The organism is Thalassobellus sediminis (genome assembly GCF_044386045.1).
GTDB lineage: Bacteria > Bacteroidota > Bacteroidia > Flavobacteriales > Flavobacteriaceae > Thalassobellus > Thalassobellus sediminis.
In genome coordinates this window covers 1,153,428-1,268,770 of record NZ_JBISCD010000040.1, presented here as the reverse complement: position 1 = coordinate 1,268,770, position 115,343 = coordinate 1,153,428, and the positions used below count along the sequence as shown (strand labels likewise).

Annotated in this window: 98 protein-coding genes, 1 tRNA gene and 2 riboswitches (2 of these 101 cut by a window edge); of the genes, 20 read left to right on the top strand and 79 right to left on the bottom strand. The window is 31.6% G+C overall.

The window, feature by feature from the left end; translation table 11 throughout:
• From ACH5TW_RS12105 to ACH5TW_RS12095, 3 genes are all read right to left on the bottom strand, one after another.
• A protein-coding gene (locus ACH5TW_RS12105) for a hypothetical protein (RefSeq protein WP_439336768.1) crosses the window boundary here: on the bottom strand, positions 1-440 show its 5' portion. The gene continues 622 nt to the left of window position 1, outside the view; 440 of the gene's 1,062 nt are visible here — the first part of the coding sequence; the start codon lies at positions 438-440; the stop codon falls past the left edge of the window.
• Between the two features lie 62 nt (positions 441-502).
• The gene (locus ACH5TW_RS12100; protein WP_439336767.1) at positions 503-1,273 is read right to left on the bottom strand and encodes a hypothetical protein; all 771 of its coding nucleotides are present in this window, start codon (positions 1,271-1,273) and stop codon (positions 503-505) included.
• On the bottom strand, positions 1,260-1,841 hold the full coding sequence (locus ACH5TW_RS12095; protein WP_439336766.1) for an RNA polymerase sigma factor: 582 nt from the start codon (positions 1,839-1,841) through the stop codon (positions 1,260-1,262). Before ACH5TW_RS12095 ends, ACH5TW_RS12100 begins: the two co-directional genes overlap by 14 nt.
• Before the next feature lie 294 nt (positions 1,842-2,135).
• Here ACH5TW_RS12095 and ACH5TW_RS12090 point away from each other — a divergent pair, with 294 nt between their 5' ends.
• The 4 genes from ACH5TW_RS12090 (at position 2,136) to ACH5TW_RS12075 (ending at position 6,045) form a co-directional block, all read left to right on the top strand.
• Positions 2,136-3,578, top strand: coding sequence for a circularly permuted type 2 ATP-grasp protein (locus tag ACH5TW_RS12090; protein ID WP_439336765.1), 1,443 nt, complete (start codon positions 2,136-2,138; stop codon positions 3,576-3,578).
• Between the two features lie 15 nt (positions 3,579-3,593).
• Positions 3,594-4,520: an alpha-E domain-containing protein gene (locus ACH5TW_RS12085; RefSeq protein ID WP_439336764.1), complete on the top strand. Its 927-nt coding sequence runs from the start codon at positions 3,594-3,596 to the stop codon at positions 4,518-4,520.
• Between the two features lie 10 nt (positions 4,521-4,530).
• Positions 4,531-5,478 (top strand): transglutaminase family protein, encoded by a 948-nt coding sequence (locus ACH5TW_RS12080; RefSeq protein ID WP_439336763.1) that lies wholly within the window; start codon positions 4,531-4,533, stop codon positions 5,476-5,478.
• Between the two features lie 132 nt (positions 5,479-5,610).
• Positions 5,611-6,045, top strand: a complete 435-nt coding sequence (locus ACH5TW_RS12075) for a hypothetical protein (RefSeq protein ID WP_439336762.1) — start codon at positions 5,611-5,613, stop codon at positions 6,043-6,045.
• A 115-nt stretch (positions 6,046-6,160) separates the two neighbouring features.
• On the opposite strand, the gene ACH5TW_RS12070 is transcribed toward ACH5TW_RS12075, so the two are convergent.
• From ACH5TW_RS12070 to ACH5TW_RS12020, 11 genes are all read right to left on the bottom strand, one after another.
• A complete protein-coding gene (locus ACH5TW_RS12070) occupies positions 6,161-7,138 on the bottom strand; it encodes a polyprenyl synthetase family protein (RefSeq protein ID WP_439336761.1) in 978 nt (325 codons plus the stop codon).
• 101 nt (positions 7,139-7,239) lie between these two features.
• Entirely contained in the window at positions 7,240-8,280 is a 1,041-nt protein-coding gene (gene rlmN, locus ACH5TW_RS12065; RefSeq protein WP_439336760.1) for a dual-specificity RNA methyltransferase RlmN, read from the bottom strand.
• A gap of 295 nt (positions 8,281-8,575) precedes the next feature.
• Positions 8,576-9,625 carry a tRNA preQ1(34) S-adenosylmethionine ribosyltransferase-isomerase QueA gene (queA, locus tag ACH5TW_RS12060; RefSeq protein WP_439336759.1) on the bottom strand — a complete coding sequence of 350 codons (1,050 nt, stop codon included), beginning with the start codon at positions 9,623-9,625 and terminating at the stop codon, positions 8,576-8,578.
• Positions 9,626-9,799: 174 nt separating this feature from the next.
• The gene (locus ACH5TW_RS12055; RefSeq protein WP_439336758.1) at positions 9,800-11,023 is read right to left on the bottom strand and encodes a 3-phosphoshikimate 1-carboxyvinyltransferase; all 1,224 of its coding nucleotides are present in this window, start codon (positions 11,021-11,023) and stop codon (positions 9,800-9,802) included.
• A gap of 36 nt (positions 11,024-11,059) precedes the next feature.
• On the bottom strand, positions 11,060-11,386 hold the full coding sequence (locus ACH5TW_RS12050; protein ID WP_439336757.1) for a nucleotide pyrophosphohydrolase: 327 nt from the start codon (positions 11,384-11,386) through the stop codon (positions 11,060-11,062).
• Positions 11,383-13,407 (bottom strand): transglutaminase family protein, encoded by a 2,025-nt coding sequence (locus tag ACH5TW_RS12045; protein ID WP_439336756.1) that lies wholly within the window; start codon positions 13,405-13,407, stop codon positions 11,383-11,385. The genes ACH5TW_RS12050 and ACH5TW_RS12045 overlap by 4 nt, the downstream gene beginning before the upstream one ends.
• A 5-nt stretch (positions 13,408-13,412) precedes the next feature.
• On the bottom strand, positions 13,413-15,422 hold the full coding sequence (locus ACH5TW_RS12040) for a DUF3858 domain-containing protein (protein ID WP_439336755.1): 2,010 nt from the start codon (positions 15,420-15,422) through the stop codon (positions 13,413-13,415).
• Between the two features lie 18 nt (positions 15,423-15,440).
• On the bottom strand, positions 15,441-17,351 hold the full coding sequence (locus ACH5TW_RS12035) for a DUF3858 domain-containing protein (RefSeq protein WP_439336754.1): 1,911 nt from the start codon (positions 17,349-17,351) through the stop codon (positions 15,441-15,443).
• A gap of 169 nt (positions 17,352-17,520) precedes the next feature.
• On the bottom strand, positions 17,521-17,973 hold the full coding sequence (gene dtd, locus ACH5TW_RS12030) for a D-aminoacyl-tRNA deacylase (RefSeq protein WP_439336753.1): 453 nt from the start codon (positions 17,971-17,973) through the stop codon (positions 17,521-17,523).
• Positions 17,970-18,920, bottom strand: a complete 951-nt coding sequence (gene rsgA / locus ACH5TW_RS12025) for a ribosome small subunit-dependent GTPase A (RefSeq protein ID WP_439336752.1) — start codon at positions 18,918-18,920, stop codon at positions 17,970-17,972. The genes dtd and rsgA overlap by 4 nt, the downstream gene beginning before the upstream one ends.
• Before the next feature lie 41 nt (positions 18,921-18,961).
• Entirely contained in the window at positions 18,962-19,606 is a 645-nt protein-coding gene (locus tag ACH5TW_RS12020; protein WP_439336751.1) for a carboxypeptidase-like regulatory domain-containing protein, read from the bottom strand.
• A gap of 194 nt (positions 19,607-19,800) precedes the next feature.
• Here ACH5TW_RS12020 and ACH5TW_RS12015 point away from each other — a divergent pair, with 194 nt between their 5' ends.
• The gene (locus ACH5TW_RS12015) at positions 19,801-20,250 is read left to right on the top strand and encodes a hypothetical protein (RefSeq protein ID WP_439336750.1); all 450 of its coding nucleotides are present in this window, start codon (positions 19,801-19,803) and stop codon (positions 20,248-20,250) included.
• Positions 20,251-20,322: 72 nt separating this feature from the next.
• Here ACH5TW_RS12015 and ACH5TW_RS12010 read toward each other — a convergent pair whose 3' ends face one another.
• The 4 genes from ACH5TW_RS12010 to ACH5TW_RS11995 are packed head-to-tail and all read right to left on the bottom strand — an operon-like array spanning position 20,323 to position 24,234.
• Entirely contained in the window at positions 20,323-21,405 is a 1,083-nt protein-coding gene (locus tag ACH5TW_RS12010; protein WP_439336749.1) for a chorismate mutase, read from the bottom strand.
• 11 nt (positions 21,406-21,416) lie between these two features.
• Entirely contained in the window at positions 21,417-22,268 is an 852-nt protein-coding gene (locus ACH5TW_RS12005) for a prephenate dehydrogenase (protein ID WP_439336748.1), read from the bottom strand.
• Positions 22,265-23,410, bottom strand: coding sequence for a pyridoxal phosphate-dependent aminotransferase (locus ACH5TW_RS12000; protein ID WP_439336747.1), 1,146 nt, complete (start codon positions 23,408-23,410; stop codon positions 22,265-22,267). Before ACH5TW_RS12000 ends, ACH5TW_RS12005 begins: the two co-directional genes overlap by 4 nt.
• Entirely contained in the window at positions 23,407-24,234 is an 828-nt protein-coding gene (locus tag ACH5TW_RS11995; RefSeq protein WP_439336746.1) for a prephenate dehydratase, read from the bottom strand. The genes ACH5TW_RS12000 and ACH5TW_RS11995 overlap by 4 nt, the downstream gene beginning before the upstream one ends.
• 342 nt (positions 24,235-24,576) lie before the next feature.
• Between ACH5TW_RS11995 and gldA the strand changes: the two genes are divergently transcribed.
• The 3 genes from gldA (at position 24,577) to ACH5TW_RS11980 (ending at position 28,932) form a co-directional block, all read left to right on the top strand.
• Positions 24,577-25,473, top strand: coding sequence for a gliding motility-associated ABC transporter ATP-binding subunit GldA (gene gldA, locus ACH5TW_RS11990; protein ID WP_439336745.1), 897 nt, complete (start codon positions 24,577-24,579; stop codon positions 25,471-25,473).
• Between the two features lie 178 nt (positions 25,474-25,651).
• Positions 25,652-27,742, top strand: coding sequence for a phosphate acetyltransferase (gene pta / locus ACH5TW_RS11985; protein ID WP_439336744.1), 2,091 nt, complete (start codon positions 25,652-25,654; stop codon positions 27,740-27,742).
• 2 nt (positions 27,743-27,744) lie between these two features.
• Positions 27,745-28,932: an acetate/propionate family kinase gene (locus tag ACH5TW_RS11980; RefSeq protein ID WP_439336743.1), complete on the top strand. Its 1,188-nt coding sequence runs from the start codon at positions 27,745-27,747 to the stop codon at positions 28,930-28,932.
• Here ACH5TW_RS11980 and ACH5TW_RS11975 read toward each other — a convergent pair.
• From ACH5TW_RS11975 to ACH5TW_RS11875, 21 genes are all read right to left on the bottom strand, one after another.
• The gene (locus ACH5TW_RS11975) at positions 28,918-29,664 is read right to left on the bottom strand and encodes a head GIN domain-containing protein (protein WP_439336742.1); all 747 of its coding nucleotides are present in this window, start codon (positions 29,662-29,664) and stop codon (positions 28,918-28,920) included. The genes ACH5TW_RS11980 and ACH5TW_RS11975 overlap by 15 nt on opposite strands.
• A 3-nt stretch (positions 29,665-29,667) precedes the next feature.
• The gene (locus tag ACH5TW_RS11970) at positions 29,668-30,765 is read right to left on the bottom strand and encodes an acyloxyacyl hydrolase (RefSeq protein WP_439336741.1); all 1,098 of its coding nucleotides are present in this window, start codon (positions 30,763-30,765) and stop codon (positions 29,668-29,670) included.
• A gap of 34 nt (positions 30,766-30,799) precedes the next feature.
• On the bottom strand, positions 30,800-31,756 hold the full coding sequence (gene metF / locus ACH5TW_RS11965) for a methylenetetrahydrofolate reductase [NAD(P)H] (RefSeq protein ID WP_439336740.1): 957 nt from the start codon (positions 31,754-31,756) through the stop codon (positions 30,800-30,802).
• Between the two features lie 43 nt (positions 31,757-31,799).
• On the bottom strand, positions 31,800-34,475 hold the full coding sequence (gene metH, locus ACH5TW_RS11960) for a methionine synthase (RefSeq protein WP_439336739.1): 2,676 nt from the start codon (positions 34,473-34,475) through the stop codon (positions 31,800-31,802).
• Complete coding sequence (locus ACH5TW_RS11955) at positions 34,475-35,479, bottom strand: homocysteine S-methyltransferase family protein (protein ID WP_439336738.1); 1,005 nt, start codon at positions 35,477-35,479, stop codon at positions 34,475-34,477. The genes metH and ACH5TW_RS11955 overlap by 1 nt, the downstream gene beginning before the upstream one ends.
• A 53-nt stretch (positions 35,480-35,532) precedes the next feature.
• A riboswitch (SAM riboswitch) is annotated at positions 35,533-35,647 on the bottom strand.
• Positions 35,648-35,749: 102 nt separating this feature from the next.
• Positions 35,750-36,640: a cysteine synthase CysM gene (gene cysM / locus ACH5TW_RS11950; protein WP_439336737.1), complete on the bottom strand. Its 891-nt coding sequence runs from the start codon at positions 36,638-36,640 to the stop codon at positions 35,750-35,752.
• On the bottom strand, positions 36,627-37,367 hold the full coding sequence (epsC, locus tag ACH5TW_RS11945) for a serine O-acetyltransferase EpsC (protein WP_439336736.1): 741 nt from the start codon (positions 37,365-37,367) through the stop codon (positions 36,627-36,629). Before epsC ends, cysM begins: the two co-directional genes overlap by 14 nt.
• A 139-nt stretch (positions 37,368-37,506) precedes the next feature.
• Positions 37,507-38,562 carry an NAD(P)/FAD-dependent oxidoreductase gene (locus ACH5TW_RS11940; RefSeq protein WP_439336735.1) on the bottom strand — a complete coding sequence of 352 codons (1,056 nt, stop codon included), beginning with the start codon at positions 38,560-38,562 and terminating at the stop codon, positions 37,507-37,509.
• 21 nt (positions 38,563-38,583) lie between these two features.
• Positions 38,584-39,207: a precorrin-2 dehydrogenase/sirohydrochlorin ferrochelatase family protein gene (locus tag ACH5TW_RS11935; RefSeq protein ID WP_439336734.1), complete on the bottom strand. Its 624-nt coding sequence runs from the start codon at positions 39,205-39,207 to the stop codon at positions 38,584-38,586.
• Between the two features lies 1 nt (position 39,208).
• Entirely contained in the window at positions 39,209-39,973 is a 765-nt protein-coding gene (gene cobA, locus ACH5TW_RS11930; RefSeq protein WP_439336733.1) for a uroporphyrinogen-III C-methyltransferase, read from the bottom strand.
• Between the two features lie 18 nt (positions 39,974-39,991).
• Complete coding sequence (locus ACH5TW_RS11925; protein WP_439336732.1) at positions 39,992-42,085, bottom strand: ferredoxin-like domain-containing protein; 2,094 nt, start codon at positions 42,083-42,085, stop codon at positions 39,992-39,994.
• 48 nt (positions 42,086-42,133) lie between these two features.
• Positions 42,134-43,381: a sulfate adenylyltransferase subunit 1 gene (locus ACH5TW_RS11920; protein WP_439336731.1), complete on the bottom strand. Its 1,248-nt coding sequence runs from the start codon at positions 43,379-43,381 to the stop codon at positions 42,134-42,136.
• A gap of 99 nt (positions 43,382-43,480) precedes the next feature.
• Entirely contained in the window at positions 43,481-44,386 is a 906-nt protein-coding gene (gene cysD / locus ACH5TW_RS11915; protein WP_439336730.1) for a sulfate adenylyltransferase subunit CysD, read from the bottom strand.
• Between the two features lie 53 nt (positions 44,387-44,439).
• Complete coding sequence (locus tag ACH5TW_RS11910) at positions 44,440-45,060, bottom strand: phosphoadenosine phosphosulfate reductase domain-containing protein (protein ID WP_439336729.1); 621 nt, start codon at positions 45,058-45,060, stop codon at positions 44,440-44,442.
• 13 nt (positions 45,061-45,073) lie between these two features.
• Positions 45,074-45,331, bottom strand: coding sequence for a DUF2061 domain-containing protein (locus ACH5TW_RS11905; protein ID WP_237238496.1), 258 nt, complete (start codon positions 45,329-45,331; stop codon positions 45,074-45,076).
• 168 nt (positions 45,332-45,499) lie between these two features.
• Positions 45,500-45,913, bottom strand: a complete 414-nt coding sequence (locus tag ACH5TW_RS11900) for an RrF2 family transcriptional regulator (protein WP_439336728.1) — start codon at positions 45,911-45,913, stop codon at positions 45,500-45,502.
• 24 nt (positions 45,914-45,937) lie between these two features.
• On the bottom strand, positions 45,938-46,723 hold the full coding sequence (locus tag ACH5TW_RS11895; RefSeq protein WP_439336727.1) for a PhzF family phenazine biosynthesis protein: 786 nt from the start codon (positions 46,721-46,723) through the stop codon (positions 45,938-45,940).
• Positions 46,724-46,727: 4 nt separating this feature from the next.
• On the bottom strand, positions 46,728-47,903 hold the full coding sequence (locus ACH5TW_RS11890; RefSeq protein ID WP_439336726.1) for a trans-sulfuration enzyme family protein: 1,176 nt from the start codon (positions 47,901-47,903) through the stop codon (positions 46,728-46,730).
• A 64-nt stretch (positions 47,904-47,967) separates the two neighbouring features.
• The gene (thrA, locus tag ACH5TW_RS11885) at positions 47,968-51,369 is read right to left on the bottom strand and encodes a bifunctional aspartate kinase/homoserine dehydrogenase I (protein ID WP_439336725.1); all 3,402 of its coding nucleotides are present in this window, start codon (positions 51,367-51,369) and stop codon (positions 47,968-47,970) included.
• A gap of 74 nt (positions 51,370-51,443) precedes the next feature.
• Positions 51,444-52,718 (bottom strand): O-acetylhomoserine aminocarboxypropyltransferase/cysteine synthase family protein, encoded by a 1,275-nt coding sequence (locus tag ACH5TW_RS11880; protein WP_439336724.1) that lies wholly within the window; start codon positions 52,716-52,718, stop codon positions 51,444-51,446.
• Positions 52,719-52,831: 113 nt separating this feature from the next.
• A riboswitch (SAM riboswitch) is annotated at positions 52,832-52,957 on the bottom strand.
• A gap of 94 nt (positions 52,958-53,051) precedes the next feature.
• Positions 53,052-54,602 carry a hypothetical protein gene (locus tag ACH5TW_RS11875; RefSeq protein ID WP_439336723.1) on the bottom strand — a complete coding sequence of 517 codons (1,551 nt, stop codon included), beginning with the start codon at positions 54,600-54,602 and terminating at the stop codon, positions 53,052-53,054.
• Positions 54,603-54,750: 148 nt separating this feature from the next.
• Between ACH5TW_RS11875 and ACH5TW_RS11870 the strand changes: the two genes are divergently transcribed.
• Positions 54,751-55,926 carry a 2-isopropylmalate synthase gene (locus ACH5TW_RS11870; protein ID WP_439336722.1) on the top strand — a complete coding sequence of 392 codons (1,176 nt, stop codon included), beginning with the start codon at positions 54,751-54,753 and terminating at the stop codon, positions 55,924-55,926.
• Positions 55,927-56,006: 80 nt separating this feature from the next.
• Positions 56,007-57,125: a 3-isopropylmalate dehydrogenase gene (gene leuB / locus ACH5TW_RS11865; protein ID WP_439336721.1), complete on the top strand. Its 1,119-nt coding sequence runs from the start codon at positions 56,007-56,009 to the stop codon at positions 57,123-57,125.
• 206 nt (positions 57,126-57,331) lie between these two features.
• Here leuB and ACH5TW_RS11860 read toward each other — a convergent pair whose 3' ends face one another.
• From ACH5TW_RS11860 to ACH5TW_RS11775, 18 genes are all read right to left on the bottom strand, one after another.
• Positions 57,332-57,703 (bottom strand): DUF3703 domain-containing protein, encoded by a 372-nt coding sequence (locus ACH5TW_RS11860; protein WP_439336720.1) that lies wholly within the window; start codon positions 57,701-57,703, stop codon positions 57,332-57,334.
• 18 nt (positions 57,704-57,721) lie between these two features.
• Positions 57,722-58,996 (bottom strand): argininosuccinate lyase, encoded by a 1,275-nt coding sequence (argH, locus tag ACH5TW_RS11855; RefSeq protein ID WP_439336719.1) that lies wholly within the window; start codon positions 58,994-58,996, stop codon positions 57,722-57,724.
• A 120-nt stretch (positions 58,997-59,116) separates the two neighbouring features.
• Positions 59,117-60,178, bottom strand: coding sequence for a M20 family metallo-hydrolase (locus tag ACH5TW_RS11850; protein ID WP_439336718.1), 1,062 nt, complete (start codon positions 60,176-60,178; stop codon positions 59,117-59,119).
• A gap of 3 nt (positions 60,179-60,181) precedes the next feature.
• The gene (gene argB / locus ACH5TW_RS11845; protein ID WP_439336717.1) at positions 60,182-60,958 is read right to left on the bottom strand and encodes an acetylglutamate kinase; all 777 of its coding nucleotides are present in this window, start codon (positions 60,956-60,958) and stop codon (positions 60,182-60,184) included.
• A 52-nt stretch (positions 60,959-61,010) separates the two neighbouring features.
• Positions 61,011-61,949: an N-acetylornithine carbamoyltransferase gene (locus ACH5TW_RS11840; protein ID WP_439336716.1), complete on the bottom strand. Its 939-nt coding sequence runs from the start codon at positions 61,947-61,949 to the stop codon at positions 61,011-61,013.
• A gap of 1 nt (position 61,950) precedes the next feature.
• Positions 61,951-62,385 carry a GNAT family N-acetyltransferase gene (locus tag ACH5TW_RS11835; RefSeq protein WP_439336715.1) on the bottom strand — a complete coding sequence of 145 codons (435 nt, stop codon included), beginning with the start codon at positions 62,383-62,385 and terminating at the stop codon, positions 61,951-61,953.
• Between the two features lies 1 nt (position 62,386).
• On the bottom strand, positions 62,387-63,148 hold the full coding sequence (gene proB, locus ACH5TW_RS11830) for a glutamate 5-kinase (RefSeq protein WP_439336714.1): 762 nt from the start codon (positions 63,146-63,148) through the stop codon (positions 62,387-62,389).
• Between the two features lies 1 nt (position 63,149).
• On the bottom strand, positions 63,150-64,343 hold the full coding sequence (locus ACH5TW_RS11825; protein WP_439336713.1) for a glutamate-5-semialdehyde dehydrogenase: 1,194 nt from the start codon (positions 64,341-64,343) through the stop codon (positions 63,150-63,152).
• Between the two features lie 131 nt (positions 64,344-64,474).
• Positions 64,475-65,059 carry a hypothetical protein gene (locus tag ACH5TW_RS11820; RefSeq protein WP_439336712.1) on the bottom strand — a complete coding sequence of 195 codons (585 nt, stop codon included), beginning with the start codon at positions 65,057-65,059 and terminating at the stop codon, positions 64,475-64,477.
• On the bottom strand, positions 65,046-66,194 hold the full coding sequence (locus ACH5TW_RS11815; protein ID WP_439336711.1) for an aspartate aminotransferase family protein: 1,149 nt from the start codon (positions 66,192-66,194) through the stop codon (positions 65,046-65,048). The genes ACH5TW_RS11820 and ACH5TW_RS11815 overlap by 14 nt, the downstream gene beginning before the upstream one ends.
• A 5-nt stretch (positions 66,195-66,199) precedes the next feature.
• Positions 66,200-66,991 carry a pyrroline-5-carboxylate reductase gene (gene proC, locus ACH5TW_RS11810; RefSeq protein ID WP_439336710.1) on the bottom strand — a complete coding sequence of 264 codons (792 nt, stop codon included), beginning with the start codon at positions 66,989-66,991 and terminating at the stop codon, positions 66,200-66,202.
• Positions 66,992-67,082: 91 nt separating this feature from the next.
• Positions 67,083-68,066 carry an N-acetyl-gamma-glutamyl-phosphate reductase gene (gene argC, locus ACH5TW_RS11805; RefSeq protein ID WP_439336709.1) on the bottom strand — a complete coding sequence of 328 codons (984 nt, stop codon included), beginning with the start codon at positions 68,064-68,066 and terminating at the stop codon, positions 67,083-67,085.
• Positions 68,067-68,148: 82 nt separating this feature from the next.
• Complete coding sequence (locus ACH5TW_RS11800) at positions 68,149-69,327, bottom strand: argininosuccinate synthase (RefSeq protein ID WP_439336708.1); 1,179 nt, start codon at positions 69,325-69,327, stop codon at positions 68,149-68,151.
• Positions 69,328-69,368: 41 nt separating this feature from the next.
• The gene (locus ACH5TW_RS11795; RefSeq protein WP_439337512.1) at positions 69,369-69,983 is read right to left on the bottom strand and encodes a GNAT family N-acetyltransferase; all 615 of its coding nucleotides are present in this window, start codon (positions 69,981-69,983) and stop codon (positions 69,369-69,371) included.
• A 495-nt stretch (positions 69,984-70,478) separates the two neighbouring features.
• Positions 70,479-70,955, bottom strand: a complete 477-nt coding sequence (locus ACH5TW_RS11790) for a hypothetical protein (RefSeq protein WP_439336707.1) — start codon at positions 70,953-70,955, stop codon at positions 70,479-70,481.
• A gap of 50 nt (positions 70,956-71,005) precedes the next feature.
• Complete coding sequence (locus ACH5TW_RS11785; RefSeq protein ID WP_439336706.1) at positions 71,006-72,157, bottom strand: tetratricopeptide repeat protein; 1,152 nt, start codon at positions 72,155-72,157, stop codon at positions 71,006-71,008.
• A gap of 2 nt (positions 72,158-72,159) precedes the next feature.
• Complete coding sequence (locus ACH5TW_RS11780; protein ID WP_439336705.1) at positions 72,160-73,737, bottom strand: M56 family metallopeptidase; 1,578 nt, start codon at positions 73,735-73,737, stop codon at positions 72,160-72,162.
• A gap of 2 nt (positions 73,738-73,739) precedes the next feature.
• A complete protein-coding gene (locus ACH5TW_RS11775; protein WP_439336704.1) occupies positions 73,740-74,099 on the bottom strand; it encodes a BlaI/MecI/CopY family transcriptional regulator in 360 nt (119 codons plus the stop codon).
• Between the two features lie 140 nt (positions 74,100-74,239).
• Here ACH5TW_RS11775 and ACH5TW_RS11770 point away from each other — a divergent pair, with 140 nt between their 5' ends.
• Positions 74,240-74,743 (top strand): DUF456 domain-containing protein, encoded by a 504-nt coding sequence (locus ACH5TW_RS11770; RefSeq protein WP_439336703.1) that lies wholly within the window; start codon positions 74,240-74,242, stop codon positions 74,741-74,743.
• Between the two features lie 246 nt (positions 74,744-74,989).
• On the opposite strand, the gene ACH5TW_RS11765 is transcribed toward ACH5TW_RS11770, so the two are convergent.
• The 4 genes from ACH5TW_RS11765 to ACH5TW_RS11750 form a co-directional block, all read right to left on the bottom strand.
• The gene (locus tag ACH5TW_RS11765; protein ID WP_439336702.1) at positions 74,990-75,664 is read right to left on the bottom strand and encodes a response regulator; all 675 of its coding nucleotides are present in this window, start codon (positions 75,662-75,664) and stop codon (positions 74,990-74,992) included.
• Between the two features lie 10 nt (positions 75,665-75,674).
• Positions 75,675-77,684 carry a tetratricopeptide repeat-containing sensor histidine kinase gene (locus tag ACH5TW_RS11760; protein WP_439336701.1) on the bottom strand — a complete coding sequence of 670 codons (2,010 nt, stop codon included), beginning with the start codon at positions 77,682-77,684 and terminating at the stop codon, positions 75,675-75,677.
• A gap of 113 nt (positions 77,685-77,797) precedes the next feature.
• Positions 77,798-77,944, bottom strand: a complete 147-nt coding sequence (locus ACH5TW_RS11755; RefSeq protein WP_439336700.1) for a hypothetical protein — start codon at positions 77,942-77,944, stop codon at positions 77,798-77,800.
• A gap of 350 nt (positions 77,945-78,294) precedes the next feature.
• Entirely contained in the window at positions 78,295-79,302 is a 1,008-nt protein-coding gene (locus ACH5TW_RS11750; RefSeq protein ID WP_439336699.1) for a LacI family DNA-binding transcriptional regulator, read from the bottom strand.
• Positions 79,303-79,509: 207 nt separating this feature from the next.
• Between ACH5TW_RS11750 and ACH5TW_RS11745 the strand changes: the two genes are divergently transcribed.
• A complete protein-coding gene (locus ACH5TW_RS11745; RefSeq protein ID WP_439336698.1) occupies positions 79,510-80,310 on the top strand; it encodes an HAD family hydrolase in 801 nt (266 codons plus the stop codon).
• An 81-nt stretch (positions 80,311-80,391) separates the two neighbouring features.
• Here the strand turns inward: ACH5TW_RS11745 and ACH5TW_RS11740 are convergent, their stop codons facing one another.
• Positions 80,392-81,060, bottom strand: a complete 669-nt coding sequence (locus ACH5TW_RS11740; RefSeq protein WP_439336697.1) for a bifunctional 4-hydroxy-2-oxoglutarate aldolase/2-dehydro-3-deoxy-phosphogluconate aldolase — start codon at positions 81,058-81,060, stop codon at positions 80,392-80,394.
• A 78-nt stretch (positions 81,061-81,138) separates the two neighbouring features.
• Positions 81,139-82,179: a PfkB family carbohydrate kinase gene (locus ACH5TW_RS11735; protein ID WP_439336696.1), complete on the bottom strand. Its 1,041-nt coding sequence runs from the start codon at positions 82,177-82,179 to the stop codon at positions 81,139-81,141.
• Between the two features lie 149 nt (positions 82,180-82,328).
• Between ACH5TW_RS11735 and ACH5TW_RS11730 the strand changes: the two genes are divergently transcribed.
• Positions 82,329-83,360 carry a LacI family DNA-binding transcriptional regulator gene (locus ACH5TW_RS11730; protein ID WP_439336695.1) on the top strand — a complete coding sequence of 344 codons (1,032 nt, stop codon included), beginning with the start codon at positions 82,329-82,331 and terminating at the stop codon, positions 83,358-83,360.
• Positions 83,361-83,656: 296 nt separating this feature from the next.
• Here the strand turns inward: ACH5TW_RS11730 and ACH5TW_RS11725 are convergent, their stop codons facing one another.
• The 13 genes from ACH5TW_RS11725 to trxA all read right to left on the bottom strand — a co-directional run bounded on the left by ACH5TW_RS11725 (position 83,657) and on the right by trxA (position 104,383).
• Complete coding sequence (locus ACH5TW_RS11725; RefSeq protein WP_439336694.1) at positions 83,657-83,980, bottom strand: EthD family reductase; 324 nt, start codon at positions 83,978-83,980, stop codon at positions 83,657-83,659.
• Between the two features lie 231 nt (positions 83,981-84,211).
• Entirely contained in the window at positions 84,212-85,288 is a 1,077-nt protein-coding gene (locus ACH5TW_RS11720; RefSeq protein WP_439336693.1) for a PKD domain-containing protein, read from the bottom strand.
• Positions 85,289-85,332: 44 nt separating this feature from the next.
• The gene (locus ACH5TW_RS11715; RefSeq protein ID WP_439336692.1) at positions 85,333-86,028 is read right to left on the bottom strand and encodes a fibronectin type III domain-containing protein; all 696 of its coding nucleotides are present in this window, start codon (positions 86,026-86,028) and stop codon (positions 85,333-85,335) included.
• 7 nt (positions 86,029-86,035) lie between these two features.
• Positions 86,036-89,245 (bottom strand): LamG-like jellyroll fold domain-containing protein, encoded by a 3,210-nt coding sequence (locus tag ACH5TW_RS11710; RefSeq protein WP_439336691.1) that lies wholly within the window; start codon positions 89,243-89,245, stop codon positions 86,036-86,038.
• Positions 89,246-89,284: 39 nt separating this feature from the next.
• Positions 89,285-91,690: a glycoside hydrolase family 31 protein gene (locus ACH5TW_RS11705; protein ID WP_439336690.1), complete on the bottom strand. Its 2,406-nt coding sequence runs from the start codon at positions 91,688-91,690 to the stop codon at positions 89,285-89,287.
• A gap of 153 nt (positions 91,691-91,843) precedes the next feature.
• Entirely contained in the window at positions 91,844-93,469 is a 1,626-nt protein-coding gene (locus ACH5TW_RS11700; RefSeq protein WP_439336689.1) for a RagB/SusD family nutrient uptake outer membrane protein, read from the bottom strand.
• 13 nt (positions 93,470-93,482) lie between these two features.
• A complete protein-coding gene (locus ACH5TW_RS11695; RefSeq protein WP_439336688.1) occupies positions 93,483-96,461 on the bottom strand; it encodes a SusC/RagA family TonB-linked outer membrane protein in 2,979 nt (992 codons plus the stop codon).
• A 467-nt stretch (positions 96,462-96,928) separates the two neighbouring features.
• On the bottom strand, positions 96,929-99,508 hold the full coding sequence (locus ACH5TW_RS11690) for a helix-turn-helix domain-containing protein (RefSeq protein ID WP_439336687.1): 2,580 nt from the start codon (positions 99,506-99,508) through the stop codon (positions 96,929-96,931).
• A 207-nt stretch (positions 99,509-99,715) separates the two neighbouring features.
• Positions 99,716-99,789, bottom strand: a tRNA-Asp gene (locus tag ACH5TW_RS11685).
• Between the two features lie 81 nt (positions 99,790-99,870).
• Entirely contained in the window at positions 99,871-100,800 is a 930-nt protein-coding gene (locus ACH5TW_RS11680) for a DUF58 domain-containing protein (protein ID WP_439336686.1), read from the bottom strand.
• Entirely contained in the window at positions 100,800-103,367 is a 2,568-nt protein-coding gene (locus tag ACH5TW_RS11675) for a M1 family aminopeptidase (protein ID WP_439336685.1), read from the bottom strand. The genes ACH5TW_RS11680 and ACH5TW_RS11675 overlap by 1 nt, the downstream gene beginning before the upstream one ends.
• 75 nt (positions 103,368-103,442) lie before the next feature.
• The gene (locus ACH5TW_RS11670) at positions 103,443-103,985 is read right to left on the bottom strand and encodes a ClpP family protease (RefSeq protein ID WP_439336684.1); all 543 of its coding nucleotides are present in this window, start codon (positions 103,983-103,985) and stop codon (positions 103,443-103,445) included.
• Between the two features lie 80 nt (positions 103,986-104,065).
• Positions 104,066-104,383, bottom strand: a complete 318-nt coding sequence (gene trxA, locus ACH5TW_RS11665; RefSeq protein ID WP_139695772.1) for a thioredoxin — start codon at positions 104,381-104,383, stop codon at positions 104,066-104,068.
• A 394-nt stretch (positions 104,384-104,777) separates the two neighbouring features.
• Between trxA and ACH5TW_RS11660 the strand changes: the two genes are divergently transcribed.
• The 3 genes from ACH5TW_RS11660 to ACH5TW_RS11650 are packed head-to-tail and all read left to right on the top strand — an operon-like array spanning position 104,778 to position 105,964.
• A complete protein-coding gene (locus ACH5TW_RS11660; protein WP_439336683.1) occupies positions 104,778-105,209 on the top strand; it encodes an SRPBCC family protein in 432 nt (143 codons plus the stop codon).
• Positions 105,199-105,522, top strand: a complete 324-nt coding sequence (locus ACH5TW_RS11655; RefSeq protein ID WP_439336682.1) for an ArsR/SmtB family transcription factor — start codon at positions 105,199-105,201, stop codon at positions 105,520-105,522. Before ACH5TW_RS11660 ends, ACH5TW_RS11655 begins: the two co-directional genes overlap by 11 nt.
• 16 nt (positions 105,523-105,538) lie before the next feature.
• Positions 105,539-105,964 (top strand): SRPBCC family protein, encoded by a 426-nt coding sequence (locus tag ACH5TW_RS11650; protein ID WP_439336681.1) that lies wholly within the window; start codon positions 105,539-105,541, stop codon positions 105,962-105,964.
• Between the two features lie 86 nt (positions 105,965-106,050).
• On the opposite strand, the gene ACH5TW_RS11645 is transcribed toward ACH5TW_RS11650, so the two are convergent.
• Both ACH5TW_RS11645 and dnaE read right to left on the bottom strand, forming a co-directional pair.
• Positions 106,051-106,917 (bottom strand): hypothetical protein, encoded by an 867-nt coding sequence (locus tag ACH5TW_RS11645; protein WP_439336680.1) that lies wholly within the window; start codon positions 106,915-106,917, stop codon positions 106,051-106,053.
• 70 nt (positions 106,918-106,987) lie between these two features.
• Positions 106,988-111,376: a DNA polymerase III subunit alpha gene (gene dnaE, locus ACH5TW_RS11640; RefSeq protein ID WP_439336679.1), complete on the bottom strand. Its 4,389-nt coding sequence runs from the start codon at positions 111,374-111,376 to the stop codon at positions 106,988-106,990.
• Between the two features lie 167 nt (positions 111,377-111,543).
• Between dnaE and ACH5TW_RS11635 the strand changes: the two genes are divergently transcribed.
• From ACH5TW_RS11635 to rimM, 4 genes are all read left to right on the top strand, one after another.
• Positions 111,544-112,611 (top strand): lactonase family protein, encoded by a 1,068-nt coding sequence (locus ACH5TW_RS11635; RefSeq protein ID WP_439336678.1) that lies wholly within the window; start codon positions 111,544-111,546, stop codon positions 112,609-112,611.
• A gap of 12 nt (positions 112,612-112,623) precedes the next feature.
• Positions 112,624-113,682, top strand: a complete 1,059-nt coding sequence (locus tag ACH5TW_RS11630; protein ID WP_439336677.1) for a lactonase family protein — start codon at positions 112,624-112,626, stop codon at positions 113,680-113,682.
• A gap of 117 nt (positions 113,683-113,799) precedes the next feature.
• Entirely contained in the window at positions 113,800-114,318 is a 519-nt protein-coding gene (locus ACH5TW_RS11625) for a 30S ribosomal protein S16 (RefSeq protein WP_439336676.1), read from the top strand.
• 177 nt (positions 114,319-114,495) lie between these two features.
• Complete coding sequence (gene rimM / locus ACH5TW_RS11620) at positions 114,496-115,023, top strand: ribosome maturation factor RimM (protein WP_439336675.1); 528 nt, start codon at positions 114,496-114,498, stop codon at positions 115,021-115,023.
• A 4-nt stretch (positions 115,024-115,027) separates the two neighbouring features.
• Here the strand turns inward: rimM and ACH5TW_RS11615 are convergent, their stop codons facing one another.
• Positions 115,028-115,343, bottom strand: partial view of a hypothetical protein gene (locus ACH5TW_RS11615; protein WP_439336674.1) — the 3' portion only. Its footprint extends 92 nt past the window's final position; 316 of the gene's 408 nt are visible here — the last part of the coding sequence; its start codon lies beyond the right edge, outside the window; the stop codon is at positions 115,028-115,030.

Genomic DNA, 115,343 nt, shown 5'->3' with positions numbered 1-115,343 from the left:
TCACTTGATGTACGCTCATCGTATTTTTTAGGCTTATCCTTTTTTTTAGCAATTGAATAAGGCACATTATCTACAACTATACCAAATTTATGGTCAACACCTGATTTATTCAAACCATATTCATTTCTTTTAAGAAGTTCTATTTTATTATTTACAATAGCAATTCTATTTTCAATATTTAAAGCATGTTTTTTAGCAGCTTCTTTTTTTAAATTTTCTGATTCTAAAAAAGTGATTTCACTATTTTCTAACCGTTTATTAATAGCAACAACCTCTTCTTTTAAATAACCACGCTCCTGTTCTTGTATGGTTATTTTAATCTTTTCTAACATTTCTATATTTTTCCTATTTTTAATCTCAGGTAAAGAATCTTGCGCATTGATTAAGTGCACATTTAAACTTAGTATGAATACCACTAAGCATTTAGTAATTGTTTGCATAACTGTTCGTTTTTTAGTCCATAATGGACATTAATTTATAATTGATTGATTTGATGATTTTTTTAATCGTTTCGTTGAGCAACCGCTGTTTTAACCGAATTATAACTTGCCTTGATAGCTTTAAAAACTTTTTCTCTAAAAGATTTATCTAATTCTTGTTCCACATCTTGAAGTAATGCATTTGCATCAACTAATCCTGTTGTTTCATTTAACATTCTATTTAATCTAATTTCTTGCTGAGCTTGTAACAGTAAGGCATCAATATCATCATCTGTTACTTCTGTTTTCGATCCTTTTAAATCTTGCACTTGCGCTACAACATCTTTTATTTTTTGATCTTCAAAAGACAATTTTTCTTTTAAAATTTCTGATGATTTAATATCTACATCTTTTTTAATTACTTCTAATTCTTCTTTACTTGAAGCTGTAACAACATTATTTAAATTATTATTTTTTAAAACTTCGCTAGCTTTTTCCTTTATATAATGCTTAGTTTCATTTAATTCTTTTGTCACTTTATTGCCTTCAAAACCTTTCTCTTTAATAGTTTCTTCAACAATTACATTATTTGAATCTTGAATAATAACCTCTGGTGTATCAACCACTTTAGGTAAATCTTCAACTTGAGTTTCTTTATTTAAAAATTGAGAAACAACCAATAAAACACCAACAATACTTGCAGCCAAACCAATCCACCAATACGGCTTATTGTGCTTTATCTCTTTATGCTCATCTAATTGATTAGACAATTTACTCCAAGCATTCGCTGAAGGCTTGAGACTTCTATTTTCAAGCTTCTCTTTTATGTCTTCTTCAAATTTAATTGGTGCCATAGCTTGCTATTTTATTTAATTTTCTTAATTTTTCTTGAAGCATTTTTCGTGCTTTAAATAATTGCGATTTTGATGTGCCTTCATTAATATTTAACAACTCTGAAATTTCATGATGCTTATAACCTTCAATTGCATACATAACAAATACCATTCTATAACCTTCAGGAAGCGCATCTATTAATTGTTGTATTTCTTCTACTTCAACATTTGTAATTATATCATTCGCATATGAATCGTTATTAATCACATTGTCTTCTATAGAAAACTCAACATTCTTTTGCTGTCTTAAAAACGAAATGGCTTCTCTAACCATAATTTTACGTATCCAACCTTCAAAGCTGCCTTCATTTTTAAATTTTTTTAAATTAGAAAACACTTTAAAAAAACCTTTCAACATAACATCTTCAGCATATTGCATATCCTTAACATAATACCTACAAACGCTCAACATTTTTGGAGCATGCATTTCGAATAACACATGTTGTGCTTCACGATTATTTTTCAACGCTTTTTTTATAAGTGCCAATTCGTTTTTATGGAGTTGAATAACTTTCAAAAATGATGTCATTTTGCTTTCTATTTATAAAGACGCAAATACTATACAAATGGTTGCCCAAAAGGTTAATAATTTTTAAAACTAATGTATGCTTAAAGATATAAAAGAGTAAACAATAATTACATAACACCTTATTCTATCAATTATTTATCTAATAATTTAGATATTCAAAAAATGCAATCATTATTAAAAAACTATTGATTTTTTATCAATTTTAAATAAATGTTAAATTTTATTCACTTATACCTTTGAATGACTGAAAATAATTTACCAATTAACTATATTTGGGTAAATACTCTATAGCCTATGGACAATAATCATCTTTTTTCATCATATGACAAGCTTCCAAAAACTTGGGACGAAATGTACAATGACAATGCAGATTTTAGGACACAATACGAAGCATTTATAAAATATTTAGAAAAGACTTCTCCTGAAAAACTGACTAAAAAAGAAGATTTATCCAAACACCTATTTATGAGTCAGGGTGTAACCTTTACCGTTTATAACGACAATGAAGGTATTGAAAAAATATTCCCGTTTGATATTGTACCAAGAATTATTACTGCTTCAGAATGGAGTAAAATTGAAAGCGGTATTAAACAAAGGCTAAAAGCTTTAAATCTGTTTATTAAAGACATTTATAACGAACAGTTTATTTTAAAAGATGGTATCATTCCTGCAGAATTAATTTATTCTTGCCCTAATTTTTTACGCGAAATGAAAGGCGTAAAAGTACCACATGATGTTTACATACAAATATCTGGTGTTGATTTAATTAGAAACAATGATGGCGAATTTTATGTACTTGAAGATAATTTAAGAACTCCTTCTGGAGTAAGTTACATGCTTGAAAACAGAGAAATATCCAAACGATTATTCCCTGGTATTCTACCTAAAAACAATGTAAGGTCGGTGTCTAACTATCCAAACATGCTACATAAAAAGCTTAAAGAGCTTTCAAACATATCTAATCCTAATATTGTTTTACTTACTCCTGGTATTTACAACTCGGCATATTACGAACACACAACACTAGCTAGATTAATGGGAATTGATTTAGTAGAAGGAAGCGACTTAGTTGTTAAAAACCACTTTGTTTATATGAAAACCACTAATGGTTTAAAACAAGTTGATGTAATATACAGACGTGTTGATGATGATTTTTTAGATCCGCTAGAATTTAATGCTGAAAGTGTTTTAGGTGTTGCTGGTATTATGGCTGTTTACCGAAAAGGGAATGTAAATATTGTAAATGCTCCAGGAACTGGTATTGCAGATGATAAAGCTATTTACATTTATGTGCCAGACATGATTAAATATTATTTAGACGAAGAACCTATATTAAAAAACATAGAAACCTACCAATTAGGAAGACCAGACGAGTTGGAACATGTTATTAAAAACATAAAAGACATGGTTATTAAAAAAACCGATGGTAGTGGTGGATATGGTATGCTTATGGGACATGAAGCTTCAGATGACGAAATTGAAGATTACATAAAAAATGTCAAGAAAAAGCCAGATAACTTTATAGCACAACCCATTTTAAGACTTTCTACAGCTCCTTGCTATATTGACGGTAAATTATCTCCTAGATGTATAGACTTAAGACCATTTGCACTATCTGGTCGCGATGGTATAGATATATGTCCTGGAGGACTAACTAGAGTCGCATTAAAAAAAGGATCGTTAGTTGTAAATAGTTCTCAAGGTGGTGGTAGTAAAGACACATGGGTTATTCAATAATATAAAACAAAAAACATGTTAAGTAGAGTAGCAAATAATCTTATTTGGTTAGATAGATATATGGAACGCGGTAATGGTATTTTAAATTTACTACATGTAAATTTTTATGCCAATCAAGACTCTCCCGAACTATTTTCTTGGACACCAATTATTAAAAATTTCACACCTCCTGAGAATCAATTTTACACAGAAGATGCTATAGAATGTATCGATTTTATGGTCTTTAATACTAGCAACTCTAACTCTATTTTAAATATAGTTACCAAAGCTAGAGAAAATGCCAGAAGTGTTCAAGAGCATATATCTAGAGAATTATGGTTGTGTATTAATAATTATTATCTATACCTTACAAATAAAGATTTACCAAAAAAGTTAAGAGAAGAAGATCCTATACAGTTTTTAGAAGATTTAAGAAAACACCATTTAATTTACTACGGAACTGCCGATAATACTCAAGAACGTGGTCCATCGTATTATTTTATGAATGTTGGTAAATTTTTAGAACGTGTTATTCTTATTTCCGATTTTACATCACTTAAACTGTACGACATTGGAAATACATCAGACGACTTAGAGAAAAGTTTCTATTGGAAAAACCTATTATTATCTATTGGTGGTTATCAATTATATTTAAAAACACATAAATCTACTTTTACAGAAGAGCATGTAATAAGCATGGTTTTTCAGGATAAGTTATTCCCTAGATCGGTGTATTACTGTATTAATAAATTAAGCCGACATATTAATCAGCTTATTGAGAGCAATCAACTAGAAAGAAATAATATTGAATTTTTATTAGGAAAACTTGAAAGCACCATCAAGTATACAACCATTGAAAATATAAAAACTCAAGGTTTACATAATTTTATTTATGATATTAAAGAAGACATTAGAAATATTTCATTGAATATTAATGCCGTTTACTTTTCACAAAACAATTAATCTTTAATTTATGGCTACCTTTTTTATTAAACATATCACAAAATATACGTATAGTGATGCTATAATTGATGGCGCAACACTTACTAGATTACACCCTATTAATGATGATTACCAAAAAGTAGCATCGCATTTAATATCTATTACCAACAATCCGTATATAGAATCGTTTACTGATGCTTTTAATAACAGAGTTGGAACTTTTATGGTTACCGACCCACATCATGAATTAAACATTACTTCTGAAATAGAAGTTATAACTTATAATAAGTTATTTCCTGAAGATACTATTGAAGTAGAAAAACAGTGGGATGAACTAAAATCAACAAAATACAATATAGATTTTATTGACTTTTTAAGACACAAACCATTTAATGGCAGTCAAGATATAGACGACTTAATTGCAGAAAAAAACCTTGTTACAAAAACACCCTATAAAGCCGCACTTGAAATTTCTCAATATATTTATGAGAACTTTAAATACATTCAAGGTATTACAGATGTTAATACTCCGCTAGATGATGTTTGGCAATTAAAAGCAGGTGTTTGTCAAGATTTTACAAATGTACTTTTACAGATGCTTAGAACACTTGGTATTCCTGCGCGTTATGTTAGTGGTTATATTTGCCCAAGTGATGATATAACAAGAGGAGAAGGAGCTACCCATGCATGGATTGAAGCCTATATTCCGTTTTACGGATGGCTTGGTATAGACCCAACAAATAATACCATAGCAAACGAAAACCATGTTAGACTAGCAATTGGTAGAGATTACAACGATTGTTCTCCTGTAAAAGGTGTTTTTAAAGGCACAGGTGAAGCACAAATGCAAGTAACTGTTGAAGTAAAAACATCAAAAATCCCTAAAGATTCTTCACCAGAATTAACTACAGCTACAAAAACCGACAATAGTTATAAACGAAACTTAGAACTTATTCAGCAAATACAGCAACAGCAGTAATTTAAAACACTTATCTACAATTAGCTATTCCTCTTTCAACAACTTAACTTCGTCTGAAATTTTAGCTAAATTCGTATTATATTAAATATAAAACATTGAACCTATTTCACATCAATGTCATTATCTGCAATTATGAAAAAAACACTTTTAATTATATTCTTTGTTTCTTTTAAAATGCTTTCTCAAGAAAATGTAGAAATGCCTATTTTTCCTTCTTGTGAAGAAAACGAAAACCTCAAAAAGTGTTTTCATGCTAATATCGCAAAGCATTTAATTAAAAACACTGATTACGAATTAGTTAATGATGAAGACACGGAGTATTATATAGAGAATATTGACGAAACTGAAAACCCTAATGAGATAAAAACTGAAATAGTCAAATGTTTTTTCACAATTGACTATCAGGGAAAAACAAAAAAAGTTCGGATACAAGGAAATATTAACCGAGATATACGAAAAAAATTCAAGGATAATTTAAAAAAACTTCCTATAATGAAACCTGGAACTCTAAATGAAAAACCTGTTAATATTCCTTTTGTTCTACCAGTATTAGTAAAGCAATACTAATTTCAAAATACTAAAACGCAAAGAATATCTATATATCAATTGAAAAATTCTAGTTAAATCTGATTAGAGATAAAAAAATTAAACAAAAACAGATAACAGTCTATATAAAACATTTTTATTTTTTTCTATCAATGACATAATTCACCATAAGTTCAAGTGAATTTCTATAATCTGATTCTGGATACTTCTGAAGTATTTCTAACGCTTCTGTTTGAAATTGTTTCATTTTAGTAATGGCATAATCTAAACCACCTTTATCTTTAACAAACGCAATCACTTCTTTGACCCGTTTTGTATCTTTATTATGATTTTTAATAGAATTTATAAGCCACTTTTTATCTTTCTTTGAAGCTTGATTTAATACATGAATTAAAGGCAAGGTCATTTTTTGCTCTTTAATATCTATACCTGTTGGCTTTCCTATTTGGGTATCGCCATAATCAAATAAATCGTCTTTTATTTGAAATGCCATTCCTATAAGCTCACCAAACTTTCGCATGGCTTCTACATCTGGCGATTCTGGCTTTACAGACGCTGCACCCAAACTACAACAAGCAGCTATTAAAGTGGCTGTTTTTTGGCGGATAATTTCATAATAAATATCCTCAGTAATATCAAGCTTACGTGCTTTTTCTATTTGAAGCAACTCGCCCTCACTCATTTCTCGCACCGCGATTGAAATGATTTTAAGTAAGTCGAAGTCGTTATTATCAATACTTAAAAGCAATCCTTTAGACAGTAAATAATCGCCAATTAAAACGGCTATTTTATTTTTCCAAAGGGCATTTACAGAAAAGAATCCGCGACGCATATTACTATCGTCCACCACATCATCATGCACTAAAGTAGCAGTATGTATTAATTCTATAACCGAAGCACCTCTATAAGTTCTATCACTTATCTCGCCATTAGACACCATTTTAGAAACCAAAAAAACAAACATAGGACGCATTTGTTTACCTTTACGGTTAACCATATAATGAGTTATTCTGTTTAGCAATGCTACTTTACTAGCCATAGACAGCTGAAACTTTTGTTCGAAAAGTTCCATTTCGTAAGCTATAGGTTGTTTTATTTGTTCTACTATTTTCATTCGGTACTTAAAGATACTATTTCAGATGAATTATTTTAAAAAATTTGTTTTATTTCTCACGAAGATTCACGTCTTCGCGGGAATGACAAAAAGCAAACAATTTAACTTTTATTAGCTAATTGTCCGCAAGCGGCATCAATATCTTTTCCTCTACTTCGTCTTACTGTAACCGTAATATTATTTTTTTCTAAAACATCAACATACATATCTAAGGCTTTAGATTGTGCTTGTTGAAACTCGCCATCGTCAATAGGATTATACTCAATAAGATTGACTTTACTTGGTGCAAATTTGCAAAATTCGACTAAGGCATCGACATCTTTTCGCTTATCGTTAATTCCATCCCAAACAACATACTCGTAAGTAATTCTATTTTTTGTTTTTGCATACCAGTATTCTAACGCATCTCTCAAGTCTTTTAATGGAAACGTAGCGTTAAAAGGCATGATAGAGGTTCTTACCTCATCAATAGCCGAGTGTAATGATACTGCAAGTTTAAACCTAACATCATCATCGGCCATTTTTTTAATCATTTTAGGAACACCCGACGTAGACACAACTATACGCTTTGGCGACATCCCTAATCCTTCTGGAGAAGTTATCTTATCGATAGCCTTTATAACGTTATTATAATTCATGAGCGGTTCTCCCATACCCATAAAAACAATATTACTTAGTGGGCGGTTATGATACAGTTTACTTTCGTTATCGATAGTAACTACTTGATCATAAATTTCATCTGGATTTAAATTACGCATACGTTTTAAACGCGCAGTAGCACAAAAACGGCAATCTAAACTACAACCAACCTGACTAGAAACACAAGCTGTGGTTCGAGTTTTTGTTGGTATTAAAACAGATTCTACAATTAAACCATCATGCAAACGCACAGCATTTTTAACTGTACCATCGCTACTACGCTGCATATTATCAACTTTGATATGATTTATAACAAAGTTATCTTCTAGCATTTGACGTGTTTCTTTCGATATATTAGTCATATCCTCGAAAGTATGCGCTGCTTTTTGCCACAACCATTCGTAAACCTGATTGCCTCGAAACGCTTTATCACCTTGTTTTTCAAAGAAGTCTCTAAGTTCTTCTTTGGTTAATGCACGTATGTCTTTTTTCTTGATATCCATTGAAATGCAAAAATATGAAAAAAAGCCTCCTTAATAGTCCAAAGAAAGAAACTCTTCTCTGAATAGGTTTACTTATTTAATTCTTTATTTAATGAATTTTAAATTGAAGTTGTGAGTTGCATTAGTGATTGAGGTATTGTTGTATTTATAACACAAAAAATCTACTACCGAAATATTTATATTCATGAGTTTATTAATTTTAAATAAAAAACCACGAATAAAGCACGACTCTTTTTGGAAATACCCAAATAAAAGCAATAAAAAAGCCTTGAATTAACAAGGCCTCATTTAAAATTTATATAATTAACATGGCATCACCATAGCTATAAAATTTGTAACCTTCTTTTACTGCTTCTTCATAAGCACGTTTTGTAAAGTCGTAACCCGCAAATGCAGAAATCATCATTAACAATGTTGATTTTGGTGTATGAAAATTTGTAATCATACAATTAGCAATACTAAAATCATAAGGAGGGAAGATAAATTTATTTGTCCAACCATCAACTTCGTTTAGTTTTCCATTAGAAGACACAGCACTTTCTATTGCTCGCATAGCTGTTGTACCAACGGCACAAACTCTTCTTTTCTCTGCAAGCCCTCTATTTACAATTTCTACTGCTTTTTCATCAATTTTCAACTCCTCACTATCCATTTTATGCTTAGATAAATCTTCTACCTCTACAGGGTTAAAAGTCCCTAAACCAACGTGTAAAGTTACCTCGGCGAAATTAACACCTTTAATTTCTAAACGCTTTAATAGGTGTTTTGAAAAATGAAGTCCAGCAGTTGGTGCCGCTACAGCTCCTTCGTTTTTAGCATAAATAGTTTGGTAACGCTCTTCATCTTCTGGCTCTACGTCTCTTTTTATGTATTTTGGAAGTGGAGTTTCCCCTAGCTCTGTTAATTTTTTACGGAACTCTGTATATGATCCATCATATAAAAAACGTAATGTACGTCCTCTAGAAGTTGTATTATCGATAACCTCTGCCACTAAAGTATCATCATCTCCAAAATATAGTTTGTTACCAATTCTTATTTTACGAGCTGGATCAACCAAAACATCCCAAAGACGTTGTTCTTCGTTTAATTCACGTAATAAAAACACCTCAATTCTAGCTCCTGTTTTTTCTTTATTACCATACAATCTGGCAGGAAAAACTTTTGTGTTATTAAGTATTAAAACATCATCTTCATTAAAATAGTCAATAATGTCTTTAAACATTTTATGCTCTATGGTTTGTTCTTTTCTATTTAAAACCATTAAGCGAGACTCATCTCTATTTTCAGCTGGATGCTCTGCTAATAATTCATCTGGTAAATTGAAGCCAAAGTGTGATAATTTCATGTGTCGTTTTTAGTTTTTAATTTCTGTAAAATATTACCTTAGATGTTATAATCTTGTTTGAAAATAAATTTTAACTATCTAAATATTCTTCTACTTGAAATTGTTTATTTTAGTTTTTGAAAGGCTGCAAATATACAATCTGAAAATAGGCCTTGTCAAGTAAATGAGTGATTATTATTTAGTTATTTGAAATCCAATTGATTTTAGATCATCCCAAAATGTTGGATATGACTTAGAAACAACGGCTGCATCTTCAATAATTATTGGCACTCTAAGAGCTAAAGGTGCAAATGCCATAGCCATTCTATGGTCGTTGTATGTTGCAATAGACACTAATTCCTTTATGCTTTTTGAATCTTTAAGATGCAACGATTTATCAGTAATAGTTACGTTGCCTCCTAATTTTTCAATCTCAGTTTTTAATGCAACAAGTCTATCAGTTTCTTTAATTTTTAAAGTATGTAAACCTATTAAATCGCAAGAAATGCCCAAAGCAAAACAAGTAATAGCGATAGTTTGCGCAATATCTGGAGCATTTTTTAAGTCTAACTCTAATGGTTCTAAGTTAGAAGCTACTTTTTTAAGTGTTACCGAATTGCCATTAAAAACACTAATTACTCCAAAATGTTTGTATATATCTACCAAAACAGAATCCCCTTGTAATGAGTTTTCTTTATAAGCACTTAAAGTTATTTCTGTTCCTACTTCACTTAAAGCCGCTAAACTAAAATAATACGAAGCCGATGACCAATCTGATTCTACTGTTAAAGTTTTTGGTGTTAACTTTTTAGTATTTGGTTTAACAGTAATTACATTACCTATAAATGAAGACTCTACACCTATTTCATCTAACAAACTCAAAGTCATGTTTATATAAGGAACCGATGTAATCTCACCTTCTAAAGTTAATTGTAAACCATTTTCTAGTTTTGAAGCTATTAATAATAAGGCAGAAATATACTGACTACTTACATTCGCTTTTAAAGCAACTTGATGCTTGGTTAACTTTTTTCCTTTAATTTTTATGGGAGGAAAACCTTCGTTTTCTACATAACTTATTTCTGCTCCTAAATCTTGAAGTGCTTCTGCTAAAATTTTAATAGGACGCTCTTTCATACGCTTTGAACCCGTAAGAATAGTTTCTCTACCTTCTTGAATAGAAAAATAAGCTGTTAAAAAACGCATAGCAGTTCCTGCGTGATGTATATCGACAATCTCTGTCGATGATGCCAAAGCATCTATCATTAAACAACTATCATCTGAATTTGAAACGTTTGCTAGTTCAAACTCTGGATATAGTGCTTGTAACAATAATAATCTGTTAGATTCGCTTTTAGAACCTGTTATTTTTACTGAAGATTGCTTTGCAATTTTAGATTTTTGAAGTGTAATATGCATCTAGTTTATAAATCTATATTTAAACAAGCTGCAAATTTACTTTAATTTTTCGTTATTATGATGCCTATTGTGGTCTCGCTTTGTTTTTAAATCTAATTTTTTATCAAAAGCCGCTTGTAAATCTATTCCCGTTTGGTTTGCCAAACATAACACAACAAACATAACATCGGCAAGTTCTTCACCTAAATCTTTATTTTTATCGCTTTCTTTTTCGCTTTGTTCTCCATAACGACGTGCAATAATACGGGCTACTTCTCCAACTTCCTCAGTAAGTTGCGCCATATTTGTAAGCTCGTTAAAATAACGAACGCCGTGTTCTTTAATCCAATTATCAACTTCTTTTTGTGCGTTTTGTATGTTCATTCTACCTTAGTTAATACAATTTGTTCTGATTCTTTTTCTACTAGCTTACTAAAATACACTTTTAAAGTATCATAATACAAATGAGATATAACAGAATGATTAATCTGTCTACAAACTACTAATTGTACCTTATTTCCTACTGCTGAAAGATTATATTTAAACAATCCTAAATTATCAGGTAATTTATAAAGCCCAGGTTCGGGAAGACTTTCTACTTTATAGCCTTCTGGTAAATTAACAATCACCTTAAAACTTGTAATTGTTGGATACCCAAAATCTATAGGGAATTCTCGTTTTTCTAATTTAAAAGGATTTTCATTAAATTTAAAAAAGAAGAGAGGAGAAAAATACATTTTATTTCCAATAATATCTAATTGGCTTTCTTTTACAAATTTATACGACTCTACAATAGGCTTTGATAATTCTAAACTATTTTTAACATCATAATTTGAAATCTCAATACCATTGTATTTATTTTCTAACTTGTTTAAAAAACTCTCTTTATCTGAATCATTATATAATTCTCTAAACAAAAAAGCCGTGTGATTCGTTTTTACACTTCTATAAAAGCCTTTAATATTTCCATCATCAAGTAAAGAAATCATCATAGAAATATTATTTTCAGACTTATCCTTTGGATATAAATCGATTAATTGAGAGCCTCCATTTTCTGAAATAATTCGACCTTGCCAGTTTAATGTTTTATACGGCAACACATTTGGCAAACAATACTTATTAGTTGCATCTAACAAAATTGTACCTCTTTCCAATTTTACGTAAGTAACAACGTAATTATACCCATCTAAAGTAGGAAATAAAGGAATTCCATTTTGCCTAGTACTTACCAATACTGGATACGCTTTTAAACCTGCGTACCTCAACATAGACGTTAACATTAAATTAATCTCGGCTACATTACCCACATGTGACAAATAAGCTTTACGAACTCCTTCATCAGAGAACTTACCAATATAACCATTCCATTTTACATTATTTTTTACAAATTGATAAATTAAAGCAACTTTTTCCATTGGATTTGACACCTTAGAAACAAGTGCTTTTATATCATCTTCATAATAACTAGTTTTATCTAATTGATCACCAAAACTAGGGTTTTTATAAATCGTTTTCACCACTTTTTCCCATGAAGTAGAAAAATATTCTATTGGTGTTTGTGGATACTTTATATATGATAATTCATATTTAACGGACGAACGGTAGTTATTAATATTATTTACATAAGGTTCCTGTTTTAACGCTGGTATATTAGATAGGCTATAATTTGTTAAATACGTGCTATACTCAATCTCATTTGAACTATATCTAGTACTTCCTCCTTGAGTAGCATTAGTTGCTGTTTGAGAAGGTCTATATTTTTGATAAAATGTAATCTTATCTCGTTTTTGTTCTTTATTAGCAATCACATTTAAATACCCCTTACGCTTTACTTTAAAACCAAAATATTCAGGTGTCTCTAATTTAGCTTCTAATTTCTTTACAGGAATATCATGTTGAAAGACAAAATCATCCACATTACCTACAAAAGACGAAATAATTTTATATTTATACTCAATAACTGAACCTACTTTAATATTAGGCATTGTAAATTTTATCTCATTCCAATACTTAGATTGTTCTGTTTTAAAAACACCTTCTTTTCCTATTTTTGTTTCTTCTGCTTTTCCATCAATTAAATTATAAGTATAGCCTTTTAAACTAGCCATCTTTACTTCATCTCTTGCATTTTTGTAAAGATTTAATTGTTTTGTTGCATAATTAAATCCCTCTTGATTATAGATTTTTATACGCTCATGAATATCTGTAACTAATTCAAACCCCTTTTGCTGACTATATACAAAGTATGTTTTTCTATACTTATACAAATATGTTGCATTTGCAGATGAATCTAGTGGATTAAATTTTTCTTGCAATTCTTCCTTTGAAATTTTTCCAAATTTATAATCTTGTGCAAATACATTAAAACTCAAATAGGAAAACAAAAAAAAACAAACTACTTTCATATATTTTACAACACTTTTTTAGTTAATACAATTTGTTCTGATTCTTTTTCTACTAAGTCACTAAAATAAGCTTTCAATGCTTCATAATGAATAGGCGAAATCCTAGATTCATTTATTTCTGTTTGAATTACCAACTGAATCTTGTTTTGCTTAACAGATATTATATACTTATAAGACCCCAAATTATCTGGAAGCATTAACATAACTGGTTCTGGAGTAGATTCTACTTTATATCCTGACGGAATACTGAGACTTACACTATATGAAGTAGAAGAAGGGTATCCAAAATCTACTGGAAACTCACGCTTTTCTAATTTAAAAGGATTTTCTTTAGTTTTAAAGAATAACAATGGTGAAAAGTATATTTTATCATTAATAACATCGGCTTGACTTTCTATTGAAAATTTAAAAGATTCTGAAATAGGTTTAGATAAATCCTCTCCATTTTTAACAATAAAATCTGACATCTCCATACCATCATATTTTTTTTCAAGCTTTTCTATATACTGATCTTCATCAGTTCCTAAATAATCTTCTCTAAAAGTCATAGCCTTATGTACCTTCTTTATTCTTCTTACCCCACCTTCAACATTGCCGTCCTCAGTTAATTTAGCCAGCATCATAACTTTGTTTTCAGACTTTACATTTGGATACAAACTTATTGTTGAAGACGTTTTATCTTTTCTTACGATACGCCCCTCCCAGTTTAAAGTTCTTAATGGCAATACATTTGGTGTACTATACTTACTAGTTGCATCTAATAGAATAGTACCTTCTGGTATCTCTATACTAGAAATTACATAATTATAACCTTCTCTTGTTGGAAATAACGGAATACCATTATGCCTTGTACTAACTAAAACGGGGTTAGCATTTAATCCCGCATGACGTAACATAGCGGTTAACATTAAATTAACTTCAGCAACGTTACCTACTTGATCTTTATATGCTTTTCTAACGCCATCACTACAATATTTACCATAATAACCATTCCACCTAACTTTAGATTTTACAAAATCAAATATTAATGATGCTTTTTGTATTGGGTCTGAAATACTACTTATTAGGGCATCTACATCATCTTTAAAATAGTTTGCTTTTTCTAATTCTAAACCAAAATTAGAACTCTCATAAATGGTTTTAACCACATCTTCCCATGTAGTAGAATAATACTTTATGGTTGAATGAGGCATTTTAACATAAGACAACTCATATTTAACTGCTGAACGGTAATTATTTATATTATCTACATACGATTCCTCTTTTAATGCTGGAATATCAGACAAACTATATGAAGAAATATTTTCTGTGAATACTATTTCATTTTGCCACTTTTCCACTTTTCCTCCTGCTTGTGGAAGACTTTCAGATTTTACAGTAATCTTAGACCTACTAACATCCTTTTTAGGAATAACAGATAAAAAACCTTTAGTATTCACTTTAAAATTAAAATATTCTGGAGCTTCAAATCTTGCATCCAACTTTTTAATAGGAATATCATGCTGAAACACAAAATCGTCAATATTTGAAATAAAAGGAGATGTCATTGCATATTTATATTCAATAACACATCCTTCTTTTATATTTGGCATTGTAAATTTATATAGATCTCGATATTCATTATATTCTGTATTAAAAATACCATCTTTTTGCAACTTTACTTCTTCTATTTTACCATTAATTAAATTATAAGTATAAGCTTTAATACTAGATATTTTTTCCTTTTTTCCTCCTCTATGAAATAACAAAAGTTCATGTGTTGTATAATCAAAGCCCTCTTGATTATATATTTTAATACGTTCATGGATTTCTGTTACTAGCTGAAAACCTTCTCCTTGCTGATATTTAAAAGAAGTTTTTCTCTTTTTATACAAATATGTTGCGCTAGCTGATGAATCTAGTGGGTTAAATTTTTCTTGCAATTCTTCTTTTGATACTTTTCCGAATTTATAATCTTGTGCAAATGACGATATGCAGAAACATAAGCTTAATAAAATTGTGGTGGTGGTTTTCATTTATTGTTGGTTTTAATTTTAATTTTTTATTAAAGCTATTTTTGCATTATCCATTTTAGAAACTTCTTTATAAAAATTTCTAAAACCAGCATAATCTTCTTTTGGAAATTCCCCGTCGTTAATAACAAACTTTCTTTTATAAATTAATGTGTTTTCGTCTTTAACCTCAACCTCTGCCTTATAACTTCCATATTTATTCTCAATCAACATATTTTTAGGCATCGATTCTACTTTATAATCTTGAGGTAATTTAATTTCAACTTCATCAATATCTACAAAACCTCTTTTTATTTTTAATGGCTGCTTTCTGGTTCTGTATCTATCTGGAACGTGCGTATTTCTATTTAAGGCATTTAATGTAAGTAGCATTCTGTTTCCAACAATTTTAGAATAATTAGACGCTTTAAAACTCACATCTTCAACAAACTCAATAGCTTTTTTATTGTTTTCAATATGCATGTCATTTATTGAAATGCTATTAATATATTTCCACCGTTTTTTGTAATGAATATCTAAATCTCTTTCTGTTTCGGTTTCTAACCAATATTTATTATCATACTGAATGCCTTTAGAATTCACATTTACACTTGCATCAATAGCCCCATCATTTGAAATACTATAATTTCCTTTTATAATTTGCGTATTTTCTTCTACTGTATACTTTTTTGTATGCTCAATTCTTCCGCCTTCTGGTGTAATAACTAACACATCTCTATCATCTGTAAAATCGCCTATAAAACCAAATGGTAGTTTTTGACTGGTACATTCAAGCCATATGTTTTCATTGTTTTCTTGTGGAATATTTAAGATAACATGATTGCCTTGCATTGCTGCAAAATCATCTTCTAAACTTCTTTGAGATTTCCCTGCATAAACAACACTGTAATTAGACTCTACTCCTACAGCTTTTAAAAGCGATCTAGTATAATTTGTTAAGGCTTTACAATCTCCATACCCAAGTTTATCAACCTCTGAAGCATTAAATGGTTTCCACCCACCAATACCTACTTGCACACTAATGTATCTAACTTTATCTTGAACATATTGATATATTTTCCTTGCTTTTTCAATATCATTCGGTTCGTCTTTTACAAGATCCTGAATCATGCTTATAGTACTTTCAGGCAAATCATATGTATCTTTTATTAAGTCATGATACATCCATTTTCCAAAACTATTCCAATCTTCAACCTCAGCATATACACCTTCTAGAGTAAATTGTTTTGAAGTTAATAAGACTTTAGGTGCAAAATCAAAAAAAGCAGGACTATATCTTTCTGGTTTAATGGCTTCTATATTTTGTGCTTTGTATTTAATTCCATTTGTTAGAGCTTCTTTTTTTAGTTCAAAATTTTCTAAATTCTTTTCTTTAGTTCTAATTGTTATAGTTTCTGGATAATTAATACTATAATTACTAGTTTCTACTCCAACAAAATAACCGTTTAATGGGTAGAATGAAGGAATAAATGCTGTATTACTTGTTAGTGTTTCACAAACAAACTCAATGGTATACGGATAATCAATTGGTGTGTATTCTAGATATTTAACTCTTGAATCTGAATATAATGTACCGCCATCAACCGCACTTACATCTTTAAAATCTTTCTTTTTTATTTTTTTAATAACCGCACCAAACTGATTGTATACTAAAACTTGAAGATCATTAATTTTCACATTTTTATCATAATGCACATAGGCATCAACATCATCGTCTCCTTCTTTATTTAATACCGTAACAATTCTCTTTTTTGTTATGTACATTTCATTAGCCGATTTTATTGAAATATTCATATCATTTAACCTAACAACTGCATTTGCATTTTGTTTAAGGTTATCTGGAATTGTGAAACTTGTGTATAAACTTTCTTGAGAAAAAACAGTTATTGTGGTGAGTAATATTAAAGTACTAATAATGCTTCTAAAAACCATAAAAAAAGAATAAGTTTTAAATTTATTATTTTAAAACCCATTATAACATGAGAAAAATCATATTTCGTTATAATGCATATTTTTTAGTTTTAAAACTAAAAATCTTACAGCTAATATAAGTAAATTAAGGGATAAATTTGTGGTTAACTTACTGTAAAAGTAAATTTATTTATTCTTTGTTTTTAGAATCTATAATTATAGTTACAGGACCATCATTAAGCAGAGCCACTTTCATGTCGGCTCCAAATTGCCCTGTTTGAATGACTTTACCATAATCATGCTCTAATTGTTTTACAAAAGCTTCATAAAGCGGAATGGCAATATCGGGCTTAGCTGCTTTTATATAACTTGGACGATTTCCTTTTTTAGTTGATGCATGCAAAGTAAATTGGCTTACTACTATAACGTCTCCATCAACAGCTTTAAGCGATTTATTCATAACGCAATTTTCATCACCAAAAATGCGCAGGTTTATAATTTTATTTGAAAGCCAACTAATATCTTCTTGAGAATCTTCATTTACAATTCCTAAAAGAATTAAAAGCCCGCTTGAAATAGAAGCGACTTTTTTGCCATCAATGGTAACACTTGCTTTGGCAACTCTTTGAATAACTACTTTCATTCTTTTTCCCAGATATCAGTTCTGTAATGCTCATCTTCCCCTTCAATAATTTGGAGGTAACTACGGTATCTTGAGAATTCTAAATCGCCATTATCTAAAGCTTCTTTTACAGCACATTTTGGCTCTTTTATATGCAAACAGTTATTAAACTTACAGTTTTGTTTTAAAGCAAAAAACTCTGGAAAATAATCTCCTACTTCTTCTTTTTCCATATCAACAACACCAAAACCTTTAATACCTGGTGTATCAATAATGGTGGCATCAAAACTTAAATCGAACATTTCTGCAAAGGTTGTTGTATGCTGCCCTTGCATATGTTGTGTAGAAATTTCTTTTGTTTTTATATTCAATGTAGGTTCAATAGCATTTACAAGTGTAGACTTACCAACGCCTGAATGCCCCGAAAACATACTTACTTTACCCAACATTAAAGCCTTTACCTTATCTACATTTTTACCTGTTTTTGCAGAAACCCCAATACATTCGTAACCTATTTTACGATACACATACGCTAGATATTTTACTTCATTAAGCGTTTCTTCATCGTAAGTATCTATCTTATTAAATAACAAAACGGTTTTTATAGAATAAGCATTAGCAGTTACTAAAAATCGATCTATAAAACTGGTTAAAGTTGGCGGATTATTAATGGTAATCATTAAAAAAACCAGATCGATATTTGCCGAAATAATATGCGTTTGCTTAGATAAATTAACCGATTTTCGAACAATATAATTCGTTCTATCGTGTATGTTATGAATGATTCCTGACACTTGATTATTATCGGTTTCTAACTCGAAATCGACAATATCTCCAACTGCAATAGGATTGGTACTTTTAATACCTTTCATCCTAAATTTGCCTTTTATACGGCACTCGTAAGCATCACCCAATTGTGTTTTTACGGTGTACCAACTTCCTGTAGATTTATAAACGCGTCCTGTCATTCATTTTATTATAATACAAAATAACAATTTTTTAATTGAATTTATCCACCAATAACTGCTTTTTTAGCTGGAAGTTGTTTTCCATCGGCAATAATATTTATAATATAAATTCCTAAAGGCAACTGAGACAAATCAATGTTTAATCGCTTATTAATATTTAGATAGTTCTGTGTCTTTATTATTTGTCCTGATATATTTGATACCTGAATATGAATGTTTTTATAATTATCAAATAAAGCTAGTTTAAAACGCCCTTCTTTTGATGGGTTTGGATAGAGTGTTGGCGTTATTAAATCTGATTTAAAATTCTTAGTAGTAACATACTTGACAGTAACACCACAACGACATGTTGTACAATATGTTTTTTTACAAGAACCATATGAAACTACAACAACTTCATCTAATTTAATATTGCCTGTTAAAAAAATATTAATACTCCTTCGATTACCAATTAAAACATCTTTAACTTGATATCCTAAATATGAAATAGAAAGTGTATCCGTAGGTTTTGCTTTAATTTCATAAACCCCTTCAATATTAGAGATAACGCCTTTATTACTGTTTTTAATAATAATACTTGCACCAGAAAGTGGTCCCATATCATCTTTAACAACTCCTTTTATAGTTGTTTGAGATAATGCATTAAAAGACATAGCAAATAAAAATAGTGTAGTTATTATTTTCATGATTTCTGTGTTTTGGTTTATATTTCAAACCTAGAAGAAAAATAAAATATTAAAAAATATGAATGCGTGTATGCAACCTTTGAGTGAGTGATCTGTCTATAAAAGAAAACAAATGCTTTTTAAAGATTCTCTAAAACAATAATTTTATGTAAGAATCTCTATATTAGCTTTTTAAATTTTAAACAATCAACAACATGAAAAAATTATTAATTGTATTATTTATTGCTTTATTCTCAGTTATCGAAACTAACGCTCAAGTAGAATATAAAGTAGTTACCAGCGTAGAATCTATTGTTCCTAATGGTTTAGGTCGTTCAAGAATTATTAGTGCCAATGACACAAAAGATTACAAAGAATTTACTACAACTCAAACTGAAGATGACAATACTCGTAACAAATCTAAACGTGATGAAATAAGAGTTAAAGGTTTTGATGAAACAAAATTATTAAACTTTTATAATATAGGAGGTATTCGTTTTCAAAATATAGCTGCTAATGATGCTATTATTACTTCAAAAATTAACACGATGATTGAAGAAGGATGGGAATTAGCTTTTGTAACAAGTGGTGTAGAAAGTGAAGGAGGAAAAGGTGATGGTCAAGGAATTTTTATTACTAGATATCTTTTTAAAAGAAATAAATAAGACCAAATTATAAACTATAAAAAAGGCTCGCATATGCGAGCCTTTTTTTTAACACTTAAAACTTAATAGCTTTTAACTATTAATAATCTTCTCTTGATGATTAATTGATTCTTGGTGAATAGCTTTAAACATTTTTAAAATAAACTCTTCACTTAAACCATGATCTTGTCCTTCTAAAACCATTTTTCCTAAAATCTCATTCCAACGTTTCGATTGTAAAACCGCTACATTTTTTTGTTTTTTAAGAGACCCAATACCATCGGCAGCTTTCATACGCTTTCCTAATAAATCGATAATTTGATTATCAACCACATCAATTTGTGCTCTTAAATTATCAAGTGATTTATTGTACTCAGCTTCAGAATCAGATTCTTTTCTAATTTTCAAATCTTTCATAATTTGAACTAAAGTAGATGGTGTTACTTGTTGAGCAGCATCACTCCATGCATTAGCAGGATCATAATGAGTTTCAATCATTAACCCATCAAAATTTAAATCTAAAGCCGCTTGAGAAACATCAAAAATCATTTCACGGTTACCTGTAATATGCGACGGGTCGTTAATTAAAGGAATATCTGGATATTTATTTTGAAACTCAATAGCTAATTGCCATTCTGGAGTATTACGGTACTTTGTTTTTTCGTAAGTAGAAAAACCTCTATGTATTGCTCCAATATTTTTAACACCTGCTTTGTAAATTCTTTCAATACCTCCTAACCATAAGGCTAAATCTGGATTTACTGGATTCTTAATTAAAACTGGCTTATCTGTTCCTTGTAAAGCATCTGCAATTTCTTGCATAATGAATGGACTTACAGTAGAACGCGCTCCAATCCATAACAAATCTACATCATGTTCTAAGGCTAATTTTACGTGAGCTGCATTGGCAACTTCCGTGCAAATTTTCATACCTGTTTCTGCTTTTACTTTTTGTAACCATTTTAAACCTAAAGCTCCAACTCCTTCAAACATACCTGGACGTGTTCTTGGTTTCCAAATACCAGCTCTAAAATAACTAACATCAGTATCTTTTAACTCATGAGCAATTTTTAAAACTTGTTCTTCTGTTTCGGCACTACAAGGGCCAGCAATTACCAACGGATGATCTAAATTTAAATCATCTAACCAGGTTCTCATTTCTTTTGTGTTTTCCATAATTTCACTACTTAACTAATTCCGTTTAAAATATCTTTTATATGATTGGTGTTTTTCATCTCATTAAAAATAGCATCAAAATCATCCGATTTCATAAGCTCCTTAAAATGAGTGAGATTATTAATATACTCTTCTAGAGTTTCTATTACGTTTGTTTTGTTTTGTTTAAAAATAGGAGTCCACATCTCTGGCGAACTTTTTGCTAATCTTACAGTTGATGCAAATCCACTACCCGCCATATCAAAAATATCGCGTTCATTTCTTTCTTTATCTATAACTGTTTTCCCTAACATAAACGAGCTTATATGCGATAAATGTGATACATAAGCAATATGCTTATCGTGGGCTTCTGGATTCATATAACGAATACGCATGCCTATATCTGAAAACAATTTCAATGCTTTTTCTTGAAGCTTAAACGTTGTCTTTTCAACTTCACAAACAATATTTGTTTTCCCTTGAAACAAACCACTTATAGCAGCACTAGGTCCTGAATGCTCTGTACCTGCAATAGGATGCATTGCTAAAAAATTTCTACGTTTAGGATGATTTTCAACCACTCTACAAATATCTAATTTGGTCGATCCTGCATCTACAACTAATCCGTTATCTGATATCTTATCTAAAATAGTTGGCAATAATTTTACGGTAGCGTCTACGGGAATAGACACAATCACTAAATCGGCATTACCAAGATCGTCTAATGTTGCTTTTTTATCAATTAAATTAAGAGATAATGCTTCATCAAGCGTCGATTGTTTTCTACTAATACCATGAATAATCACATCTGGATTATTCTTTTTAATATCAATAGCAAGACTACCACCAATTAAACCAACACCTATTGCGTATATATTTTTCATTTTACTCTAGCAATTGCTTCTTCTAAATCTTCAGTTTGTGCACATAAAGAAAAACGAATATATCCTTCACCTTGACTACCAAAAATAGTTCCTGGTGTTATAAATATATGGTTCTCTTTAAGTATTAAATCTATATATTCTTCTGCTTTTATATGTGGCGGTAATTTTGCCCAAACAAAAAGTCCTGTTGCATTTTCATCGTAGGTACAATTTAATGCTTCCACTAATTTCCATACTAAATCACGACGCTCCTTATACACACTGTTTAAAGTAACAAACCACATTTCTGAACACTTTAAAGCTTCTATGGCGCCTTTTTGAATGCCATAAAACATTCCAGAGTCCATATTACTTTTTACTTTTAAAATGTTATTAATATGCGTATCGCTTCCAACAACCATACCTACTCTCCAACCAGACATATTAAAGGTTTTGCTTAAAGAATTTAACTCTAAACAAACATCTTTAGCGCCTTCTACACTCAAAATACTCGTAGGATTGTCATTTAAAACAAAACTATACGGATTATCATTTACTATTAAAATATCATGCTTTTTACCAAAAGCAACTAACTCTTCAAATAAATATTTACTTGGTTGAGCGCCTGTTGGCATATGCGGATAGTTTACCCACATAAGCTTCACTTTACTTAAATCTAATTTTTCTAATGCTTTAAAATCTGGCAACCATTTATTAGCTTCATCAAGTTCGTAAAAAACAGGTGTTGCTTCCAATAATTTTGTAACCGACTGATAGGTTGGATATCCAGGATTTGGAATTAAAACTTCATCACCCTTATTTAAATATGTCATTGAAATATGCATGATACCTTCTTTACTTCCCATTAAAGGCAGTACTTCAGTATTCGGACTTAAATTCACATCGTAATGTGTTTTATAAAACCCTGCAATAGCCTGTCTTAATTCTGGTAACCCTTGGTAACTTTGATACTTATGCGCATTAGGATCTAACAACCCTTTAGTTAAAGCATCAACAACCTTTTTTGGCGGTTGCATATCTGGACTACCTATACCTAAGTTAATAACTGGTTTTCCGTTAGCTATTAACAAATTAACTTCTCTTAGTTTTTTTGAGAAGTAGTATTCTTCAACCGTATTTAATCTATCTGCTACTTCAATCATAACTTTGCATTTTTATATTCACCTAACACCTTAAATCCTTGCGCCATAATATCAATAATGGATTTTGCTTTCTTAAAATCGGCATACGTTTCAAAAGTAACATCAACAAAAAAAGCATATTTCCAAGGTGTTTCAACTATTGGTAACGATTGTATTTTAGTTAAATTCAATTTACAATCGCTCATTACATTTAAAATAGTTGCTAAACTACCACGTTTATGGTCTGCTTCAAATTTTATAGAAGCTTTAGTTATCTCGTCTTCTGGCACTTCAGAACTTGTACGTTTTACAATAACAAAGCGTGTTTCGTTATGTTTAATTGTTTGAATACTGTGTACTAAAATATCTAACTCAAATATTTCGGCTGCCATAACACTTGCAATGGCTGCAATTCCTTTTAATTGTTGCTCTTGTATACGTTGTGCAACCTCAGCAGTATCTTTATCTTCTACTAATTTAATATGAGGGTAGGCTTTAAAAAACGCTTTACATTGCAACAATGCCATAGGGTGCGAGTATACTTCTTTAATATCTTTAATATCTTGACCTGGCAACGCCATTAAATTATGTTGAATATCTAAATAATGCTCTCCAACTACATGTAAATCATGTTTATCTATTAAAGCATAATTAGGAATAATTGAACCAGCAATAGAATTTTCTAAAGCCATAATAGCCGCATCAGATTCTTTAGTAATTACGGAATCAACTGTTCTATCGAATGTTAAACATTCAATAAGATTAACAGGTTTTTCAAAAAATTGTTTCGACACAATATGATGAAAAGATCCTTTTACTCCCTGTATGGCTACTGTTTTAATCAATTTTTAATATTATTTTAAAATATTTATTCCTTTATATTATTCTTATCAACTCTTAAACAAAAAAAAGTCTCGATTTACATCGAGACTCATATTTAAAATTTATAGTTTATAAATTATACACACAACGTCTCGTTTCTTCTGCTAAAGAAGAAATAAAAAAATTTGCTAAAATATGTATAACTTACTGTTGCTTTCATAATTACGGTGCTAAAGTAATTCTTTTTTAAAGAAATCAAAATAGTATAAAATCTTTTTTTCATTTTTATTAAAAGTTTTAAAGATTTTACAGCAAAACAATGATTCCAATAGATAATCATTATTTTTGAACAAATAATTTATAATATGTCTATCGAAGTATCAGGTATCACAAAACTTTATGGCAGTCAAAAAGCTTTAAATAATATTTCTTTTAAAGTAAATAAACCAGAAATAGTTGGTTTTTTAGGTCCAAATGGCGCTGGAAAATCTACTATGATGAAAATTTTAACCACCTTTATTAATGCTAATGATGGTTCTGCTAAAGTAAATGGGTATGATATTAATGAAAATTCGCAGAGCGTACAACAGAGTCTAGGCTACTTACCAGAGCATAATCCACTCTATTTAGAGATGTATGTTAAAGAATATTTAGAATTTAATGCTAACTTATATAAGGTTTCTAAAAAACGAATTAAAGATGTTATTGAACTTACTGGATTAACACCAGAAGCGCATAAAAAAATTGGACAGCTCTCTAAAGGATACCGTCAACGTGTTGGGTTAGCCAATGCTTTATTACACGATCCGGAGGTATTAATTCTAGACGAACCTACCACAGGATTAGACCCAAATCAATTAGTAGACATTAGAAATCTAATAAAAACCATTGGTAAAACAAAAACCGTATTTCTTTCTACGCACATAATGCAAGAAGTAGAAGCTATGTGCGACCGTGTGATTATTATTAACAAAGGAGAAATTGTAGCCGATAAAAAATTAAACGAACTAAGAGAAAGTAAAGAGCAAACCGTTATTGTAGAATTTGATTATCGCGTTGAAGATGCTTTTTTACGAAAACTCCCAAAAGTTAAAAACGTTATAAACACTTATGATTTTGTTTACGAAATTACCTTTGAGACCTCTGAAGACATGAGATCATATGTTTTTGATTTCGCTCATGACAATCAATTAAAAATCCTCCAACTAAATCAAAAAAACACAAGCTTAGAAACACTATTTAGAGATTTAACAGCTAATTAATTATTTTCTGTAAATCTCAATTAAATACAGTTGTTTAAAAAACGTTTTCGCTAGATATGATAAATATCATCTTTACCAATGTTTGAAGACACTAATTTTGTAGTATTAGAGTGTTTTTAATTAGTAAACATCAATTAAATGCAATCGATTAACTTTGTTACACTACAAAAAAAATAAAATGAGTAAAGGAATTTACGTTGCAACCATAGAACCTAATAGTGGAAAATCTATTGTCGTCCTAGGATTAATGCGAATGCTTTTAGGTAAAATTGCTAAAGTTGGATATTTTAGACCTATTATAGAAGATACCGAAACTGGCGAAATGGATAACCATATAAATACGGTTATATCGCATTTCGAAATAGATATTAATTATAAAAAGACCTTTGCTTATACTAGAAGTGAAGTTCTAGATTTATACAACAAAGGAAAATCTGGAGAAGTTATAGACGAAATCATCAAGAAATACAAAAACCTTGAAGAACGTTTTGATTTTGTTCTAGTTGAAGGCACTGATTTTTCACATGAAAATTCTAGTATAGAATTAGATATTAATATTTTAATATCTAAAAACCTAGGCCTTCCTGTTATTATTGTTTCTCAAGGTGATGGCAAAAAACTACCAGATATTGTTGATAGTGTTCAATTAGCTCATGATACTTTTAAAGAAGAAGTAGACGTGTTATCAATAATGACAAATAAAATTAATACTGAAAACGTTTCAACATTAAAGTCTCTTTTAAAAGAACGAATTAATAGTAACACAGATATTAGTGTTATTCCGAAAATTAAAAGCTTAGCTAGCCCAACTATCAAAGAAATTATAAAAACATTAGAAGGCAATATACTTTTTGGCAAGGAAATGCTAAACAATAAAGTTGACCATTTTGGTGTTGGCACCATGCAATTAAGAAATTACCTTAACCACTTAAAGGAAAATTCATTAGTAATTACTTCTGGAGATAGAGCCGATATTATTTTAGGGGCATTACAAGCACATATTTCAACAAATTACCCTAAAATATCTGGTATTATTTTAACAGGCGGATTAATTCCTGAAAATACTATTTTAAAACTAATAGAAGGGCTTTCAAGTGTTGTACCTATAATTAGTGTAAAAGGCGGTACATTTTCAATTACCAATTCTATTGGTAAAATAAAATCTAGAATATATGCTGAAAATACTGAAAAAATTCAAACGTCTATTTCTACATTTGAAAAGCATGTTAATACCGATAAGTTAGCTGATAAATTAATCACTTTTAAGTCTGAAATTTTTACCCCAAGAATGTTTCAATATAATTTACTTCAACGTGCATTAAAAAACAAAAAGCACATTGTACTACCTGAAGGTTATGACGAACGTGTTTTACGAGCCGCAGCAAAACTAATTGATGCTCATGTAGTTGATTTAACATTAATTGGTGAAAAGGCTAAAATAAAAGAATGCATCGAGAAATACGATATAGCTTTAGATATCAATGATGTAAACATAGTTTGGCCTCTTGAGGCTCCTTATTTAGAAGATTATACAAATACACTTTATGAACTAAGAAAACATAAAAACATTACTCTTGAAATGGCTAGAGACACTATGATTGATGTCTCATATTTTGCCACTATGATGATTCATAAAGGTCATGCAGACGGTATGGTTTCTGGTGCTGTACATACTACACAGCATACACTACGTCCTGCATTACAATTTATAAAAACAAAACCTGGTGTTAACATTGTATCATCGGTATTCTTTATGTGCTTAGAAGATAGAGTTTCTATTTTTGGAGACTGTGCTATAAATCCAAATCCAAACGCAAAGCAATTAGCTGAAATAGCTGTTTCTTCGGCAAAAACTGCTGAAAACTTTGGAATAGACCCTAAAGTTGCTATGCTTTCTTATTCATCTGGAGCATCTGGTAAAGGAGCCGAAGTTGATAAGGTAAGAGAAGCTACCGAGATTGTTAAAGCACAAGAATCAGCTTTAAAAATTGAAGGCCCTATTCAATATGATGCTGCAGTAGATATGCGTATTGGTAAAAGTAAATTACCAGATTCTGAAGTAGCAGGACAAGCTAGTGTTTTAATTTTTCCAGATTTAAATACAGGAAACAACACCTATAAAGCTGTGCAACGTGAAACTGGTGCTTTAGCAATTGGCCCTATGTTACAAGGTCTAAATAAACCCGTAAACGATTTAAGTAGAGGCTGTACTGCAGATGACATATACAGTACAGTTATTATAACAGCTATTCAAGCCCAAGAATTATAATTATGCAAGTATTAGTTTTAAACTCTGGGAGTTCTTCCCTAAAATTTCAATTATTTTCAATGCCAGATGAAACTATACTTTGTTCTGGATTAATTGAACGTATTGGTTTTAAAGACTCAAAATTTAAATTCAAAACTAAAAAACTAACAGTAGAGTTCGAAGCTGAAATTTTAAACCATAAAACTGGATTAAAATTATTAGCAAATCAACTTTTAGATAAAAATTCAGGGATTATAAAATCGGCCGATGATATTACTATAGTTGGACACAGAGTAGTTCATGGAGGCAAACACTTTAGCGAAACTACAGAGATTACTAAAGACGTAAAAGAAAAAATAAAAGCATTATCGTCATTAGCTCCTCTTCATAACCCTGCCAATTTAGAAGGTATTGAAGTTGCTGAAGATATTTTCCCTAACGCAAAACAAGTAGCCGTTTTTGATACAGCATTTCATCAATCCATACCAAAACACGCCTATAAATATGCTATTCCTAATGAGCTATTAGACAAACACCATATTCGTTTGTACGGATTTCATGGTACAAGTCATAAATATGTTTCAGAAAAAGCTATAGAATCTTTAGGTAAAGTAACATCTAAAATTATTACTATTCACTTAGGAAATGGTTGTAGTATGACTGCTATAAAAGATGGAAAAAGTATCGATCACACGTTAGGCTTCTCTCCTGTTACTGGCTTAATTATGGGAACACGTTCTGGTGATATAGATCCATCTATTATTTTTCACTTAGCAGAAAAATTAGATTATAGTTTAGAAGACATAAACACCTTACTTCAGAAAAAAAGTGGTATGCTTGGTCTTACAGGTCATAGCGACTTACGAGATATTCAAGAAGAAGCATCAAAAGGCAATAAAGAATGTCAATTAGCATTACTTATGAATACTTATAGAATTAAAAAATACATTGGTAGTTATGCAGCCATTTTAAATGGACTAGACGCTATTGTATTTACTGCTGGTATTGGTGAAAACTCTCATTATATGCGAGAACTTGTTTGTAAAGATTTAGATTTTTTAGGTATAAAGTTAGATGCTAAAAAGAATGAAACAAGATCTGATGGTATTAGAAAAATAAATAAAGAAGAATCTAAAGTTAAAATTTTTGTAATTCCAACAAATGAAGAACTAGAAATTGCAAAACAGTCTGTTAATTTATTTGAAAATTAATCGACCTTTATAAACTTCTTCAACATCTATAATATCTGGTTTGGTTAATGCAACAACATTACCCGTACCAGATATTTTTCCTTTTATTGATAATTGAGGATTCACAATAATATCGTTAGAGCTTCTATTCCAAAATTGTACGTGTTGCACCATTAAATCTGCTCCTTCAAATCTAGATGTTCCAGCTGCCAATGTAACATTTAAACTATTCGTTTTACCAGAAACATAGCAATTTGACAAATTATTAAAAACCAAACTAAAGGAATTATTATCAATCTCTAAAACAAAATTACCACTTGTGATACTTCCTGGAAGGCTAAAATCTTCTGACAACACGGTAAGTGTAGGGTAGGTTAAAACACCATCAGACTTAACATCATATTGTGTAGAGCTTCTTATCTCTTTTATATTTGGAGCTGTTACATATACTTTAGTTACCCCATAATTACGTAGATAATTACAGGTATTATTATCAGTAAGCGTTAATTTTCCATCAACAACAATAGCTTCAACATCATTTAGTAAATTTTCACCTGTTTCAATAACCACTTTTTGATTTGGCCCTTCTTTTATAATTAATTCAATATCACGATTAACTAGTATTTTATCAAATGAAGAAAGACTCACTTCTTCACTAATAATAGCCCCTGTTTTTTGAAAACAATCGCCTGCATTTTCACTATCACAAGCAAATACAATAATTAAGGTTAGTATGTAAATTAATTTCTTCATGTTTTATAATCGAACTCCAATACCAAATTCAACAGCTTCCGCTTTAGCGCCATGCGTTTTAAGCGTTAACGCACCAAACCATTTATTAGTAAAATAACGTTTTAACCCAATTCTAGAATAAACTCTTCCTTCAAAATCAAACGGATAATACACATAATATCCTAATTGAGTAATTAATGAACTTTTATTAATAAATAGCTCATGACCTACAAAAACGCCAACACGTTTATAATCTTCATTTCCAGTCACATTTTCCTCTGGAAAAGAAACACTTTTATAATAAATAAGCTCCTTTAAAAAATTTGAAAAAAATACATCGGTTCCAAACTGCAAAGCACTTTTAACGCTAATACGCTTATCGGCATAAGCTGAAACTATATAAAATGGAAATTGCCCACTACCAACCACATCACTTTCATTTACACCTCCTCTAAACACCAAATTATATTTTATAGGTTGTGCAAATTTTTCTTTTACTCCTTCTAAAGTATTAACAAACTCTGGAATTTCATTATCTAAATCATATGTAACTCCAAGATTAAAAGCAATGGTATTTGTACTTGCATTTGGTGCTTTTACATTCGCATTAGAGTAATGAATTAGTGAAAAACCTGCCTGTATACCAAACCTATCTATAATGCGTTCCTTTTTATAATTAAGCATCATAAGTGTACTACTTAAAAGGTGTGACCCAAAAGCATAATTTCTATAATTATCGACTTTATCATAATGATGGGTAGTATAAGCAAGACCTTGAGCAATACGAAACATTAAATTTCGCTTTAAAAAATAGAAATTGTAATGTGCATATAATCCATAACTGCTTCCTAAAACATTATTCTTAAAATCTTGAGAAACAAATGTTGCTCCGTAATCAGGATAATTATAACGCTGCTCCCAATTATTAAAACCATATGTTTTTTTATTCCAACTTAAAATAACACCTTCTGGATGTCCTTGTACTAAATGAAGAATATCTGTATTATGAACTGCGATATTACCTTTAAAATAATTTACATCAATATATGACGTATGTTGTTTTTCTTGAGAAAAAACAAAAAATGATATTAAAAGTAAAACACTACTTAAAAATAACTTCATTAATATATTTAGATATAAAATGCTAAAGTATAAATTAAAACAATGCCGATGCTATAGCATGCACATTATCACTTTTTCCCATAGAATAATAATGTAAAAACGGTACACCAGCCTCTTTTAACTCTTTAGATTGTTGAATAGCAAACTCAATTCCTACTTGTCTTACAGCTTTATTATCTTTACACCCTTCAACAGCATTAATTAAATCTTCTGGTAAATCAATTTTAAATACCTGAGGTAATATTTGTAAATGACGTTTTACAGCAATAGGCTTTATACCTGGAATAATAGGCACATTAATGCCTGCTTCTTTGGCTTTTTCAACAAAATCAAAATACTTTTTATTATCAAAAAACATTTGAGTAACCACATAATCAGCTCCTGCATCTACTTTCTCTTTTAACCTTCTTAAATCGGTTTTTAAAGACGGTGCTTCCATATGTTTTTCAGGGTAACCTGCTACACCAATACAAAAATCGGCATTATGCTCAACCTTTACGTCGTCATGCAAATACTTTCCTTTGTTTAAATCACTAATTTGAGATACCAATTCGCTTGCAAAAGCATTTCCGCCAGCAACAGGTTTAAAATACGGTTCATCTTTCATCGAGTCGCCACGTAAAGCCATGACATTATCTAGCCCTAAATAATGACAATCAACCAATACATACTCAGTTTCTTCTTTTGTAAAACCACCACAAAGTAAATGCGGAATAGCATCTACACCATATTTGTGCATAATAGACGCACAAATACCAACCGTTCCTGGGCGCATACGTGTAATACGCTTATCTAGAAGCCCATTGCCTTTATCAATATAAATATATTCTTCTCTAGACGTTGTTACATCAATAAATGGCGGCTTAAACTCCATCAACGGATCTATATTATTATATAAATCTTGAATATTTTTCCCTTTTTTAGGAGGTATAACTTCAAAAGAAAATAATGTTTTCCCGTTTGCTTTTTTTATGTGATCTGTTACTTTCATTTATGCTGAATTTATTTCAGTATCTTTTAACTATATTTTATTTTTATTCCTCAGCTAAATTAGGATGCAACCATTTTCTAGCTTTATCTTTCCCAATACCTTTTCTAACGGCATAATCTGTTACTTGGTCATCTGTAATTTTGCCCAAACCAAAATACTTAGCTTCAGGATTACCAAAATAATATCCTGAAACTGCTGCAGCTGGCCACATGGCTAAACTTTCGGTTAAAGTAACACCTATTATTTTTTCAACCTCCAACAATTCCCAAATCGTTTCTTTCTCTAAATGATCTGGACATGCTGGATATCCTGGTGCAGGACGAATTCCTTTATAACTTTCTTTAATTAAATCATCATTAGTTAAGTTTTCATCAGAATCATACCCCCAATGTTTCGTTCTTACTTGTTTATGTAAATATTCGGCTAAAGCTTCGGCAAAACGATCGGCAATGGCTTGTGCCATAATGGCGTTATAATCATCTTCTTTGGCTTTATAACTATCAGCTAATTCTTGTGCTCCAAAAACAGCCACACAAAAAGCGCCCATATAATCAGTCTTTCCTGTGTCCTTTGGTGCAATAAAATCAGATAAAGCTATATTTGGAATACCATCTCTTTTCTTTAATTGCTGACGCAAGGTTCTAAACACAGCAACTTCTTTTCCTTTTTTCTGAACAGAAATATCATCCTCGTTAATAGAATTTGCTTCAAACAATCCAAAAACAGCTCTAGGCTTTAATAATTGCTTCGCAATAATTTCTTTTATCATCGCTTGAGCATCTTTAAATAACTCAGAAGCTTGTTCTCCTACAACGGCATCGGTTAAAATATTAGGATATTTACCATGTAAATCCCAACTTCTAAAAAACGGACTCCAATCAATAAAAGGTTCTAATTCCTTTAAACTTAATTGTTTTAACATCTGCACTCCTAATTCTTTAGGCTTTACAATTTCAGACGTATCCCAATCAATTTTAAACTTTTTTCGTCTTGCTTCTGCTATCGATATATACGATTTCTCTTTGCCTCGTTTTAAAAACTTAGTTCGAAACTCATCGTAATCCTTCTTCATTTTAGCCACATATTTATGCGACGTTTTCTTATTCAATAAATCGCCAACCACAGTAACTGCTCTTGATGCATCATTAACATGAACTACTGCATTTTTATACTGCGTATCAATTTTAACAGCTGTATGTGCTTTTGATGTTGTTGCACCTCCTATAAGCAAAGGCACATTAAAATCTTGACGTTGCATTTCTTTTGCCAAATAAACCATTTCATCAAGTGATGGCGTAATTAAACCTGACAAACCAATAGCATCTACACGCTCACTTATTGCTGTTTCAATAATTTTTTCTGGTGGTACCATAACGCCTAAATCAACAATCTCGTAATTGTTGCATGCCAATACCACACTCACAATATTTTTACCAATATCATGAACATCGCCTTTTACAGTGGCCATTAAAATTTTACCAACAGGCTCTTGTTTATCGCCTTTTTCAGCTTCAATAAACGGATTTAAATAAGCAACTGCTTTTTTCATGACACGTGCCGATTTCACTACCTGTGGCAAGAACATTTTTCCTGCTCCAAACAAATCGCCAACTACGTTCATTCCAATCATTAAGTGCCCTTCAATAACCTCAATAGGTTTAGCAGCTACTTGTCTTGCTTCCTCTACATCTTCAATAATATAAGCATCAATTCCTTTAACTAAAGCATGGGTAATTCTATCTTGAACAGGATTTTCTCTCCAAGATAAATCAACCGCTTTTTCCGCTTTAGAACCTTTTACCGTTTCTGCAAAATCTAATAATCGTTCCGTTGCATCGTCTCTTCTGTCTAAAATAACATCTTCAACATGTTCTAATAAATCTTTAGGAATGTCATCATACACTTCTAAAAGTGCAGGATTTACAATACCCATATTCATACCTGCTTGAATCGCATAATATAAAAACACTGAATGCATGGCTTCGCGAACACCATTATTTCCTCTAAATGAAAAAGACACGTTACTTACACCTCCACTTACACTTACATTGGGCAAATTTTCGCGTACCCAACGTGTTGCTTCAATAAAATCGATAGCATTTCTTCGGTGTTCTTCCATGCCTGTTGCGACAGGAAATATATTTAAATCGAAAATAATATCTTCCGAAGGAAAACCTACTTCGTTTACTAAAACATCATACGATCGTTTTGCAATTTCTATTCTTCTATCATAGTTATCGGCTTGTCCAACTTCATCAAAAGCCATCACTATAACAGCAGCACCATAACGTTTAATTTGTTTAGCTTCCCAAATAAATTTGTCTTCACCTTCTTTTAAAGAAATTGAATTCACCACACATTTACCTTGCACGACTTGTAATCCTGCCTCAATAATTTCCCATTTAGAGCTATCAATCATCATAGGAACCCGACTAATATCTGGTTCGGCAGCAATTAAATTTAGAAAACGCACCATAGACTCTTTTCCATCTATAAGGCCGTCATCCATGTTGATATCGACAATTTGTGCGCCACCATCTACCTGATGACGCGCGATATCAAGAGCCTCATCAAATTTCTCTTCTTTTATTAATCGTAAAAACTTTCGAGAACCTGCTACATTAGTACGCTCACCAATGTTTATAAAATTACTGTTTTCGTTTAGAATCAAAGGTTCTAAACCAGACAGCTTCATATATTTTGTTTGCTTCACTTTCATTAATCTATCGTTTCTAGCGTTTTTCTTGGTTTATATTTAGCTGCGATATCTGCAATTACTTTAATATGTTCTGGACTTGTACCACAACAACCGCCAATAATATTTATTAAATCTTTCTTTAAATATTCTTCTATTTGATCTCCCATTTCTTCTGGAGTTTCATCGTATTCTCCAAAAGCATTAGGTAAGCCTGCATTAGGATGTGCCGAAATTCCGAAATCTGTTTTATTAGCAATGGCTTCTAAATGCGGTTGCAATAAATTTGCTCCCAATGCACAGTTAAATCCAATAGTTAATAACGGAATATGGGATACTGAAATTAAAAATGCTTCGGCTGTTTGCCCAGATAAGGTTCTACCAGAAGCATCGGTAATCGTACCACTTAACATGATAGGAATATCTATTCCTCTTTCATCTTTTACTTCTTCAATAGCAAACAATGCGGCTTTAGCATTCAAGGTATCGAACACCGTTTCAACCAACAACAAATCAACACCTCCATCAACTAAAGCTTCTACTTGTTGTTTGTATGCAATACGTAATTCATCAAAAGTTACAGCTCTATAACCTGGATCATTCACATCTGGCGACATGCTTGCCGTACGGTTTGTTGGCCCTATTGAACCTGCTACAAAACGTGGTTTGTTTGGTTCTTTCTTTGTGAATTCGTCTGCAACTTCTTTTGCAATTTTAGCCGATTGAAAATTAAGTTCATATACCAAATCTTCCATTTGGTAATCTGCCATAGCAATGGTAGTTCCTGAAAACGTATTGGTTTCAACAATATCAGCTCCAGCTTCAAAATATTTACCATGAATGGTTTTAATCGCTTCTGGTTGGGTAATAGACAATAAATCGTTATTACCTTGCAATGGCGTTGGATAATCTTTAAAGCGTTCGCCTCTAAAATCTTCTTCGGTAAATTTATAAGCTTGTAACATAGTACCCATAGCACCGTCTAGCACTAAAATACGTTCTTGTAAAGCTTGTTTTATGTTTGACATTTTTTTGATAATTTATATCTGTATGTCGTCAAGAAAAGTAAAAGAAACACTTTTCGTTATCTTTCCAATAACCAATTAAATTATTAGTAGAATTTAGCACCTTCTTTACAAGATAAAGGGTTGCCAAGGTTTCAACGGGTCTAGTCCCTCTACCTTTCTTGATAACATTATTAATACGTTTATGAACTAGCGAACAAAAATACTAACTATATTTTTGTTTTCCTTATTCTACAAGGTCTTTTTTACTTGCAAGATTATCTAATTTGAAATCTATTCGAATAAAGAAGATGATAAATACCGATCACCTCTATCGCAAATAATGGCGACTATAACACCTTTTTCGATTGACTTTGCTATTTCTAAAGCACAAAACACAGATCCTCCACTACTCATGCCTGCAAAAACACCTTCTTCTTTTGCTAAACGCTGTGTTGTTTTTCTAGCATCTTCCTCACTTACATCAACTACAACATCGACTTTAGAGCGATTGAAAAACTTAGGCACATAATCTGGCGACCATTTTCTTATCCCCGGAATTCTTGCGCCATCGGCAGGTTGCGCTCCAACAATAGAGATCCTTTTATTTTTTTCTTTTAAAAAGGTAGAAGTTCCCATAATAGTTCCTGTAGTCCCCATAGCCGATACAAAATGTGTTACTTCACCTTCTGTATCTCTCCATATTTCAGGGCCTGTGGTTTTGTAATGCGCTTTCCAGTTATCGTCATTTTCAAACTGATTCAACAAGATATACCCTTTTTCATCTCGTAATTTAAAAGCTAAATCTCTAGAACCTTCAATACCAACATCGGCAGAAGTTAATATAACCTCAGCTCCATAAGCACGCATGGTTTTCACGCGTTCTACGGTAGAGTTCTCAGGCATTATTAGAACCATATTTAATCCTAGTAATTGTGCTATAAACGCCAATGCAATACCTGTATTTCCGCTAGTGGCTTCCACTAATGTGCCTCCTTTATTAATATCGCCTCGCTTTAAAGCCTCACTAATCATATTAAAAGCAGCACGATCTTTTACACTACCTCCAGGGTTGTCGCCTTCTAGTTTCAAAAATAATCGAACTCCTTTTTTATTTAAAATATGACTTGCTTCAACAATAGGTGTATTACCAATTTGATCAAGTATTGTTTTACCGTATGCCATTCTTCTTGGGTCTTATTTTTATTTCAGTTTGATAGGTAACCAACGAATTTTCTGGAACAGATTGGGTAATCCAAACATTAGCTCCAATAGTACTATTTGCTCCAATAACTATGTCGCCACCCAAAATAGTAGCATTGGCATAAATACATACATTATCTTCAATAGTTGGATGCCTTTTAACTTTAGCTAAATCTTTACTAACCTGAATACCTCCTAATGTAACTCCCTGATATATTTTAACCTGTTTGCCTATTATTGATGACTCGCCAATTACAATCCCTGTTCCGTGATCTATATAAAACGATTCACCAATAGTGGCTCCTGGATGAATATCTATACCCGTAATACCATGAATATATTCACTCATCATTCTTGGTAAAATATAAACATCTAAATTATAAAGTGCATGACTTAATCTAAAGATAGAAATAGCATAAAAACCTGGATATGCCATATAAATCTCAGCTAAAGAATGTGATGCAGGATCGTTATTTTCAAAAGCAATAGCGTCAAGATCTAACTGTTGCCTGATCCCAGGAAGCTCATCTTTAAATGTCTTCCAAATAGCATCGCCATTTTCTATTTCTAATTTAGAAAGTATTTTAAGAAAAGTTTTTTCTAAATATTCGCCATGAGCTTCTTCTTGCTCACAATCAAACAATGAATAGAACAACTTTTTAGTAAACGTTTTAACCGTATCTTTTAAACAAACATTATAACTTTTCATCTTTATAATTTGTTATGAAATTTGATTTATAAAAGTAAAACTTATCCTTGTAAATTCCACTTTTATTAAATATTAAATCCTACAAGGCTTTAAAACCTTGCAGGATTGAACTTCTTAAGTCGTTTATTTATGCTAATCCTTAACTAATAGCTTGAACAACTGCTTTTGGCGCTTCTTTACGAGAACCATCAAAACCATCAATACCACTAACCGTTGTATATTTTAAAACGTATTTTTTTCCTGGATTAATAATTTGATAAGCTGCTTGACACATTATAGTAGCTTCATGAAAACCACAAAGAATTAACTTTAATTTACCTGGATAAAAATTACCATCTCCAATTGCAAATATTCCTGGAATATTAGTTTGATAATCTAATGCATTATTAACTTTTATAGCATTTTTTTCAATTTCTAATCCCCAATTAGCAATAGGTCCTAATTTAGGAGACAACCCAAATAATGGAATAAAATGATCTGTTTTTAAAACAACAGGATCTTCATCTTTTTTCTTGATTTCAATAGCTTCAACCTTACCATCACCTATAATATCAGTAACTTCAGCAGGTGTAATTAAATTAATTTTTCCTGCATTTTTTAGTTCCTGTACTTTCTCAACAGAATCTAAATGTCCTCTAAACTCGTTACGTCTATGGATAAGTGTTACACTTTTTGCAACGTCTGATAAAAAGATACTCCAATCTAATGCAGAATCGCCACCACCAGCAATTACAACATCTTTACCACGATATATTTCTGGTTCTTTTATCATATATTCCACACCCTTATCTTCATATTTAGCAAGATTTTCAAGTTGTGGTTTTCTAGGTTCAAAACTTCCTAAACCGCTAGCAATTGCTACTACAGGCGCTTGATGCTGCGTACCCTTATTTGTAGTTACAATAAAAGTACCGTCTTCTTGTTTTTCAACAGTTTCTGCACGCTCACCTAAGGTAAAACCAGGCTCAAACTGTTTACCTTGCTCTAATAAATTCTTAGTTAAATCGCCTGCTAATATTTCTGGAAAACCAGGAATATCATAAATAGGTTTTTTAGGATATAACTCTGAACATTGTCCACCAGGTTGTGGTAATGCATCAATTAAATGGCATTTTAGTTTTAATAATCCAGCTTCGAATACTGTAAATAATCCTGTTGGTCCCGCACCAATTATTATTATATCTGTTTTAATCATTTCTGCTATTCTTTTAACAACTTATTTTTTTTCAATTAATCCTTTGGTAAATTCATTTAGCGTTTCCACTTTTTGTTCGAAATCACCTTTTATTGTTTTTCTATATTCGTTTAAATTCTTAACCAAATCGTCTACATTTTCTGGAATAACATCCTCGAAAAACTGACGTAATCGTTTGGCTGTTGTTGGTGACTTTCCGTTTGTACTAATAGCCACTTTTACATTGCCTTTTGTAACAATACCTCCCATATAAAAATCGCAATATGGTGGATTATCTGCTACATTTACTAAAATACTTTTTTTACGACAATGTTTATGAACTTTAACGTTTACTTCTGGTACATCGGTCGTTGCTACAACCATATGCTTTCCTTTTAAATATCTTTTTCTGTACTTACCTTTAACTAAAGTAACGCATCCTTTCTTTGCAAGTGCTATAGTCCCGCCTCTAAACATTGGAGACACCATAGTGACATGCGCATCTGGACTCGATTTTAAAAGAAACGTTAATTTCTCTTCAGCTACATTTCCACCACCAACAATAAGAACATTTAAGCTTTTAGTTTTTAGAAAAATAGGATATAAATTATTCCTTTCTTCCTCAACTAAATTTGATTCTTTTATTTTATCCGTTTCAGCTAGCATACTACAGGTTTTTTTTAACCTCTTCGAAAACTGATGTTAATACAGCTCTTTCTTTCACCACATCTCCAATAACTATAATTGCTGGATTAGCTAATTGCTTTTCTGCAACAATTTGCTCAATAGTAGCAATCGTTCCAATGCCAACATTTTCGTTATCTCTAGTACCGTTTTGAATAATAGCTACAGCAACATCTTGCTTATTTTCTTCTGAAAAAATCTTTACAATTTCACCCAGTTTACTCATACCCATTAAAATAACAACCGTAGCTGTAGATTTAGCTGCTAAAAGCACATCGCCAGATAATTGATGCTTTTTTGTTGTACCAGTAATAACCCAAAAACTTTCTGAAGCACCACGCTTTGTTACAGGAATACCTTGGGATGCCGGAACTGCCATAGACGATGAAATACCAGGAACCACAAAAGTTTCTAAACCAAACTGTCTTACATAATCAATCTCTTCTGCGCCGCGTCCAAAAATAAAAGGATCTCCGCCTTTTAAACGTACCACATGTCCCTTTTCTTTTGCTTTAGAAACAATAAGTTCGTTTATCTGATCTTGCTGAAATGCATAACATCCTTTTCGTTTACCCACAAATATTAATTCCGCATCATTATTAGCATACTCTAATAAAGCTTCATTAATAAGCGCATCGTAAAGCACTACATTGGCAGACTTAATTGCTTTAATTGCTTTAAGCGTAATTAAATCGACATCTCCTGGTCCTGCGCCTACTACTGTTAGCTTTGGGGTTTTTAAACTCATTCTTGTTTTTTAACTTACTTATACTAGCTTACTTTGCTCAACTTCTCTGTAAGCTCTAACTGCTGCTAAAAACTTATTTGAACTATCTATATAATTTACTGCAAAATCTTTTGTTGGTGCATTCTTATTAATTTGATAAATCAATTCAGAAAACGACGTTCCTAAATCAATTTTCCCTCCTTCAACAAAAAGTTCATCAAACTGAGTAATAATTCCAGCATGTGTATTTGTCTTTTTGTTTTCTGCTAATAATAACGCTTTCGCGGAATTAACTAACGATTGATAAGCATAATAAATAGCTCCCGAATACACGCCATTTTCAAAGGCTTCTTTAGCGTTTTCAATTTTCTCTTCACTTTCAAAAAACAAAGTTGCAATTAAATCGATAACAACACCAGCACATTCTCCAATTCCTATTTCCTTAACATATTTTTCTTCTTCCCCCCAATCGATAAAATCTTCTTGAGTTAAATTAGTAACGTCTTGTAAATCATTTAAAAAATCGTAAAAATACTTTTCACCTTTTTCTTTATAATATTCTACAAATGGTTTTCCATTAGCATTCGCTTCAAAATCATTTAAAATAAGTCTTAAAGCTTCAGGACCTCTTTTACTTGGTACTTTTACTACTTTATCAGCAAAGGCAGCGTTTCCATCTCCTAAATTTCCACCACCCAATAAAACTTGTAACGCTGGCGCTACTAATTTATCTGGTGTTCTAACTGTCATACCTTGAAAACCTATGTTTGCCATATTGTGCTGACCACAAGCATTCATACAACCACTAATCTTTATAACGAGATCTTCGTTTTTTAAATATTGTGGGTATTCTGCTTTAATAACACGCTCCAATTCTTCAGCAATTCCTGTACTACTTGCAATACCTAAATTACAAGTATCTGTACCTGGACACGCTGTAATATCGACTGCTTTATTATAACCAGCTTCTACAAATCCTAACTTCTCTAATTCTGTGTAGAAAAATGGCACTAAATCTTCCTTTACAAAAGGAATAACTATATTTTGACGTAATGTTAAACGTACTTCGCCAGCGGCATACTTATCAACTAAATCTGCTAATAAACGTGCTTTATCTGTATAAAAATCGCCTAACAAGACTTTAATTCCTATAGCAACATACCCTACTTGTTTTTGAGGAATAATATTTGTTGATTTCCATAAATCGAACGCTGCTTGATCTTTAATCTCTACTTTTGGAGCTTCAACCGAAACTGGTTTTGAAGCTTCATAAGCATCAGCATTAATAGCAACACTTTTAAACTCAATAGCTTTTTGTTCTTCAGCAATCAATTTTTTAAAAGCATCTAATCCAATATCTTTTAATAAGAATTTCATTCTCGCTTTCGCACGACTTTTACGTTCACCATAACGGTCGAAAACTCTTAAAACACCTTCCATAATTGGAATAATTTTATCGGTTTCAACAAAATCGAACAACACATCTGCATGACGTGGTTGTGAACCAAGACCACCAGCTACCATAACTTTAAAACCGCGAACACCGTTTTGTATTTTGGCAATATAACCAATATCGTGCAGATAAGACAATCCTGTATCTTCATCTGTTGAAGAAAAAGAAACTTTAAATTTACGTCCCATTTCTTGACAAATAGGGTTACGTAAAAAGAATTTATATAAGGCATCTGCATAAGGCGATACATCAAACGGTTCGTTTACATCAATCCCCGCCGTTTCAGAAGCTGTTACATTTCTTACTACATTACCACAAGCTTCACGTAAAGTAACTTCATCTTTCTCTAATTCAGACCAAAGCTCAGGTGTTCTATCTAAATCGACATAGTGAATTTGAATATCTTGACGGGTTGTAATGTGTAAACGACCACGAGAATATTCATCAGACACTTCAGAAATTCTACGCAATTGGTTACTTTTTAATTTTCCGTAAGGTATTTTAATACGAATCATTTGCACGCCTTCTTGACGCTGACCGTAAACACCTCGAGCTAAACGAAGACTTCTAAATTTTTCCTCGTCAATTTTACCATTATGAAATAGCTCAATTTTATTTGCTAATTCTATGATATCCTTTTGAACAATTGGATTTTCTATTTCTGTTTCAAAACTTTGCATAATATACCTGACCTTCTCTTTACTTGAAAAGAATTTTTAATTATTTTTTTACTGAATAAAACCTGCTCCAACCGTGTTGTTTGATTGTGGATCGATTAAAATGAAAGAACCATTCGTTCTATGATTTTTAAATTGATCGTAAAAAATTGGTTTATTTAATTTAAAGGATACTGATGCAATATCATTAACTCCTAACGATGTTGCTTCTGTATCTATACCAGAATAATCTGGATGAATTTTATGATTAATGCTATCAACTTTTGCTAACACCTTGTTAACCCCATGTTGTACAATATATTTACCACCAACGCTTAAATTGTCTGAATCCATCCAACATACATTTGCTGTGAATTGTTTATCGATAGTTGGCAAATCGCCTTCTTTAACAATCATATCACCACGACTTACATTAATATCATTTTCTAAAGTAATAGTTACAGATGAACGTCTAGAAGCCGTTTCATACTTTTCATCATAGAAATAAATATCTTTTATTTTAGATCTTGTTTTTGATGGTAACACAATAATATCGTCACCAACACTTAAATTACCACCATAAACTTTACCTGCATATCCTCTATAATCATGAAAATCTTCAGTTTTTGGACGAATTACATATTGTACTGGAAAACGCGGTGTACCTACATTAAAAATATCAGCTTTATCTAAATCTTCTAAATGTTGAAGTAAAGCGTCACCTGTATACCAAGGCATTTTATCAGTTTTATTTACTACATTATCACCTTTTAAAGCACTTACAGGAATGAATGTTATTTTTTGATCTTGATAATCTCTTTTACTCATTAATTCAGAAAAATCAGCCTTAATTTTATTATAAGTTTCTTCTGAATAATCAACTAAATCCATTTTATTAATAGCCACAACCACATCTTTAACTCTTAATAAGTTATTGATGAAAAAGTGACGATTGGTTTGCTCAATCACACCTTTTCTAGCATCAATTAAAATGATAGACGCTTGGGATGTTGAAGCTCCTGTTACCATATTACGCGTATATTCTACGTGACCTGGTGTATCTGCAATAATGTAACTTTTCTTTTTTGTTGAAAAATAAATATGCGCTACATCGATAGTAATACCTTGTTCTCTTTCGGCAACCAAACCATCTGTTGCTAAAGAAAAATCCAAGTAATCGTATCCACGTTGTTTACTTGTTTTCTCAATAGCTTCTAACTTATCTGAAGTCAATGATTTTGTATCGTAAAGAATACGTCCTATTAACGTACTTTTCCCATCATCTACACTTCCTGCGGTTGCAATTTTTAATACTTCCATACTTTTTATGCTGTTGGCTTTTAGCTTTTGGCTACGGGCCTAATTTTTAATTCGTTTTAAAAGATTTCCGCCTTCGCGGAAATGACCAAAATTGATATTTTAGAAATACCCTTGTTGTTTACGTTTCTCCATGGCTGCTTCAGATCGTTTATCATCAATACGCGCACCACGTTCTGAAATAGTAGAATCTCTAATCTCTTCTACAACTTTAGATATTGTTGAAGCATCTGACAATACAGCTGCTGTACAACTCATATCTCCCACAGTTCTAAAACGAACCATTTCTTCTATTACTTCTTCATTCTCATCTCTATAAACAACCTCATCTTCAGCAGACCAAATCATACCATCTCTTAAGAATACTTTACGTTTATGAGCGAAGTAAATTGAAGGGATTTCAATAGTTTCTCTTTCTATATAAGACCAAACATCTAATTCTGTCCAATTTGAAATAGGAAACACACGTACATTTTGCCCATGTTCTATATCGCCATTCAACATATCGAACAACTCTGGTCTTTGGTTTTTCTCATCCCATTGTCCAAAATCGTCACGTACTGAAAAAATACGTTCTTTTGCTCTTGCCTTTTCTTCATCGCGACGTGCGCCACCAATACAAGCATCAAATTTAAATTCTTCAATAGCATCAAGAAGCGTTGTTGTTTGCAACATATTTCTACTTGCATAACGACCAGATTCTTCTTTTACTTTTCCTTCATCAATAGAATCTTGAACATTACGAACAATTAATTCTAAACCTAATTCTTTACATAAACGGTCTCTGAATTCAATAGTTTCTGGGAAGTTATGACCTGTATCAATATGCATTAAAGGAAAGGGTACTTTTGCTGGGTAAAAAGCCTTAACAGCTAATCTTACCAAAGTAATAGAATCTTTTCCTCCTGAAAATAACAACACTGGTTTTTCAAACTGTGCAGCTACCTCTCTCATAATGTATATAGCTTCGTTTTCAAGCGAATTTATATGTGATGTATCTTTATTCATAATCTTATTTTAATTTCCGCGAAAGCGAAAACAGTTTTCTTTATTATATTCGTTTAAGCGTGTAAACCACACTCTCTATTTTCTAATGCTTTTGTTGGATCGAAGTATTTAAACTCGTTTGGCAAGTTGTTTTCTTCTAAATACGTATCTAGTTTTTCATCTGCCCAATAGTAAAACGGACTTACTTTTAAAACACCGTCTTTACTCAGGCTGAAAATACCAATACTATTTCTAAAAGCTGTTTGCCCTTGACGTAAATTTGTGAACCAAACTTTAGGCTTATGCTCATCCATAGCACGTTTAAAAGGCTCTAACTTTACTTGTTCTGTAAACAAAGCGTGTTCTGGAGCATCTACACTTGGAATTCCCATAACTACATCTCTATGAGACGATGTTTGTTTTGGCACATATAAAAACACATTCAAGTCTAAATCTTTAATAACTTGTTCTGCATGTCTATATGTTTGTGGTGTATTATAACCTGTATCACACCAAATTACAGCTGTTTTAGTTTTTACGGAATTAACAGCATGTAAAATTGCTGCTTCGTAAGGTCTAAAATTTGTAGTAACTACCGCTTCATTGCTAAGTTCGAACGCTTTCTGAATAATTTCTGAAGGTGACGCTTTTTCAAAGCTTTTATTTAATTCGTCTATTTGATTTTCTGTAAACATCTCTTTCTATATCTTATTTACCCCATTTAACAATATTCCAAGCGCGCTCATGGAAAAAATACAAAATCAGTTTTGTTATAAAATCTACAGAAGCTATAGAAGCAGCGAGTGTAATATCTTGTGCCAAAACAAAAGAAACAGCCAAGGTATCTAAGGTCCCTACAACTCTCCAACTAAGTGCTTTTGCTACACTTCTAATTGGTTTTTCACCAACGCTATCCTCTTTATATGTAGACTTTTCTTTATTTTTTAATAACATTTGCGCTATCATTTGTCGTTGTATTACATTAATCCTACCGATTTAGTAGGGATTACAAATGTAAAACATTTTATAACATAAAAAAGATATTTAACAACTTTTTAGAATAATGGAATGTTTTTAGGATAAACCGAAGAAAACAAATTAAAAAATGAGTTTATTTTGAGAAATTAGCAACTTTTATGTGGCAGACAAATCGGCTAGCGTTGTGTTTCTAAACACTTTAAGCGTACTATCTCTTACTTGTATCATGAGTTTATTGACGCTACACAAGTTTTCATTTGGGCAATCGTCGCACTTTTCATAAAAATTTAAACTTACACAAGGCACCATTGCAATGGGACCTTCAAGAACGCGCATAACATCTGTCATTAAAATTTCTGAAGGATCATTTCTTAAATAATAACCCCCATGTTTTCCTTTTTTAGATCCTAAAACACCTGCCTTTCTTAAGGTAAGCAATATACTTTCTAAAAATTTTTGTGGAATTTGTTCGCTTTTAGCAATTTCACCAACTTGCACCGGAGCATCTCCTTCACTTCTAGCAATAAATGTAAGTGCTTTTAATCCGTATTTTGTTTTTTTAGATAGCATTCTGCTAATATATAATTATTTTAATTACATCCACTCCATAAGAAGTTCAGACATAATAACACAATTTCCTTTTAATAAAACTCTATTATTCTCTATCAATTCACAGGAAACTAAACCGCCTCGTTTTGATGCTTGATAACCAATTACACTTTTTTGGTTTAATTTTTCTCCCCACAAATTGGCTAAATAACAATGTGCCGACCCTGTTACTGGGTCTTCATTAATTCCCATTGCTGGACCAAAAAAACGAGATACAAAATCGTATTCCTTAGACTTTGCAGTAATAACAAACATCTTTTTAGTGTGCTTTAGCAAAAGATTAAAATTGGGTTTCAAATTATAAACAGAACTTTCATCATTTAACTGAACAATACACCAATCGTTATCTTCATAAATAGCCAAAGGCTTTTCATTTAAAAAGGCTTCTATAATATCGTCTTTTTGATTGAAAGGTTTTAAATTTCCTAATGGAAAATCCATTATTAATTCTTCGCCCTGCTTTTCAACTTTTAAAAGTCCACTTTTGGTTTCAAATTCAAGAACAGAATCTTTTACATCATATTTATCGAATAAAATTTTAGCTGTTGCTAACGTAGCGTGTCCGCAAAGATCGACTTCAATAGTCGGCGTAAACCACCTTAAATTATACCTGCCATTTTCTGGATACACAAAAGCGGTTTCGGCTAAATTCATTTCCTGAGCGATATCAATATAATCTTCTACAGGAAGTGCTTTTTCTAAAACACAAACCGCTGCAGGGTTTCCTTTAAAAGGTATATCTGTAAAAGCATCTACCGTGAAAAGTCTCATAATATTATATACTTAAAGCTTGCTCCAAATCTTGAATAATATCATCTACATGTTCCAAACCAACAGACACTCTAACCAAGCCATCAGTAATATTAACAGCTAACCTGCTTTCTTCACCTAAACTATGGTGTGTTGTTGATGCTGGATGTGTTACAATAGTTCGAGTATCGCCTAAATTAGCAGATAATGAACACATTTTAATAGCATTTAAAAACTTACGACCCGCTTCAACACCTCCTTTAACTTCAAAAGCAACAATATTACCTCCAAGTTTCATTTGTTTTTTTGCTACTTCATACTGTGGATGCGATTTTAAAAATGGATATTTTACCCAATTTACATTCGCATGGCTTTCTAAAAACTCAGCGACTTTTAAAGCATTTTCACAATGCCTATCGACTCTAACCGACAATGTTTCTAAACTTTTAGACAGCGTCCACGCATTAAATGGTGATAATGCTGGCCCTGTATTTCTTGCAAATAAATAAATTTCTCTAATTAAATCTGCACGACCAACAGTTACGCCTCCTAAAACACGTCCTTGACCATCCATTAATTTGGTTGCAGAGTGTATTACCAAATCGGCACCATACTTTATTGGCTGTTGCAAATAAGGTGTTGCAAAACAGTTATCTATAATTAAAATTAAATTATGCTTTTTAGCAATATCTCCTAATAATTCTAAATCGATAATATCGATTGCTGGATTTGTTGGAGACTCCGCGTATAAAATCTTTGTTTTTGGAGTAATAAAACTTTCAATAGTTTCTGGTTCGTTAATATCAAAATAACTGGTAGTAATACCCCATTTTGGTAAAAACTTTGTAAACATAGTATGTGTTGAACCAAAAACCGAACGTGCTGACACAATATGATCTCCACTTTCTAATAAAGCTGCAAAGGTTGAAAATATAGCAGACATACCCGTTGCAAAAGCATAACCGCTTTCAGCACCTTCCATTTTACAAACTTTATCTACAAATTCCGTAGTATTAGGGTTTGTAAAACGACTGTAAATATTACGCTCTTTTTCTTCTGTAAACGAAGCACGCATATCTTCAGCATCTTCAAAAACAAAACTTGATGTTAAGTATAATGGACTTGTATGTTCTAAAGATTCTGTACGTTCTAATTGTGTACGAATTGCTTCTGTTTCGAAATGTTTATTCTCCTTGCTCACTTTTCTATATATTATACTTTTACGTATTCTTTATTAAGATTCCCGCCTTCGCGGGAATTAAAATTTAATTTATATGCTTAGATAATCTTAAAATATCACCAAAAACACCTCTTGCTGTTACTTCCGATCCAGCTCCTGCACCTTGAATAACGATAGGTTGCTCGCCGTAACTTTCTGTAAATATTTCAAAAATAGCGTCTGAACCTTTTACATGTCCTAAAGTACTATCTTCTGGAATAGATACTAATTTAACCTCTAAAACACCCTTGTCTTTTGATAAATCGCCTGATAAATCGCCAACGTATCTTAATACATGTCCTGGTTTTTGATCACTTTTTATTTTCTGAAACTCGTCATCTAAAACATCTAATTGTTTTAAAAACTCAGCAACTGAAATATCTCTATAAGCTTCTGGAATTAAATTCTGAACTGATACGTCTTCAAATTCGTTGTGCAAATCTAACTCTCTTGCTAAAATTAACAACTTTCTAGCGACATCATTTCCTGAAAAATCTTCTCTTGGGTCGGGTTCTGTAAAACCTTTATCAATAGTTTCCTGAACAATAGCACTAAACGGTTTGTCTTGAACCGAAAAATTATTAAATAAATAACTCAACGTTCCTGAAAACACACCACGAATTCTAGTAATATTCTCACCCGATTCGTGTAACAACTTAATCGTATCAATTAACGGTAAACCAGCACCAACAGTTGTTTCGTATAAATACTGCTTATTATTTTCTTTTAATTGTTCTCGTAAATCTGTATAGAATTTATGAGACACTGTATTCGCTATTTTATTAGACGATACCAAATCGAAACCAGCTTCTACAAACGGCACATAGCTATCATGAAAATTAGGACTTGCCGTATTATCTACAGCTATTAAGTTTTCTAAATGATTTGTTTTTGCAAATTCAATAACAGCTTCAACCGAGCTTTCAAAAGGTGATGCTTGTATAGCCTCGTTCCAATTATTTTCAACGCCTTTTTTATTTAAAAGCAGTTTTTTAGAATTCGCGATAGCAAAGACATTCAAATTAACACCTTTTCGTTTTTCAATATCGTCTTTCGATTTTAAAATTTGATTGATAAGCGCACCTCCAACACCTCCATGCCCGAAAATAGCAATGTTTATCTTTTTTGAAATACCAAAAATCTCACCATGAATCACATTCATTGCTTTATGAAGCTGACTCTTTTTAACTACCAAACTCACATTTTTACCTGTAATGGTATTATTAAATAATAACGGCGTTATTTGATTTTTAATAAGTGCATTAAAAGGTTTATGAAATGAACTTAATTCAATACCAATAATAGAGATAACCGATACATCATCAATGACACCAATCTGATTAACATCTTGCGAATAAAAGTCATTTTCGAATTCACGTTCTAAAGCAATAACAGCTTGAGTTGCCTGATCTGCATCAATAATTAAACCAATACCTCTTTCTGAAGATCCTTGAGAAATAATGCTTACACTAATATCTTTACTTGCCAAAGCTCCAAAAATTCTAGCATCTACACCACTTTTACCTAATAGGCCTCGACCTTCTAAATTTAATAATGCGACGTTATCTAAAACCGATAAAGAGGTTACTTCTTTAGCATTTGGTTTAGCTGTTATTAACGTACCTTCATCATCGGCATTAAACGTATTTAAAATACGTAGGCTTATATTTTTTTCGACTAAAGGTATAATCGTTTTAGCATGTAAAATAGTCGTTCCAAAATTAGCCAATTCATTAGCTTCACTAAATGACAACTCTCTTATCTTTTTAGCATCTTCAACTAAATCTGGATTAGCTGTATAAATACCATTTACATGTGTATAATTCTGCAACTCTTCGGCATCTAAATAATTAGCTAAAAGCGCAGCTGTATAATTACTACCATTTCTGCCTAAAGTAGTTGTTTCATTTTTAGCATTTGAAGCAATAAAACCTGTAACCACATTTACAACATCACTACCTTTTTCTTTATAATATTTTTTCACATTGTCTTTGGACAATTGCTGAATAGGTTGTGCATTACCAAAGGTATCATTAGTTTTTATTAATTCTCTAGAGTCAACTGAAGCTGCTTTTATATTTAAATCATTTAATAATACTGAAATGAGTTTTACTGAAAGCAATTCGCCTTGTGCTAAAATTTCATCTTTTACTTTACTACTATAATCACCTAATAAACTAACACCTTCGAATAACTTTTCTAAAATTGAAAATTCTGCTGAAAAATCAATCGTTTTCAAAGGTTCTATTTGATAATCTTTAAAAGCCTGTAATTTATCCTTATATGATTTCCCTTTTGAAGCTCTCTCTAAAATAGACTCTAAATCATCGGTCGCAGAGCCTCTTGCAGAAACTACAACTGTTATTTTTTCACCTTCATTAATCTTATTTTCAATAATTGAAATAACGGTATTTAATCCGTTTCCGTTTGCTAAAGATTTCCCTCCAAACTTTAATACTTTCATGCGTCTTTTTTTAGAATTTGGCACAAAAATGCCTTCTATAATTTTCTCTAATTGATCGTACTCCATTAAAAAGGCATCATGCCCATGTACAGAATTTATTTCATTATAAGTAACATTCGGATTTGATACTGCTAATTGCTTGTGGGTTTGCCTGTTTTCTTCTGCTGTAAAAAACAAATCAGAATCAACACCTATAATATGAATGTTGCCATGTATATTTTCCAACACATTAAAATCGGTTGGTCTATTTTTAGTAACATCTATGGTTTTTAAAAGCTGATTCATCAACTTATAAGCCGATAATTGAAAACGTTCTTGTAGTTTTTTACCGTGATGCAACAACCAACTTTCAACATTGAAAATCTCTAATTCATCATTTTTTGAACGCTGAAAACGCTCGTTAAAAGATTCTGGTGTGCGATAACACAACATAGCATGCATTCTAGCATCATGTACAGGATTTCTAGAATTTAATAGAAACTGTTCTTGAATTTGACAGTTTGCAATCAACCAATCGGTAGACTTCCAATCGGTAGCTACTAATATTAAATGCTCCGTAATATCAGGACTTAACACTGCCATTTCCCAAGCAATTCCACCACCTAAAGACCCTCCTAAAATAGCAAAGGTTGACTCTATATTTAATTCTTTTAAACCTATTAAAAACAGGTTCGCAACATCTCTAGCTACAAAATCTTTGTAATTTTCAATTACAAAACCATCGAAACCATTACCCGGAATATTAAAAGCTAAAACCGTATACATTTCGGTATCGATAACTTTATCTTTTCCAACAACTTCTTTCCACCAGCCATTTTCTCCTGCAACTTCACTATTTCCTGTTAAAGCATGATTTACTAAAACCACAGGTGCTTTACCTATAGGCTTACCAAAAACTTGGTAACTTAATTTTATTTCAGGATTAAGCACGTTGCTTTCCGTAATAAAATCTTTTATAATAATATGTTGTAATGGATACTTCAATCTTTTTGTTTTTATTTAACACCTACAAGGTTTAAAACCTTGCAGGTTAAATATTCTGATTCTAAATTAATTAATTAAATTGTTTTAAAAGCTTCTATTAAATCGGCTTTTAAATCTTCTATATCTTCTATTCCAACTGATAGACGAATTAAATCTCCAGAAACACCAGCTGAAGCTTGTTGTGTTTCATCTAATTGTTGATGTGTTGTACTTGCAGGGTGAATTATAAGTGATTTTGTATCACCAATATTTGCTAATAGAGAAAATAACTTAGTGTTATCTGCTATTTTTTTAGCTGCTTCAAAACCACCTTTATGTCCAAATGTTACAATACCACTTTGTCCGTTTGGCAAATATTTATCGGCTAATGCTTTGTATTTACTACTTTCTAAACCAGGATAGTTTACCCAAGCTATTTCATCTTGAGATTCTAACCACTTTGCTAATTCTAAAGCATTTGCACTGTGTTGCTTAATTCTAACTGGTAAAGTCTCTAAACCTTGAATAATATTGAATGCATTTGTTGGACTGATAGCACCTCCAAAATCTCTTAATCCTTCAAGGATTAATTTGAATGTGTAAGACGCTGCTCCTAAAACTTCGTGATATTTTAATCCGTGGTAACCTGCTGATGGCTCTGTAAATTCTGGAAATTTACCGTTTGCCCAATTAAAAGTTCCTGCATCTATAATGGCACCTCCTAACGATGTTCCTTGTCCGCCAATATATTTTGTTAACGAGTGAATTACAATATTTGCCCCATGCTCAATTGGATTTAATAAAGCTGGTGTTGCCACTGTATTATCTACAATAAAAGGTACTTCTGCTGCTTTAGAATGTTCTGCAATAGCTTCTAAATCTAATACATCTAGTTTAGGATTCCCTAAAGATTCTACAAAAAAGGCTCTGGTATTATCTTGTACAGCATCTGCAAAATTATCTGGATTTGAAGCATCTACAAAGGTTGTTGTAATACCAAATCTTGGTAAAGTGACACTTAACAAATTATACGTACCTCCATATAAACTACTTGATGCTACAATATGATCGCCTGCTTTTAATAAGGTTAATAAACCTGTTGAAATTGCTGCGGTTCCTGAAGCAAAAACTACAGCTCCAATACCGCCTTCTAGAGCCGCAAGACGCTCTTGTAGAATTTGATTTGTTGGATTGTTTAATCGTGTGTAAATAAAACCTAATTCTTGTAATGAAAATAGGTTTGCTGCATGATGTGAATTATTAAAAACATACGATGTTGTTTGATAAATTGGAACCGCTCGCGTTCCTCCGTTTGCTTTAACATCATGACCTGCATGTAATGCGTTTGTTGCTAGTTTTTGTGTGCTCATTTTTCTAATTTTTTAGTTAATAAATTAATTAAAAAGCCAAATGCATCAAAATTTGATGTACTTAATAGAAAAATGTTAAAAAGAATTTTAAAATTACAGTGAAGTAATTTTTTTGGTTATCTATCCAAACACCAATAAATGAATTGATAATTTAAGTAGAATTTAGCACCTTCTTTAATAAATTTAAAGGGTTGCTAAGGTTTCACAGGGTCTAATCCCTCCGCCTTTCTTGATAACATTTCAGTAAGTGTTTGAACTTTGTGAATGCAAATATTCGTTCAGAAAAAGTTAATATCCAAATTTTTTGATGGAAATTTTGTTTTAACCTCATAATTACCTGTTATATTTCATCTCATAAAACTTGTTTCTAATTACAAGTCCTATGGGTCTGTTTTGAATTTTAGACTCTAACCACGAAATAATATCTAAATATAGAAAGGCACGACTTTGATAGGGGTCGTCCTCGAATGTTTTTAACTTTTTATGAAGCTTAATAAATTCATTTTTAACCTCATTCGGATAAATATCGCCCAGACCTCTTAAAAACTTGATGAATTCTTTTTGTACTTCGTACAAATCTTCCATTTTAATTAAAAACTTATAGGTGCTTTTAATTAGTACATCTAGATTATAATCTAATCCGGCTTCGTAATGCGCCACAAGGTTTAATATTCTTGAAAAACACAATAAATCTTCGCGCATTTGCAAGGACTTATTGCTTATAATTTTTTCTAAATAATAGATGCATTTTTTGTTTTCGCCCGCTCCAAAATACATACTAGCCATCTTATAATAGAACACCATAACGTGATGCTCGTCAATTCGATTTTTATAGCTTTTTAAACGTTCTAAAACCTCATCTATTAACGGTAGGCCTTCTTCAAAACTACCTTCGATAAAATGTAAATTAAATTTATTATTGTAAATGAATAAGAATGCTAAACTTTCGTTATTATCATCAAGTGGAAACCATGATTCTTTTGTAACCTCTTCTAATCTGCTAAGCGAATCTTTAAACTTCTCGTGTTGTTTTAAGTAAAATAAAGATTCTAACAAATAATGATTTCCTCTTAAAAAAAAGACTGGATTTAAAATAATCATATCTTTATTTTCATAGAACAAATCGGTCCATTTTGAGGCATACTTGTAGCATGACAAAAAATCTACTGTTAAAAAACTATACCATAATCTGGCTTTATAAAGCCATAATTTTTCTCTAAGTCCCAGTTTATTAATATCATATTTTGGAAGCCTGTCGTTAAAATATTTTGTTACAACTTGATGTTCTTCGTCGTTTTTAATGTATCCAGTTTTTAAAAATAGCCCATATAACTGTAACGATAAATTAGATAGCTTACTTGCCAATACGTTTTGCTGACTCAGTTCTTTGGCTTGTATAGAAAGCTCGTCGGCTCTCGTGCTAAGACTTCTTGTAATATATTGCGACTCAATAACTTTTTCTAGCTCTACTATTTCATAAGCCACATTTTTTTCTTCATTTGCAATGGCTAAATTTTTGGCTTTATCTAAAATTTTTAAACTTTGTTTATACAAGCCTTTATGATATAAGATGGTTGCAAAGTCTAATTGTTCTCTTATTTGAATTCTTACAGTTTGATGCGAAGGGTTTAATCTTAAACTAATTAAAATTTGTTTATATAGATGTGCTTTTAAATTTGATAGCTGTTGTTTTTTTACAATTCCTTTTTTTAAAATAGTAGCTTCATCATAAACCGAAAGCTTATCAAGAATATTAAATAGCGTCAAAAATTTTGAGTCCTCATTTACCCCTAATCTTCCTACATAAAGCTTAAATTGTCTCTTTTCAGATTTAGACAATGACTTTATTAACACAAACAAATTATCTTTTTGCTCTCTTGTCATAGTTATAAAAACAACATTAATATACTGATTTACAATATTTTAAATAAAACAACTCAAAGTTAAACATCGTAATAATTACGAGTTGAATTCTCTAATTAATAAACCAAAATATACATTCGTAATACAATAAGAAAATATATTTTAATAAATGTCTGATAATAAGGTCCAAATTTTTGATACAACACTTCGCGATGGAGAACAAGTCCCGGGTTGTAAACTAAATACTGAACAGAAATTAATTATTGCTGAACAGCTTGATAATTTAGGAGTGGATATTATTGAAGCAGGTTTTCCTGTATCGAGTCCTGGCGATTTCAAATCTGTTGAGGCCATTTCTAAAATTGTAAAACATGCTACAGTTTGCGGATTAACACGTTCTGTAGAAAACGATATAAAAGTAGCTGCTGAAGCTTTAAAATATGCTAAAACACCTAGAATACATACAGGTATTGGCACTTCAGATTCTCATATAAAATTCAAATTTAAATCTAACCAAGAAGATGTTTTAGAACGTGCTGTTAAAGCAGTAAGTTACGCTAAATCTTTTGTTGAAGATGTTGAGTTCTATGCTGAAGATGCAGGAAGAACAGATAACGAATATTTAGCTCGTGTTTGCGAAGCTGTAATAAAAGCCGGAGCAACAGTTTTAAATATTCCAGATACTACAGGATACTGTTTGCCTCATGAATATGGTGCAAAAATTAAATATTTAAAAGAAAACGTAAAAGGTATTGATAAAGCTATTTTATCTTGTCATTGCCATAACGATTTAGGTTTGGCAACAGCCAACTCAATTGAAGGTGTTATTAACGGTGCCCGCCAAATTGAATGTACTATTAATGGTATTGGTGAACGCGCTGGTAATACAGCTTTAGAAGAAGTTGTAATGATTTTAAAACAACATCCTTACTTAAATTTAGACACTAACATTAAAACCGAAATGCTTTATGGTTTAAGCCAGTTAGTATCAGACAGTATGGGTATTTATACACAACCAAATAAAGCAATTGTTGGCGCTAATGCCTTTGCTCATAGTTCTGGAATACATCAAGATGGGGTGATTAAAAATCGTGAAACTTACGAAATTATAGACCCTAAAGATGTTGGAGTAACCGAATCTGCTATTGTATTAACTGCAAGAAGCGGAAGAGCTGCGTTAGCATATAGAGCTAAAAATGTAGGGTACGAACTAACTAAACTTCAGCTAGACGAAATTTATGTAAACTTTCTAGATTATGCTGATAAGAAAAAGGAAGTTCTAGACGATGACATTCATAAAATAATAGAAAACAGCAAGTTATATAAAGAAATAGTTTCCTCTTAATCGAATAAATTTCATTAGTTTAAACTAATATCTTATATTTTATAATTACTTTTCCGGTTAAGGAAACCAAATCAATTTAAATGAAACTAAATATTGCCGTTTTACCTGGTGATGGTATTGGTCCAGAAGTTACAGCACAAGCCGTTAAGGTTTTGAAAGCTATTGCTATGGAGTTTAACCACGTATTTACTTTCAATTACGGATTAGTAGGAGCTTCTGCTATAGACAAAACTGGTATTCCGTTACCAGAAGCAACTATTAACACCTGTGAAAATGCAGATGCTATTTTATTTGGTGCTATTGGCAATACAAAATATGATATAGATCCTAATGCCACTATAAGACCAGAACAAGGCCTTTTAGGTCTTAGAAAAACACTTGATTTATATACAAATATTAGACCTGTTATAGCTTACGAAGATTTACTAAACAAATCTTCTTTAAAGAAAGCCCAAATTAAAGACACCAACATTCTTATTTATAGAGAATTAACAAGTGGTATTTATTTTGGTGAAAAACAATTAAGTGACGACGGTAATACAGCTTCTGACATCTGTAAATATACACGTCATGAAATAGAGCGCATTGCACATTTAGCGTTTCAGGCAGCACAATCTAGAAAACGTAAATTAACTTTAGTTGATAAAGCGAATGTGTTAGAAAGTTCTCGTCTTTGGCGCAGAATAGTGCAAGAATTAGCACCTCAATATCCAGATGTTGAAATCGTTTATATGTATATTGATAATGCGGCTATGGAGCTAATTATTAACCCAAGACAGTTTGATGTTATTTTAACCGAAAATATGTTTGGTGATATCCTATCTGAAGAAGCCAGTGTTATTGTTGGCTCTATAGGTTTATTAGCATCAGCATCTATAGGGAAAGATCATGCTATGTTTGAGCCTATCCACGGTGCTTACACCAAAGCAGCTAATAAAGGTATTGCCAACCCAATAGCTTCTATTTTATCGGCAGCCATGTTATTAGAGCATTTTGGATTAGACGATGAAGCTGCCTTAGTACGTGAAGCAGTAGACAAATCGTTAAAACTACATATTACCACACCCGATTTAAATACCAAATACGATAATATAACAACCACCAAAGTTGGCGATTTTATTGAAGATTTTATAAACAATCCTGATGAAACCAACTTAAACTTTACCAACATACATTTAGGACAGTCCACAATTATTTAATTATTTGAGTTAGTCACCAAAACAAAAAATATTGGGATTCGTTTAAAGCGCATTGTAACCGATGCGCTTTTTTAATGCTTTTATTTATTTGGGCGTTACCCCGAAAAAGGGGTCAGGCTTTCCATTACAATCTTTTTGTTCGTACCTCTCAAAAAGGATATTCATTGCAATCCTTAACGCAGAAAAAAGAAAACGAAGAAGTTCAATTAACTAACTCCTGCTTTCACAAAAATATCTTCTAATTCTTTTTCAATTGGAAATGCCTTTAATAGAGGAACATTAGATCCTCCAGGGTTTCCAACAGGAATTTTTCCAACAAACGATTTCACACCCCCAAAAATCAGACGTGGAATTTGTCCCATAATTTCTTTTCCACTTTTTATTTTAATTCCGAATTGTAACATTTTCCAATGTACAAATGTATGAGCATAAGGATATTTTTGTCCAATTATATGAGCTCTTTCCAAATGACTCCAAGCACTTTTCAAATTCCCGCTTAAGAACTCGTTTCTGTATTTTACTAATTCAGCTTTATAATAGGGTTTCAGACTTTTTGGAATCGAAGTGTAAAATTTCATATCTGTTTTTTAAGTTTTCTACTCAGGAAACTTATCTCTAATCTTATCTAAACATAAATTATGAATACTACCAACATGCGTATGGTGTTTAGACGTATCAGGAACATAGGTACCGTCTTGTACTTGTCCGCCAATTTTTTGATAAGCTTCTCTAAAACTTTGCCCTTCTACAACCAAAGTATTTATATTATCTACCGTAAATAGGTATTTATACAAATCGCTATTTACATCAATATCTTTCACAATTATTTGCTGAATAGAATAATTAAAAATATCTAGAATATCTTTTATTTCTTCAAAAGCAGCAATCATATTTTCTTTTAATAACTGAAAATCTCTGTGGTAGCCACTTGGTAAGTTATTCGTTATAAGAATCATTTCGCTTTGTAAGGCTTGTATTTTATTACACTTCCCACGAATTAATTCAAACACATCAGGGTTCTTTTTGTGGGGCATAATACTGCTTCCTGTTGTTAATTCATCTGGAAAAGTAATAAATCCGAAATTCTGACTCATATACAAACAAGTATCCATAGCAAAACGCGCCATAGTATTACACAAACCAACTAAAGCAGCTGCAATAGTACGTTCATTTTTACCACGTCCCATTTGTGCCGCAACCACATTGTATTTTAAGGTTGCAAATTCCATTTCTTTGGTTGTTAATTCTCTATCTATTGGAAAAGAGCTTCCGTAACCAGCGGCAGAACCTAAAGGATTTTGATCTACTGTTTTAATGGCTGCATCTAATAAATAAACATCGTCTATCATAAGTTCTGCATAGGCAGAAAACCACAACCCGAACGATGATGGCATAGCCACTTGTAAGTGTGTATAACCTGGTAGAACTTTATCTTTATAAGTATAAGCTAAATCTAAAAGCGTATTGAAAAACGTTTGTGTTTTATCTTTTACAATTTTTAAATTCTCTTTGTAATAGAGATTAAGCGCTACTAAAACTTGATCGTTTCTAGAACGTGCTGTGTGGATTTTTTTACCAACATCACCTAAGGTTTTGGTAAGCTCAAATTCTATTTTAGAGTGTACGTCTTCAAACTGAGGATCGATAACAAACGTGCCGTTTTCAATTTGATCTTCTAACACTTTTAATCCGCCTAATAACTCCACCAATTCTTCAACCGAAAGAATGCCTATTTTTTGAAGCATTTTAGCATGTGCTTTAGATGCAATTACATCGTACTTTGCTATATGAATATCAATTTCTCTATCGTTTCCAACAGTAAATTGTTCTATTTTTTTATCGATTGATATGCCTTTGTCCCAGAGTTTCATTTTTATAAATTTTAATTCTTAAAATTTAGAATCAAGATAAAAGACCGCTTCGCTTTTAGAACAAAGACTATTACGTACTACATTTTAGTCTTGTTTCTTGATTCTATATTCTTGTTTCTTCTACAATACTTTTTCTAATAATTCCACATAAATCTTAATACCTTCTTCAATCTCATTCACATAAATAAACTCATTTGCCGAATGCGAACGTGTACTATCTCCAGGCCCTAATTTTAAACTCGGACAAGATAACACGGCTTGATCTGATAATGTTGGTGAACCATAGGTCGTTCTTCCCATAGCAATTCCAGCTTTTACTAAATCGTGATCTAATGGAATGGATGATGAATTTAAACGCAAACTACGAGGTTTTATACTTGTAACAGGTGCATTTTCTTGTAAAAAGGCAGCTATTTCGGCATTAGTATAAGCATCATTAACACGAACATCAATAACCAAATCTACATGCCCTGGCACCACATTATGTTGTGAACCTGCATTTATTTGTGTTACAGTTAACTTCACATCGCCTAAAGCTTCTGATCCTTTTTCAAACTTTAAATCTTTAAACCACTGTAAAGCTTCAATACTATTATAAATGGCGTTATTATCGTTTGGATGTGCAGCGTGACTTGGAGTACCTTCTATAACGGCTTCAAATACCACCAACCCTTTTTCGGCAACAGCAAGATTCATCAACGTGGGTTCGCCTACAATAGCAACATCAATTTTTGGAATAACAGCTAACATACTATTTAGTCCATTTGGACCGCTATTTTCTTCTTCCGCGGAAGCGACAATAACTAAATTATATTTTAAATCTTTATGATTATAAAAATAAGTAAATGTGGCCATTAAAGACACCAAACAACCACCGGCATCATTACTCCCTAAACCGTATAATTTACCATCTTCTACAGTGGCTTTAAACGGATCGTTAGTATAAGCACTATTTGGTTTTACGGTGTCGTGATGTGAGTTTAACAACAGTGTTGGCTTACTTTCATCAAAATATTTATTAGTTGACCAAACATTATTTTTGGTTCTATTAAATGGAATGTCATACTGTGTAAACCATGCTTCAATATGCGCCGCAGTTGGCTCCTCTTCTGTTGAAAAAGACTGCGTTTCAATCAACTTTTTTAATAGTGATATCGCGTTATTTGTTAATTCCTGTAACATCCTTTATAAAGTTATGGTTGTAAAATTATCATTTTCTTGGGTTAACATCGAAGTATTTCCCATGTTTATGCTTTTTACACCATTATTTAATGCATCAAAACAATTTTCTAACTTCGGCAACATGCCATCTGCAATAATACCTTGCTCTAATAATTCTTTATATAAAGAAGCATCTATGTGTTTGATAACAGAATTTTTATCGTTGATATCTTTTAAAACACCATTTAATTCGAAACAATAATAAATAGAAGTTTCGTATAAATTACTCATACCCACAGCTACTTGCGATGTAATGGTATCTGCATTCGTGTTTAAAAGTTGTCCGTTATTATCGTGCGTAATGGCACAAAAAACAGGCGTAAAATCGGCTTTAATTAATTTATCAATGGAATTATGAGCCACTTTTTTAACATCGCCAACAAAACCAAAATCAACTTCTTTTACAGGTCTTTTTTCTGATGTAATACTGTTTATATCGGCTCCTGTTAAACCAATAGCATCGGTATTTAAAGCCTGTAGTTTAGCAACCACATTTTTATTTACCAACCCACCGTAAACCATAGTAATAACTTCTAAAGTTTCGGCATCAGTAATGCGTCTACCATTAACCATTTTAGACTCTATACCCAATTTTGATGCGATATGAGTCGCACGTTTTCCGCCACCATGCACCAAAATTTTATGGCCTTCTAAATTAGAAAACAGTTCTAAAAAAGCATTTAAAGACGCTTCGTCTTCTATGATGTTTCCTCCTATTTTTACTATGGATAATTTTTCCATTTAAGTTTTTATTTTGAATGGGTTTCGACTACGCTCAACCTGACACTATTTTTTATAAATTCTCTAATATCTTCTTTAACACCAATTGTGCTGCGTATGTTCTGTTATTAGCTTGTTCTATCACTAATGAACTATCACTATCTAAAACAGCATCTTCAACAATAACATTACGTCTTACAGGTAAACAGTGCATGAATTTAGCATCACCTAATTTCTCTTTGGTTATCATCCAATTAGGATCTGTATTTATCACTTTTCCGTAATCTTCATACGAACTCCAGTTTTTCACATATACAAAATCGGCATCTTTAAAAGCTTCTTCTTGGTTGTGAATTATTGGTGTATCTCCTGTGATTTCTGAACTCAAATCATAACCTTCAGGATTTGCAATAACAAACTCCACATCCATTTTTTGCATGGCTTGTGTAAAACTATTCGCTACCGCATGAGGTAAGGCTTTAATATGTGGCGCCCAACTTAACACGACTTTTGGCTTCTTAGTTTTTGCATGTTCTGAAATGGTAAGCGCATCGGTTAATCCTTGTAACGGGTGTCCTGTAGCACTTTCCATATTAACAATGGGTACGGATGCAAATTTTTTAAATGAATTCAACACCTGTTCACTTTCATCTTTTTCCTTATCGGTAAGCGTTGGAAACGCTCTTACCGCAATAACATCACAATATTGAGACACCACTGCTGCCGCTTCTTTAATATGCTCTGCAGTATTTCCGTTCATAACCGTGCCGTCTCCAAATTCAATACCCCAAGCATCACCAGAAACATTCATAACAATTGGATTCATTCCTAAATTCAATGCCGCCTTCTGCGTACTTAAACGCGTACGTAAACTTGAATTAAAAAATAATAAGCCCAGTGTTTTATTTTTTCCTAATTCAATATCACTTAAAGGATTTTCTTTTAAAGCTTTTGCGTCTTCAATCCATGAATTGATATTATCGATGTCGTTTATGGATGTGTAATGTTTCATGTTATTCTATTTTCAATTCCATCTGCTGATGGATAATTCCTGTTTTCTTTGATGGGTATTTATTTCCAAAGGCTACAAAATTAAATTTTTCATAAAACGCAATCGCTGTTTCTCTTGCGCTAAGTTTAATTTCAAATATTCCTTTTTCTTTACTATATCTAACTAACTCATTTAATATTTTAGCACCAATACCTTCTTTTTGGTAGTTTGGTTTTATCGCCATTTGAGATATGATACTGATTCCGTTTTCAATATTCAAACGCCCTGTACCAATAACCTCTTCTTTCTTCAAGCACACTAAATGAATACCTTTCAACTCAAAATTATCATTAATTAAATCTATAGTATTTGGCATTCCTTTAAAAAAAGCATTTTCCCTCAACTCTACTGTCTCTTCATACAAACTATCATTAATACCAATATATTTAAAAATCAAATTATTTTATTTTAGTAAACGGTACTTTATTTTCAAACGCATTGGTTATAAAATCATCTTCTAAACCGTTTACAATCCAAGTTTCAATATTTGCTTTTTTTGCTACTGATGCTGCTTCAATTTTAGATTGCATACCTCCGCTACCATGTGTTGATTTTGAATTCACTACTTGATTTATTAAAGCATCAAAATCCTGAACCAATTCAATGGTTTCTGGCTTCCCACTTTCCATAGAGGCTTTGGTATAAATACCATTGGTATTTGTTGCAATAATAAATAAATCGACCTCTAAAAGCGAAGCGGTTAACGCGCCTAATTTATCATTATCTCCAAATTTAATTTCATCGGTAGCTACTGTGTCATTTTCATTAATAATAGGGATGTAATTATTATTAACGAGCACATTTATTGTATTTACAATATTGGTTTTACTCTGATCTTTTTCAAAATCGGAATACGACAACAAACACTGAGAGGTTAACAACCCATATTCTCTAAAAATTTCTTGATAAATTCGTATAAGATGTGGCTGACCAATAGACGCCAAAGCTTGTTTTACAAAAAGCTCTTTACGCTGACTTTCAAGTTTTACAAACTGTTTTGCCACAGCAATAGCCCCAGAACTCACAATAATAAACTCGCAAGTATCTTGAAGTTTTGCTATTTGACTAGCTAAATCTTCAATTTTACCTCTAGAAATATTATCGGTTTCTTTGGTAAGTGTATTTGACCCTATTTTTAGTAATATGCGCTTTTTCTTCATGCTATCTTATTTGCCCGTTACCATGAACATACCATTTATTAGTCACTAAATGCTGCAAACCAATTGGCCCACGTTGGTGTAATTTATCGGTACTAATGGCTAATTCGCCACCAAGTCCTAATTGACCGCCATCAGTAAAACGCGTGGATGCATTATGATATACAGCTGCTGTATCAACATTTTCCATAAACGCCTTAGCTTCTGCCTCATTACTTGTTACAATAACCGATGAATGTCCGCCAGAATATTTATTTATCATAGCAATAGTATCTTGATTAGATGCAATTTCTCCGATTAAGATTTTATAATCTAAAAATTCTTGATACCAGATTTCATCTGAAGTTATAACTTCTACACCATGAGATTTTGAAATTGCTCCATCTCCTAAAACCTGAATTTTAGAATCACTTAATTTTGAAATTAACGTGTTTACAAATTCCTCTTTATTAGGTAAACTTTCGTCAATTAAAACTTTATCTAGGGCATTACAAGCTGATATTTTTGATTTCCCGTTTAGAATAACATCTAAAGCAATATCTAAATCGGCTTCCTTATGTACATACACAAAATTATTACCACGACCACTAATAATAACTGGACAAGTAGCATGCTCTTTCACAAAAGCAATTAAACGTTCGCCACCACGAGGCACAATTAAATCGACTTTCTGTGTTGGTTTTTCTAAAAAAGCTTGTGTTTCGGTTCTGTTGAATTGTAAATACTCCACCCAATCCGAAGAAGCACCATGTTTTTTTAATGCTTGGTGCCAAAGTTCAACAATCTTTAAATTCGATTTTAAAGATTCTTTACCCCCTTTTAACAGAATTTTATTTCCTGATTTAAAGGCAATACCTCCAGCTTCCACCGTAACATCTGGACGCGATTCATAAATAATTAACACCGTACCAAAGGATGCTGTTTTATTATAAACCTGCATACCATTGTCATGCTTAAAACTAAAACGTTCTACACCAACGGGGTCTTCTTGAGAAGCTAAATGGGTTACCGATTTAATCATTTCATCTACCTTCGAATCGTCTACTTTTAAACGATCGAACATAGAGATATCATCGCCCTTATAAGCGTCTAAATCCGTTTTATTAATAGCAATTATTGCTGTTCTTTCATTTTCTAAAAGTGTTGCCATTTCTAGCAATACCGCATTTCTTATTTCTATGGATAATAGGGTGTTCATCTTTTTTTAGTCTTCAGTTTAGCTTCTTGTGTGATTTCTCCTTTCGTCGAAATAACGCAACTGCATTTCAATATTTTAAATAATTATTCTAAAACCTTTTTAAGCGCTTTAAAACCATTAATATCAGTCAGTTATTTACATTTTGTATCATAAAAATTGACAATTTTAAAAATCTCATATTTTTTAAATTCTTTTTTTTTAATTTTTTCTAATAGGATAGGACAATCTTCAAATAAATACCATTCATTTTTCCTTATTTTACTTCCTATATTAACTACTTTCTGATTCTTTTCGATATAGTAGATATTACCTTGTGAAGATGGCAGCCCCATTGCACCTGCTGTACCTGCATTTGAAACAAAGACAGAATATAAATTCATTTTACCTAATCTAATAACTTTCATTATTTTATGAAAATCTCCAACTTTTTTATACCTATACTTTACACTTCCATGTTCTGTAATGTCATATCCTTCAATATCATTATAATCATATGACTGTGGTTTAGAATCTAAACTTTCTCTAAACTTAACCCCTCCAAATGATTTACTTTTAATTAATCCTTCTTCTGAAGTTCCGTCTTTAAAATAAATAATCCCTTTTTCGTAAAGCTCACCTTTCGCTAATCCCAATTGCGCATGTGCTCCTAAATAAAAAAGTAATATAACTAGAATTAAAATATTTTTCATTTGATAATTAAGTTTACATTTTTTCAATTGCTGCCTTTTTTAATACTTTAACTAATGCTTCAAAAAATTGATCAACGTGTTCTTTTTTAATAGTTAATGGCGGTAAAATTCTAAGTAACTTTTTGTTAGAAGCTCCACCTGTAAATATATGCTCATCATAAATGAGTTTTTTTCTAAGTTCTCCAACTTCGAAATCGAATTCTAAACCAATCATTAAACCGCGTCCTTTAATATTTTTTATCTGAGGAATGCTTTTAGCCTTCTCAATTAAATATTCAGACATGGCGTTTACATTATCAATCAGTTTTTCATCTTCAATGGTGTTTAAAACCGCTAAACCAGCTGCACATGCTAAATGATTACCGCCAAACGTTGTTCCTAACATACCGTATTTAGCCTCAATACTTGGGTGGATTAAAATTCCTCCAATAGGAAAACCATTCCCCATACCTTTGGCAATCGAAATAATTTCAGGTGTGACGTTATAATGTTGAAACGCAAAGAATTTCCCAGAACGTCCGTAACCCGACTGAACCTCATCTGCAATAAAATATGTATTGTTTGCTTTACATAAAACATCTACTTGTTCAAAAAAAGCAGCAGTACCTTGATCTAAACCACCAACACCTTGAATAAACTCTACAATAACAGCACAAACATCGCCTTTTTCTAATTCGGTTTTAACACCTTCAATATCGTTTAAGTCTAAAATAGTAACCGCTTGTTGTGCATTTATAGGCGCAATAATATTCTTATTATCGGTTGCCGCTACAGCTGCCGATGTACGTCCGTGAAAACCATTTTTAAAAGCAATAACACGAGACTTCCCTGTTTTAAACGAAGCTAGTTTCAACGCATTCTCGTTTGCTTCAGCACCAGAATTACATAAAAACAATTCGTAGTCTTTACAACCAGAAAATGCTTCTATTTTATCAGCTAATTGTACTTGTAACGGATTTTGAACCGCATTAGAATAAAACCCTAAGGCTGCTACTTGTTGTGTAACCGCCTGAACATAATTAGGGTGTGCATGACCAATTGAAATCACAGCATGTCCGCCATAAAGGTCTAAATATTCAGTTCCTTTTTCATCGTAAACATGAATATCTTTTCCCGAAACTGGTGTTACATTGTATAATGGATAAACGTCAAATAATGGCATTTTAATTATTTTTTAAGTTGATTAATTTTGTCAAACGACGCTTTAATACCTTCAATTAAAGCAGAGCTTAAACCTTTTTGCTCCATAACGTTTAAACCTTCAATAGTACAACCACTTGGTGTCGTTACTCTATCTATTTCTTCCTCTGGATGTTTCCCTGATGATTTTAATAAACTTGCAGCACCGTAAGAGGTTTGTAAAGCTAATTCTAAAGCTACATCAGCCTCAAAACCTAACTGAACAGCGCCTTGCATAGTAGCACGTATCAAGCGCATCCAAAAAGCAGTACCACTGGCACAAATAACCGTTGCAGCTTGTATTTGCTCCTCTGGAATTACCATAGTTGTTCCTAATAAATCAAAGATGCCTTTTGCCAAATCCATCTTTGCTTTTCCTTTATCATTTCCAGCTAAACAGGTCATTGATTCTCCAATAGAAATCGCCGTATTTGGCATGACACGAATAATTGTTTTACCAGCACCAATACTATTTTCAATTCTAGCAATATCGACACCAGCAGCCACAGACATCACCACATGTTTATCTGTAATTTTTGATGCTACACTTTCTAAAACAGCATCAATATGCTTAGGCTGAAGTGCAAAAATAAGAACATCACTATTTTCAACAGCTAAAGCATTCTCGTTTGTGATGGTTACATTTTCAACATCTTTATACACATCTACATGCACAGTATTTCTATCACTTAAATACAATGATGTAAACGATTTATTACTAACAAGCCCTTTTGCAATCGAGCTTCCTAAATTTCCTGTTCCTATAATCGCTATTTTCATAATAAACTCTTTTTTTATCCCCTCGAAAGAGGGAATCTTAATATTATAACTCTTTAGATTTCCGTTTTCACGGAAATAAAAAAAAGGGCACTTAAAAATAAGTCGCCTTTAATCCTAATCCTGTTGTTTCTTCTAAATCAAACATTAAATTCATGTTTTGAACCGCTTGTCCAGAAGCACCTTTTAATAAATTATCAATCACACTAGTAATTAATAATTTGCCATTATGTTTATGTAAATGTATTAAACATTTATTAGTATTTACAACTTGCTTCATATGTAAAAACTCATCTGAAACAAATGTGAATTTTGCATCTTTGTAATAAGACGTATAAATTTCTTTTGCCTCTTCAACCGTTCCTTCAAAATCAGTATAAAGTGTTGCAAAAATTCCTCTGGAAAAATTACCTCTATTTGGCATAAAAATAATTTCAGAAGAAAAACTGTTTTGTAACTGGCTAACCGACTGATTAATTTCTCCTAAATGCTGATGTGTAAATGGTTTGTAATACGAAAAATTATTATCTCTCCAGGTATAATGCGTTGTCGCAGACAATGATGTTCCTGCTCCTGTTGCACCTGTAACCGCATTAATATGCACATCGTTATTTAGTAAACCTGCATTTGCTAATGGCAATAATCCTAACTGAATGGCTGTTGCAAAACATCCTGGATTTGCTATATATTTTGCAGACTTAATATCGGCTCTTTGTAATTCTGGCAAACCATAAACAAATGTTTTTCCGTTAAAAACTTTATCAGCTTCCAATCTAAAATCATTTCCTAAATCGATAATCTTTGTGCTATCTGAAAACGTATTTGCAGATAAAAATTTAACCGAATTACCATGTCCTAAACATAAAAACAACACATCAACATCTGGGTTTACAGCATCTGTAAATTTCAAATCTAACGATCCTACTAAATCTTGATGCACTTTGCTTATTTTGTTTCCAGCATTAGATGTACTGTACACAAAATTAATATTTGTGTTTGGGTGATTTATTAGTAATCTAATTAATTCACCTGCAGTGTATCCTGCGCCTCCTATAATACCTACTTGAATGTTTTTCATTTTGTGCTGTTTTTATTCATTCCTACATATCACAAATTATGTGATTTCTCCTTTCGTCGAAATGACTCAGTTATTAAATTACTTATTTAGAATTTACTTGTCTGTATATTTTATTTTGATTTCCTAAAATTTTGATAAACCCTTTAGCGTCATCTGCTGTCCAAGCTTTATTTTCTTCACCATAAGTACTAAACTTACTTGACATTAAATCGTGATCTGAAACAATACCATCTAAAGAAAAATGATATGGTTTTAACGTTACCGTTACATCACCAGAAACCATGTTTTGACTACTTTGTAAAAAAGCTTCCATATCTCTCATTACAGGATCTAAATATTGACCTTCATGTAAATGCATACCGTAGAAGCTAGATAAATAATCTTTGTGTTGTAATTGCCACTTGGTTAACGTGTGCTTTTCTAAAAGGTGATGCGCTTTTACCGTTATTAATGCAGCAGCAGCTTCAAAACCAACTCTTCCTTTAGTTCCTACAATAGTATCGCCTACATGAATATCTCTACCAATAGCATAAGCCGAAGCGATATCATTTAACTTTTCAATATTTATTCTAGGATCATTTTCTTCTCCATTTAAAGCTGTAAACTCACCGTTTTTAAACGTTAATGTTACTTTTTCTTCTCCTTCTTTTTCTAATTGAGATGGGTATGCTTCACTAGGTAAAGGCTTTTCTGATTTCAATGTTTCAACACCTCCAACACTGGTTCCCCAAAGCCCTTTGTTTACAGAATATTTAGATTTTTCCCAAGGCATATCAATACCTTCAGATTTCAAATAATCTATTTCTTCTTGTCTCGTTAATTTCTCATCTCTAATAGGCGTAATAATTTTGATATTTGGCGCTAAGGTTTGAAAAATCATATCGAAACGTACTTGATCGTTTCCTGCTCCTGTACTACCATGAGCAATATATTCTGCATCTATACTTTTAGCGTATTCAATAATTTCAATAGCTTGAATAATACGCTCTGCACTTACAGATAATGGATATGTACCGTTTTTTAATACGTTTCCAAAAATTAAATACTTTACCACTTTATTATAAAATGTGGCAACCGCATCAATATTCTTATAGGTTGAAACACCCATTTTATAGGCATTACTTTCAATATGACTGATTTCTTCTTTTGTGAAACCACCTGTATTAACGCTTACCGCGTGTACATCATATTCTTTTGATAAACTTACTGCACAGTACGAAGTATCTAATCCGCCACTGTATGCTATTACTAATTTTTTCATGTGTAATACTATTTATTTTTTATTTCCGCGAAAGCGATAATCTATTTTTTATCTTTTTTTAGAAAAAGAGCCTCTTTAATACGCTTTAATCTTTTAAAAACTTTTTCTTTAATTGGTTTTATTTCTTCTTCTTTTACCTTTGGATCATACAACATCCCTGTACATAAGCACATTTTTCTGTTGGTACGGGTAAGTACATCATAATTTTTACAAGTTTGACATCCATTCCAAAAAGACTGATCGTCTGTTAATTCAGAAAATGGCACGGGTTTATAGCCTAAATCGCTATTCAATTTCATAACCGCTGAACCTGTTGTAATACTAAACACTTTAGCATTTGGAAACTTGGTTCTAGAATGCTGAAACACTTTGTGCTTAATCCTTTTTGCTAAACCCATATTTCTGAAATCTGGGTGCACAATTAAGCCCGAATTAGCTACAAATTTACCATGTCCCCATTTTTCAATATAACAAAACCCAGCAAACCTATTGCCTTCTAAAGCAATAACAGCATTGCCGTTTCTCATTTTTTCTGCAACATATTCTGGTGTTCTTCTTGCAATTCCTGTACCTCTAACTTGAGCAGATTCTGCAATTACATCACATATTTCCTGTGCATACTTTACATGATCATCATTAGCAATTATGACATCTATTTTTTTCATGTGTTTACAATCATCTTTTTTATCGGTCACATGTAACATTCATTAATACTTACTTAAATATCAAAATTTAATAATGAATGTTTCATAAACGAATATCGTCTAAATAAACTATAAAATTATATACTTGTTTTTTCAAATCCAATGAGATTATAGAACATAAGTTTATACACAATGTGTAAATAATTTTTTAATTTCTATAAATGGATTTTATGCTCTCGGGGAAGCAGGACACACCTGCTTCAAAATAAAATTAGACCCTCAAGGGGCGGCGAAAGCGGCGAGCAGGAATAGTAGTATTAACTAATTTGTTCAAGAATTGAACCTTAACTTCTGTAATAATGTAATTTACCGTTTTCATAATAATAGTAACTCTAAATCGTCGGCCTTAGCCCCTTTCGTTAACTAGATTCTGCAATATTACGTAAAAAAAATGAGGTAAAGAAAAGTAAACTATAAAAAAATGGCAGATTTAATAGTTTATAATATTCAATTTACATTAATAATAACCGGAAGTTCAAATGCTGTTTTTACTTGTTGCCCACGTTTTATAGCTGGAAATATTTTGGGCAACGAATCGATACTTTTAGTAAGTAAGGTTTTAATATTTGGTATTTCTTGTAAAGTGAATGTATCTATTTTAGAACTTGAAAGCGACAACACTCCTGTTTCAGACACTTGAAAACTCAATACAATCGTGTCATTAATATTTTGAGTAACCACAATACCATCACGTTCTAAAAAACTAAAAATATGAGTTGTTAAATGACTTTCAAAACACTCTTTTTTTTCTTGTTTCGTAGATATAGAATCACATAAAGAAAAAGTTGGATACGCATCAACATCATTCCAATTGAAAGTTTGTAATTCTTCATTTAATATAGCCTCTGAAGATGTTTTCTTTACATTAAAATACTCACAAGAGGTGAGCATAAAAACTAATATAAAAACGTAAAGCTGCTTCATGGATTAAAAGTAATCACGAAAATACGACTTTTTTAGATTATTAACTCACTCTATTTTTTATCTTCTTTATTATCTACTTTAAGAAACTGTTCTTTTTTTAACTCTGAAATACGCCGATTTGCAAAATCAATCATCCTGCTATCTGGAAATTTTTTATTAAAATCTTCGTAAACTTTAATTTTCGCATCATAATCTGCGTAATATTTCTCAAGCGTTACAGCTAAATGAAAATGATACCATTGGCTTGTTGGATTTTCTCTTATCGCTTTTTTTAAAGCAACAACAGCTTCCTTATACTTTTTTTGATGGTTTAAAACCGTTGCTAGTTTTGCATATTCATCACCTAATGGCTTCTCTAAAAGAAATATTGCTTTTGAAATATACTTTTCGGCAGTCTCAAAATCATTTAAGCGCTCGTAATACGTACCAATAACATATATAGAAGTAGCATCGAATGGATTAAACTTTAATGCTATCTCTCTATATTCTATTGCTTTTTCGTAATCGTATAATTGATAGTAGCTAAGGCTCAGTTTTTCATAAATAAATCCAGATGATTCTCCTAAAGCAATTAGTTTTTCAAACCAAACTATTGCTTTTCTGTAATATTCTTGTTTATAATAGTTTTGAGCTTTTAAATTAATAAGTTCTATATTATTCTCATACGTTTCTAAACCTTTATCTACATATTTATGTACAAGATCATACTTTCTATGTTTTAGATAATCTTTGGCTATTCTATAAATGGTTTTTTGATGGGTTTGATCTAACTCGTAGGCAGAATGAAACCTATCTATAGCTGTAGAATCTTTTAATTTCTCTAAAACCAAGCCTAATTCGTAATAGTAATTGGGGTTTTTTTCATCTATATAAACCAAATCGTTAAAAACCTTTACTGCGGTTTTGTATTTCTTAGTTTTAGAAAGTAGTCTCGCATATTCAAACTTTAACAAAGCGTCTTCTGGGTTGGCTTCAATGCTTAACTCATAATTTTTAAGTGCTTCATCATAATTTCCAATAGCCATGTATGCTTTCGCTATTTTATCATATACTTCTTTTTGATTATTATAGATTTTATAACGCTCTATAGCTTTTGAATAATTTCCATTAGCATACAAACTATCTGCCATATTTAAAACCGAAGTTTGAGCTTCAGTTTTAAATAGTATTAGCAATAAAATGATTGTAAATATTCTACTCATTTCTAATCTGATACTTGAAATATTATTGGTAAACTATATGGCACATTTACCGTTTTTCCTTTTTGTTTTCCAGGAATCATTTTTGGCAGTGTTTTAATAACCCTTATAGCTTCTTCCTCTAAACTAGGATGTGGTGCTCTTGAACGTACTCCTGTTATATTTCCTTCTCTATCTATTTTAAATATAACATTTATACGTTGTCTGCCTTTTAAATTTAGTTTAGTTGCCAATTCAGTATTAAAATTTATGTTTACAAAACGTGATATACTTTTAGACATACATTTTTTCTGTTCAGCATTTGACATATTTTCACAACCAGGAAACACGGGAACTTGTTCTATGACTGAAAATGGAACATCTATTTCATTTTGGTTTGTTTCACCTCCATTAATATGGAACTCATTGTGACCAAACACTTTATACTTAAAACCATCTTCAGAAATAGCATACATTAAACTATAACCATCTGGAACTTTTTCGCTTTCACTATGTAAACTATATGTGAATTCACGAGCTTTAGTATTATCATCTATCCAGACTACATAGCCTAAATTCGATTTTAAAAAGTTTTCTTGGTTTATTCTTGATTCTTTAGCTCTTTCTAAAGCCAATTTATCTGAATTGCCCTCATCGTAATTAAGTAAAAATGCAGTTTTACTCACATATTTATATTCACTTAAATCTAATTCTTCAACCGAATTTATTTCATTTTCTTTTTCACAAGACGTATAAACCAACATCCCGAAAACCATAGGAATCAATAAAGCATACTTTAATAAATGAATTTGTTTTGATTTTGATTTTGTTAACATAACGATTCGTTTTTTGATTAATGATTGTTTAAAAAATGGATTGATGAATGATATCTTTTGAGTCTCAAAAACCTGAGATAGTAAATTTTGATAATACTGTGATTTGTCTTGATGTTTTACCGCTTCGGCATCTGCAATAAATTCGTGAAGTGTATTTATTCTATTTTGATACATATATACCAAAGGGTTAAACCAAAATAAGACGCGAAGTATTTCGAAAAACAATAAATCTAAACTATGTAAGTGCTTTACATGAACCGTTTCGTGTTTTAAAATAGATGCTCTGTCTTCACTTTTTATAAAATCGCCTAGAAACACATAACGGAAAAACGAAAATGCGGCATTGCTGTTAATCAATTTAACTAACGTTAAGCCTTTTTGATAGGTTTTAGGGTTCTTAAAAATTAAAACTGAAATTCGAATTAACTTATATAAAAAAACAGATAAAGCTATGGCTACTCCTATATAAAAAGCGATTCCCCAATAAGAAACATCATTATTAATTATAACTGTATCTAATAACACAGCATTATTAGTATTTAAAGGCGATTGACCAATAACGACTTCTGGTAGCGATATAATATATTCTTGAGGCACCACATTTTTAAAACGGTTAATCTTTATAAACGGTAATGCTATTGATAATATTGATGTTATAATAAGATAGATTCTATTCCAATTAAAAAAGGTTTCCTTTTTTAAGAATACATCATATATTAATAAGAAGAATAATTGAAACGCAACGGTTTGTATAATATAATGTAACATAACTATTCCTTTTTATTAATTTCCTTTAAAACCGATTCTAATTCGTTTAAACTGATATCATTTTTCTTAACAAAAAACGATACCATACTTTTAAAAGAACCTTGAAAATAATTATCTACTAATTTATTTATAGACTGATTGCTATAGTCTTGCTGCTGTAATAACGGAAAGTAAATATGTCCCTTACCTTCTTTTTCATAACCAACAAACCCTTTGTTTTCTAGTATTCTAACAATGGTTGACACGGTATTATATACAGGTTTTGGTTCTGGAAATTGCTCAATAATACGTTTTACATTGGCTTTTTTTAATTGCCATAAAATTTGCATGATATCCTCTTCGGCTTTGGTAAGTTGTTTCATAATGGCTGAAATATATTTATTCAACTAAACTTTTAGTTAAACAAATATAACTAAAAAATTAGTTTGAACTAATTTTTTAGTTTAAAATGTAACATCTGGCATGATTTTTCGTCTTAACTATATATAAATCAAACACATTTATGGATATTATTTTAATTATTATTGCTGCTTTACTAATTATTTTAGGAATTATTGGCAGCTTTCTCCCTGTTTTACCAGGCCCTTTAACTAGTTGGTTAGGACTTTTAATAGCTCATTTTACAGATGCTATTCCCATGAATAAATCATTTCTTATTATAACTTTAGCGATTGCTATACTTATATGGATTTTAGATTATATTATTCCTGCCATTGGAACTAAACGATTTGGCGGTACTAAATATGGTATGATAGGAACTACTGTAGGGTTAATTATTGGACTAATAAGTCCTATTCCTGGAGGTATTATTATTGGCCCATTCGTTGGAGCATTAATTGGAGAACTTTTAAACAAAAGCGATTCTAAAACTGCTACTAGAGCTGCTTTTGGTTCCTTTATAGGTTTTTTAACCTCTACATTTATAAAATTTGTAGTCGCAATTATTTATTTAGGTCTTTTTATTGGGTTACTTATAGAACACGGTAGTTACCTAATTAACGGGTAGAAGAAACCCTGTGGGTCTCTCACCTCCACAGGGCTATGTAAATTGCTATTATCAACAAAAAAAATTGAGGGATTACTTAATTTTTTGAAGTGTTGATATTACAAATTTAATTAAATCATTCGTTATCAAAGTGTGGGAAAACCGTAACCTAAGTGTGGGTTACATATAGAATCTAATTATATTAACGATTTACAAGCTTCAGAAAAATAAAAATTATTTTGATTTTAAAGAATAAAAAGCAATAAATCAAATAAAACCCTTCTTTCTTGCTTCATCTAACAAGGTTTCATCTTGCGTATCTGTAACTTCGAAAATTTCTCTGAGATGCTTTTTTCTTTTTTCAACAGCACTTAATGAAATATCTAGATGAGATGCTAAGTTTTTTGTTTTTACACCTTGTGATAATAAATGAAGAATTTTTCTATTCTTTTCGTCTACAACAATATCACTTGTTATAGATTTTCTAATAAAGCTATTTACAGTGCCACTATAAAAAGGCGGATTGTTAAGTACTGCTTGAAATGCGCTAGCAAGCTCGCTAGATGTTAAATCACTTTTAATTAAAAAACCTTCAGGATCAATAGTTTTAATGATATTATGAATTCTGAAAGGTTCATTAAACATGGTTAAAATTATAATTTTTACTTCTAATAAATTTTTACGAGCGTATCCTGCTAAATCTTCACCGGAAGTCATTTTTCCATCGGTTGATGGTGGTAAACTAATATCAACAAACAACACATCATAAGGTAATTCGTTTTCAATAGACTTATTCATTAAAGCAATTGCCTCATCACAATTATTAGCTATGTCTATTTTTAATTCTTGATTTTCTTTTTTTGTAAAAAGCAATGTGTTTTGATACCCCTCAATAATCATTGGGTGGTCATCAATCATTAATATTTTAATTTTTTGAATCATAAATTTGTTGTTAGGTAATTGGGGCTTCTATAGTAACTGTTGTTCCTACATTTTGTATTGAGGTTATGCTAATGGCTCCTTCTATTTCTTTAATTCTTGAATTCATGTTTTTTAAACCTATTCCAGATTTTGCTTTATTAACATTAAAACCAGCGCCGTCATCTTTGATAATTAAGCAAATTACATTTTTTTTCAATTTAAAACTAATATTTACAGTTGATGCATTTGCATGTTTATATATGTTATGTAATGCTTCTTGAATAATTCTATAAATATGAATTTTTGTTTTATTTGATACTTCTTCCCAAATAATGGCATCATGTTCTAAATTATACGCTAATTTATAAACACTGGTTTGAGTTTCTACTAAGGTTTTTATGATGTCTATAAACCCGGAACCAGACACAAAATCGGTATTTAATTCATGAGATACTTTTCTGATATCTTGCTCAATAGTTTTAAGCTCGTCAATATATTGGGCTCTAGTTTTAATAGCTTCAACACTATTATTCATATTTAGGCTATCTAAACTTAAACGCGTACCAAATAGACGACCTAAAACACCATCGTGCAACTCTTCAGAAATACGCTGTTTCTCAATAGTTCTAGCTTCTTCAATACTTTCGTTTTGAGATAACATTAGGTTATAAATTTCTTCGTTTGCTTCCTGCTGCTCCTGAACAAACTTAAGCTCTTTATTCTTGTTTCTTTGTGTTATAACTATATATAATAGCAATGAAGCTATTATCAAAATTATTGAAATAACCAATAACCACATACGCTCTCTAGCAATCTGCTTATTTTCTTGTTCTATTTGCTCAGTTTCATATTGAATTCTGGTAAATTTATTTCTAGTAGCCCTTTCATTTTTTAAAAGACTATCATTAAGCTTTATATAGGAATCATAATATCTAACGGCAATACTATCATCTTCAATTCTTGAAAGCCATAACAAAGATTCTAATAAATCATCTTTATAATATTTTTCAGAAAACTTCTTTGCCTTATATGCATAATGAAGAGCGGAATCTTTATTTTCTTTTTTAAAATAATACTCTGCTAAGTGATGATTAATTACAATAGAATTATAGCTATCTCCAATACTATCACAAATTTTTATAGCTTTAAGGTATAAACCAGGAAGTTTGTCATACTTTTTGGATAAATATAGTGAACGCGCATAGTTATCTAATACCAAAGCATAAAAACTTGGATTCTCAGAAAACAAACCCTTTGTATTTAATACCTGCTTATAATATTCTATAGCTATACCAAATTGCCCTGAACTTCTGTATGTATTTGCTAAATTGTTTTTTTGACGATTGATAATAATACTTCCTTCATCAAAAATATCTTTTTGCATTTTTAATGCTTTCTTAAAGTAATCTATAGACTCTTCATATTGCTCAAGTTGTCTAAAAACCAATCCAAGTTTATCATAAAAAAACGATTTATACTTAATAATTTCTTTTGATTCCTCTAGATTATCTAATAATGATAATCCATTAATACTAGTTAATTCACTACCTGTATAATCTTTATCATTATACTGAAGTATAGCAACATCTAAAAGTACTATAGCTGTATTTAAATTATCATTAAGTAATCTATATAATTTTTCAGATTTATTATTATAATAATAAGCACTATCAACCAATTTGTTAAAATAATAATAACCTAAGTTTTTATTAGCTAATGCTAGAGATTTTGTATCATTAATCCTATCTGCTAATTTTAATATTTGATGATTATATTTTATGTATAAAATTTGATTATCATTTTGGTAATAAACAGATGCTAAATTGTTTAGGCTTTTTAAGAGTAAAGAATCTATATTGTTTTTTTGAGATAACTCCTTGGCTTTAATTGCATAAGAAAGTCTTGTATTAAAATCAATAGAATTATTAGTCCCCGAATTATTTATATAAAACCTAATACTATCAATTATAGCCTTATTATCTTCTTGAGAAGATAGGACAAAAAAACTAAAAACAAATAAAATAAAAAACTTAAAATTCAATTGGATAATATTATATAGTATCTCAAATGTATCTATAATTTTTTAATTTATTTAAAATACAAAGCCCTTATCATAAAATAAGGGCTTAAAAAATTTATTAAAAAATAAACAAATTATCTTTGTGGAGCATCACCTCCTTTATAATATGCTTGTGTATCTGGATTCTGCAATACATCATCTTCGTTTAAATCTTGTTTAGTACAAGAAGTTAATGATGCAAAAATAACTGCTACAATTAAGGTAAATTTTAGGGTTTTCATAATATTCAATTTTTAAGGTTAATTTATTTTTTCTAATATTTTTAAAATAATTATATCTAAGACCTTGAAATCAAAATCTTTGATAGAGGGAAAAAATGGATAATTAACTTAAAAATCGAACGCACAAAAACGCACAGATTTTTTTACTTTAAATTGAGGGATTCGACATCTCTGTCTATAAATGGATTAATTTTCTTTCGGAGCTGAGGGGAAAATGATTTGGATTGCTCGTTAAGAAGTACTAAATTAGGTTAAAGTGCTTACTAATGCATAATATTTTCGATGAAATACACTTTTTAACCGATTAAGTGCAAAATAACACTTTAAAACTGTTTATAACTTGTTAAAAACTATAACAGGGTTGATTTATTTTTAACTAAACTTGTTTTAACAATTATGGTTCTAACGTCTTCATTTAAATGCAAATTCTGTAATCTATTTATTAGCAATTGAGCCGCATTAGCTCCAATTAATTTGGCATGTTGACGTATTGTGGTTAATCTAGGTAGTGTGTGATTAGAATCTGATTTACTAGCAAACCCAATAACAGATATATGCTTAGGCACTTTTTTACCCAAGTTTACAGCAGAATTTATTGCAATTATACCAGAAGTACTATCGGCTGCTACAACACCATCGATTGTTTTGTTTTTCTTAAAAAAAGATTTAATTTTTTTCTGATGATCATCTTTCTTCTTTATTCTTAAAACCAAAGGTACTTGACCGCCATCTTCTAAAATAGCTTTATTATAACCTCGCTCTCTTAGTTTACCAACACTTAAATCATCAATATTACTTATAAAGACAATGTTTTTTCTATTTTCAAGCAATAAATCTTTTGTTGCATTATAGGTAGCATCAAAATCGTCAACAATCACTTTATCACACATAACATCATGTGCTACTCTGTCAAACATAACTATGGGTAAACCTTGACTAATAGTTTTCTTAAAATGATCTATTTCATTTTTAATCTGTGTTTCTTCTGAAACACATAAAATAAAGCCATCAACACTACCGCTTGCCAGTAATTGCAAACTTGTTTTTTCTTTTTCTAATGACTCATTAGAAATACAAGTAATAATATTATAACCCAATTTAGTTGCCTCTCTCTCTATACCAAAAAGAACTTTTGCTAAAAAATGATTAAGAATATTAGGAATAATAACACCTATAGTTTTTGTTTTATTCTGTTTTAAACTTAAAGCCATTCTATTAGGCGTATAGTTATATAATTCGGCAAGTTCTTTAACACGCTTAACGGTTTCTTCTCCAATTTCTTCACTATTATTTAAAGCTTTTGAAACTGTTGAGATAGAAACATTTAATTCCTTAGCAAGCTGTTTTAAAGTAACCATGTTCTGTATTTAGATAAATTAAAGTAAACGCAATTTACAAAAATCTCTTTTTGATTTTACTATGTTAAAAATAAGTTATCACAAGGTTTCTTTACAGAATAAATATTTTATTAAATATTATAAAAAATAATAGCATATTCTTAAATATAATTTAATGAATAAAAAGAATGAGAGTGGTATTTTTGTTTTTAATAAATTTAAAATTATATGGATTTTTCTAAAGTAAAACTTGTTGTTAGCGATATGGATGGCACCTTATTAAATAATAACAGTGAAGTAAGTAATAGATTTTTTAATCAGTTTGAAAAATTAAAGCAACGTAATATTCACTTTGTAGCTGCAAGCGGACGGCAATACCAAAGTATTTTAGAAAAATTAGACACTATAAAGCATGATATTTCTATAATTGCCGAAAATGGGGGCATCATGCAACATAACAATAGAACAAACATTCTTTTAAAGCTATCTTCAGAAAATGTATTAAAAACTATTAACACGTTAAGAACAATTGAAGGGTGTTATATTGTTTTATGCGGAAGAAAATCGGCTTACATAGAAACTAACGAACCTAATTTTATTTCAAAATTTAGTAAATATTATGCCGAATATAAAATTGTTGATGATTTAACAGAAGTAACAAACGACGATTTTTTAAAAATAGCAGTTTACCATTTTGAATCTTCTGAAACTTATATATTTCCACATTTAAAAGCATTAACAAACCAATTACAAATAATTGTATCTGGACAAAATTGGTTAGATATTTCACATGCTAATGCTAATAAAGGTTATGCTTTAAGTATGCTTCAAGAAAAAATGGGTATCCATAAAAATGAAACGATGGTTTTTGGCGATTATAATAACGATTTAGAAATGCTAAAACTTGCACATTTTAGTTTCGCCATGGAAAATGCACATCCAGACGTAAAAAAAATAGCTAATTTTGAAACTAAAAACAATTCGGAAGAAGGTGTAGAAACTATTCTTGAACAGCTTTTAGAGAGTTAGTATTTCTATAAAAATAAAAAAGCATTCTTTTTTCATTAACGAAAAAAGAATGCCTCACAAAATAAATATATAAACTACTAATTAACCTCTTACTTCTTTAACTATTGCTAAAGCAGCTTTAACATCTTTCTCTAATTTAGCGTAATCTTTATTCGCTATAATGTCTTTAGATATTAATTTAGATCCCATACCAACACAAGTAACACCAGCATCAAACCAACCTTTAAGGTTTTCTTTTGTTGGAGATACACCACCAGTAGGCATAACGCTTGTCCATGGTTGAGGACCTTTAATTCCTTTTACAAATTGAGGTCCGTAAATATCGCCAGGGAATAATTTAACAATCTCACATCCTAATTCTTCAGCACGTGTAATTTCTGTTAATGTACCACATCCTGGAGACCATAATACTTTTTTACGGTTACATGCAATTGCAATATCTTCTCTCAAAACAGGTGTTACAATAAAGTTTGCGCCTAAAGCCATGTATAATGATGCAGCTGCTCCATCTGTAACAGAACCAACACCCATAATCATACCTGGTAATTCTTTAATTGCATATTTAGTTAATTCACCAAAAACTTCATGAGCAAAATCACCACGAGCTGTAAACTCCATTAATCTTGCACCACCATCGTAACAAGCTTTTAATACTTGTTTACTTAATTCTATATCGTTGTGAAAAAACAAAGGAATCATTCCTGTGTCTTTCATGGCTTGAGCCACTTCTAATCTTGAAAATTGTGCCATTTTTATATTGTTTTTTGTTTAGCGGTTTATCATTGAATCGAAATACACAACTCAACGATAAACATATAAACGTATTTATTATCTTGCTACACGTCCAGATGCATCACCACCCATTAATTTCTCTACCTCAGCAACAGTTACTAAGTTAGCATCACCTTTAATAGTGTGTTTTAAACATGACGCTGCTACAGCAAAGTCTAATGCATTTTGATCATCTTCAGGGTACGTTAATAATCCGTAGATTAAACCTCCCATAAATGAATCTCCTCCACCTACTCTATCAACAATATCAGTAATTTGGTACTGACGTGTTTCAAACATTTTTATACCATCATATAATACACCAGCCCAAGTATTATGAGAAGCAGAAATAGAACCTCTTAAAGTTGTAATTACTTTTTTAGCTCTTGGGAATTTTTTCATCATTTGTTGACAAACAGATAAAAAAGCTTCAGCTTTTACATCATGACCTTGTGTTTGAACACTAATACCTTCTGGTTTAATTCCAAAGTGCATCTCTGCATCTTCTTCATTCCCTAAAATAACATCACAATAAGAAGTTAATTCAGTCATAATCGCTTCACGATCACCACCATACTTCCATAATTTAGCTCTATAATTTAAATCTGTAGAAATAGTAATTCCTTTAGCGCTAGCAGCTTTTACAGCTTCTAAACACACATCTGCAGAACTTTGAGAAATAGCTGGCGTAATACCTGTCCAGTGAAACCACTCTACACCTTCAAAAACAGAGTCCCAATCAACCATACCAGACTGAATATCAGCCATAGCAGAATTAGCTCTATCATAAACTACTTTACTACCTCTAGATACAGCACCAGTTTCAAGGAAATAAATACCTAAACGATCTCCACCCCATACAATTTTATCAACACCAACACCTCTTTTACGCATTTCCATCATAGCACACTCACCAATATCATTTTTTGGTAAACGGGTTACAAAATCACAAGATATTCCATAATTAGCTAATGAAACAGCTACGTTAGACTCTCCTCCTCCGTAAACAACATCAAAATTATTTGCTTGCGAAAATCTTAAAAATCCTTGAGGAGCTAATCTTAACATGATTTCCCCAAATGTTACTACTTTACTCATTTCTTAATTGTTATTTAGTTAATTTAATTTGCTTAAACGTTTAAGCAAATTTCTCAAATAAAATCAAAACCAATGAATACCTTATGGTTTTGATTATAAAAACTAAAACATTATATTTGCTTAAACGTTTAAGCAAATATATAAAAAAATTGAATAGAAAAAAGAAAACTACCATAAAAGATATTGCTAACGTATTAAATATATCTCCTGCAGCTGTTTCAAAAGCACTACATGACGACCCCAGAATAAGTGAAAAGACTAAAAAAGCTGTAAAACAAGTTGCTAAAAATTTAAATTACCAACCCAATCATTTAGCAAGTGCTTTACGTAAAGGAAAAAGCAAATTAGTAGGCGTTATTGTACCAAGAACTAATAGTAACTTTTTTTCTTCAGTTATTCAAAACATTGAAGAAGTCTTAAATAAAGAAGGCTACAATATAATTATTACACAATCTAACGAGTCTTATAAAAAAGAATGTAACAATATAGATACATTATTATTTACTCAAGTTGATGGCATAATTGCTTCCATGGCAAATGAAACTATTAATTTAGAATATTATGAAAAAATTAAATCTAAAGGCATTCCGTTAATTCTATTTGATCGTGGTGAAAATGATTTAAATGTTGACTATATAGGTATTAATGATTATGAAAGCAGTCATATTATTGTTGAACATTTAGTAAAACAAGGCTGTAAACGAATAGCTCATATTGGAGGATACAAACACACACGAATTTTTAATAATAGAATAAAAGGTTATATAGATGCTTTAAAGAAGCACCAATTACCCCTTGATGAAGAACTTCTTATTGAAAGCAGCCTTACTATTGAAGATGGCAGGCAAAAAATGACCAAATTGTTAGCTTTAAAAAACAGGCCAGATGCTGTTTATGTGGCTGGTGATTATGCAGCATTAGGCGCTTTGCAAATACTTAATGAAAAAAACATAAATATACCTAAAGACATTGCGCTAGTAGGTTTTGGTGACGAACCTTTTACAGCCATGGTTACACCAACTATAACGAGTATAAACCAGCACAGTGCTGAAATTGGTAAACAAGCAGCTAAAACCTTTTTAAACCACGCAAAAAAAACAACTTTAAAGCAAACACTAAATAAAATAATTTTAGATGCCGAATTAGTTATTAGAGATTCTTCAAACGTAACAAAACCTTAATTTTTTATATAAAAAAAAGCGTATATAAAATATACGCTTAGTTTGCTATTAATCGTTAAAAAGTTAAATTCTAACATTATAAGAAGAACAATATTACAAATATTACAAATATTAATATGTAACATTTGTTACACAGTAAAAACTTGCTAGTGAAAAAAAACACAACTTTAATTACAAAATGATAGAAGTCAATTTGAAATGTTAATGACTAAAAACAAAAAAGCATTCCTATTTTACAGAAAACAGGAATGCTTTATATTATTAAGTTTAACTCTTTTAAGTTTTAAAAGATATAATTATATCATTACTTCACTAATTTGAATAATGGGATTAATATTAGTGTAATTAGGTAAATCTCCCATAATTTGCTCTGTATTTGGTCCAAAAGATGTTTCAAAAGCTTCGATTGTTTCAAAATACAAATTCCCCATAGCTATATATGTAGCGGCTTCATTAGGAGCTCCGCCCCCTAAACCACTTTCTACTGTAGCACCTATAACTTCATCTCCTAACAAACCTGCTACCATTGGCACATGCTTATTGCAATAATAATCCATATCAAATGTTTTCCCTGTTTCATTAGGATATAACACACTTACTTTAATTGCTCCTTTTTTCATAATTGGTTGGTTTTAAATTATACTCAGTAAGGTAGTAATAAAATAACAAAACGGCTCTAAAACAAAAAAGCATCCCAATTTTCTAAAAAGAAAAAAGGAAAGCTTCTCATTGGTATACCAAATTTACTTTGGCAAACTACTTTCCCGAATTACTTCGGAAACAACACAACTTCTTTCTTATTGCAAAAAAAGCTCTAATTTCTTAGAGCTTTTTACTTTTATTAAATTTATTTAATCCATTTTTTCAAAAGAGATATCAGCCCAACTAATATTATAGGGTTGTCCAGAGCCACTTTTTAATACAATATAAATAGTTTGTGCAGTATCAAATGTAAACAGCTTATCTTCAGGAAAATTACCAGTAGTATCTACGTCTTGAAAATCATAAGTACCAACTTCTTTAGGGCTACCTTCCCATGTATTATACTTTACCTTAATTTCGTCACCACGATAAAACTCTACAAGTTCTTGGGGCATAACTGTACTAAAGAAGAGTTCTCCCCATACTTGATCGATTAGTGAATTGATAACAAAAGAACCGCTAAATTTATAAGTTCCAGCCTCAACTATTACTTCTTGAAAAATATGCGAACCAACAAAACCTCCATCACCCGAGAAGCTAACTGTATTACCATCTATATCTACATTTACACCTCCACCAGGTCGATCAGCTTGTATTGTCCAATTAGCAGCTTTAATTAAATTAGGATCATCAGCAGGCACAATACTTACTATTTTTGTTACTATAGCAGGTATTGTTCCTTCAATACCTCCTACAGTTAATGTTACAGTATAATCACCTATACCGTTATAAATGTGATTTGGGTTTTCATCAGCAGATGTATTACCATCACCAAAATCCCAAGCAAAAGTTTCTGCATTAGTAGTAGTACTTGTAAATAGTATTTCTAAAGAATTATCCTCATTAGCTACAAATGAAAAATCTGCTATGGGGTGAGGAATTGGCTTCTCTAAGGTTAACTCAAGAGTTTTTATAGCAGGAGTAGTTCCTTCTTTCCCTGTAGTTGTTAATGTTACTGTGTAACTTCCTGCATTAGCATAAGTGTATACTGGATTTGCTTCAGTAGAACTTTGACCATCACCAAAATCCCATTCAAAAGTCTCAGCAAAATTTGTGATACTATTAAAATTAACTGTTAAAGAATTTTCTATAGGCTCAAAAGAAAAATAGGCAGTAGAATTTGGTAAAGTTTTCTCTGGTAATTGAGACTCTTCACATCCAAAAACCAAGAATAACATTGTAATTGATGCTAAAACTCTCAAACAATCGTGTTTCATTTTTTTCATATTATTATATTTTATTTAAACATTCTATTTATAAATCTCAAACTTTAAATTTTTGTAAAACTCCATACTTGTCCAATGGTTGAACCTCCTTTGTTATCCTTAGCCACCACTTTCCAGTAATATGAATTTTTAGTATTTATTACAGCATCATATTTTACTTCGCTTAAATCTTTAGCTATTATTTGTAACGCAGCTTTATCGGTTCCAAAATAGATGTCGTAAATTAAAACATCATCATCGGCATCTTCTGCCGACCAATTTAATGTAACAGAATCTTCTGTTAGTTCTGAATTATTCTCGGGAAAAATTAGAGTAGGCGCAAAAGGTAAATAATTAGCTACAGCTTCATCTTCTGTATAAAAATTGTATACTTCAGAGTACTCACTAGAAGCATTTTTATTATCAATAGCCTTAACTCTCCAATAATACATCACACCTTTAAACAGCGATATATCTGATGTTATATTAGATGTTTTAAGTGTACTCACAATTTCTGTGAATGTATTATCTCTGGCAATTTGTATTTCGTAATTAACAATACCTCCTTCTGGATCTATAGCTGGATTCCATTGAAATTTTAAAATATTCTCTATACAAACCAAATTATTAGTTGGGTAAACTAATAGCGGTATTTCTGGAGCTATATTTTCATCTGGTGTAGTTGTTGCATCTTCTTCATCACTACCACAAGAGAAAAACAATATCATACAGAATATTAAAAGGGATATGTAGTCTTTCATAATAATTTTATTTTTTTATTAAACGTATGGTTTCTTCAGGATGAGTGCTCACTCTAACAAAGTAAATTCCTGCAGGTAGATTTTCTAGATTTAAAATTGCCTTACCATTTACAAGTTTATAATTAGCACTTGAAACCAAGACAGAACTCATATTATATACAGATAATTCTACAGAATTAGAATCGCTTGATATAAATACTTCACAACTTTCATCGAACGGATTAGGAAAAACTTTAAAGGTTAGTGGAGAAGTAATATTTTCGGAAAGCTTTCCTTCACACTCATTAACAGAATTAACTTCTAATAAATCACCATTTTCTACAGTAACATTAAAGTCTTTTTCGAAAGTCTCTAATTGCTTAATTCCATTAACTTTCACAATATAAGGAGTTGTACCCGAACTAATTTCGACATGCATTTTATTACCAGACTTTGAAAACTTACCCGTAATTGAATTACTAGCTAGTATATCTACTTCATAACACTGTTCAAAATCACTTACTAACGAAGTTAGACAAACATCGTATGTTCCTGGAGCCAAATCCTTAACTACTAATTTTTGATTTGTAAAATCATAACTCTCTGCATTAACAGTAACGATATGATTAGCTTCAACATTTGCAATAATGGTAATTTCACCATTATTTTTATTTAAACAAGTTTCGCCTTTACTACTTACAAGAACATTTACTTCAATTTTAGCAAGTTCAGCTACTTTTTCAGCAGATAGAGCATAATTATAAATTCTAAAATCTTCTACTCTACCATTAAATGGAATACCTGAATTTTGCCCACGTCCTATATAATTTAGTATAGGTTTAAAATCATTTGGGCTAATAGATATAGAAGTTGATTCATCTACCATTTTACCATTCACGTATAATACTGCATTATTATTACTTAAAGTAATAGCGACATGTGACCATTGTCCAATAGGTAATTCTGATGATGATAAACTTTGTTCGCTTCCACTATTTTTGAGGCCGAAATATAATCTAGAAGAAGCATTTGCTGGAGATAAATACATACTTTGATCTTCAATATTACCAAAATCAAAAATACGTCTATCTTTTCCACTGTCCTGACGGTAAACCCAAGTTGCTACAGTAATTTCCTGATGATTAGCAATTGTAGCAGGTAATTGAACAAAGTTATCTGAACCATTTAATTTTACAGCATTTAAAGTCGCTTTTCCTTCAATATATGACACATCGCCAAAAGCGGCACTGTGATTAAGGTTTATTGTCGCATCTTTCGTGTTTCCTTCAAAAGTATAATGCGCAACAAGATCTTCATCTCCTGAAGCAGTAGCAGAAACTTCATCTGAAAAACCAGAACGATTTAAAGAATTATCTTCTGCCATTACTTTATAATAATATGCATTACCAGTATCAATAGTATTGTCTATAAAAGCAGTAGTTGTTATATTTCTTGCTATGGTATTATAGTTTCCTCCAGCAGTATCTGCTCGTAAAACAATATAGCTAGCAAGATCTGATTCAGTATTTGCTGTCCATTCTAGTTTAACAGAAACTTTATTTGCAATAGCTTTAAGACTTGTTGGAGCAGTAGGCGCATCAAACTCTATAGGAGCATCTATGGGTAAAAAACGCCATTGCTGGTTAAAATTATTAGTTTTCTCATTCTGCACCATATTTCCGTCATTATTTATGGTAACACAATAAGAACTCTCTCTATTTCTTATATAAAACCACCCATTTTCTAAATATTCTAAATACCATTGTTGGTTCCCGGTATCAAATTTATCCCATAGCTGAATGTTTCCGCCATTTTCCAAAGAAAAACCGCTAACTTCCATAAATTTATTATTACCAGTCTCTGGAGAAATTCTCCAATAGCTAAAATCTCCACCTATTCTAGAATCAACAGGAGTGACCTTCCAATTTTGAGTAGAAGTCCCTGTATAGTTTCCTGATATTACGTTGGCTCCATTTGTTTCGGGAGTATCGCCCACTACAATTACCTGACCGCTTTCTCGATTAACGAGTTTATACAGGCCATCTATTACAGGTTGAATATCTTCACCCCATGTAACACTTATTACACGTTCAGCATTGGATTGCCCTTGTTGATAACCGGTTCCCCCAGGCATTTCTAACACAAATTCACGTTGAGGCCCATAACCATCGTAGTAAACCATTCTATCTTTTGAAACATAGTTGAAACTAGTGGTATTTGCCTGTCTTTCTGATGTCCCTCCAAAAGCCTGAACCTTTCCCTCTGGTGTACGATAGACTGCTGCGGCAGTCCATTTTGATCGGTGTTCAGCATAACCAATTCTTTCTCCATCAAAAGCTTTAACCATTTCGCCACGAGCATAATCTGCGGGTCCCCACCAGATTCCCATTTGCATGCCATATTCATAACCTACAAGAGCTTCCATGACATTGTGAAGTTCATCATTAGAAGCATGATCTCCATTGGCGCGCACCTGCTCGAAAAAATTTGCATAATTATCAAAAGAACCGGCTAATTGGTGCGTATTCCCTTCGTTAATACCAGATGATTTTAAAAATTCATACCATTCTAAAGCCTTATCAGTATTTAATGTATTTCCACCAGAAATACGCTTTCCATCAAAATAAGGGTCGTTTTTCATTTCTACAACAATGTCATAAAAATCTTGAATTGAGCCTTGCTCTGGACCTAAATCCGGTTCATTCATCGGCCCAATACTTATTACTGGAAAGCCTCTATCTTCAATTCTTTTAGCATTTGCTTTAAGTAAGTTTTTCCAATTAATCGCATTCTCAAAGAAATACGGATCAACAGAAATTGCATCAGAATTCATTACAATCTCAACATCTGGTGCTGCATAAGCCTCAACAATTCCTAGTCGAAAATTTAATGCGTCAATTTGTTCTTGCTGTAAATCTCCATCTATTAATGGATGTGTAGGCTGAAATGAAACTCGCGCTACATCAGTTTGATCTTTACCCATAAAACGAAGCGCTCTTCTAAAGTTTTCTCTACTAGGCCAAGCAAGGTCTGCTCCAAACTGTATCGTTTTTGATATTCCGGAGTCTGTCACGTCAAAGAGTACAATTCTGTCTGTTGAGGGCTGAGCAATAATATTATCACTAGTACTTGCTGTTTGCCCATATCCGTCTATTAAAAACAAAGAACAGCTTATAATTAAAATCAGTTTTATTATTGATTTTAAACTATGGATTTGATAAAATCTAGGTATGGTCATATTTCATAGATTATTTAATATATATATCGTAAAAGGTTGTTACTTAATTCGCATTGTTTTAGATTTACCTTTATATAAGAAGCACTTTTTAGATGCTTTAGGATAAATCCCAGAGGAATTTTCACCCTTTACTATTAAAATTTCAAATTCAATATTTTTCGGTAATCCTTTAAAATTTCCTTTGCGCTCACCTATAGTTAATTTGTTTTTAGAATCATCCCATAAAAATTCTATTGTGGCATACGAACCCTCTTCATAATTGTAATTATCACGTTCATCGTCATAATATGTAAATTGAGCATCCTTACCAGGATATATACGAATCTCTATAGGGCCTTTTTTCTCATTTGCATATTGTACTTTAGGACCAAAAGGAATTATGGAACCTGCCTTTATGAATAAAGGCATAATATCTATAGGCACTTCTTTCTCAACTTCTTGCCCGCCTTTTAATTTCTCACCAGTCCAGAAGTCAATCCAATCTGTAGAATCTGGCAAATAAACCTTTCTACTGCCTATTTTTTCGAATGTCGCTAGAGAATCCTCATTTCCTTCGGTATATAAAGCTTCAGTAACTGGAGCCACAAGAATAGATTTCCCAAACATAAACTCATCATTAAGGTCAAGTGCTTTTGTGTCTTTTGAGAAGTCCATAAACAAAGGCCTCATCATTGTTGATGCATTTGAGGTTACCTGCCAAGAATTTGAATAAATATAAGGCAGCAATCTGTATCGTAGATTTATAAATTTTTCTACTGCATCAAAATTCCAGTCTCCTCGATTTCCTAATTGGTATATTTCTCTTGGTGTTGTGGTACCATGTGAGCGCATCATAGGAGTAAAAGCTCCATATTGTACCCACCTGACATATAATTCCTGAAAAGAAGGATTTTTTATACCTTTTGGATATTTCCAAGTGAAAAAGCCTCCTATATCTGTATTCCAATATGGTATACCTGCTGATACAAAATTAAGTCCTGCTGAAATCTGTTTTTCTAGTGTTTCCCAACTTGAAACAATATCACCAGACCATGAATTTGCTGCATATCGTTGTTGACCAACAAAAGCAGAACGTGTTAATATAAATACACGTTTATCTGAAGTTGTTTCTCTTTGATGATCATAAACACCACCCACTGTCATTAATGGGAATGCGTTACGCACTTTTCTAAAAGACCCTAAATGTGTTTGAACATCAAAGTCTTTATCTTTAATGTTTAAATGATCTGGCTCTGTAGAGTCTAACCACCAACCATCAACTCCTTTTGAAAAAATTCCTTTATTTAAATAATCCCAATAAATATCACGGGCTTCAGGATTGTAAGGGTCATAAACTCTCACTCCAGAAATGGGGTCTCCTGGTTTAGCAGGCCAATAATTCACAGCCCTTTCTGGATATGTTGTAAAATCTAGCAACATATTTTTATCCTTCAATATTTTGAATGGTTCTGTCTTAGGTCCGAAAGAAGCCCATACAGAAATGATAATATGAGCATTTAAATCGTGTATTTGTTCTGTGAATTTTACAGGATCTGGAAATGTAGGGTTACCAAAAGTCATCCCATTCCAATGGTAATTATCGCCCCAATATTGCCAATCTTGAATAATACCATCTATTGGTACTCCAAGGTCTCTATATTTTTTTACAACCCCAACTGTTTCTTCTTGGCTTTCATAACGTTCTTTACTTTGCCAATAACCAAACGTCCAGTAAGGCATCATAGGCGCTTGCCCTGTAAGCGCTCTAATTTGTGCAACAACACCATCAGCATTTTTACCATACATAAAGTAATAATCAATTAAATCACCTACTTCTGACTCAAAAGAAGTTACGCTAGCATCATCAAAAAAGGTTGTTGGCGCATAATTATCCCAAAAAACACCATAACCTTTATTAGACTGAATAATAGGAACAGCTGTTTCTAAATTGTCCTGTCTCATAAACAACTCCTGATTTCTTTGAGACATTTTACCTTCTTGAAATTGTCCTAAACCATAAATATGTTCATTGTTGTCGAGCTGAAATTCTTGTTTTATTCTGAATGTTTTTTCATTAACATCCATTCTTGGATATAAATGACTTCCATTAAGCTTTTCATTTAACAATACATTTCCATTTTTATCAAGGAATACTAATTTTCCTGAAGATAAATCTAGATTTACCGCTAAAGACTCTGAAGAAATCTGAACAATAGTATCACCTATTTCTTTTATACTTCTTAATGTTGTTTGAGGATTAGCTATAACTGAAAGACTTTTCTTTTCAAAATCAAATCCTTTTTTAGATTTTAAAACACGAATAGATTTGGAAGAATAAAATTGCAACTCAATCTCAAAAGAGTCAACCTCAGCTTTTAACCCGAGTTCTGTTTTTGTGTACGATTTCTGCGCATGAATAGTACCAATAGAAATAAGAAATAAGAATAGAAAAACTTTAAACTGCATAATTTTTTTAGTAACGATAAAATTAGAAGTGAAATAGTAATTTATTAAACTATTTTTTACTAATTGTTTATATCTAGTGTTAACTACCTGATGATCTTAAAAGCATCAGGTAGTGTTTAATTTATTTAGGTGAATTGAACAAAACTAGGAATATCAATATCCTGGGTTTTGATCTAAATTTGTATTATTATTTAAGGCTTGTTGTGGAATAGGAAAAAGAATTCTGTGATTTCCTGTAGGAGCATGAGAAAACCAAGATTTGACTGTAAACACTCCAAATCTTATCATATCTTGCCTACGATGACCTTCTTGATTAAACTCCCATGCCAATTCGTCAAGAAAACGACCAAAAGGAATATCGCTTCCACCTTCATTTGTTGTATTGTTTTCGTCTCTTAAACCATAATCATAAATAGCACCTCCTAAAAGCTCTGCTCCTGTTACAATAGCTTTATCAGGATTAGATTTAAAGGCTCTTTCTCTAACTTGTGTAACAATATCTGCTGCATCACCTTCACGATTCGTTCTTAAAAGACTTTCGGCTTTCATCATTAACACATCTGCATATCTAAAAACAGGAAAATCGTTATTTAAAATATTAGTACTTCCCTTTTCAATTTCAAATTTCCCAAAACGATATCCGTGAATTGATTCTGACCTATCAACACTTGGAATTTCATTTATATAATTAAGAGGATCTCCACTAAATGAACCAAATTGAACGTCTAGCATTTCTCCTGAAGACGCATATTGCTGCCCATAAATAAAATTGTTAGTTAGTCTACTGTCTTCAGAATCAAACGAGCTAATAAACTGTGGAATAGCAGCCATACCTCCCCAAGGCGTTAATTCTAAATCATAAGTTGCTTGATTGGCAGGCTGTAGGGTTTGCAAATGCAAATCAAATGTATTCCAAGATGTCGTATAATTATCATCAATTGCTAAAGCAAAAATAATTTCTTTAGAGTTTTGATTTTCTGTAACAAATACATTTTTCTGATTAGGTTCAAGAATATAGCTTCCTGAGTTAATTACTTCCTGACATGCATCTATACACTTTTGCCATTGTGGAGTCCCGCTATAAATTTCTGCATTTAAATATACTTTAGCTAATAAAGAATACCCTGCCCACTTATTAAATCTTCCATACATTTCTGCGCTCGAATCTTCAAGAAGATCATCTAGACTTTCCGTAATTTCAGTAACTACGAAGTCATAAACTTCACTGCGAGTAGATTGCTCTGGTAAAAACCCGTCTGGAACATCAAATTGTGTAACGATAGGCACATTACCATATAAATCTAATAATAAGTAATAGTAAGAAGCACGTAACACCCGTAATTCTGCTATTGAAGAGGCTAATTGTTCTTCCTTAAGTGGCACATACCCAGACTCAATTTGAAATATAATTTTATTACAATTCGTAATTCCGTTATAAGTTCTTGACCAACCTTGATTTACAGGATCATCGTCAGCTGTCCATCTGTGTTGATGTAAACGTTTGTAAACTCCACCGTCAACCCATCCATTAGGACGCGCTGGAATAACAACCTCATCGGCCGTTACTTCTTGAGATCTCCATATACCATTCCATAGTAAAATCGTATTTCTCCAATCTACATAAGCAGAACTAACTAAGGCTGCTATATCGCTTGACGTTGGTGTAAACTCATCTGCTATCAGGTCTCTATAATTTGTATCTTCAAGACTTGTACAAGATGCTATTAGTAACAATACTGATAACATCGTAATTTTATATAAATTCTTAATATTTTTCATCACAGTTATTTTTTTAAAAAGAAACATTTAATCCCAAAGTATATGTTCTTGTTGTTGGGTATTTATCACGACCATCATTACCAGGGGCTAGACCTCCTCTATTTACTTCAGGGTCGATACCCGAATATTTAGTAAATGTAAAAGTATTTAATGTTGAAAAAGACAACCTAGCTGATTTAATATGCTTTCCAATTTTATCGAAATTATACCCCAAAGTAATATTGTCTATCTTCCAGAAATCTCCATTTTCTATATAATGACTCGTAAACTCTTCTGGAGCATTCAATGCTACATCTTTACCAAAAATTGGATCTTCAGACGAAGTTAACCTGTTATACTGCTGAATGGAAGGGTTTTCAAAATACATACGTTCAAAATTCAAGATCTGATAATCAAATGCACCACGCATTGTAACCGTTAAATCAAGCTGCTTATATTTGAATGAGTTATTCCAATTAGCATAATATTTTGGAAGTCCATTACCTAAAACCTGCTTGTCTTCAAAACTATGATTAAACTCATCATAACTTTGCGTTTCACCTTCTGGTGTTTCATAAATCCATAAACCGTCGTCATCAATACCTGTTACTTTGAAACCATAAAAATTACCAACAGTTTCTCCTACTTTAACAAGATGAGTAAAGGTAGTTATTGGTGAGCCAGTACCACCTGCAGTAAAATAGTCGTTAGTTGATTGGTACAAATCATTAGAAATACTTACCAATTTATTTGTATTTGTAGAAAGATTTACATTTGATGTCCATTCAAAATTTTCATTCTGTACCGGAATGAAATTTAAAGCAATCTCTAAACCTTCATTTTTCATTTTCCCAACATTGGCACGAGTTGTAGGATAAAGATTTGGAGGTACTGGAACGGAGTAATCATATAGTAAATCGTTTATATCACGTACATAATAATCTATACTTCCACTAATTCTATTATCAATAAACCCAAAATCGAGCCCTAAATTAGTTTCATGTTTTTCTTCCCATTTTAAATCAGGATTAGCATTCTGTGAAGGAACCAATGTTCTTATCCATTCGCCATTGTAGTAAAAATATGATCCAAATCCTAGTAACGGAACCGCACCAAAAGCACGACCATTTGGTGTACCAGTAACACCATACCCTGCTCTTAATTTAAGGTTATAAATAAAATCAACATCTTTTAAAAACGATTCTTGTGAAATTCTCCACCCTGCCGAAACAGCTGGAAAAGTTCCCCACGGTTTATCAGTACGATATAATTGACTAGCAGCTTCATGACGAACACTAGCCATAAATAAATATTTATTATCAAAATTATAGTTTAACCTATTAAAAAATCCTATTAAATTAGATTTAGACGTTACACCCCCAACTGTTGCATCACCTTCATTTATACCATTACCCAACCCAATATTATGATATGAGAACTCATCAGTTGGGAAATCCCTATTTGTCATTGAATAATCCCGATAGTAACTTTCTTGATTACTATATCCGGTTAAAAATGTAAAAGAGTGCTTATCTATAGATGCAGAATATTGTGCAGTTAACTCGAATAATTTTTCTTGAGTTTCTCTGGTTCCATTATTAACATATCCATTCAAACCATTTTTCACATTAGATATATGATTTTTTGTTTCAGCATAACCTCGCGTTTGATAATAACGCCCTAAAGAACCTAATGCATTAATCTTTAAATTCTTTACAGGTTCATAAGTTATATTCGCATTGTATCTACTAAATAAAGATCGTTCCTCTCCATCAGATTCATAAATACGAGCCAAAGGATTTTCATAATCAAAATTCCCTGGACGTTCAAACCAGTTTCCTTCTTCATCATAGATAGGCTCTGTTGGATTTCTAATTAATGCTTGCCTGTAAGTATAGCTTTGATTTGAAGTAGTTGTGTAATTTTGTGAACGACTTATTATTCCAAAATTAAATTTCAGTTTATCATCAAGCATATTATGATTGACATCTATACGTCCTGAGAATGTTTCATTATTTGATTTTAAAAACACTCCTTCTAAACCTCTATAATTAATATTAGCTATATAATTTGTTTTGCTATTTCCTCCTCTGAAAGTTAAATTATGTATTTGGCTAAAAGGGGAACGCGTCATTACATCTAACCAATCTGTTGAGCTTCCAAAATCCTGACTAGGATCTCTTACTCCTTCTTCAATCTGTCGTCTATAATCATCGGCAGATAATACATCCAATCTGTTTGCTATTTCCTGTGTACTTAAACTTACCGAATAATCTACTCGGTTTGTATAGGTCCCACTAGCTCTTCTAGTTGTAATTAATATTACACCATTTGTACCTCTGGTACCGTAAATAGCAGCAGCCGACCCATCTTTTAAAACATCTATAGATTCAATATCTTCAGGAGCTACCGTTTGAAAGTCTCCAGGAATACCATCAATAAGAATAAGCGGGCTACTAGAACCAATTATAGAGTTAGTACCTCTCAAACGTACTTGAGAACCTGCACGAGGATCTCCACTAGAAATAGAGACAGACAAACCAGCAACCTTACCTTGAAGCAATTGCCCTATATCATTTACATTTCCTTTAACAAATTCTTCAGAATCTACAGAAGAAACAGCACTTGTTATATCTTCCTTTCTTTGGGTACCATATCCCACTACTACAATATCATCTAAAGATTCAATATCTTCGGTTAATTGTACATCAATTTTATTTTGAGTATTTACTTTAACTTCCTGCGTTTTAAATCCTATGTATGAATACACAAGAACTGCTTCTGAAGAAACTTTGATAACATATTTACCATCGAAATCTGTTACGACACCATTAGATGTTCCTTTTTCTAATACATTAACACCAGGTAACTGCATTCCATCAATAACACTGGTAATCTGCCCAGAGATATTAATTTCCTGCCCGTAAACTGATAATCCAAGAAAAAATGTGAAAATTAAAAACGAACAAAATCGATTTCGTTTTAGCTTATTAATTGTTGCTATTTGCTGCATTCTTATATAGTATTTAAAGTTGACATTTTTGAATATAAAACTTCCACAATCAATTATGGATGCTCTATACCTTTGAGGTTGAATTATAGGTATTGGTTAAGTACCTTTTTTTAATAATCTACCCCTCTTTATATTATAGTTTAATTCATTTATGATTAAACTATAATTTTAGTTCTTCTTATAATTATCATCAAATACCCCCTTATTATAAAAGTACTTATTCGATAAAATTATAGATCGAAAACCTTATGTAATTTGATTTTGTTAAGACTTGAATTTTATCTCAAAACTTTAGACAATTATATATTCCATTTTTAATAAAAACCAACATATACTCGTCAAATAGATCAACATTAAAAGTAAAGTCGAAAAATTTTAAGATGAAAAAATAAAACGTTAACTAATCAGGACAAATATCTACAAAACAACAAGTAAAGAAGTAATAACTATGTTGAAACAAATAACACTCAGGTTGATTTCTTTGCATTTTCAGTGTACTTTGAAGGATTGCACCCATAAACTTCACGAAAACACTTACTTAAATAGCTAGAGCTACTAAATCCTACCCTATCTGCAATTTCGGCAATCGTTAAATCACCTTCAAGCAATAATTGCTCAGCTTTTTTTAATCGTAAGTTTCTTATAAATAGACTAGGAGATTCCTCTAGTAATTTTGTCAATTTTTTATAAAGCCCAGTTCGCTCCATATTTAAATCACTACTAAGCTCTTCAACAGAATATCCTGGAATATTTATATTCTTCTCTACAATTTCAATAGCCTTGTTAAGAAAAGCTATATCGATAGGCTTTTGAAGTTGTTCTTCTGTGGCAGAATCATCTATTTCTTCCTGTTTTTCTTGAACATCTTCAAAAGCTTTGCGCTGCTCAATTAAATTTCGTATTCGCAATAAAAGAATTTCTTCCCTATGATGCTGCTCTATTTTCTCTTTAGTATAACTGAGATAGAAATATAATATACCTGAAGTTATTAGAATAAAAGCTAATAAATAGCCAACATAAGCCATTGGACTTTTCCACCATGGTGGCTGTATAGTAACATCTATTTTATGGGGTTTCCCTTGCCATACATCTACTTTATTAGATGACATTACTTTTAAAGAATATTCTCCAGGTTCTAAATTTGTATAGTTAAGAGTTAAGAGTTTACCTGCTGTATAACCTGGTTGTAATGTAACCCAATCCTTATCTACCCCTTCCATTTGATAACGATAATATGTTTTTTCTGGATTAATGTAATTTAGAGACGAAAAGTCAAATGTCAAAAAGTTATCATTATAGTTAAGTGTAATATCATTTACAAAAGGAGTAGCCTGTGATAGAATTATTTTTTTTCCATAGGTTCGTTGATGCTCTATTTTATTTCCGTGAACTTTGATAGACCTCAAAAGAGGTTTAAAAGGTAAATCTGGCACAGAAATACGATTTGGAGACAAGGTATTAAAGCCATCAACACCTCCAAAGAATAAAGTACCATTTTTAGATTCAAAGGCTGAAGAATTTAAATATTCACCAGATAATGTCCCATCAAAATAGTTAAAATTGGTAAAGTAGATTTCTTGAGAATTTATATCAACATTAATTTTAGAAATCCCATTACTCGTAGTAACCCACATTTGCTTATTCTTATCTTCAATTATTGCATGTACAGAGTTGTTGACAAGGCCTTGTTCTACATAAAAAGTTTTTCCTATTTTATCTTCAGGTGTAAAAAGTTTTAAACCATCGGAAGTTCCTGCCCAAACCCAATTTCGACTATCTGTAAATAAAGCGTTGTATGTTTTATTTTTATAAGTATTGCTTTCCTTTTTATTAAATTGCCCTAAAACGTCTTCAGATAACATTTTTTCATTTATAGAAGTCAAATAAATACTATCATTAGTAGAGGTATGATATTCGTAATAACCAAAATTTGTACTGAGATAAATTTTACCGAACTCATCTTCTGCAAAAGACCAAACACTTAAATCTTTTAAATTTGAATTTGGAAAATATGAAGACCCCATTTTATGAAAACTAAATCGAGAAGGGTGGAAATATAATAAACCCCTATTATAAGTACCAATCCATAAAGCGCCTTGTTGATCATAAAACAAGGTGCTAATATCTGTATTTACAACCTCTCCATTAATTTTTTTAAGTGATGGAAAATAATTCTTAACACCACTATTATTGTCAATATCCCAAACACCTTTTAAAGTACTCACATAAGCTCTCTCTTCATTTGTAATAACAAGAGTATTTAAAGTATAGGAGGTTTCTAATATGGTTTTCCAGTTTTTGGTTTTTGGATTAAAGAAGAAAAAGCCACCCTTATATCCATTTCGCAGCTGATAAAAACCTTCTTTACCTTTAACAACCATTGATGTTCTATCAAATTCTTTTATTTCACTTAAATCATAAGGACTTACACCATAAACTTTTTCTTGTGTATTTAAATCGTAACAAATAACTTCTCCTGTATGATAAAAAAGATACAGAAAACCCTTGTCACTACCTAAATCTTGAAGTTTTCCCCCATCAGATATATTTTTAATTAAAGTATTGGTTTCTGGCTGTATTAACCCCTTTTCAGTAAGTAGCCACATTCTCTTATGGTCATCCAAAAAGAAATCAAGAACGGGACCTTTTACCCCAATATTTTGAAAAATTTTATTGGGTTCGTGTATGTACTTTTCTACCTTTAAATCAATACACATTAATTTATATTGATCTTTAATCCACAGTAAAGAATCTTTACTTTGATAGACACGATAATGTCCATCATAATTTTTCAGAGTTGTTACATCCTTTTCTCTACGATGTATATACTGAAATTTGAAACCATCATAAATATTAACATTTCCGTTTGTGGTAAAAACCATTCTACCATCAACAAGTTGAAGAATAAATCTTACCTGATTATCACTAAGGCCATGTGTTGTGTTTAAAGGAGAAAATATGAAATTAGAATTCTGACTAATTACTATATTTGAAAATAATAGAATTAAAAGGAGCGTGTTTATTATTTTTTTGAATGCTTTGTTCATTTTCAAGATTGTCAGCCCAAATTCATTAGTGAAATTAATAAACAAAAAAGCATCCCAATCTTCTTATTAAGAAAAAAGGAAAGCTTCTCATTGGTATACCAAATTTACTTTGGTAAACTACTTTCCCGAATTACTTCGGGAACAACACAACTTCTTATTGCCAAAAAAAGCCCTAATTTCTCAGAGCTTTTTTGTTGCAATTTTTAGCGGTCTGGACGGGACTCGAACCCGCGACCTTCGCCGTGACAGGGCGACATTCTAACCAACTGAACTACCAGACCGTTGCTTTATTGCGGTTGCAAATATACACGCCTTTTTTAATATGTCAAATCTTTTTTAGGCTTTTTTTTATCTTTTTTTTATCAAACAAACTTTTGTCGCTCTACCATATACGTAGTGAGGATGTTATCGAAGTTTTTATTAATATCGGCTTCTACATATTTAATTTTATATTGCGCGCATTTTAGGCGTAAAGCCATAAAATATTTTTTTACTGCTACATTGTAGCTTTCTTTTATACTATCGGCATACAAATTAATAAACTCACTTGTTTCAACATCAACAAACCGTTTTGGTTTATTATCAAAATTGAAATTTTGTTCTTTTTCTTTATCAAACACATGAAATAAAATAACTTCATGTTTATTGTATTTTAAATGGCGTAGCGCTTCAAACAACCTTGTTTCATCTTCTGAAGTTTGAAACATATCAGTAAATAAAAAAATCATAGAGCGTCTATGTACTTTCTCAGCTATCTCATGCAAGTATTTATAAGTCTCTGTTTCCTTTTTTACTGATTTTGATACCACAGCCTCACTTAAATGATTTAAAAGCATTTGATGATGCCTTTCGCTCCCTTTTTCAGGCGCGTAATAATCATAATCATCGCTATAAATACTTAAACCAACTGCATCGCGTTGTTTTTTTAAAATTTGCATGAGTGCAGCCGCTGCTAATGCCGAAAAACCAATTTTATTTAAACTATTTATAGAAAAGTTATCCATTTCTGGATAATGCATTGAACTACTGTTGTCTATAATTAGGTGACAGCGTAAATTAGTCTCATCGTCATAACGCTTAGTATAAAGCTTATCTGTTTTTGCAAACAACTTCCAATCTATATGACGGGTACTTTCTCCTTGGTTGTATATTTTATGCTCAGCAAATTCTGCTGAAAATCCATGAAACGGACTTTTATGCATGCCCGAAATAAACCCTTCTACTACTTGCTTAGCAAGTAATCCTAAGTTTTTGAACCCTTCTGCTTTATTAAGTTCGTTTTGTAAATTCATTACTGTTTTTCTCTTATAAGTTTTGCTCTATAAACACCATCTGACGCTTGCAAAAGTTTATTTTTTAGCACTTTTGGGAAATTTGGATTTTCGTTTAAAAACTGTTCCAAGATATTATAAGCATAATCAGATGTATAATTACCTATAGTAGCATTAAGCCATGATTTAGGAAAAAATATATCGCCCGTTAATTGTATTTCTTCAACCAATTCTAAACACATTTTTAAATGTTTTTGCGACGATTCTTGACGTAACGGATGGTTTATATTATACAATGCTGCACCTACCCAACTTTCTTTTTCTCTATTTTCTGCTTTAGCTAAAGATAACATAAATTTGTCTCTTATGCTTTCATCATTAGATAATGACGGCAATAAAAATTCAAAACGTTTTTTTCTATCGGGATTCGATATACTTTCTAAAGCACTTTGCAGAATACTATCTGCCTTAGGATGGCTATATAAAGCTAAAGTAGCCGCTAAACCAGTATAATCGTTTTCATTTAAATACAAACCTTTTATAGTTTCTGATTTATCCCATATACGATATAAGGCGTCTTTGCCATTTTTAGAACACGCAATACTTTTAAATAAGCTAAAAAGTGTTTTTTTATAACTAGATGAAAAATTATTATTTCGTAATTGTTTATTCAATAAAGATTCTAAGTCTTTACCAATAATTTCTCGTTGTTCTGCTGAAAGAAAATCCCAAAAAAGAGTATTAGTCTTTCCTAAAATAATATTTAAAATAAGTTCTTCTTTTTCTGAAGCTATACCTTTTATTAAAACATTTAAAGCTTTTTGAGGCTCAATATTGGCCGAAAGTACGTTTTCATATAAATTAATATAACTATAACCTCTGGCTAAATCGTCTTTTATATTTGGAATGGCATCAATATTTAAATTATCTATAGGAAATACGCCATACCCAAAAGCATCATAATTATAAATAACCGATTGTGGTTTTGGCAAACCAACAACAGCGTTTAAAACCTGTGTTTGTTTATTTAACTTAATTGGAATCACTTTTACGCTATCTTTATAAACCAAGCCTATTTTAAAAACTTGAGGCCAAATATGATCGCTTCCATCTTCCGCTTTTTGAGAAATCTCAAAATGTTCAATTGTATTGTCTTTATAAATAATACTATCTGAAATTATAGGTCGCCCTGTTTCATTAACCCATACACCACTCCATTTTTTTAAATCTTCGTTAGTTTCTGCATCTAAGAGTGTTACTAAATCATTCCAATCTGCATTACCATAAGCATAGGCTTTAATATAATTACGCATCCCTTTTCTAAAAGGCTCTGCTCCTACTAGAGCTTCTAATTGGCGCATCATTATTGGAGCTTTATTATATATAATGCGCCCATAAAGTGTGCCTGCATTTTTTAAATTATCTAATTGCTGTTTTATTGGTGTAGCTCCTTTTGTTCTATCTTCACTATAAGCACTTGCGTAATGCTCACTCATAAAATTTAAACTATGATTTACATCGGGAAACGATTTACGAGTTACTTTATCGGCTAAAAAATTTGCAAAAACCTCTTTTAACCAAACATCATCAAACCAATTCATGGTTACTAAATCGCCAAACCACATGTGAGCTGTTTCATGAGCTATTAAATGACAACGATTTAATTCCTTATTTTGTGTTGCATTATTATCTAAAAACAAAGACGATTGGCGGTATTGTATTGCACCAACATGTTCCATACCACCATACTGAAACCCAGGAATAGCTGCAAAATCTAATTTTTGAAATGGAAATTTATACTGTGTATAATCTTCTAAAAACAAAACAGACTCATTATGAAGTTTAAAAATTTCGTTAGAACTTGCTTCTATTTTTTCTTTATCATTTTCACGATAAAGCATATGCATATTTAAATTACCTAATTGCTTTTCTGCTTCATTAAACACACCAGCTACAAACGAAAACAAATAGGTACTCATAACATCAGATTTGTTAAACTTATATCTAACAAAATCTCCCTTATCTTCTTTAAAATCTAAATGAGATCCACAAAGTACTTTCCAGTCTTTTGGTGCTGTAATATCTAACACATAATTTGCTTTTATATTAGGTTGGTCGAAACACGGAAACAAAGTACTTGCTCTATCTGGAACTAACAAAGTATATAAATAGGCATCGTTTCTATTAAGTGATAATTCACCTGCATCAAACTCAACATTAATAGTGTTTGGTCCTAATTTTAAATATTCAGAATTAATAATAAGATGTTCTTGCTGATGGTTAACAGGAATTTGCTTTTCATTAACCAAAACGTTTTTAATATAAGCCCCATCTTCATTAAAATCTAAATACAAAGGCTGTTCTAAATTAGAGATTTCTAAACTCAAATCTAACTGAGAACTAATACGTTCCGTTTTTACTTCGGGTATTTTAAATGATAAATTATAAACAACATTAGAGACTTGTAGTTTTCTATATTTAGCTAACTCCAATGAAATACCTGGACTTAATAAAGTGCTTTCTTTTTGTTTTGTATTGCAAGAAACCATTATAAACAAACCAAATAACACTATTAAAACATGCTTCATTTTAAAACTAATAGTTATAAAAATTAAAAGGCATAGTAAAAAACCATGCCTTTATATATTTACTTTTAAAATATTCTATAAAATACCATCAACAATACCATAAGACACAGATTCTTGAGCTCCCATCCAATGGTCGCGATTAAAATCTTTCATTATTTTATCAAAAGTTTGTCGACAATTATCGGCTAAAATTTGCGCACTTAACTCTTTAGTAATTATAATTTCTTTAGCAGTAATTTCAATATCACTTGCTTGTCCGCGAGCTCCACCACTAGGTTGATGAATCATAACACGTGCATGCGGTTGTATAAAACGTTTCCCTCTTTGTCCTGCAGATAATATAAGAGAACCCATAGACGCTGCAAAACCTGTACAAATTGTAGATACTTGACTGTTTAGCGATTTTATACAATCGTAAATAGCAAAACCAGACGTTACATAACCTCCAGGACTATTAATGTATAATTGAATATCAAAATTATTCAAAGTATCTAAATACATCAATCTATCGATAACGTGTTTAGCAGATTTATCATCTACTTGTCCCCATAAAAAAACTTTACGCTGCTCTAATAATTTGCTATCAATAGCATCTTGTACTTTTATTTTATCACTCATTTTTTTATTTAATTTTTATCTAAAATAAAAAAAGGTTTACCAATATGGCAAACCTTTTTAATTTTCTTTTTATTTAACTTTTATAAAAGTCCGTCAATAGCATCTGTATATGCGTTTTTAGGCGCTACACCAACTTGTCTTCCAACAACCTCTCCGTTTTGAAAAACTAAAACCGTAGGTATATTACGAACACCATATTTAGCAGCAAATTCTTGATTTGCATCTACATCAACTTTACCAACAACAGCTTTACCATCATATTCTTCACTAATTTGTTCAATAATTGGTCCAACCATTCTACATGGTCCACACCAAGCTGCCCAAAAATCAACTAATACAGGTTTATCACTCTTTAATACTGTTTCTTCAAACGTCGCATCTGTTATTTCTAATGCCATAATATATATGTTTTAATATGTTCTTAATTCATTTTAACAACACAAAATTAGTCAAAAAAAACTTTAAAGCTTACACCCAAACAATTTGTTTTGCCTATAGCTATATTGTTTCAAGTTATTTTTAATATATATGCGCATAAAACAGGCTATTCACTATATCTTTTTGCTAAGCAGTCTCGAACTTGTTTCAAAATATCATAACAATTATGTTAAGAAGATTATAAATAAACAAAACAACTTTAAACCCTTCACAAAAAGATACCGCTGCTATCCTTTGCGCAAAAGGCATTTTCATAAAAACACTACATTTAAGCAACCAAAAAGTTGCGTATAAAAATTATTTGTTTTAATTTAGCAACCGTTAAGTTGCATATTACTGAAAAACCGAATAATTATGAAAGACGTTATTAAAAAAGAAATTTTATTTAATCATCCAATAAGCAAAATATGGAATGCTATTACAAAAGCAGAAGAAATCTCAACTTGGTTTATCCCAGCCGATTTTAAAGCCGAAAAAGGATATAAATACACGTTCACAGCGCCTCAAAACGAAAAAGGCTGTACCGTTATTAGTGGTGAAGTGAAAAATGCAAATCCTTATGTATTAATTTACACTTGGATAGTTGCAGAAATGGAAACAGAAACGACAGTTAAATGGGAATTAGAAGCAACAGCAGAAGGCACAAAACTAACTCTAGAACATTCAGGAATTTCAAATTATGACGGCGAAACTGCCTTAGCTATGTTTGAAAGCTTTAATGGCGGATGGGACAATTGTATTTCTGGTTTAACAGCTTATTTAAAAGAAACAATTAATGCAGGATAAAATAACCAAACTATTTAAAGCTATTGCAGATCCAACAAGGCGTGATATTTTTCACGCCTTAGTTATTGCAACCTCAGCATTGTCAATCACACAAATATCTAGTCAGTTTGATATTAGCAGACAAGGTATTACCAAACATATAAAAACGCTTGAAGAAGCTGGTTTGGTTAATATAGACTCCCAAGGTCGAGAACGATTTTGTAATGCCAATCCAAAAAAACTTAAAGAAGTAAATAAGTGGTTAAAATTCTATGAACAATTCTGGGACGACAAACTAACTAATTTAGGAAATTATTTAGATAACAAAGCCTAAACTTTTCAACAAACTCATGAAAGACAACAACTACTCAAAACAAATAACAGTTTCTGTTAATTCAGAAAAAGTGTTTAAGGCCTTAAATGAAGGGCTTAATATCTGGTGGGGAAAAACGAGTAATATAGCATATAAAAAAGGTGGTCAATTTACTATTACATTCGAAAATGGATACTGGTGGACTTTTAAAATTATTGAACATACTCCAAACAAAGAATTAATATGGAAATGTTTTGATGGAGAGCCTGATTTTAATAAAGAATGGATTGGTCATATCCTTCATTGGACCATTGATGAAATTAATAAAGCAACAACAATCAACTTTCATCAAACAGGATTAAATCCAAAAATTGATTGCTATGAAGTATGTTCTAAAACCTGGGATATGTTTATTTCTGAAAGTCTGAAAAAACACCTTGAAAGTTTAAGTGATTTTGCTTAACAAAAATATTAAGCATTATAATTAAAAACAAAAAGAGCTGTCAGTATTTTGACAGCTCTTTTTTTACATTTAGGGCAAAACCGTTATTAATGATGTCTTTTTTTACCTATTTTTATTTCTGTTACCGTACCATCTACAGCTGTTTTTGTTGCAACTTTATCACAAGTTCCATCTCCAAAATTAACAGTTGCAGTACCTGCTTCTGTTGTATATTCTTTTATTCCAGAAGCAATATATTTACAGCCTGCTGGCTTTACTAATGGCGTTGTAATTTCTACATTAACAGTAACACCACTTTTATTTGTAAAAGTAGATGATCCTGTAATTGTTTTCTCGTCATCATAACAAATATCGGTATCTCCACCTGCAGTAATTTCAATAGTTCTAGTTCCTACTTTAGAAATTATTCCCTCATCCGTTTCAATAGTTATATCAATAGCACTTACTAATTCTGGATTTCCATTAGCATTACTAGTCACATAAGAATAGGTTTTAGTTCCATTAACAACATAACCATTAATAGATAAATCTTGAATAGTAATTGTTCTTTCTTTACTCGTATCCGATTTTGTTTTTACCTTAACAATCGTTCCAGATATAATGTTTCCATTATAATCTTCACATGCGTCAGTAAATGTAATGGTTGTTGTAACTGTATCATTTACTTCTTCAATAGTAATATCTGCACAGTTTTTAAAAAACCCAGACCTTCCTCGTTTATCTTTTGTTGTCGATGATTCTTTTGAAGAACTTGATGATTTAGAAGTTGATGCTATTTCAAACGAACTATCAGAATAGATAGAAATATCGTCTAAAACACTTTCGGCTTCTTCAATAATAATTTCAGAATCTACACTTAATGATGCAGAAATCTCATCTGATGGCACATTTTCATTATCACAGGCAATAAATCCTAAAGCCACTAACACTAATAACAATTTAAGTCTTTTCATAATTGGGAATTTTTAATTTAACTCATTTATTAATAAAACAAGTAAACCATAAAAACTCCTACCCTAATTGTTAATTTAATTTATAAACTACGTTTTGCTCTTCTAATTCTTTTATCAATTCTTGAGACACTTTCACCTTTTGTTTCCTACTTGGCATGCTTAATTTTATTTTTTCTTTAGTATCGTACACTAAAAAATTAAGCATTTGGTTTCCAGGATGCATGCTAATCAATTCCTTTAGAGCTATTATTTTTTGCTTATCTAAATCTTTAATATCAACTTGTATAGACAATTTTTTAGCATAATGTTCCATCACATCATGTAATAATTGAAAATTATTAAACTGCATACGTGGATCACTCTTTTTTCCTGTGTCTTTATTTACCCAACCATCTCGAATAAATGTTTTAACATAGACAAAATTATTATGCATTAAAAAATGTCTAAATTTCAAATACTCTTCACCAAAAATTCTAAACTCATGGCTATCGGTATAATCTTCAACAGTAAATAAAGCCCAACCTTTTCCCTGCTTACTTACACGATGTTGCACATCGGTTACCACACCACCAAAAACAAGCTCACGGTTTACATAAGGCGCTACATCATTAAACATAGCAAGTGTGGCATTACAAAAGGTTTTCATCTCTGTTTTAAAATCATCTAATGGATGCCCCGAAATATAAACACCTACAACCTCGCGTTCTTTTGCTAACTTCTCCATAGTACCCCATTCTTCACATGGTGGCACTTCTGGTTCTGCTATCTGTACATCACTAGCCTCTCCAAATAAACTTACTTGAGCCGAATTTTCATTTTCTTTATGACGTTGCGCATATTTAATGGCCATTTCTAAAAAGGTCATACCATCACCTTCTCGATGAAAATACTGTGCCCTATGTGTGCCTTCAAAACAATCGAAACCACCAGCTAAGGCAAGATTTTCAAAAGCTTTCTTATTGGCTGCACGTAAATCGATACGCTTTGCGATATCGAAAATAGATTTATAATTACCGTCTTCTTTTCTATTATCTACAATAGTCATAACTGCTCCATGTCCTACGCCTTTAATAGCTCCCATACCAAAACGAACCGCATTGTCTTTGTTTACCGAAAACTTATAATAACTTTCATTAACATCAGGTCCTAGAACTGGCAATTTCATACGTTTACACTCATCCATAAAGAATGTAACCTGCTTAATATCGTTCATATTATTAGACAATACCGCAGCCATATATTCCGCAGGATAATGTGCTTTTAAATAAGCCGTTTGATAAGCAATCCACGCATAACAAGTAGAGTGCGATTTATTAAAAGCGTAACTAGCAAAGGCTTCCCAGTCTTTCCAAACTTTTTCTAAAACTTTTGCATCATGTCCATTAGCACTAGCTTGCTCAATAAACTTAGGCTTCATTTTATCTAGAACCGCAATTTGTTTTTTCCCCATTGCCTTACGCAATACATCGGCTTCACCTTTTGTAAATCCTGCCAAACTTTGAGACAGCAACATCACTTGCTCTTGATAAACCGTAATACCATAGGTTTCTTTTAGGTACTCTTCCATGGCTGGTAAATCGTACTCAATTTCCTCATCACCATGCTTACGACGCACGAAACTTGGAATATACTCCATTGGTCCTGGACGATACAAGGCATTCATGGCAATTAAATCTTCAAACACCGTTGGCTTTAAATCGCGCAAGTGTTTTTGCATCCCAGGCGATTCATATTGGAACACACCTACTGTTTCTCCTCGTTGGAATAACGCATAGGTTTCTTCATCATCTAACGGGAATGTATCTGGATCGAGTAAAATATCATGTTTTGCCTTAACAATTTTAACGGTATCCTTAATTAAAGTTAGCGTTTTTAACCCTAAGAAATCCATTTTTAACAAACCCGCATCTTCTACAACGGAGTTATCAAATTGGGTAACATATAAATCAGAATCTTTAGCAACAGAAACCGGCACAAACTTCGTAATATCGTCTGGTGTAATAATAACGCCGCAGGCATGAATTCCAGTATTTCTTACCGAACCTTCTAAAGTTCTAGCAAGGTTTACTGTTTCTGCTTGCAAATCATTTCCATCAGATATATTTAAAAGCTCATTAACCTTTTCTAAATCTTCAGCACGAAATTTACTCGCCAAATCTTTTTCGCTTAAACCGAAAATCTTGCCAAGTTTAGACATAGTTGGAATTAACTTCGCAATCCTATCTGCGTCAAATAATGGTAAATCTAATACACGCGCGGTATCTCTAATAGACGACTTTGCCGCCATGGTACCATAAGTAATAATTTGTGCTACTTGGTTGCTTCCGTATTTTTCAATTACGTAATCCATAACACGACTTCGACCTTCATCATCAAAATCGATATCAATATCGGGCATACTCACACGATCTGGATTTAAGAAACGCTCAAAAAGCAAATCGTACTTAAGCGGATCAATGTTGGTTATCCAAAGACAATAAGCAACCACCGAACCTGCTGCCGATCCACGCCCTGGACCTACCGACACATCCATGTTTCGAGCTTCACGAATAAAATCTTCTACAATTAAGAAATATCCAGGATAGCCTGTTTTTTCAATAACGTTTAACTCAAAATCGAGACGTTCAACAACTTCTTCAGATAATTCTTCGCCATATCGTTTTTTAGCTCCTTCAAAAGTTAAATGCTTTAAAAAGGCATTTTCACCTCGTTTTCCTCCATCTGCTAAATCCTCTTCATGTTTAAATTCATCTGGAATATCAAATGCTGGTAATAATACATCACGCGCTAATTGATACACTTCTACTTTATCAACAACCTCTTGTACATTAGAAATGGCTTCAGGAATATCTTTAAACAATTGTTTCATATCATCAGAAGATTTAAAATAATACTCCTGATTTGGCATTCCGTATCGATAACCACGACCACGACCTATAGGCGTTGCTTGTTTTTCACCATCTTTTACACATAATAAAATATCATGCGCGTTGGCATCTTCTTGTTTTTTATAATAGGTATTATTGGTAGCAACCAACTTAACATCATGTTTTCTTGCCAATGATATTAAGGTTGGATTTACACGATTTTCATCTTCTTGATTATGGCGCATCAATTCGACATACAAATCGTCTCCAAACTGTTCTTTCCACCAAATGAGTGCTTCTTCCGCTTGATTTTCACCAATATTCAGGATTTTACTTGGCACTTCACCATATAAATTTCCTGTTAATACAATTAAGTCTTCTTTATATTCTTCAATTAATTTTTTATCAATTCTAGGTAAATAATAAAATCCATTTACAAAGGCATGCGACGATAACTTTGCTAGGTTATGATAGCCATTCTTATTTTTAGCCAACAATACAATTTGATAACCGTTATCTTTTCTAGATTTATCTAAATGATTTTCGCAAACAAAAAACTCGCAACCAATAATAGGTTTCATTTCTTTCACCTTAACCTCATCCCCAGTTTCTTCTGCTTCTGCTATTTTTGCTTTAACACCTTTATTGTGTCTATTTACTGCATTTACAAAGTGAAAAGCTCCCATCATGTTAGCATGATCGGTTAGTGCTACCGCTTCCATATTATATTCGGCTGCAGCCGAAACAATATCGGCAACTCCCATAGTAGATTGTAACACCGAAAACTGAGAGTGATTATGAAGATGCACAAAATCCACATCGGCTAACCCCGACATGTTTTGTTTTATCTCTTCTGAAGAAATCTGACTTCCTTCAGCTTTTTTTATTCGCTCAAGAATTTTAGCACTTTCACGTTTAAGATTAATATGCTTTAATCCTATAAGTTGAATGGTATCTGGATTGGCCTTGTTAAAATTCTCAAAGTAATCAGATTCAACATCCAACTGTTCTTTAGTATACTCACCCAAACGCACCAATTCGAAAAAACAACGTGTTGTTGCTTCTACATCGGCAGTGGCATTATGCGCTTCTGCAAAACCTACACTAAACAAATGCGCATGCAACTCTGATAATGTTGGTAATTTAAATTTACCGTAACGTCCACCAGGAATTTCACATAAATTTGCTGTATGCTCTGTACAAGTATCTAAAACTGGTAATTCTTGCAATGGATTTTCAACGGCGCCACGTACAAATTCAGCCCCCATAATATTAAGGTCGAACTTAACATTTTGCCCAACTACAAACTTCGTTTTTCCTAAAGCTTCATTAAACTTTTCTAAAACATCAGCTAACGGAATACCTTGTTCATCTGCCAATTCGGTAGAAATACCATGGATTTTCTCAGCATCATACGGAATATTAAAACCTTCTGGTTTCACCAAATAATCTTGACTTTCAATACAATTCCCCATCTCGTCATGCAATTGCCATGCAATTTGAATACAACGAGGCCAATTATCGGTATCGGTAATTGGTGCATCCCAACGTTTTGGTAATCCGGTAGTTTCAGTATCGAAAATTAAGTACATTCAGTCTGTTTATTTGTTGATATATTTTCTCGTTTAGAACAATAACGAAGCGTATAAAAATACATATCAAAATTGACATATCAACACATAAGTTATAAACAGTTTTAAACATAGAAAGTATCCTTTAATATAATTATTTTACTTTAGACGAATCTATATTTTATATTATGAAATTCAAATTACTTGTTTTAGGAATTATTATTAGTCTTTATTATTACAATGCTAACGCTCAAAACACACCTTTATATGTTGGCACTTACACTGATGGTTATAGTGAAGGTATTTACAAACTAGATTTCAATCAAAATACTGGAGAGCTTAGCAATTTGCAATTAGCTGTTTCTACACAAAACCCTTCATTTATAACATATTCAAGAAATAAAAAATTCATATATGCGGTAAGCGAAAGTTTGGGAGGTTCTGTTTCATCATTTAAAATTAGAGAAAACGGACATTTAAAATTTTTAAATAAGGTGAGTAGTAACGGGAAAGGCCCTTGCCATATTTCAATAAACAGACAAGGAAACAAAGCTGTTGTATCAAATTACAGTGGTGGCAGTGCTTCTATTTATAGTATTGCAAGAAACGGAAAATTAAATGATGCTACTCAAATTTTTAATTACAACACAGACGACAAAGTATCACATGCTCACTCTGCACAGTTTTTCAGGAATGAATTATACATAGCCGATTTAGGAATAAATGCACTATACCAATACAAACTTAAAGACAATACATACAAACTAACATTACCTACAGTGGTAGAAATGGTAGAAAACCCAGGCCCTAGACATTTTACAATAACAAAAAACGGTCAATACATCTATATAATAAATGAGTACGGCAGTTCTGTTACTTCTATAAAGCGAACTGAAACAGGTTTTAAACAAATTGATTACGACTCTACATTAGATGAAACCTATAAAGGAAATAATTCTTGTGCAGATATTCATTTATCTAGAAATGAACTTTACTTATACGGTTCGAACAGAGGCGAAAATTCCATAGTAGTTTTTAAAAGAAACAAACTTGATGGCACTATAGAAAAAATTCAAACAGTACCAGTTCATGGAGATTGGCCAAGAAACTTTACATTAGACCCTTCAGGAAAATTTTTATTGGTAGCTAATAAAAAGAGTCATAATATTTCTGTTTTTAGAATTAATACATCTACCGGAAAACTTTCTTTTTTAAATGACGTAAAAGTACCAAGACCTGTTTGTTTACTATTTTAAAGCACTGCTAGTATGAAACTTTATTTATTATTTCTATCATTAGTTCTAATTCTTTTTAATTGTACGGCACAAAACATCCCTTTATATATTGGTACTTATACAAAAGGAGACAGCGAAGGTATTTATAGGTTTGAATTTAACACTAAAACAGGAGACCTTTCTAACAAACAATTAGTTGCAACTATAGAACAACCGTCGTTTATATCTTATAATCTAGATAGAACACATATTTACGCTGTTAGTGAAGTAAATGATGGATACATATCTGCTTACAAGGTTGAAGATACTGGAAAGTTAACGTTTTTAAACAAAGTAAGTGTTAATGGCGATATTCCTTGCCATATTTCATTTAACTATAAAGGCGAAATGGCTGTTTCAAACTACGGCAGTGGCAACGTATCTCTTTATACCATGTCAAATAATGGTGCTCTAAATGAGGCATTTCAAATTTTCGATCATAACACTGAAAACAAAAAGGCCAGAGCACATGCTGCACATTTTTTTAATGATGAATTATATATTGCTGATTTCGGTAGAAACGCTGTTTATTATTATAAATTGAAGGATGATGTATACAAATTAGAATCACCTGCGATTGTAAAAACAACTGGCAATCCAGGTCCTAGACATTTTACATTAACTAATAACGGACAATACATTTATATTATTAACGAACAAAGCAGCTCTATAACTTCAGTTAAAAGAACAGATACCGGTTTTGAACAAATTGATTACGATACTACTTTAGATGAAAAATTTAAAGGAAAAAGTTATTGTGCAGACATTCACCTTTCAAAAGACGAACGCTTTCTTTATGGATCTAACCGAGGCGAGAACTCTATAGCCGTTTTTGAAAGAAACACCAAAACAGGTACCATAAACAAAATTCAAAGCATTTCTACTCACGGTAATTACCCAAGAAACTTTACACTAGACCCTTCTGGAGAGTTTCTATTAGTTGCGAATCAAATAAGTAATAATATTTCTATTTTCAAAGTAAACAAAACCACTGGAACTATTGAGTTTTTAAAAGACTACAAAGCTCCAACACCTGTTTGCTTATTGTTTTAATAACAGTTCGTTAAGTTGCTATCAAAAAAACGAATAAAGCCTTGATAATTAAAAAAATATAGTATCTTTGCGCCCTCATTAATAACCGAGGTCGAGAACCTCAAATAATTAATTATTATGCCAGTAAAAATTAGATTACAAAGACATGGTAAAAAAGGGAAACCTTTTTACTGGATCGTTGCAGCTGATGCACGTTCAAAAAGAGATGGTAAATACCTAGAAAAATTAGGTATCTACAATCCAAACACAAACCCAGCAACTGTTGAATTAAACGTTGATGGCGCTGTAACATGGTTGCAAAATGGTGCACAACCAACAGATACAGCAAAAACACTTTTATCTTACAAAGGTGCTTTACTAAAAAATCACCTTGCAGGTGGTGTTAGAAAAGGCGCTTTAACTGAAGAGCAAGCTGAAGCTAAATTCACTGCTTGGTTAGAAGAAAAAGAAGCAAAAGTACAAACAAAAGCTGATGGTTTATCTGAAGTTGAAGCAAAAGCAAAAGCTGATGCGTTAGCTGCTGAAAAAGCTGTAAATGAAGCAAGAATTGCTGCAGCTGTTCCTGCTGTTGAAGAAGAAGTAGCTGAAGAAGCTGCTCCTGAAGTTGAAGCAGAAGCATCAAAAGAAGAAGAATAAAAAAATATTTTTTTATACTTTTAAACTCCGGTATTTATATCGGAGTTTTTTTGTGAAATAGTATTTTGATTTTCAAAATACATTATTGAACAAATTCCGATGAAAATCGGAATCTCATAATTATTAATACTTTTAAAGATTCTGAAACAAGTTCAGGATAAAAAAATATCATTTTCAATGAAAAAAGAAAATTGTTTCTACTTAGGTAAAATTGTAAAAAAATACAGTTTTAAAGGCGAAGTTTTAGCGAAATTAGACACAGACCAGCCAGAACTTTATGAAAACTTAGATGCTATTTTTTTAGAATTAAGAAATAATCTTGTGCCTTTTTTTGTTGAAAGTTCTCAATTACACAAATCGGAATTACTTCGTATAAAATTTGAAGATGTAGACGAAGAAGCCGATGCCGATGCTATTATGAAAAGTGGTTTATATTTACCACTAGACTTACTTCCTAAACTAGAAGGCAACAAATTTTACTTTCATGAAGTTATTAACTTTACAATTGAAGATGTAAACTTTGGAAAAGTAGGTATTATAAAAGCTATTAACGACTCTACAGCACAATCTCTTTTTGAAATAGATCGAAATGGTATAGAAATCTTAATCCCAATGAATGATGAATTTATAGTTAAGGTAGATAGAACTAACAAAACCGTTTTAGTAAATACTCCAGAAGGATTGATTGACTTGTACTTAGAATAACTTTTTAAGCAAATCCCATAGCGTCTGCTTCTCTTTCAACTAAAAACAATGAAGATTGAATACAATCTCGTTGTTTTACTAAGAGCTTACAAAGTGGTAAAGACAAATTCATTTCCATAAGCAAGTCATTATATTTCACTATACTAAACTGCATTAGGTTATTAACTTGTCTTAATAAATTACTACTCTTTTCGTAACGCAATGATTTTTTAAAACTCAACTCTGTTAAATGATTTCGTCTTTGTAACATTATGGAGTTATCTACCTTGGTTTCAAGTTTTTTTGATTCATTTTGTAACATCTCACAAAAACGCTTTCTC

What these genes read in the sequence shown, in the direction of transcription:
- cobA (WP_439336733.1), bottom strand. Translation starts at nt 39,973, where the DNA reads ATGAGTTTAAAAACCCCAAAGCTAACAGTAGTAGGCGCAGGACCAGGA.
- ACH5TW_RS11680 (WP_439336686.1), bottom strand. Translation starts at nt 100,800, where the DNA reads ATGAATTTACAAAACGAACTTAATAAAGCAGAAGGGTTCAAAAACTTA.
- proC (WP_439336710.1), bottom strand. Translation starts at nt 66,991, where the DNA reads ATGAAAATAGCGATTATAGGAACAGGAAATTTAGGAAGCTCGATTGCA.
- dtd (WP_439336753.1), bottom strand. Translation starts at nt 17,973, where the DNA reads ATGAAAGTAGTTATTCAAAGAGTTGCCAAAGCAAGTGTTACCATTGAT.
- argH (WP_439336719.1), bottom strand. Translation starts at nt 58,996, where the DNA reads ATGAAACTCTGGGACAAAGGCATATCAATCGATAAAAAAATAGAACAA.
- ACH5TW_RS11700 (WP_439336689.1), bottom strand. Translation starts at nt 93,469, where the DNA reads ATGAAAAATATTAAGAATTTATATAAAATTACGATGTTATCAGTATTG.
- ACH5TW_RS12100 (WP_439336767.1), bottom strand. Translation starts at nt 1,273, where the DNA reads ATGGCACCAATTAAATTTGAAGAAGACATAAAAGAGAAGCTTGAAAAT.
- ACH5TW_RS12080 (WP_439336763.1), top strand. Translation starts at nt 4,531, where the DNA reads ATGGCTACCTTTTTTATTAAACATATCACAAAATATACGTATAGTGAT.
- ACH5TW_RS11625 (WP_439336676.1), top strand. Translation starts at nt 113,800, where the DNA reads ATGCCAGTAAAAATTAGATTACAAAGACATGGTAAAAAAGGGAAACCT.
- epsC (WP_439336736.1), bottom strand. Translation starts at nt 37,367, where the DNA reads ATGAAAAGTTATAATGTTTGTTTAAAAGATACGGTTAAAACGTTTACT.
- ACH5TW_RS11840 (WP_439336716.1), bottom strand. Translation starts at nt 61,949, where the DNA reads ATGAAACATTACACATCCATAAACGACATCGATAATATCAATTCATGG.
- dnaE (WP_439336679.1), bottom strand. Translation starts at nt 111,376, where the DNA reads ATGTACTTAATTTTCGATACTGAAACTACCGGATTACCAAAACGTTGG.
- ACH5TW_RS11970 (WP_439336741.1), bottom strand. Translation starts at nt 30,765, where the DNA reads ATGAAGTTATTTTTAAGTAGTGTTTTACTTTTAATATCATTTTTTGTT.
- proB (WP_439336714.1), bottom strand. Translation starts at nt 63,148, where the DNA reads ATGAAGAAAAAGCGCATATTACTAAAAATAGGGTCAAATACACTTACC.
- ACH5TW_RS11635 (WP_439336678.1), top strand. Translation starts at nt 111,544, where the DNA reads ATGAAATTCAAATTACTTGTTTTAGGAATTATTATTAGTCTTTATTAT.
- ACH5TW_RS11775 (WP_439336704.1), bottom strand. Translation starts at nt 74,099, where the DNA reads ATGAAACAACTTACCAAAGCCGAAGAGGATATCATGCAAATTTTATGG.
- ACH5TW_RS11905 (WP_237238496.1), bottom strand. Translation starts at nt 45,331, where the DNA reads ATGATAGCGCAAATGTTATTAAAAAATAAAGAAAAGTCTACATATAAA.
- ACH5TW_RS12055 (WP_439336758.1), bottom strand. Translation starts at nt 11,023, where the DNA reads ATGCATATTACACTTCAAAAATCTAAAATTGCAAAGCAATCTTCAGTA.
- ACH5TW_RS11825 (WP_439336713.1), bottom strand. Translation starts at nt 64,343, where the DNA reads ATGAACACCCTATTATCCATAGAAATAAGAAATGCGGTATTGCTAGAA.
- ACH5TW_RS11785 (WP_439336706.1), bottom strand. Translation starts at nt 72,157, where the DNA reads ATGAGTAGAATATTTACAATCATTTTATTGCTAATACTATTTAAAACT.
- ACH5TW_RS11765 (WP_439336702.1), bottom strand. Translation starts at nt 75,664, where the DNA reads ATGATTCAAAAAATTAAAATATTAATGATTGATGACCACCCAATGATT.
- ACH5TW_RS11705 (WP_439336690.1), bottom strand. Translation starts at nt 91,690, where the DNA reads ATGCAGTTTAAAGTTTTTCTATTCTTATTTCTTATTTCTATTGGTACT.
- ACH5TW_RS11655 (WP_439336682.1), top strand. Translation starts at nt 105,199, where the DNA reads ATGCAGGATAAAATAACCAAACTATTTAAAGCTATTGCAGATCCAACA.
- ACH5TW_RS11955 (WP_439336738.1), bottom strand. Translation starts at nt 35,479, where the DNA reads ATGTCAAACATAAAACAAGCTTTACAAGAACGTATTTTAGTGCTAGAC.
- argC (WP_439336709.1), bottom strand. Translation starts at nt 68,066, where the DNA reads ATGAAAAACATTCAAGTAGGTATTATAGGAGGCGCAGGATACACTGCA.
- ACH5TW_RS11900 (WP_439336728.1), bottom strand. Translation starts at nt 45,913, where the DNA reads ATGCTATCTAAAAAAACAAAATACGGATTAAAAGCACTTACATTTATT.
- ACH5TW_RS12020 (WP_439336751.1), bottom strand. Translation starts at nt 19,606, where the DNA reads ATGAAAATAATAACTACACTATTTTTATTTGCTATGTCTTTTAATGCA.
- ACH5TW_RS11980 (WP_439336743.1), top strand. Translation starts at nt 27,745, where the DNA reads ATGCAAGTATTAGTTTTAAACTCTGGGAGTTCTTCCCTAAAATTTCAA.
- ACH5TW_RS12045 (WP_439336756.1), bottom strand. Translation starts at nt 13,407, where the DNA reads ATGAAAGTAGTTTGTTTTTTTTTGTTTTCCTATTTGAGTTTTAATGTA.
- rlmN (WP_439336760.1), bottom strand. Translation starts at nt 8,280, where the DNA reads ATGGATATCAAGAAAAAAGACATACGTGCATTAACCAAAGAAGAACTT.
- ACH5TW_RS12050 (WP_439336757.1), bottom strand. Translation starts at nt 11,386, where the DNA reads ATGAACATACAAAACGCACAAAAAGAAGTTGATAATTGGATTAAAGAA.
- ACH5TW_RS12085 (WP_439336764.1), top strand. Translation starts at nt 3,594, where the DNA reads ATGTTAAGTAGAGTAGCAAATAATCTTATTTGGTTAGATAGATATATG.
- ACH5TW_RS11715 (WP_439336692.1), bottom strand. Translation starts at nt 86,028, where the DNA reads ATGAAAGACTACATATCCCTTTTAATATTCTGTATGATATTGTTTTTC.
- ACH5TW_RS11735 (WP_439336696.1), bottom strand. Translation starts at nt 82,179, where the DNA reads ATGAGTAAAGTAGTAACATTTGGGGAAATCATGTTAAGATTAGCTCCT.
- ACH5TW_RS11920 (WP_439336731.1), bottom strand. Translation starts at nt 43,381, where the DNA reads ATGGAAGTATTAAAAATTGCAACCGCAGGAAGTGTAGATGATGGGAAA.
- leuB (WP_439336721.1), top strand. Translation starts at nt 56,007, where the DNA reads ATGAAACTAAATATTGCCGTTTTACCTGGTGATGGTATTGGTCCAGAA.
- metF (WP_439336740.1), bottom strand. Translation starts at nt 31,756, where the DNA reads ATGAAAGTAACAGATCACATAAAAAAAGCAAACGGGAAAACATTATTT.
- ACH5TW_RS11675 (WP_439336685.1), bottom strand. Translation starts at nt 103,367, where the DNA reads ATGAAGCATGTTTTAATAGTGTTATTTGGTTTGTTTATAATGGTTTCT.
- ACH5TW_RS11800 (WP_439336708.1), bottom strand. Translation starts at nt 69,327, where the DNA reads ATGAAAAAATTAGTAATAGCATACAGTGGCGGATTAGATACTTCGTAC.
- ACH5TW_RS11880 (WP_439336724.1), bottom strand. Translation starts at nt 52,718, where the DNA reads ATGAGCACACAAAAACTAGCAACAAACGCATTACATGCAGGTCATGAT.
- ACH5TW_RS11975 (WP_439336742.1), bottom strand. Translation starts at nt 29,664, where the DNA reads ATGAAGAAATTAATTTACATACTAACCTTAATTATTGTATTTGCTTGT.
- cysM (WP_439336737.1), bottom strand. Translation starts at nt 36,640, where the DNA reads ATGGCATACGGTAAAACAATACTTGATCAAATTGGTAATACACCTATT.
- ACH5TW_RS11660 (WP_439336683.1), top strand. Translation starts at nt 104,778, where the DNA reads ATGAAAGACGTTATTAAAAAAGAAATTTTATTTAATCATCCAATAAGC.
- ACH5TW_RS11725 (WP_439336694.1), bottom strand. Translation starts at nt 83,980, where the DNA reads ATGAAAAAAGGAGCAATTAAAGTAAGTGTGTTATATCCTAATGAAACA.
- gldA (WP_439336745.1), top strand. Translation starts at nt 24,577, where the DNA reads ATGTCTATCGAAGTATCAGGTATCACAAAACTTTATGGCAGTCAAAAA.
- ACH5TW_RS12095 (WP_439336766.1), bottom strand. Translation starts at nt 1,841, where the DNA reads ATGACATCATTTTTGAAAGTTATTCAACTCCATAAAAACGAATTGGCA.
- ACH5TW_RS11875 (WP_439336723.1), bottom strand. Translation starts at nt 54,602, where the DNA reads ATGACAAGAGAGCAAAAAGATAATTTGTTTGTGTTAATAAAGTCATTG.
- ACH5TW_RS12090 (WP_439336765.1), top strand. Translation starts at nt 2,136, where the DNA reads ATGGACAATAATCATCTTTTTTCATCATATGACAAGCTTCCAAAAACT.
- ACH5TW_RS11910 (WP_439336729.1), bottom strand. Translation starts at nt 45,060, where the DNA reads ATGTTTACAGAAAATCAAATAGACGAATTAAATAAAAGCTTTGAAAAA.
- cysD (WP_439336730.1), bottom strand. Translation starts at nt 44,386, where the DNA reads ATGAATAAAGATACATCACATATAAATTCGCTTGAAAACGAAGCTATA.
- ACH5TW_RS11755 (WP_439336700.1), bottom strand. Translation starts at nt 77,944, where the DNA reads ATGAAAACCCTAAAATTTACCTTAATTGTAGCAGTTATTTTTGCATCA.
- ACH5TW_RS12015 (WP_439336750.1), top strand. Translation starts at nt 19,801, where the DNA reads ATGAAAAAATTATTAATTGTATTATTTATTGCTTTATTCTCAGTTATC.
- ACH5TW_RS11645 (WP_439336680.1), bottom strand. Translation starts at nt 106,917, where the DNA reads ATGAAAAGACTTAAATTGTTATTAGTGTTAGTGGCTTTAGGATTTATT.
- ACH5TW_RS12000 (WP_439336747.1), bottom strand. Translation starts at nt 23,410, where the DNA reads ATGATTGAAGTAGCAGATAGATTAAATACGGTTGAAGAATACTACTTC.
- ACH5TW_RS12040 (WP_439336755.1), bottom strand. Translation starts at nt 15,422, where the DNA reads ATGAAAACCACCACCACAATTTTATTAAGCTTATGTTTCTGCATATCG.
- ACH5TW_RS11650 (WP_439336681.1), top strand. Translation starts at nt 105,539, where the DNA reads ATGAAAGACAACAACTACTCAAAACAAATAACAGTTTCTGTTAATTCA.
- ACH5TW_RS11630 (WP_439336677.1), top strand. Translation starts at nt 112,624, where the DNA reads ATGAAACTTTATTTATTATTTCTATCATTAGTTCTAATTCTTTTTAAT.
- ACH5TW_RS11940 (WP_439336735.1), bottom strand. Translation starts at nt 38,562, where the DNA reads ATGATTAAAACAGATATAATAATAATTGGTGCGGGACCAACAGGATTA.
- argB (WP_439336717.1), bottom strand. Translation starts at nt 60,958, where the DNA reads ATGGAAAAATTATCCATAGTAAAAATAGGAGGAAACATCATAGAAGAC.
- ACH5TW_RS11745 (WP_439336698.1), top strand. Translation starts at nt 79,510, where the DNA reads ATGGATTTTTCTAAAGTAAAACTTGTTGTTAGCGATATGGATGGCACC.
- rimM (WP_439336675.1), top strand. Translation starts at nt 114,496, where the DNA reads ATGAAAAAAGAAAATTGTTTCTACTTAGGTAAAATTGTAAAAAAATAC.
- ACH5TW_RS11860 (WP_439336720.1), bottom strand. Translation starts at nt 57,703, where the DNA reads ATGAAATTTTACACTTCGATTCCAAAAAGTCTGAAACCCTATTATAAA.
- ACH5TW_RS11750 (WP_439336699.1), bottom strand. Translation starts at nt 79,302, where the DNA reads ATGGTTACTTTAAAACAGCTTGCTAAGGAATTAAATGTTTCTATCTCA.
- ACH5TW_RS11870 (WP_439336722.1), top strand. Translation starts at nt 54,751, where the DNA reads ATGTCTGATAATAAGGTCCAAATTTTTGATACAACACTTCGCGATGGA.
- ACH5TW_RS12070 (WP_439336761.1), bottom strand. Translation starts at nt 7,138, where the DNA reads ATGAAAATAGTAGAACAAATAAAACAACCTATAGCTTACGAAATGGAA.
- ACH5TW_RS11850 (WP_439336718.1), bottom strand. Translation starts at nt 60,178, where the DNA reads ATGTTACAGGAATTAACAAATAACGCGATATCACTATTAAAAAAGTTG.
- ACH5TW_RS11790 (WP_439336707.1), bottom strand. Translation starts at nt 70,955, where the DNA reads ATGAAGCAGCTTTACGTTTTTATATTAGTTTTTATGCTCACCTCTTGT.
- ACH5TW_RS11780 (WP_439336705.1), bottom strand. Translation starts at nt 73,737, where the DNA reads ATGTTACATTATATTATACAAACCGTTGCGTTTCAATTATTCTTCTTA.
- trxA (WP_139695772.1), bottom strand. Translation starts at nt 104,383, where the DNA reads ATGGCATTAGAAATAACAGATGCGACGTTTGAAGAAACAGTATTAAAG.
- ACH5TW_RS11690 (WP_439336687.1), bottom strand. Translation starts at nt 99,508, where the DNA reads ATGAACAAAGCATTCAAAAAAATAATAAACACGCTCCTTTTAATTCTA.
- ACH5TW_RS12005 (WP_439336748.1), bottom strand. Translation starts at nt 22,268, where the DNA reads ATGAAAAATATATACGCAATAGGTGTTGGTTTAATTGGTGGTAGTCTT.
- ACH5TW_RS11815 (WP_439336711.1), bottom strand. Translation starts at nt 66,194, where the DNA reads ATGCCATTATTTGACGTTTATCCATTATACAATGTAACACCAGTTTCG.
- ACH5TW_RS11710 (WP_439336691.1), bottom strand. Translation starts at nt 89,245, where the DNA reads ATGACCATACCTAGATTTTATCAAATCCATAGTTTAAAATCAATAATA.
- rsgA (WP_439336752.1), bottom strand. Translation starts at nt 18,920, where the DNA reads ATGACAGGACGCGTTTATAAATCTACAGGAAGTTGGTACACCGTAAAA.
- ACH5TW_RS12075 (WP_439336762.1), top strand. Translation starts at nt 5,611, where the DNA reads ATGAAAAAAACACTTTTAATTATATTCTTTGTTTCTTTTAAAATGCTT.
- ACH5TW_RS12010 (WP_439336749.1), bottom strand. Translation starts at nt 21,405, where the DNA reads ATGGAAAACACAAAAGAAATGAGAACCTGGTTAGATGATTTAAATTTA.
- metH (WP_439336739.1), bottom strand. Translation starts at nt 34,475, where the DNA reads ATGAAAGTGAAGCAAACAAAATATATGAAGCTGTCTGGTTTAGAACCT.
- ACH5TW_RS11925 (WP_439336732.1), bottom strand. Translation starts at nt 42,085, where the DNA reads ATGCAAAGTTTTGAAACAGAAATAGAAAATCCAATTGTTCAAAAGGAT.
- pta (WP_439336744.1), top strand. Translation starts at nt 25,652, where the DNA reads ATGAGTAAAGGAATTTACGTTGCAACCATAGAACCTAATAGTGGAAAA.
- ACH5TW_RS11895 (WP_439336727.1), bottom strand. Translation starts at nt 46,723, where the DNA reads ATGAGACTTTTCACGGTAGATGCTTTTACAGATATACCTTTTAAAGGA.
- ACH5TW_RS11670 (WP_439336684.1), bottom strand. Translation starts at nt 103,985, where the DNA reads ATGAGTGATAAAATAAAAGTACAAGATGCTATTGATAGCAAATTATTA.
- ACH5TW_RS11770 (WP_439336703.1), top strand. Translation starts at nt 74,240, where the DNA reads ATGGATATTATTTTAATTATTATTGCTGCTTTACTAATTATTTTAGGA.
- ACH5TW_RS11935 (WP_439336734.1), bottom strand. Translation starts at nt 39,207, where the DNA reads ATGCTAGCTGAAACGGATAAAATAAAAGAATCAAATTTAGTTGAGGAA.
- queA (WP_439336759.1), bottom strand. Translation starts at nt 9,625, where the DNA reads ATGAAATTATCACACTTTGGCTTCAATTTACCAGATGAATTATTAGCA.
- ACH5TW_RS11695 (WP_439336688.1), bottom strand. Translation starts at nt 96,461, where the DNA reads ATGCAGCAAATAGCAACAATTAATAAGCTAAAACGAAATCGATTTTGT.
- ACH5TW_RS11740 (WP_439336697.1), bottom strand. Translation starts at nt 81,060, where the DNA reads ATGGCACAATTTTCAAGATTAGAAGTGGCTCAAGCCATGAAAGACACA.
- ACH5TW_RS11720 (WP_439336693.1), bottom strand. Translation starts at nt 85,288, where the DNA reads ATGAAAAAAATGAAACACGATTGTTTGAGAGTTTTAGCATCAATTACA.
- ACH5TW_RS12035 (WP_439336754.1), bottom strand. Translation starts at nt 17,351, where the DNA reads ATGGTTTTTAGAAGCATTATTAGTACTTTAATATTACTCACCACAATA.